Source organism: Cognatazoarcus halotolerans (assembly GCF_009800965.1).
In the GTDB taxonomy this organism is placed as follows: domain Bacteria; phylum Pseudomonadota; class Gammaproteobacteria; order Burkholderiales; family Rhodocyclaceae; genus Cognatazoarcus; species Cognatazoarcus halotolerans.
In genome coordinates this window covers 57672-169451 of sequence record NZ_WUAF01000004.1, presented here as the reverse complement: position 1 = coordinate 169451, position 111780 = coordinate 57672, and the positions used below count along the sequence as shown (strand labels likewise).

The 111780-nt window shown below is 63.6% G+C and carries 115 protein-coding genes and 1 tRNA gene (2 of these 116 running past the window's edge); 85 read left to right on the top strand and 31 right to left on the bottom strand.

Annotated elements, in window-relative coordinates:
• The 7 genes from GQB03_RS07240 to GQB03_RS07210 form a co-directional block, all read right to left on the bottom strand.
• On the bottom strand, nt 1-3068 hold the 5' portion of the coding sequence (locus GQB03_RS07240) for a hypothetical protein (RefSeq protein ID WP_159686681.1). Its footprint begins 2020 nt before the window's first position; 3068 of the gene's 5088 nt are visible here — the first part of the coding sequence; the start codon lies at nt 3066-3068; its stop codon lies off the left edge, out of view.
• Between the two features lie 187 nt (nt 3069-3255).
• Nucleotides 3256-4782 (bottom strand): type IV secretory system conjugative DNA transfer family protein, encoded by a 1527-nt coding sequence (locus GQB03_RS07235; RefSeq protein ID WP_159686678.1) that lies wholly within the window; start codon nt 4780-4782, stop codon nt 3256-3258.
• A gap of 17 nt (nt 4783-4799) precedes the next feature.
• The gene (locus GQB03_RS07230; RefSeq protein WP_159686676.1) at nt 4800-5531 is read right to left on the bottom strand and encodes a hypothetical protein; all 732 of its coding nucleotides are present in this window, start codon (nt 5529-5531) and stop codon (nt 4800-4802) included.
• 78 nt (nt 5532-5609) lie between these two features.
• The gene (locus GQB03_RS07225; protein WP_159686673.1) at nt 5610-6581 is read right to left on the bottom strand and encodes an FHA domain-containing protein; all 972 of its coding nucleotides are present in this window, start codon (nt 6579-6581) and stop codon (nt 5610-5612) included.
• The gene (locus tag GQB03_RS07220; protein ID WP_159686671.1) at nt 6578-7948 is read right to left on the bottom strand and encodes a S1C family serine protease; all 1371 of its coding nucleotides are present in this window, start codon (nt 7946-7948) and stop codon (nt 6578-6580) included. Before GQB03_RS07220 ends, GQB03_RS07225 begins: the two co-directional genes overlap by 4 nt.
• The gene (locus tag GQB03_RS07215; RefSeq protein ID WP_159686668.1) at nt 7932-8660 is read right to left on the bottom strand and encodes a hypothetical protein; all 729 of its coding nucleotides are present in this window, start codon (nt 8658-8660) and stop codon (nt 7932-7934) included. Before GQB03_RS07215 ends, GQB03_RS07220 begins: the two co-directional genes overlap by 17 nt.
• Nucleotides 8661-9600: 940 nt before the next feature.
• A tRNA-Met gene (locus GQB03_RS07210) sits at nt 9601-9677 on the bottom strand.
• Between the two features lie 208 nt (nt 9678-9885).
• On the opposite strand from GQB03_RS07210, the gene GQB03_RS07205 reads away from it, so the two are divergent.
• The gene (locus tag GQB03_RS07205) at nt 9886-10656 is read left to right on the top strand and encodes an alpha/beta fold hydrolase (RefSeq protein ID WP_159686666.1); all 771 of its coding nucleotides are present in this window, start codon (nt 9886-9888) and stop codon (nt 10654-10656) included.
• A 9-nt stretch (nt 10657-10665) separates the two neighbouring features.
• On the opposite strand, the gene GQB03_RS07200 is transcribed toward GQB03_RS07205, so the two are convergent.
• Nucleotides 10666-12336: a sigma-54-dependent Fis family transcriptional regulator gene (locus GQB03_RS07200; RefSeq protein WP_159686663.1), complete on the bottom strand. Its 1671-nt coding sequence runs from the start codon at nt 12334-12336 to the stop codon at nt 10666-10668.
• 315 nt (nt 12337-12651) lie between these two features.
• Here GQB03_RS07200 and GQB03_RS07195 point away from each other — a divergent pair, with 315 nt between their 5' ends.
• The 9 genes from GQB03_RS07195 (at nt 12652) to GQB03_RS07155 (ending at nt 20390) form a co-directional block, all read left to right on the top strand.
• A complete protein-coding gene (locus tag GQB03_RS07195) occupies nt 12652-13026 on the top strand; it encodes a 2Fe-2S iron-sulfur cluster-binding protein (RefSeq protein WP_327516629.1) in 375 nt (124 codons plus the stop codon).
• 346 nt (nt 13027-13372) lie between these two features.
• Nucleotides 13373-13624, top strand: coding sequence for a phenol hydroxylase subunit (locus GQB03_RS07190; protein ID WP_200832145.1), 252 nt, complete (start codon nt 13373-13375; stop codon nt 13622-13624).
• A 49-nt stretch (nt 13625-13673) separates the two neighbouring features.
• Nucleotides 13674-14669, top strand: coding sequence for an aromatic/alkene monooxygenase hydroxylase subunit beta (locus tag GQB03_RS07185; protein ID WP_159686658.1), 996 nt, complete (start codon nt 13674-13676; stop codon nt 14667-14669).
• Between the two features lie 10 nt (nt 14670-14679).
• A complete protein-coding gene (locus tag GQB03_RS07180) occupies nt 14680-14949 on the top strand; it encodes an MmoB/DmpM family protein (RefSeq protein WP_159686656.1) in 270 nt (89 codons plus the stop codon).
• A gap of 19 nt (nt 14950-14968) precedes the next feature.
• Nucleotides 14969-16522, top strand: coding sequence for an aromatic/alkene/methane monooxygenase hydroxylase/oxygenase subunit alpha (locus tag GQB03_RS07175; RefSeq protein WP_159686654.1), 1554 nt, complete (start codon nt 14969-14971; stop codon nt 16520-16522).
• Between the two features lie 162 nt (nt 16523-16684).
• Nucleotides 16685-17044, top strand: coding sequence for a phenol hydroxylase subunit P4 (locus GQB03_RS07170; RefSeq protein WP_159686651.1), 360 nt, complete (start codon nt 16685-16687; stop codon nt 17042-17044).
• 93 nt (nt 17045-17137) lie between these two features.
• A complete protein-coding gene (locus tag GQB03_RS07165) occupies nt 17138-18193 on the top strand; it encodes an NADH:ubiquinone reductase (Na(+)-transporting) subunit F (protein WP_159686648.1) in 1056 nt (351 codons plus the stop codon).
• 138 nt (nt 18194-18331) lie between these two features.
• The gene (locus GQB03_RS07160; RefSeq protein ID WP_159686645.1) at nt 18332-19258 is read left to right on the top strand and encodes a catechol 2,3-dioxygenase; all 927 of its coding nucleotides are present in this window, start codon (nt 18332-18334) and stop codon (nt 19256-19258) included.
• A 205-nt stretch (nt 19259-19463) separates the two neighbouring features.
• Nucleotides 19464-20390 carry a catechol 2,3-dioxygenase gene (locus tag GQB03_RS07155; protein WP_159686642.1) on the top strand — a complete coding sequence of 309 codons (927 nt, stop codon included), beginning with the start codon at nt 19464-19466 and terminating at the stop codon, nt 20388-20390.
• 41 nt (nt 20391-20431) lie between these two features.
• Here the strand turns inward: GQB03_RS07155 and GQB03_RS07150 are convergent, their stop codons facing one another.
• A complete protein-coding gene (locus tag GQB03_RS07150; RefSeq protein ID WP_159686639.1) occupies nt 20432-21142 on the bottom strand; it encodes an FCD domain-containing protein in 711 nt (236 codons plus the stop codon).
• A gap of 183 nt (nt 21143-21325) precedes the next feature.
• Between GQB03_RS07150 and GQB03_RS07145 the strand changes: the two genes are divergently transcribed.
• The 15 genes from GQB03_RS07145 to GQB03_RS07075 all read left to right on the top strand — a co-directional run bounded on the left by GQB03_RS07145 (nt 21326) and on the right by GQB03_RS07075 (nt 37644).
• Nucleotides 21326-21745, top strand: a complete 420-nt coding sequence (locus GQB03_RS07145; RefSeq protein ID WP_159686636.1) for a GlcG/HbpS family heme-binding protein — start codon at nt 21326-21328, stop codon at nt 21743-21745.
• A gap of 27 nt (nt 21746-21772) precedes the next feature.
• Nucleotides 21773-23227 (top strand): 2-hydroxymuconic semialdehyde dehydrogenase, encoded by a 1455-nt coding sequence (locus tag GQB03_RS07140; protein ID WP_159686633.1) that lies wholly within the window; start codon nt 21773-21775, stop codon nt 23225-23227.
• Nucleotides 23228-23235: 8 nt separating this feature from the next.
• Complete coding sequence (locus tag GQB03_RS07135; protein ID WP_159686630.1) at nt 23236-24090, top strand: alpha/beta fold hydrolase; 855 nt, start codon at nt 23236-23238, stop codon at nt 24088-24090.
• A 9-nt stretch (nt 24091-24099) separates the two neighbouring features.
• Nucleotides 24100-24882, top strand: a complete 783-nt coding sequence (gene dmpE / locus GQB03_RS07130) for a 2-oxopent-4-enoate hydratase (RefSeq protein WP_159686627.1) — start codon at nt 24100-24102, stop codon at nt 24880-24882.
• A 91-nt stretch (nt 24883-24973) separates the two neighbouring features.
• On the top strand, nt 24974-25882 hold the full coding sequence (locus tag GQB03_RS07125) for an acetaldehyde dehydrogenase (acetylating) (RefSeq protein WP_159686624.1): 909 nt from the start codon (nt 24974-24976) through the stop codon (nt 25880-25882).
• A 10-nt stretch (nt 25883-25892) separates the two neighbouring features.
• Complete coding sequence (dmpG, locus tag GQB03_RS07120) at nt 25893-26924, top strand: 4-hydroxy-2-oxovalerate aldolase (RefSeq protein WP_159686621.1); 1032 nt, start codon at nt 25893-25895, stop codon at nt 26922-26924.
• Entirely contained in the window at nt 26921-27709 is a 789-nt protein-coding gene (gene dmpH / locus GQB03_RS07115; RefSeq protein ID WP_159686618.1) for a 2-oxo-3-hexenedioate decarboxylase, read from the top strand. The genes dmpG and dmpH overlap by 4 nt, the downstream gene beginning before the upstream one ends.
• Before the next feature lie 25 nt (nt 27710-27734).
• Entirely contained in the window at nt 27735-27926 is a 192-nt protein-coding gene (locus GQB03_RS07110) for a 2-hydroxymuconate tautomerase (protein WP_159686615.1), read from the top strand.
• A gap of 113 nt (nt 27927-28039) precedes the next feature.
• Nucleotides 28040-29011 (top strand): WD40/YVTN/BNR-like repeat-containing protein, encoded by a 972-nt coding sequence (locus GQB03_RS07105; RefSeq protein WP_159686612.1) that lies wholly within the window; start codon nt 28040-28042, stop codon nt 29009-29011.
• 10 nt (nt 29012-29021) lie between these two features.
• On the top strand, nt 29022-31451 hold the full coding sequence (locus tag GQB03_RS07100) for an efflux RND transporter permease subunit (protein ID WP_159686609.1): 2430 nt from the start codon (nt 29022-29024) through the stop codon (nt 31449-31451).
• 55 nt (nt 31452-31506) lie between these two features.
• Nucleotides 31507-33492 (top strand): DUF1302 family protein, encoded by a 1986-nt coding sequence (locus tag GQB03_RS07095; protein ID WP_159686606.1) that lies wholly within the window; start codon nt 31507-31509, stop codon nt 33490-33492.
• Nucleotides 33493-33509: 17 nt separating this feature from the next.
• Entirely contained in the window at nt 33510-34814 is a 1305-nt protein-coding gene (locus GQB03_RS07090; protein WP_159686603.1) for a DUF1329 domain-containing protein, read from the top strand.
• Nucleotides 34815-35143: 329 nt separating this feature from the next.
• Entirely contained in the window at nt 35144-36214 is a 1071-nt protein-coding gene (locus GQB03_RS07085) for an extracellular catalytic domain type 2 short-chain-length polyhydroxyalkanoate depolymerase (RefSeq protein WP_159686600.1), read from the top strand.
• A 29-nt stretch (nt 36215-36243) separates the two neighbouring features.
• Nucleotides 36244-36777: a hypothetical protein gene (locus tag GQB03_RS07080; RefSeq protein WP_159686597.1), complete on the top strand. Its 534-nt coding sequence runs from the start codon at nt 36244-36246 to the stop codon at nt 36775-36777.
• A 129-nt stretch (nt 36778-36906) separates the two neighbouring features.
• Nucleotides 36907-37644, top strand: a complete 738-nt coding sequence (locus GQB03_RS07075; RefSeq protein WP_159686594.1) for an SAM hydrolase/SAM-dependent halogenase family protein — start codon at nt 36907-36909, stop codon at nt 37642-37644.
• 24 nt (nt 37645-37668) lie between these two features.
• Here the strand turns inward: GQB03_RS07075 and GQB03_RS07070 are convergent, their stop codons facing one another.
• Complete coding sequence (locus GQB03_RS07070) at nt 37669-38160, bottom strand: acyl-CoA thioesterase (RefSeq protein WP_159686591.1); 492 nt, start codon at nt 38158-38160, stop codon at nt 37669-37671.
• A gap of 589 nt (nt 38161-38749) precedes the next feature.
• Here GQB03_RS07070 and GQB03_RS07065 point away from each other — a divergent pair.
• Nucleotides 38750-40627, top strand: coding sequence for a potassium transporter Kup (locus tag GQB03_RS07065; protein ID WP_159686589.1), 1878 nt, complete (start codon nt 38750-38752; stop codon nt 40625-40627).
• Between the two features lie 120 nt (nt 40628-40747).
• On the top strand, nt 40748-41281 hold the full coding sequence (locus GQB03_RS07060) for a hypothetical protein (protein ID WP_159686586.1): 534 nt from the start codon (nt 40748-40750) through the stop codon (nt 41279-41281).
• Nucleotides 41282-41415: 134 nt separating this feature from the next.
• Here the strand turns inward: GQB03_RS07060 and pdxR are convergent, their stop codons facing one another.
• Entirely contained in the window at nt 41416-42906 is a 1491-nt protein-coding gene (gene pdxR / locus GQB03_RS07055; RefSeq protein ID WP_159686583.1) for a MocR-like pyridoxine biosynthesis transcription factor PdxR, read from the bottom strand.
• 111 nt (nt 42907-43017) lie between these two features.
• Between pdxR and GQB03_RS07050 the strand changes: the two genes are divergently transcribed.
• From GQB03_RS07050 to GQB03_RS06965, 18 genes are all read left to right on the top strand, one after another.
• A complete protein-coding gene (locus GQB03_RS07050; RefSeq protein WP_159686581.1) occupies nt 43018-44130 on the top strand; it encodes an ABC transporter ATP-binding protein in 1113 nt (370 codons plus the stop codon).
• A gap of 44 nt (nt 44131-44174) precedes the next feature.
• Nucleotides 44175-45215, top strand: coding sequence for an ABC transporter substrate-binding protein (locus GQB03_RS07045; RefSeq protein ID WP_159686578.1), 1041 nt, complete (start codon nt 44175-44177; stop codon nt 45213-45215).
• Between the two features lie 74 nt (nt 45216-45289).
• Nucleotides 45290-46555 (top strand): ABC transporter permease, encoded by a 1266-nt coding sequence (locus GQB03_RS07040; protein WP_159686575.1) that lies wholly within the window; start codon nt 45290-45292, stop codon nt 46553-46555.
• 10 nt (nt 46556-46565) lie between these two features.
• Entirely contained in the window at nt 46566-47390 is an 825-nt protein-coding gene (locus tag GQB03_RS07035) for an ABC transporter permease (protein ID WP_159686572.1), read from the top strand.
• A gap of 27 nt (nt 47391-47417) precedes the next feature.
• Complete coding sequence (gene gabD, locus GQB03_RS07030) at nt 47418-48878, top strand: NADP-dependent succinate-semialdehyde dehydrogenase (protein WP_159686571.1); 1461 nt, start codon at nt 47418-47420, stop codon at nt 48876-48878.
• 32 nt (nt 48879-48910) lie between these two features.
• The gene (gene gabT, locus GQB03_RS07025; RefSeq protein ID WP_159686568.1) at nt 48911-50215 is read left to right on the top strand and encodes a 4-aminobutyrate--2-oxoglutarate transaminase; all 1305 of its coding nucleotides are present in this window, start codon (nt 48911-48913) and stop codon (nt 50213-50215) included.
• Nucleotides 50216-50450: 235 nt separating this feature from the next.
• Nucleotides 50451-52244, top strand: a complete 1794-nt coding sequence (locus tag GQB03_RS07020; RefSeq protein WP_159686566.1) for an asparagine synthetase B family protein — start codon at nt 50451-50453, stop codon at nt 52242-52244.
• On the top strand, nt 52232-53698 hold the full coding sequence (locus GQB03_RS07015) for an ArnT family glycosyltransferase (RefSeq protein ID WP_159686565.1): 1467 nt from the start codon (nt 52232-52234) through the stop codon (nt 53696-53698). Before GQB03_RS07020 ends, GQB03_RS07015 begins: the two co-directional genes overlap by 13 nt.
• 4 nt (nt 53699-53702) lie before the next feature.
• Nucleotides 53703-54836: a glycosyltransferase family 2 protein gene (locus GQB03_RS07010; protein ID WP_159686562.1), complete on the top strand. Its 1134-nt coding sequence runs from the start codon at nt 53703-53705 to the stop codon at nt 54834-54836.
• A gap of 96 nt (nt 54837-54932) precedes the next feature.
• A complete protein-coding gene (locus tag GQB03_RS07005; RefSeq protein WP_159686560.1) occupies nt 54933-55271 on the top strand; it encodes a PepSY domain-containing protein in 339 nt (112 codons plus the stop codon).
• A gap of 60 nt (nt 55272-55331) precedes the next feature.
• Nucleotides 55332-55928: an undecaprenyl-diphosphatase gene (locus GQB03_RS07000; RefSeq protein ID WP_159686558.1), complete on the top strand. Its 597-nt coding sequence runs from the start codon at nt 55332-55334 to the stop codon at nt 55926-55928.
• Nucleotides 55929-56004: 76 nt separating this feature from the next.
• The gene (locus tag GQB03_RS06995; protein ID WP_159686556.1) at nt 56005-56781 is read left to right on the top strand and encodes a COG4705 family protein; all 777 of its coding nucleotides are present in this window, start codon (nt 56005-56007) and stop codon (nt 56779-56781) included.
• A 36-nt stretch (nt 56782-56817) separates the two neighbouring features.
• Nucleotides 56818-57576, top strand: coding sequence for a COG4705 family protein (locus tag GQB03_RS06990; protein WP_159686553.1), 759 nt, complete (start codon nt 56818-56820; stop codon nt 57574-57576).
• Between the two features lie 29 nt (nt 57577-57605).
• The gene (locus GQB03_RS06985) at nt 57606-58238 is read left to right on the top strand and encodes a VTT domain-containing protein (protein WP_159686551.1); all 633 of its coding nucleotides are present in this window, start codon (nt 57606-57608) and stop codon (nt 58236-58238) included.
• 4 nt (nt 58239-58242) lie between these two features.
• A complete protein-coding gene (locus GQB03_RS06980; RefSeq protein ID WP_159686548.1) occupies nt 58243-58905 on the top strand; it encodes a response regulator transcription factor in 663 nt (220 codons plus the stop codon).
• A complete protein-coding gene (locus GQB03_RS06975) occupies nt 58881-60251 on the top strand; it encodes an ATP-binding protein (protein ID WP_159686546.1) in 1371 nt (456 codons plus the stop codon). Before GQB03_RS06980 ends, GQB03_RS06975 begins: the two co-directional genes overlap by 25 nt.
• A gap of 137 nt (nt 60252-60388) precedes the next feature.
• The gene (locus GQB03_RS06970) at nt 60389-61054 is read left to right on the top strand and encodes a c-type cytochrome (protein WP_235026979.1); all 666 of its coding nucleotides are present in this window, start codon (nt 60389-60391) and stop codon (nt 61052-61054) included.
• Complete coding sequence (locus GQB03_RS06965; RefSeq protein ID WP_159686543.1) at nt 61051-61968, top strand: c-type cytochrome; 918 nt, start codon at nt 61051-61053, stop codon at nt 61966-61968. Before GQB03_RS06970 ends, GQB03_RS06965 begins: the two co-directional genes overlap by 4 nt.
• A 91-nt stretch (nt 61969-62059) precedes the next feature.
• Here the strand turns inward: GQB03_RS06965 and GQB03_RS06960 are convergent, their stop codons facing one another.
• From GQB03_RS06960 to GQB03_RS23415, 7 genes are all read right to left on the bottom strand, one after another.
• The gene (locus GQB03_RS06960; protein WP_159686540.1) at nt 62060-63031 is read right to left on the bottom strand and encodes a LysR family transcriptional regulator; all 972 of its coding nucleotides are present in this window, start codon (nt 63029-63031) and stop codon (nt 62060-62062) included.
• A gap of 56 nt (nt 63032-63087) precedes the next feature.
• On the bottom strand, nt 63088-63717 hold the full coding sequence (locus GQB03_RS06955) for a DUF924 family protein (RefSeq protein WP_200832135.1): 630 nt from the start codon (nt 63715-63717) through the stop codon (nt 63088-63090).
• Complete coding sequence (locus GQB03_RS06950) at nt 63714-63983, bottom strand: hypothetical protein (RefSeq protein ID WP_159686537.1); 270 nt, start codon at nt 63981-63983, stop codon at nt 63714-63716. Before GQB03_RS06950 ends, GQB03_RS06955 begins: the two co-directional genes overlap by 4 nt.
• A 170-nt stretch (nt 63984-64153) precedes the next feature.
• Nucleotides 64154-64927: an SDR family oxidoreductase gene (locus GQB03_RS06945; protein WP_159686534.1), complete on the bottom strand. Its 774-nt coding sequence runs from the start codon at nt 64925-64927 to the stop codon at nt 64154-64156.
• Nucleotides 64928-65143: 216 nt separating this feature from the next.
• Complete coding sequence (locus GQB03_RS06940; RefSeq protein ID WP_159686532.1) at nt 65144-65527, bottom strand: hypothetical protein; 384 nt, start codon at nt 65525-65527, stop codon at nt 65144-65146.
• Nucleotides 65518-66030, bottom strand: coding sequence for a peptidoglycan recognition protein family protein (locus GQB03_RS06935; protein WP_200832134.1), 513 nt, complete (start codon nt 66028-66030; stop codon nt 65518-65520). The genes GQB03_RS06940 and GQB03_RS06935 overlap by 10 nt, the downstream gene beginning before the upstream one ends.
• Nucleotides 66031-66208: 178 nt before the next feature.
• Nucleotides 66209-66340: a hypothetical protein gene (locus GQB03_RS23415; protein ID WP_268817526.1), complete on the bottom strand. Its 132-nt coding sequence runs from the start codon at nt 66338-66340 to the stop codon at nt 66209-66211.
• A 125-nt stretch (nt 66341-66465) separates the two neighbouring features.
• On the opposite strand from GQB03_RS23415, the gene GQB03_RS06930 reads away from it, so the two are divergent.
• The 4 genes from GQB03_RS06930 to arsB are packed head-to-tail and all read left to right on the top strand — an operon-like array spanning nt 66466 to nt 68880.
• The gene (locus GQB03_RS06930) at nt 66466-66831 is read left to right on the top strand and encodes an ArsR/SmtB family transcription factor (protein WP_159686530.1); all 366 of its coding nucleotides are present in this window, start codon (nt 66466-66468) and stop codon (nt 66829-66831) included.
• A complete protein-coding gene (locus GQB03_RS06925) occupies nt 66767-67381 on the top strand; it encodes an arsenate reductase ArsC (RefSeq protein ID WP_456064407.1) in 615 nt (204 codons plus the stop codon). The genes GQB03_RS06930 and GQB03_RS06925 overlap by 65 nt, the downstream gene beginning before the upstream one ends.
• Nucleotides 67378-67791, top strand: coding sequence for an arsenate reductase ArsC (locus tag GQB03_RS06920; RefSeq protein WP_159686528.1), 414 nt, complete (start codon nt 67378-67380; stop codon nt 67789-67791). The genes GQB03_RS06925 and GQB03_RS06920 overlap by 4 nt, the downstream gene beginning before the upstream one ends.
• Nucleotides 67792-67809: 18 nt before the next feature.
• Nucleotides 67810-68880: an ACR3 family arsenite efflux transporter gene (arsB, locus tag GQB03_RS06915; protein ID WP_159686526.1), complete on the top strand. Its 1071-nt coding sequence runs from the start codon at nt 67810-67812 to the stop codon at nt 68878-68880.
• 25 nt (nt 68881-68905) lie between these two features.
• On the opposite strand, the gene GQB03_RS06910 is transcribed toward arsB, so the two are convergent.
• Both GQB03_RS06910 and GQB03_RS06905 read right to left on the bottom strand, forming a co-directional pair.
• On the bottom strand, nt 68906-69541 hold the full coding sequence (locus tag GQB03_RS06910) for a MarC family protein (protein ID WP_159686523.1): 636 nt from the start codon (nt 69539-69541) through the stop codon (nt 68906-68908).
• Nucleotides 69542-69625: 84 nt separating this feature from the next.
• The gene (locus GQB03_RS06905; protein WP_159686521.1) at nt 69626-70537 is read right to left on the bottom strand and encodes a LysR family transcriptional regulator; all 912 of its coding nucleotides are present in this window, start codon (nt 70535-70537) and stop codon (nt 69626-69628) included.
• Nucleotides 70538-70750: 213 nt separating this feature from the next.
• Here GQB03_RS06905 and GQB03_RS06900 point away from each other — a divergent pair, with 213 nt between their 5' ends.
• The gene (locus GQB03_RS06900) at nt 70751-71938 is read left to right on the top strand and encodes an acyl-CoA dehydrogenase (RefSeq protein ID WP_159686519.1); all 1188 of its coding nucleotides are present in this window, start codon (nt 70751-70753) and stop codon (nt 71936-71938) included.
• Between the two features lie 98 nt (nt 71939-72036).
• Nucleotides 72037-73260 (top strand): CaiB/BaiF CoA transferase family protein, encoded by a 1224-nt coding sequence (locus GQB03_RS06895; RefSeq protein ID WP_159686516.1) that lies wholly within the window; start codon nt 72037-72039, stop codon nt 73258-73260.
• Nucleotides 73261-73304: 44 nt separating this feature from the next.
• Here GQB03_RS06895 and GQB03_RS06890 read toward each other — a convergent pair whose 3' ends face one another.
• The 4 genes from GQB03_RS06890 to GQB03_RS06875 form a co-directional block, all read right to left on the bottom strand.
• Nucleotides 73305-73727, bottom strand: a complete 423-nt coding sequence (locus tag GQB03_RS06890; protein WP_159686514.1) for a hypothetical protein — start codon at nt 73725-73727, stop codon at nt 73305-73307.
• A gap of 249 nt (nt 73728-73976) precedes the next feature.
• On the bottom strand, nt 73977-74297 hold the full coding sequence (gene fliE, locus GQB03_RS06885) for a flagellar hook-basal body complex protein FliE (RefSeq protein WP_159686512.1): 321 nt from the start codon (nt 74295-74297) through the stop codon (nt 73977-73979).
• Between the two features lie 127 nt (nt 74298-74424).
• Nucleotides 74425-75816 carry a sigma-54-dependent transcriptional regulator gene (locus tag GQB03_RS06880; RefSeq protein WP_159686509.1) on the bottom strand — a complete coding sequence of 464 codons (1392 nt, stop codon included), beginning with the start codon at nt 75814-75816 and terminating at the stop codon, nt 74425-74427.
• The gene (locus GQB03_RS06875) at nt 75813-76967 is read right to left on the bottom strand and encodes a sensor histidine kinase (protein WP_159686507.1); all 1155 of its coding nucleotides are present in this window, start codon (nt 76965-76967) and stop codon (nt 75813-75815) included. Before GQB03_RS06875 ends, GQB03_RS06880 begins: the two co-directional genes overlap by 4 nt.
• 160 nt (nt 76968-77127) lie before the next feature.
• Here GQB03_RS06875 and fliF point away from each other — a divergent pair, with 160 nt between their 5' ends.
• From fliF to fliR, 13 genes are all read left to right on the top strand, one after another.
• Nucleotides 77128-78822, top strand: coding sequence for a flagellar basal-body MS-ring/collar protein FliF (gene fliF, locus GQB03_RS06870; protein ID WP_159686504.1), 1695 nt, complete (start codon nt 77128-77130; stop codon nt 78820-78822).
• Nucleotides 78809-79807 carry a flagellar motor switch protein FliG gene (fliG, locus tag GQB03_RS06865; RefSeq protein ID WP_159686501.1) on the top strand — a complete coding sequence of 333 codons (999 nt, stop codon included), beginning with the start codon at nt 78809-78811 and terminating at the stop codon, nt 79805-79807. Before fliF ends, fliG begins: the two co-directional genes overlap by 14 nt.
• 21 nt (nt 79808-79828) lie before the next feature.
• Nucleotides 79829-80521 (top strand): flagellar assembly protein FliH, encoded by a 693-nt coding sequence (locus GQB03_RS06860; protein ID WP_159686498.1) that lies wholly within the window; start codon nt 79829-79831, stop codon nt 80519-80521.
• The gene (gene fliI / locus GQB03_RS06855) at nt 80518-81915 is read left to right on the top strand and encodes a flagellar protein export ATPase FliI (protein ID WP_159686495.1); all 1398 of its coding nucleotides are present in this window, start codon (nt 80518-80520) and stop codon (nt 81913-81915) included. Before GQB03_RS06860 ends, fliI begins: the two co-directional genes overlap by 4 nt.
• 63 nt (nt 81916-81978) lie before the next feature.
• Nucleotides 81979-82428 carry a flagellar export protein FliJ gene (gene fliJ, locus GQB03_RS06850; protein ID WP_159686492.1) on the top strand — a complete coding sequence of 150 codons (450 nt, stop codon included), beginning with the start codon at nt 81979-81981 and terminating at the stop codon, nt 82426-82428.
• 60 nt (nt 82429-82488) lie between these two features.
• On the top strand, nt 82489-83811 hold the full coding sequence (locus GQB03_RS06845; protein ID WP_159686489.1) for a flagellar hook-length control protein FliK: 1323 nt from the start codon (nt 82489-82491) through the stop codon (nt 83809-83811).
• A gap of 92 nt (nt 83812-83903) precedes the next feature.
• The gene (locus tag GQB03_RS06840; RefSeq protein WP_159686486.1) at nt 83904-84473 is read left to right on the top strand and encodes a flagellar basal body-associated FliL family protein; all 570 of its coding nucleotides are present in this window, start codon (nt 83904-83906) and stop codon (nt 84471-84473) included.
• 12 nt (nt 84474-84485) lie between these two features.
• Nucleotides 84486-85493: a flagellar motor switch protein FliM gene (gene fliM / locus GQB03_RS06835; RefSeq protein WP_159686483.1), complete on the top strand. Its 1008-nt coding sequence runs from the start codon at nt 84486-84488 to the stop codon at nt 85491-85493.
• Nucleotides 85486-85956: a flagellar motor switch protein FliN gene (fliN, locus tag GQB03_RS06830; protein WP_159686480.1), complete on the top strand. Its 471-nt coding sequence runs from the start codon at nt 85486-85488 to the stop codon at nt 85954-85956. Before fliM ends, fliN begins: the two co-directional genes overlap by 8 nt.
• Nucleotides 85957-86117: 161 nt before the next feature.
• On the top strand, nt 86118-86537 hold the full coding sequence (fliO, locus tag GQB03_RS06825; protein ID WP_235026978.1) for a flagellar biosynthetic protein FliO: 420 nt from the start codon (nt 86118-86120) through the stop codon (nt 86535-86537).
• Nucleotides 86534-87277, top strand: coding sequence for a flagellar type III secretion system pore protein FliP (gene fliP, locus GQB03_RS06820; RefSeq protein WP_159686477.1), 744 nt, complete (start codon nt 86534-86536; stop codon nt 87275-87277). Before fliO ends, fliP begins: the two co-directional genes overlap by 4 nt.
• A 15-nt stretch (nt 87278-87292) precedes the next feature.
• Entirely contained in the window at nt 87293-87562 is a 270-nt protein-coding gene (gene fliQ, locus GQB03_RS06815; RefSeq protein ID WP_159686474.1) for a flagellar biosynthesis protein FliQ, read from the top strand.
• Between the two features lie 18 nt (nt 87563-87580).
• Nucleotides 87581-88363, top strand: a complete 783-nt coding sequence (gene fliR / locus GQB03_RS06810) for a flagellar biosynthetic protein FliR (protein WP_159686471.1) — start codon at nt 87581-87583, stop codon at nt 88361-88363.
• Between the two features lie 262 nt (nt 88364-88625).
• Here the strand turns inward: fliR and cysK are convergent, their stop codons facing one another.
• The 4 genes from cysK to GQB03_RS06790 all read right to left on the bottom strand — a co-directional run bounded on the left by cysK (nt 88626) and on the right by GQB03_RS06790 (nt 95187).
• Complete coding sequence (cysK, locus tag GQB03_RS06805) at nt 88626-89558, bottom strand: cysteine synthase A (RefSeq protein WP_159686468.1); 933 nt, start codon at nt 89556-89558, stop codon at nt 88626-88628.
• 139 nt (nt 89559-89697) lie between these two features.
• Nucleotides 89698-92922 (bottom strand): EAL domain-containing protein, encoded by a 3225-nt coding sequence (locus GQB03_RS06800; protein WP_159686465.1) that lies wholly within the window; start codon nt 92920-92922, stop codon nt 89698-89700.
• A 67-nt stretch (nt 92923-92989) separates the two neighbouring features.
• Nucleotides 92990-93481, bottom strand: a complete 492-nt coding sequence (locus GQB03_RS06795; protein WP_159687008.1) for an adenylyltransferase/cytidyltransferase family protein — start codon at nt 93479-93481, stop codon at nt 92990-92992.
• A 38-nt stretch (nt 93482-93519) separates the two neighbouring features.
• A complete protein-coding gene (locus GQB03_RS06790) occupies nt 93520-95187 on the bottom strand; it encodes a Na/Pi cotransporter family protein (RefSeq protein WP_268817525.1) in 1668 nt (555 codons plus the stop codon).
• 763 nt (nt 95188-95950) lie between these two features.
• Between GQB03_RS06790 and coxB the strand changes: the two genes are divergently transcribed.
• The 6 genes from coxB to GQB03_RS06765 all read left to right on the top strand — a co-directional run bounded on the left by coxB (nt 95951) and on the right by GQB03_RS06765 (nt 100481).
• The gene (gene coxB / locus GQB03_RS06785; RefSeq protein ID WP_235026977.1) at nt 95951-97012 is read left to right on the top strand and encodes a cytochrome c oxidase subunit II; all 1062 of its coding nucleotides are present in this window, start codon (nt 95951-95953) and stop codon (nt 97010-97012) included.
• A gap of 47 nt (nt 97013-97059) precedes the next feature.
• Complete coding sequence (gene ctaD / locus GQB03_RS06780; protein ID WP_159686459.1) at nt 97060-98640, top strand: cytochrome c oxidase subunit I; 1581 nt, start codon at nt 97060-97062, stop codon at nt 98638-98640.
• A 10-nt stretch (nt 98641-98650) separates the two neighbouring features.
• Nucleotides 98651-98773 carry a cytochrome oxidase small assembly protein gene (locus GQB03_RS23160; protein ID WP_235026976.1) on the top strand — a complete coding sequence of 41 codons (123 nt, stop codon included), beginning with the start codon at nt 98651-98653 and terminating at the stop codon, nt 98771-98773.
• Nucleotides 98766-99323, top strand: coding sequence for a cytochrome c oxidase assembly protein (locus GQB03_RS06775; RefSeq protein ID WP_159686456.1), 558 nt, complete (start codon nt 98766-98768; stop codon nt 99321-99323). Before GQB03_RS23160 ends, GQB03_RS06775 begins: the two co-directional genes overlap by 8 nt.
• The gene (locus GQB03_RS06770; RefSeq protein WP_159686453.1) at nt 99320-99529 is read left to right on the top strand and encodes a DUF2970 domain-containing protein; all 210 of its coding nucleotides are present in this window, start codon (nt 99320-99322) and stop codon (nt 99527-99529) included. Before GQB03_RS06775 ends, GQB03_RS06770 begins: the two co-directional genes overlap by 4 nt.
• 103 nt (nt 99530-99632) lie before the next feature.
• Nucleotides 99633-100481, top strand: a complete 849-nt coding sequence (locus GQB03_RS06765; protein WP_159686450.1) for a cytochrome c oxidase subunit 3 — start codon at nt 99633-99635, stop codon at nt 100479-100481.
• A 15-nt stretch (nt 100482-100496) separates the two neighbouring features.
• Here GQB03_RS06765 and GQB03_RS06760 read toward each other — a convergent pair whose 3' ends face one another.
• The gene (locus tag GQB03_RS06760) at nt 100497-100691 is read right to left on the bottom strand and encodes a twin transmembrane helix small protein (protein ID WP_159686447.1); all 195 of its coding nucleotides are present in this window, start codon (nt 100689-100691) and stop codon (nt 100497-100499) included.
• Nucleotides 100692-100772: 81 nt separating this feature from the next.
• On the opposite strand from GQB03_RS06760, the gene GQB03_RS06755 reads away from it, so the two are divergent.
• The 5 genes from GQB03_RS06755 to GQB03_RS06735 are packed head-to-tail and all read left to right on the top strand — an operon-like array spanning nt 100773 to nt 104570.
• Nucleotides 100773-101486, top strand: coding sequence for an SURF1 family protein (locus tag GQB03_RS06755; RefSeq protein WP_159686444.1), 714 nt, complete (start codon nt 100773-100775; stop codon nt 101484-101486).
• Nucleotides 101467-102018 (top strand): hypothetical protein, encoded by a 552-nt coding sequence (locus tag GQB03_RS06750; protein ID WP_159686441.1) that lies wholly within the window; start codon nt 101467-101469, stop codon nt 102016-102018. Before GQB03_RS06755 ends, GQB03_RS06750 begins: the two co-directional genes overlap by 20 nt.
• A 5-nt stretch (nt 102019-102023) precedes the next feature.
• Nucleotides 102024-103043 carry a COX15/CtaA family protein gene (locus tag GQB03_RS06745; RefSeq protein WP_327516572.1) on the top strand — a complete coding sequence of 340 codons (1020 nt, stop codon included), beginning with the start codon at nt 102024-102026 and terminating at the stop codon, nt 103041-103043.
• Entirely contained in the window at nt 103024-103923 is a 900-nt protein-coding gene (cyoE, locus tag GQB03_RS06740) for a heme o synthase (RefSeq protein ID WP_159686435.1), read from the top strand. The genes GQB03_RS06745 and cyoE overlap by 20 nt, the downstream gene beginning before the upstream one ends.
• 47 nt (nt 103924-103970) lie before the next feature.
• On the top strand, nt 103971-104570 hold the full coding sequence (locus GQB03_RS06735; protein ID WP_235026975.1) for an SCO family protein: 600 nt from the start codon (nt 103971-103973) through the stop codon (nt 104568-104570).
• 36 nt (nt 104571-104606) lie between these two features.
• Here GQB03_RS06735 and hisC read toward each other — a convergent pair whose 3' ends face one another.
• The gene (gene hisC / locus GQB03_RS06730) at nt 104607-105680 is read right to left on the bottom strand and encodes a histidinol-phosphate transaminase (protein WP_159686432.1); all 1074 of its coding nucleotides are present in this window, start codon (nt 105678-105680) and stop codon (nt 104607-104609) included.
• Between the two features lie 103 nt (nt 105681-105783).
• Between hisC and hisB the strand changes: the two genes are divergently transcribed.
• From hisB to tatC, 10 genes are all read left to right on the top strand, one after another.
• Nucleotides 105784-106371 carry an imidazoleglycerol-phosphate dehydratase HisB gene (hisB, locus tag GQB03_RS06725; protein ID WP_159686429.1) on the top strand — a complete coding sequence of 196 codons (588 nt, stop codon included), beginning with the start codon at nt 105784-105786 and terminating at the stop codon, nt 106369-106371.
• A 54-nt stretch (nt 106372-106425) separates the two neighbouring features.
• Complete coding sequence (hisH, locus tag GQB03_RS06720; RefSeq protein WP_159686426.1) at nt 106426-107070, top strand: imidazole glycerol phosphate synthase subunit HisH; 645 nt, start codon at nt 106426-106428, stop codon at nt 107068-107070.
• A gap of 44 nt (nt 107071-107114) precedes the next feature.
• Nucleotides 107115-107855: a 1-(5-phosphoribosyl)-5-[(5-phosphoribosylamino)methylideneamino]imidazole-4-carboxamide isomerase gene (gene hisA, locus GQB03_RS06715; RefSeq protein ID WP_159686423.1), complete on the top strand. Its 741-nt coding sequence runs from the start codon at nt 107115-107117 to the stop codon at nt 107853-107855.
• A 12-nt stretch (nt 107856-107867) separates the two neighbouring features.
• Nucleotides 107868-108626, top strand: a complete 759-nt coding sequence (gene hisF / locus GQB03_RS06710) for an imidazole glycerol phosphate synthase subunit HisF (RefSeq protein ID WP_159686420.1) — start codon at nt 107868-107870, stop codon at nt 108624-108626.
• On the top strand, nt 108623-109021 hold the full coding sequence (gene hisI / locus GQB03_RS06705) for a phosphoribosyl-AMP cyclohydrolase (RefSeq protein WP_159686418.1): 399 nt from the start codon (nt 108623-108625) through the stop codon (nt 109019-109021). Before hisF ends, hisI begins: the two co-directional genes overlap by 4 nt.
• Nucleotides 109018-109344 (top strand): phosphoribosyl-ATP diphosphatase, encoded by a 327-nt coding sequence (locus GQB03_RS06700; protein WP_159686415.1) that lies wholly within the window; start codon nt 109018-109020, stop codon nt 109342-109344. Before hisI ends, GQB03_RS06700 begins: the two co-directional genes overlap by 4 nt.
• 11 nt (nt 109345-109355) lie before the next feature.
• Nucleotides 109356-109715 carry a histidine triad nucleotide-binding protein gene (locus GQB03_RS06695; protein ID WP_159686413.1) on the top strand — a complete coding sequence of 120 codons (360 nt, stop codon included), beginning with the start codon at nt 109356-109358 and terminating at the stop codon, nt 109713-109715.
• A gap of 1 nt (nt 109716) precedes the next feature.
• Complete coding sequence (tatA, locus tag GQB03_RS06690) at nt 109717-109938, top strand: Sec-independent protein translocase subunit TatA (protein ID WP_159686410.1); 222 nt, start codon at nt 109717-109719, stop codon at nt 109936-109938.
• Between the two features lie 70 nt (nt 109939-110008).
• Nucleotides 110009-110452, top strand: a complete 444-nt coding sequence (gene tatB / locus GQB03_RS06685) for a Sec-independent protein translocase protein TatB (RefSeq protein WP_159686407.1) — start codon at nt 110009-110011, stop codon at nt 110450-110452.
• Between the two features lie 19 nt (nt 110453-110471).
• Nucleotides 110472-111278, top strand: coding sequence for a twin-arginine translocase subunit TatC (gene tatC / locus GQB03_RS06680; RefSeq protein WP_159686404.1), 807 nt, complete (start codon nt 110472-110474; stop codon nt 111276-111278).
• A gap of 288 nt (nt 111279-111566) precedes the next feature.
• Here tatC and GQB03_RS06675 read toward each other — a convergent pair whose 3' ends face one another.
• On the bottom strand, nt 111567-111780 hold the 3' end of the coding sequence (locus GQB03_RS06675) for a Do family serine endopeptidase (protein WP_159686401.1). 962 nt of this gene lie beyond the right edge of the window; the window shows 214 of its 1176 coding nt (coding positions 963-1176); the start codon falls outside the window, past its right edge — the gene reads right to left on this strand; it ends in the stop codon at nt 111567-111569.

Sequence of the window (111780 nt, the reverse complement as noted above, 5' to 3'; positions counted from 1 at the left end):
GCGGCGAGTGCGTTGGTGCGCGAGATGCGCATCCGCTCGACGATGAGCGGTGTCTCGTCATCGGGCCGGGAGGCGGGCGCCGGGTCGATAGATGCGATGCTGGCGGAATACGCGCGGATCGCCTCGATGTTGTGGCTGGCCTCGGCGCTCGCATCCGCAAGCTGAGCGACCCGCTTGAACAGCGCATCCTCGTGCGCCGTGGCCGCAGCAAGGCGCGTGTATCGGCTGCGATGCCAGGCCGCCTGCACGAGCGGCGCGAGCGGGGCTTCGTCCATGTTCGCGGCAAGTTGCCCGAAGCGTTGCCGGTGCGCCGATTCGATGGCTGCCGGGTGTGCGCCGGCCAGGCTCTCCATCAGGTCGCGCACCCCGAGCCCAACCTTCGAGAAGCGCTCGTTGCCCGGCCGATAGGTTGCCAGCAGCGGGCGCAGCTGGATGAGCAGCTTGAGCAGCGTGTAGGTCGGCTCCGGCAGGTCGAGTGCGCCGGCCAGCTCCGCCAGGCTGATGCCGGAGAAGTCCGGCAGCGGGATGAAACGCGCCACCTCGGCCAACTCGGCCTGGTAGGCACGCTCTTCAGCGGCCAACAGGCACAGCACGCGGATGATGTCCTGCCAGGGGCTGCGGGCACGGGCGGTGGCGTTCGCGGGGGTGGCCGGCTCGAGCAGGCGGTGCAGCTCGCTCAGGTAGTGGGTGTAGAGCTGTTCGCCCCTGGGCAGGGCGTCGACGCGTGTTGCCGGCACGATGCCGTCCTCGAGCAGCCGGACGATGTGCTCCAGATAACCGAAGCGGCCCATGGCCCGCTCGAGCAGGGTCGGCAGCAGGCGCTCGGGGCGGTAGGCGAGCAGGCTCTCGAGATGCGCTTCCAGCCCCGGGGTTCGGGCCGAGGCGGCGTGGGGTGCTCCGCGCTGCGGCTGCATGGCGAGCCCGGCGCGCCAGCGCTCGAGCAGCTCGGCCTGGCGCCACGACCTGGGGAGCCGTGTGACGATGAGCGCGAAGTCGTCCTTGAGCGCGCCCGCGTGGATGGCCCCGGCCAGGGTGCCCGCGAGGCGATACGCCTCGGCCTTGACCCGATGGGTGAGTCGCTGCTCGTAGAGGGTTTCGAGCAGCGTCCGGTAGGCGCGGGTGAGCGGGTCGGCAGAAGCCGCGTCGGCGAGCATGCGATCGGGGTGGATCGTCAAGTGCAGGCCAGCGCTGCGCGCTTCGCGAAGCGTCGCGCCATCGAGCCGGCGTTCCAGGGCCTCGACCACCGGCGCGATCGCGCCACACTCCGGCGCCGGACGGCTGGTGAGTACGAGGTAGCAGTCATCGGGCAGTACCTCGAGCAGCGCGCCGGCATCGAGGCACGCACCCAGGCCGTCGTCGGCCGCATCCGCCGGCAACTCGTCCAGCCCGTCGATGGCAATGACCAGCCCCAGGCGCTCGTTGCGGGCGTAGGCCTGCAACTCGCCCAGGCGCAGGGCCAATGCCCCGGTCCAGCTGCCCACGCCGGGTCTCCCGTCACGCCCGCTGCGAAGCGTCCTGATGTCGACGGGGTTCTTGTCCGGTTTGATGCCGATGCCGCCCGCGTCCCGGGGCGCCTCGAGCACATCGCGATCGAGGAAGTTCTCGAAGTGATCCAGCGAACCGAGCACGCCGCGTTTGGCGGCGAAAGACTTGACCACCCAGCGGGTGATGTCGGGCCGGCCCGGCGGGTTTGCCTGTAGCCAGTTTTCCAGATTGGCGGCAAACACGCTCTTGCCGACCATGGCCGGGGCGCTGAGCAAGACGAGGCCCTTGCCGTGCTGGCTCAGATACGCCTGCACCGGCTCGAACAGATAGCGTGGTGGCAGGTAGCGGGTCTCTTCGAGTGCATGGACCATCCATTGCTGGAAGTCGGAGGAGATGGCGTCCTGATGAACGCCGTCGGTCTGGCTCAGATCACCCAGGTCCAGATGCTTGAGCAGCGCGCCCAGATCCTCCGCCTCATGGTGATGAGGGCTCATGCGGTGGCCGGCCAGGTGATCGAGCAGGTAGAAGATGCCGCCCTCACCACGGGCCGCGAAACTGTCGAAGAGGAACACGTCGCGCCGGGCGCAGTGCAGGCAACGGCGCTGGGCAATGAGCGGTGCAAGCTCCAGCGATGCACCGCGCAGCGGATCGACCAGGCTCAGCGGCGCGACCTCGTCGGCATGGTGGCGGGTGTCTTGGTCGTGGCGCGCGCGAATCATCTGCCAGCCCAGCCAGGGCGTGCCCTCGGCCGGGTCGGTGAGGTGCAGGTCATCGAAGTCGGCCAGGCCGGCTTCGGCAAACCGGGCCAGTGCGCCCAGATGCGGCGCGAAGCCTTCGACCTGCTCGAGCTGGTCGTAGCCCAGGGCGCCGTGGCCCTTGGTCGCATTGCGGTGCGCGATCATCGCGGAGAACGCGTCAGGGAAGCTCCCCTTGCCGCTGCCGGCCCAGAAGCGCGCGGGATCGACCAACTGCGGCAGCGCGAGCAGGGTGCGATGCTCGCTGCCCAGGCGGACCAGGGTGGCGGTCCACAGGTTGGTCCAGGCCCCGCCTGAGAGTGTCTTGAGGATGCCTTGGCGCACCCGCTTCCGTGTGGCCGCTTCGCCATGTTGCAGCAGGTCCGCCGCCAGGGCCAGGCTGAGGAACTTGAGCGTCATCTCGTAGCAGTCGTCCAGCTGCCACAGCACGGTGATGGGGCTGCCGTGCAAGAGTTCTTCGTGCAGGCGATGAAACTCGTGGGCGAGCGGTGCGGGCCACCGCAGGGCGACTGCCGCCAGCGCGGGTCCGCAGGTGGCGGCCAGTTCATTCAGGCGGCGCCGGGCGGGTACCGCATTGCGTCCGGCATAGCTCGCGAGGGCCGTGGCGGCAGCGTCGTCCGGTCGATGAGCGGACGCGAGAAAGTCGTGCATCAGCTCACCGAAGCGCGACACCGAATCCTGCGCGATGCCGGCTTCGCCGAGCAGCAGCAGGCACTCGTCATCCAGGCTCGTCACGCCTTCGTCCTCGAGCAGCCGCAGGCAGGTGTTGATGCGCTTGTCTTCAAGCGCACCGTGGCTCGTGAGGTATTGGCGCAGGTGAGGCAGCATCGGCGTTTTCCGTTATGTTGGCGTGTCAGGGGCGGTTCAATCGCCGACCTTGAGTGCGTCTTCCGTGGGGCCCGCCCAGTAGAGCGGGTGGGCAACGGGGAAGGGGATGGGCTCCAGCTGCAGCGGGTGGTCTGCTTTGGATGTGCTCATCCGTCTCTCCAGCCGGTCGCGGTCATTGGCCGATGCGTTAGCGTTTGCGCGCTTCGCGCGCCAGCAGGCGGTTGAGCAGCGCATCGGGGCCGGTGTCGGGCAGCGGGTGTGCTGTGCCTTCCTTTCCGTTTGTCTTCTCTGCCCAGCTCTGGCCGCGGCTGAAATATTTTCCCATCGGGTGTGGCCGCGGCATGACACTGCCGTGGTCGCTGTAATAGGGGTTTTCGTCGTAGAGACCGATGAAGGGTTCGTCCTTGAGGTAGTTCGGGACACGTGCGACCACCGCGTCGTCGCCGGCGAGCTGCAGCACCATTTCATCCTCGCGCAGGTCGAGGACGGCTTCGGGGGTGTCGAAGCCGGTCATTTCTGCGATATCGCGTGAGGCGTTCATGTTGAGTGCACCGAAGCACTGCAGGACGCGACAGTTGTTGACCATGGTCTTCCAGTCGTGGGGATAGAGCATTTGCAGCTGGCTCTTGTCCTGCCAGAAGCTCCAGGTCTGGAGCCCGTAGCCACGCAGCAGGGTGATGGCCTGCCGCAGTTGCGGCAAGGCGCCGAGTTGGGCCGCTTCGTCAAGGATGAACAGCGTGGATCGCTCCGGTTTGCGCCGCCGGCGCGTGACTGCGCCGATCAAGGTCGAAATCCACAGGCGCAGCACGCGGCCGTGGGATTCGAGCATGTGGGGCGGCAGGACGAGGTAGATGGAGAGCGGGTCGCCACGGGTGACCGCGTCGAGCGAGAAGCTGGTGCTGCCGGTGGCTTGCGCGAGGACCGGGCCGCGCAGGAAGTCGGTGAGTTCCTGCGCAAACGATGCGATGCTGCCGAAGGTTTCCCGCGCCGGCACCAGAATGCTGCCGGCGATGCGCCGGACTTCGGGGTGGAGGCTTTCGGCGAGTATCTGCAGGAGGCCGCTGTGGCCGTTGCCGGGCTGCGGGTTGCCGGCGGTGACGGTCTGGGCGATGAGGGCTCGAACGGTATCGAAGTTGCGCCGCTCCGGGGGCTCGACGATCAGTGTGTGCAGCACCAGCGCGGTGACGAGGTGCTTCGCCCGGCCGACCCAGAACTGATCGCGGGGCGCTGTGCCATGGCTGTGCCAGAGCGTCTCGACGATGGCTGCGACGTCGTCGATGGCCATGGGCGATTCGACGTCCACGAGGTCGAGCGGGTTGAGACTGGCGGATTCGAAACCGGTGATGCCCATCGGGTCGATGACGATGACCTCGTGCCCCATCTCGCGGCGCCGCCTGGCCGTGACCGCGACGTTCTCGCCCTTGGGGTCGATGACGATGACGGGGCCGTCATGAAGAAGGAGGGCCGGGATGATGCAGCCGACGCCCTTGCCGGCGCCCGTCGGAGCGAGGGTGATGAGGTGCCCCTCGCGCGATAGCTGGATCGGGTCGACGTAGCCGGTCTTGGGCGATTTTTCGGGCTCGCCGTAATGGAAACCGATGGCCCGGTGCGGGTGTTCGTGCTCGAGCGACCATCCGACCAGGAGTCCGGGGTTCGGCAGGGTCTCGGGCAGCTTGAGCGCCGAGAGGTTGATGCTGGGTGTGCGAAGTGCCATGGCCGGTTTCTTCCCCCTCAGGAGTGCGCGTACGGTTCGGCGTGGATTACTCGGAAGCTGCCGTGCAGTTCTTCGCGGCAGACGTAGGCAGGGCAGATCGGGGTGTCGCCATTCATCTCGACATGGCCCGACGGGAGCAGCTGCAACTCGGCGCGGAAGAGGTCGCCGCGGTAGACCATGGTGACGCTGGCGCTGACTTGCTGCTTGTCCCGTTTGATCCGGAAGGGCGAGATGCCCTTGTTGAAATCCTTGAAGAGTCTGGAACGCTTGCTCGCGGGGAGATCGACCTCCTCGAGCGATCCGACGACCCGGAATCGTTCGCCGTCTCCCGCCATGGCGTTGCAGAACAGGTAGCAGTATTCGGCGACCTGGGTGTCGTTCGGAGGCCACGTCAATGCGGCCGCGGCCGCCTGATGAACCGGCCTGGACGTCCAGTCGATCACCAGAAGTCGCTCTCCCGGCCCGAGTAGCAAGGCCTGGTAGCCGGTTTCGTCACTCCCCAGCACTGCCTCGAGCTCGATCAGGGCCCAGCCGGGAAGGGCGCTGAGCGCGAGTATGCGCCCCCGCTGGAACATGACCCGGCTGGCTGTAAGGGGCGAGATACCGTTTTCGGCCTCGAAGCTTGTCAGGCGCCCAACGACGGCACAGGTATCGGCGAGTGACAAGGTACGCCAGCTGCCTGGAATGAGCGGCCGGATGGGCCAGCCAGGCTCGGCGTCCTGAGGTACGACGGGAGATCGCTTTGTCATGTTGGTGGCTCTGGAGAGGTCAGTGGAAAAAATGCTGTGCTGCAATACCATAAGAATATCGACACTGATTTGTGCGTGCTAGCGCGCGGACAAGGGAACCGGCTCGCTGCGTGCCGCTTGTACCTGCGCTTCCATGATGGTGAGGCGTTGGCGCAGCGCCTCCTGGCTGACGATGGCGCCCACATGAAGCGATGGTGGAATGAGTGGATCAACGGCAGGCCTGCCTTGGCGCGCATCGGTTTGTCGGGTGCCGTACCAGCTGGCGCCCGTGGCGATCACCAGCAACAGGAGTCCCGAAGCGAGCGCTGGAGACAAGGCTCTGCCGCGCGCCACGACGAGCAGATGGCCGAGGATCGTGACGCCCCATGCCACGGCTGCCAACAGCATCCGGGTGCCTTCGCCCGTCTGCAGGCCGACCGCGGTGAACACGATGGGGAGCAGGATCCCGATGCTCTGCAAGCCGGTGTATCCCGAGCCGGCGATGAGCATGTGACGGAGAATGGATGGGACGCCATTCAGCAGCAAGGATGCAAGCGCCCAGATCGAGATCCAGGGCACCGCCGCAAACAACACCGTCAGTGTGTCGGGCAAGTGGTGCCAGATGGGATAGCCTTGCCAGCTCGAGGCCCATTTGCCCCACACGGAAATGCTCATGCCAACGAGGAGCGGCGCACTGGCGAGCATGCTCCTGCAGGCTTGCCGCCACGCTTCGGTGTGCTTGCGAGCAGAGGGCGGTGGCGCTGCGGGGTCGTGTTCGGTTCGAATACGGAGACGGGTCTTGCCGATCTGCACCGCGGAGTTGGCGTGGATGGACGATGCTTCGTGGCAGATGCGTCGGCCATCGACCTTAAACGCGGCATCGTCCGGAGACGAGAGTTGCAGGCCAGCATCGGGGCCCAGGCTCACCAAGAGGTGATTCTGAGTGACGTGCGGGTCGTCGATGAACAGATGGTTGCCGTAGCCGCGTCCGATCTTGACGGGGCAAGCCTCGAAGCGGGATCGCCGGGCGATCCGGTGATTCCACGAGAGTTCTTCGATCCAGATGCTCATGAATGCCGGATCCCTTTCAGGAACTGGCCGGTGAAGTCGACCGCGTTTGTCCAGGACACGCCTTCGAGGCCGACTCTGGAAATGAACAGCACATCGCCTTCGTCCTGCGCTGCGATGGCAATCTGAACGTCGTAGAGGCCCGGGAAGTCCCGATAGGCTTGTGCGCACCACACCAGGCGGATTCGGAGTTCCGCATTGGCACCTGCCGTGGTGAACTGATCGGCGCATTGCTGGCGCGCCATTGATTTGCTGATCGCTGAGCTCAGGTTCTGCCGGAAGGCCGGCGCAGCCATCGAGGCGAGTTGAAACGCGTTGAGCGTGCCTGCGCTACGGGACGAGAGGACGACATGCCTGAACCAGACGTGGGCTGTTCGTATCCCGGGGATTGCTTCGACCGATGTCTTGAGTCGGCACGTCAGTGCAATTGCGCGACTGGCTGGTGCGTTGGCCTGCTGGTCGTTGCTGCCGGAATTGCACTCGGTGTGTCGTGGAAGCGGGGTTGGGGCGATGTAGGGGCCAAGTGGCTGACCCTCGGACTGCGAGTCTGCGGCGATGGCGAACAGTTGTGCCTGACGCTGCTCCAGTTGCTCGGTGATGACATCGCGGATGTTTGCCTCAAGACGCGGATCGCCGCTTTGAGAGGCGCTGACGAGTGCATGGGCGGGGCTTGACGGGACGAGGAAGCCGAGTGCCTCATCGCCCGTTGAGCGCGCTACATTGATACCGACAACCTGGCCCCCCGCGTTCACTGCCGGGCCTCCGCTCATGCCGGGGTTGATCGCGCCGGTGAAGTGAATCCGGCTGCCGAACGTGCCTTCAAGCTCCCCGCTGTATGTGCCACCGCTTACAGTGATGCCAAGCGCTCGGGGGTTTCCGATGGCGAAGACGGCATCACCGCGGTTGGTTTGGGCGGTCTGCGGAAGGAGGGAAAGTGGCCGAATCGTCGAAAAAACGTGCGGGTCGTTGGCGTCGAGTTGGACGATTGCGAGGTCGTTCAATACGTCTATCGCGACGATATGCGCTGTCCCTGCGCGTCCGTTCGAGAACTCGTAAGCCAGCGTGAATTTCCTGGGTTCGAGGGCGAAGTCTGCAACCACGTGGAAGTTCGTCATCGCCCGACCGCCACGAGAGATCAGGAAGCCCGATCCGGACGCGTGATCGTGCGGCGAATCTTTCAGGCGCGTGTGCAGCGTAACGATGGCGGGAGCCACCTTCTTGAACACGCTCGCTGCAAGTCCAGCCTGCTCGCCTGCCGTAGTGCGATCTGCACCGAATGCCATTCCGACCGCGACGAAGGCGGCCACGGCGAGACGCGCCATGCCGACGAGCATGCGGACCTGTGCCGCAGAGTCAGAGCTTCGGAGCATTTTGTCGCTTCCTGCCTGAAGCGGCTGCCTCTTTGTCGGCGGAAGGTGGCCCGCCCGACACCGCAGATGGGTTTGCGCACACGGAGTCGAGTCGACGGGCCAGCTCGGCCGACGACATTCCGAAGATCGGACCGTACTTGCGCGCGTTGATCGAAAGCAGCGTGCTGACGATCCGCTTTGTGAGCGTCGAGGTGCGGGAAATCATTCCGCCTTCGTTGCTCACGAATGCCGTGTAATTAGCTAACTGCAAGTGCTGCCAGCGCAGCCGGGATATCTCGTCAAGACTGAGATCAGAGTCCATGCAGAAGGCAACGAGTGCCTTGTCGAGGGGTGTGGCGGCGTTTTCAAATGCGGGTTCGAGCTGAAGGGGGCCGGCCGCCTGTTGTCCGGGGGAATGTACGGATTGGTGGGTGACGCCTGGGTATCCCGCGCGCACTGCGCTCAACCAGGCGGTGGAGAGACTGCCCTTTGCTTGCATGCCATGAACCTGGCTTGGCGGTGCGGGCGTGCTACTGCCCGGGATTTGCTCAAGTTCCTTTTCCATCGCTTTGGCCCAGAGCCTTGCGGAGCGCTCGGTGCGTTCAATGCTCGCATTGGTGCGCCCTTCAACGAGGAAGGTCCTGGAGATATGCGGTGAGCCGACGCGCCGGATCTTGACTCTGATTGCGATGATCTCGCCGGACGAATTGCGACGTCTTTCGTATGTTGCCATGGAGGAGGGTGTTTCATATGTCAGATCGCGTGACTGGGATGGTCCCAAAAATGTCCCATATTTGTCAATGCTGAAGTCGCGCCTGCTAAGGAGATGGGGCCCGCATCGTTTGGCGTTCAGCGGGGTCCCGCGGCGGTTGATTTGCTTCGAGCCATTCGGTCACGAGACGCGATGCGAGCTTTGCGGTGGACTGGCCGGCGTGCTCGCGGGGGTGTGTCCGTCGTAATGGACGTGAGCATGTATTGGTTGTGCTGAAAAGATCGAAAATGCCTTGGAGGGTTTGAAGGCGAAGGTGATCGTGGTGGTGGGTTGGTTGTGCAGATTGACCTTCGATTCGATGGGGAGGCTGAGCCATGCGCTCAGGCGAGATTGATGTTTCGCTTGTTGTGATCAACGGGGCGGTTGCGGGAGTGCTCTAAGGTGAAATGGACGCGTGCTTGGCGGTGATGCCGCGTTGACTTGTCTTCACTGGGCGCATTGCGAGGTACGCTTGAAGGGTCTGCGCCCGCTGGACTTGGCGCGCAGACCGTAATGAGCGGCGGCCGCATAACGTTTCGTGCTATTTGGGCCCGGGTGAGTCCGCCGCTTGGCATCGGATGAATTCACCTGATGCCAAGCAAGCCGCCAAGCCGCCAAGCCGCCAAGCCGCCGGGTGGATGAAGCAAAGAATTCTGCGAGAGGTGGCGGGGTGGCTTCTCGGGGCGGTGTCGGGACAAGGGTGTGGAAAAGGTTGGCAGATGGCCAGAGTCACGAACTGAAGCACAGGTCCCGTGCTGTCGAGTAAGTGGTTTGGGGGGGCGTGGTGGGCGGGATGGGCAAAAGCGCTTGCCCAGGGGGGGGGGCGGAGCCCTGAATCGCGTGAATTTGGCTACATAGCGGCAACAGGCCGCTAAAAAGCATTAAGGCCAGTTCCGAAGAACTGGCCTTAATGCTTGAGTACTGGTTGCGGGGGCAGGATTTGAACCTGCGACCTTCGGGTTATGAGCCCGACGAGCTGCCAGACTGCTCCACCCCGCGTCTGGAGAAGCAAAACTATAGTAGCCGAATGGCTTGGAGTCAAGTTTTATTTCAACGCGACGATCATGCCCGGCTGCGTCATCGTGACCGTCGGGATGGCACCCGCGGTTTTGCCATGCTGCGTCGGCGGGCCCGAGCCGGTAAGATCTGCCCGCCGCGGTGGTCGCACGATCCGCCGCAGAATCGAATGGCAGGGAGATGAGCGGGGATGAAAAAGGTCAGTGTGAATGGGGTCGATGTGGAGTATTCCCGACTGGTTTCAGCGCATCCTATAGAGGACGCGCCGACGATGGTGTTCCTGCATGAAGGCCTGGGCTGCGTTGCCATGTGGCGCGATTTCCCGCAGCGGGTAGCCGATGCGACGGGTTGTGCCGCGCTGGTGTATTCGCGGATCGGTTATGGAGGAAGCGGGCCGTTTCGTGCGCCTCGCAAACCGGATTACCTGCACCTCGAAGCCGTGCGCGAACTGCCGGCGTTGCTTCGGGAACTCGGGGTCGGGAAGTCGATCCTCTTCGGCCACTCCGACGGTGGGTCGATCGCGCTGTTGAGTGCGGCGCTGACTGATCTGGATCCGGTTGCGGTCGTGGCGATGGCGCCACATGTTCTGGTCGAGGACGTGACCGTGGTGGGCGTGAGGGAAACCAAGGCGCAGTACCAGCGCAGCGACATGGCCGGCAAGCTCGGGCGCTATCATCTCAGCCCCGATGTGGTGTTCAGGGCCTGGACGGATATCTGGCTCAGTCCCGCGTTTCGAGACTGGAACATTGAAGAAGTACTGCCGGAGATTCGTTGCCCGGTACTGGCGATACAGGGTGAGGACGACGAGTACGCGACGATGGCACAGATCGAACTCATCGCGAGCGGTGCGCCGGACGTGGAACTGTGCAAGCTTGCCGACTGCCGGCATTCGCCCCACAAGGACCAGCCCGATGCCGTGATCGACGCGGTTCAGGGATTTGTCGGGCGGGTTCTGGGCTGAATCGCGTGCTCAGGTCTTTTTCAGTCTGTAGGACAGCTGCGGACGGGTGATGCCGAGCAGGCGGGCGGCGCCAGACAGGTTGCCCGCGGAGCGCTCCACCGCGTATTCCAGTAACAGACGCTCCACCTGATCGAGTGACCCGGCGCTTTCGAGAATGGATTCGCACAGCGCGCGTGCGCCAAGGGGCGCAGGCCCGTCGGCTTCCAGCGTGCCGGCTTCGCTGATGCCATCGGGCCTGTTTTCCTCCACGCTGCCATCGACGAAAAGGTGTTCCGCCTGGATCCAGTCATGCTGAGGCGTGAGAATTACGCCACGTTCAATGATGTTCTCGAGCTCGCGGATGTTTCCGGGCCAGCTGTAGGCCTTGAGCATGCGCATCGCCTTGTCGGTGACGCCGAGCAGCTTCTTCTCGTGCATCGCGCAGAAGCGCGCCACCATCGCCTCGACCAGCAGCGGAATGTCGGACGTCCTTTCGCGGAGTGAGGGGATCGTGACCGGATATACGTTCAACCGGTAGTAGAGATCGCTGCGGAAACGCCCGTGCTTGACCGCGTCCTGCAGGTCGACGTTGGTGGCGGCGACCAGGCGGACGTTGACCTTGCGCACCCGCTCGTCACCGAGCCGTTCGATTTCGCCCTCCTGCAGGACGCGGAGTAGTTTTGCCTGTGCTGCAAGCGGCAGTTCGCCGATCTCGTCGAGGAAGAGCGTGCCGCCGTCGGCACGCTCGAACTTACCCATCCGCGAGGCGTGGGCACCGGTGAACGCGCCTTTTTCGACGCCGAAGAGCTCCGACTCGATGAGATCATGCGGAAGGGCCGCGCAATTGACCGCCACGAAAGGTGCTTCGGCGCGCGGGCTCATTTCGTGCAGCGTGCGGGCGAAGCGCTCCTTGCCGACGCCGGTCTGCCCTAGCAGCAGCACGGTGACGTTGGTTCCGGCGGCCTTGCTGATGAGGCTGAACGCGGTCTGAAAGCCGGTGGAAGCGCCGATCAGGCTGGGCGATCGTTTGCGTTCGCAGATCGTCGAGCGAAGGGTATCGACCTGCTCGCGAAGTTCGAGCATGCGCCCGACGATCGAATCCTCCTGGTAGTAGGGGAGGTATTCATCGGCATCGGGCCAGTCTTCTACCGGTTTGCCGACGATACGGCAGTTGTTGGTGCCGGTTGCGCTGCACTCGGTTTCCTTGAAAAGGATGAAACGCCCCATGAACGCGGACGTGTAACCGGATGCGAAGCCGATCTGCATCCAGCAGACCGGATCTCGTGCGTGGCCGAATTCCTGGAGGTGAACGTCGGCTTCCCAGGAATTGCGCCATATGAACTCACCGTCGAAATGACCGGTCTTGACGTCCATCTCGAGGCGAACCGGTTCAACGTTGACGCTTCCTTCGAGCATGTGGAGTTGCGGGCCGACCACGAAGGCGTCGATTGCACTGCGTTCGCCACGCACCTTGCGCGCGATCTCGGCGTCCCGGACGCCCGCCGCGTACCCCGCGCGGGTGAGGATGCGCCTTGCCTGCTCGTGACCGATGGATTCGATTAGCTCCTTGCGGAGTTCGCCCAGAGCAGCCGCATGCATGAGCACCATCCGGTTCTGGTCGAGCCAGATAAGGCCGTCATCCGATGAGAATCGGATCAGGCTCCGAAGGTCATTGTTCTCCGGGTACTTGATGTCCGCCACGTCTCCTCCTGCTCGGCCTCTCGAGAGGCGATGTCGTTCGTTACGGGGAGCGTGGCGCTCCGCGCTCTTGCGTCGCAGATATGCGCCCTCCCGCATGACCCCCGCCGGACCTGCTGCTGGTCCAATGATCCGTCAATGTCCGCCGCGCCGCGACCATTTGTCCAGCGTTGAAGCGGCAAGCTGCCTGACCGGGGGTTCTCAGTCGATTTTTTTCAGACTATGCTATCAAATCTCGAGATTATAAAGAACGCCATTCGTCATTCGGCGCAGGTTGGGGCTGCGCACGGTGGCGTGGCGATGATGCGAGGAGACAGGGTGGAAAAGTTCACCATATACATTCAAAACACCGGGGAAAGCTTCGTCTGCCTTGAAGGGCAGAGCGTTCTGCGCGCGATGGAGGTTTTTGGTCGCAAGGGAATTCCCGTCGGTTGCCGCGGAGGTGGTTGCGGCGTCTGCAAGATAAATGTCAGCGAGGGGCACTACAGAACGACGCGAATGAGTCGCGCCTGTGTGAGCGCCGAAGAAGAGCGCGCGGGAACCGTGCTCGCGTGCAAGCTGTTTCCGGCAAGCGATCTGACGGTCGAGGTCCTGGGTTGTATGGGCAGGGCGCTGACCGCGGGCACGCCTTGCACCCGCCCGGGCGCGACTAAAGACGGGTCGGACGACGGAAAACGTGAGGTCCGTGACTGACTTCGTCACCACGGTATGCGTGCGGCCCGTCACGGTTTCGCTGACGAGAGACTCTCCCCATGGCGCCTTTGCGGCGCTTGTTCATGGCCCGCTTCGGCGGGCCATTTTTTTGATTTCCTTCCGTAAGTCATTGTTGCGTCGTAATAAACCATCTTGATCATTTGATCAAATGGTTTATTGATTTGATCAAATGATGAAGTGATAAGACCCGCTGTTGGAAGCTGAATTCTCGAGATAAGTCCGTCATCTTCTATAAAAACAGAGCCTTACGAAAACTGGCACGACGCTTGAGTGTATCCAGACGTCGGCAGGCCTGCTGCTCATCAATTGGAGAACATGCGTGGCAATGAAGGAGAAAGCGCCCGATCTCAGCAAGAAGTACGTGCGGCTCGTTGAGCGGCGGGCGGATGGAATGGTGGAGTTCGAGTTTTCGCTGGCCGATCCCGATCTCTACGTTGAGATGTTGTTGCCGGCCGATGCCTATGAGGACTTCTGCCGGGAGAACAAGGTGATTTTCGTGCGGGCGGAGGCGCATGGCACCACCGACAGTGATTGGGACTGGAAGCTCCATGACGCCACCCAGCAGAGATTTCGTTGAACGCCGCGCCGATCGGCAGCGGTGAGATCAATAACAGGAGGGGACATCGATGCACATTGACTTGCGTACGGTAACCATCAAACCGTTGCGTCATACCTTTGACAACATTGCCCGCCGCCTCGGCGCGGACAAGCCGGCGACCCGCTACCAGGAAGGGACGCTGGACATGCAGCAGACGGTCAATTTCCATTACCGGCCCACTTGGGACCCGGATCACGAGATCTATGATGCGTCGCGCACGGCAATCAAGATGGCCGACTGGTACGCCTTCAAGGATCCGCGCCAGTTCTACTACGGCGCCTATACGATGGCCCGCGCCAAACAGCAGGATACCGCCGAGGCCAACTTCGATTTCGTCGAGAACCGCGGCTTGGCCGAGACGCTGCCGGCCGACGTGCGCGCGACGGTGCTCGAACTGCTGGTGCCGCTGCGCCATGTGGCGTGGGGCTCGAACATGAACAACGCGTCCATTTGCGCCTACAGCTACGGCACTGCTTTCTCGCAGCCGGGCATCTACCAGGCGATGGATCAGCTTGGTATTGCGCAGTACCTGACCCGGGTTGGTTTGTTGCTGGGCGGTGTCGACGTTCTCGACGAGGCCAAGGACTCGTGGATGACGGCTGACACTTGGCAAGGTCTGCGGCGCTATGTCGAGGACTGCATGGTGCTCAAGGACCCCGTGGAATTGTTCGTGGCGCAGAACGTGGCGCTGGATGGCCTGCTCTATCCGCTGGTTTACGAAACGATCGTCGATGACGTGCTCTCGGCCAAAGGGGGTACGCCGGTCGCGATGCTCACCCAGTTCATGACCGACTGGTTCGCCGAAACCAAGCGGTGGACCGATGCGACGATGAAGACGGCTGCGGCCGAGTCTGCTGAAAACAAGGAAATCCTCGCCAAGTGGGTCAGCCAGTGGCGAGACCGCGCTGCGGCGACCTTGCTGCCGGTCGCACGCATCGCCCTGAACGAGCGCACCGACGAGCTGGTTGCGGAAGTCGTCCAGCAGTTCAATGCCCGTCTGGTCAAGGCCGGCGTCCCCCTCTGAGGATATTTCGATGTCAACCGTATTCATTGCGCTGCAAACCAACGAAGACACCCGTCCGATCATCGAGGCGATCGTGCAGGACAACCCGGCCGCGATCGTGAACGAGGCTCCCGCGATGGTGAAGATCGATGCCGAAGGCAAACTGGTCATCCGCCGCGAGACGGTCGAGGAGCTGATTGGCCGCCCCTACGACCTGCAGGAGCTGCAGGTCAACCTGATCACCATGTCGGGCAACCTCGACCAGACCGACGACGAGATGACGCTCTACTGGAACGCCTGAAGGACAAGGAGACAAAGACATGGACATGCAAGTTGCCAAGAAGAAACTGGGGCTGAAAGAGCGTTATGCGGTCATGACCCGAGGTCTCGACTGGGTGCCGTCTTACCAGAAGATGGAAGACATCTATCCCTACATGACCTATGAGGGCATCAAGATCCACGACTGGGACAAGTGGGAAGATCCGTTCCGCCTGACCATGGATGCCTACTGGAAATACCAGTCCGAGAAGGAGCGCAAGCTGTACGCCGTTCTCGACGCGTTCAACCAGAACAACGGCCATCTCAACGTCACCGATGCGCGCTACATCAACACCGTCAAGCTGTTCGTGAGCGGCATCAGCCCGCTCGAGTACGTTGCGCACCGCGGCTTTGCTCACGCCGGCCGCCAGTTTCCTGGCCCGGGGCCGCGTGTTGCTTGCCTGATGCAGTCGCTCGACGAGATCCGTCATGCACAGACCCAGGTGCACGCCGTCGCCAACTACAACAAGTACTACAACGGCATGCATGATTTCCACCATGCCCACGACCGGGTGTGGTTCCTGTCGGTGCCCAAGAGCTTCTTCGATGATGCGATTACCGCGGGCCCGTTCGAGTTCATGGTGTCGATCGGTTTCAGCTTCGAGTACGTACTCACCAACCTGCTGTTCGTGCCCTTCGTTTCCGGTGCCGCCTACAACGGGGACATGGGGACCATGACATTCGGCTTCTCGGCCCAGTCCGATGAAGCCCGCCACATGACGCTGGGCCTCGAGGTGATCAAGTTCATCCTCGAACAGGATCCGGACAACCTGCCGATCGTGCAGCGCTGGATCGACAAGTGGACCTGGCGCGGCTACCGCGTGCTGACCCTCGTGGCGATGATGATGGACTACATGCTGCCCAAGCGGACGATGAGCTGGAAGGAAGCATGGGAGATCTATTTCGAGGAAAACGGTGGTGCGTTGTTCAAGGATCTCGCCCGCTACGGCATCACCATGCCCAAGTGCGCCGAGCAGATCGCCCTGGAGAAGGACCACCTGTCGCACCAGGCCTGGAGCACCTTCTACAACTACGCCGCAGCCGCGAACTTCCATACCTGGATGCCGGACGAGGACGAGATGGCATGGCTGTCGGCCAAGTACCCGAACAGCTACGACAAGTACTACCGTCCCCGCATGGAGTACTGGCGCGAGCAGGCCGCAAAGGGCAATCGTTTCTACAACAAGACCTTGCCGATGTTGTGCCAGACCTGCCAGGTCCCGATGATCTTCACCGAGCCCGGCGATCCCACCAAGACCTGCTATCGCGAGGTCGATTACAAGGATTCCAAGTACCACTTCTGTTCGGATCACTGCAAGGCGATCTTCGAGCACGAGCCCGAGAAGTACGTGCAGTCGTGGCTGCCGGTGCATCAGATCTATCAGGGCAACTGCTTCCCGGAAGGCACGGATCCGACCGTGGAGGGCTTCGATCCGCTGGCAGCGGTGCTCAAGTACTACCACCTCGAATCCGGCCGCGACAACCTCGACTTCGAGGGCTCCGAAGATCAGAAGAACTTCGACGAATGGCGCGGCATGGCGACGAAGAACGTGTGAATGGGAGGGCCGGGGTTCGCGCTTGTGGCGGACCCGGTGCTGTCCGGTCGCAGTGCGATCCAGATTGAATCGACAAAGATCCAGGGATGTGCGGGTTGAGTTGGCGCGAGGTCTTGCGCCTCGCCCTCAGGCCGCATGTCCTCTCTCCAAAGGAGACTAGACATGGCTGTTGCTGCCGTAAAAGAGTACGACTTCGAGCCCGCCGACAGGCTCGAGAACTTCCATGGTGCCCAGTTGCTTTACGTCGGATGGGAAGACCATCTGATGTTCTGCGCGCCGTTTGCATTTCCGTTCCCACCGACGATGCCGTTCCGCGCGGTCGTCGAGCAGGTCCTGCCCGGCGCGTTCGGCTACCACCCTGATTTCGCGAAGATCGACTGGAATGCGGTCGAGTGGCTCAAGTCGGGCAAACCCTGGGCGCCCGAAATGGACAAGTCGCTGGCCGACAACGGGCTCAAGCACAAGGATGCGATCCGCTTCCGTACGCCGGGTCTTGCCGGTATCGGCGGATCCTGTTCCTGAACCCAGGACGGCAAGGGTGGCGATGAAGATCGCGGCGAACCGAAGCCGTGACGAGACGTGCCCTTGCCGTGCGCCGATAGAGAGAGCGAAATCATGAGTTACGAACTGACGATCGAACCCCTGGGCGAAACCATCGAGGTCGAAGAGGACCAGACCATTCTCGACGCCGCTCTGCGGGCGGGGATCTGGCTGCCGCACGCCTGCTGCCACGGCTTGTGCGCGACCTGCAAGATCAAGGTCCTCGACGGTGAAGTCGACCATGGAGAGGCGTCGAGCTTTGCCTTGATGGATTTCGAGCGGGACGAGATGAAAGCGCTCGCCTGCTGCGCGACGCTGCAGAGTGATGTCACCATCGAAGCCGAGATCGAGGAAGACCCGGATGCTGAAACGATTCCGGTGCGCGATTTTCCGGGTTCGATCAGCCGCATCGAGAATCTGACCCCGACCATCAAGGGGATCTTCATCGAACTCGATGAGCCGATCCACTTTCAGGCCGGGCAGTACATCAACTTCAACATTCCCGGCGAGCACTGCAGCCGCGCCTTCTCGCTGGCGAACGTACCCGGCAGCGGGCGCGAGGTCGAACTCAACGTGCGCATCGTTCCCGGCGGGCTGGGAACCACCTATATCCACGAGCGGCTCGCCGTTGGCGACCGCGTGACGATTTCCGGGCCGTACGGCCGCTTCTTCGTGCGCAAGTCGGCGGGTGTGCCGCTGCTCTTCATGGCTGGCGGTTCGGGCTTGTCCAGCCCGAAGAGCATGATCCTCGACCTGCTCGCGGAAGGTTGCGATCTGCCGATCACGCTGGTGTATGGGCAGCGCACGCGCGAGGAGCTCTACTACCACGACGAGTTCCTGGCGCTGGCCGAAAAGCATGCCAACTTCACGTATGTTCCGGCACTGTCGGACGAGCCGGCGGACAGTGACTGGACGGGTCTGCGCGGCTTTGTGCATGAAGCCGCCCAGCAGCATTTCGAGAGTGATTTCCGTGGCCACAAGGCCTATCTGTGCGGGCCGCCGGTGATGATCGACGCCTGCATTTCGGCGCTGATGCAGGGACGTCTGTTCGAGAACGACATCTACACCGAGAAGTTCTTTTCGGCGGCCGATGCTCAGCAGGTGAGGAGTCCCCTGTTCAAGCGGATCTGAAATCTCGAGAAAAATAATTGACTTCGAGATAGATGAAAAATATCTTGTAACAAACACCTTTGGCCGAAGGCCGATGGGCAAAACGGAATCGGGACTTGGCTGCGCCTGCCGCGAAGCATCCCGTGAGGAGACTGAAAAATGGCAATGACTGGCGTTCTGAGACCGGGACACGTGCAGTTACGGGTGCTGGACCTGGAAGAAGGCGTGAGCTTCTATCGCGACGTGGTCGGTCTCAAGGAGACGGGCCGCGATGCACAGGGGCGGGTCTACTTCAAGGCCTGGGACGAGCGCGACCACAACTCGCTGGTCCTGCGTGAAGCGGACGAGGCCGGAATCGATTTTCTCGGTTTCAAGGCGCTCGACGCCGCAACCATGGATCAGCTTGAATCGGCGGTACAGGCTTTCGGAATCTCCACCACTCGCATGCCGGCCGGCGAGATGCTGGGTACCGGCGAGCGGGTCCGCTTCACCATCCCGACCGGGCATCTCATCGAGTTGTATGCGGAGAAGCAGGACGTCGGAAACGGCCAGTCCTATGTCAATCCCGACCCGTGGGTGCCGGACGTGAAAGGCATTGCACCGGTCCGGTTCGATCACTGCCTCCTGTACGGACCGGACATCGAGGGTGTCGAGAAGCTGTTCACCGAAGTGCTCGGCTTCTCCGTCACCGAACGGGTGCTCATGGAGGATGGGGAAACCACCCTCGCGCTGTTCATGAACTGCTCGCCCAAGGCTCATGACATCGCCTTCGTACGCCATCCCGAGCCGGGCAAGCTGCACCACGTCTCCTTCCTGCTGGAAAGCTGGGAACAGGTGCTGCGGGCTGCGGACATCATGTCGATGAATCGCGTCTCGATCGACATCGGGCCGACCCGTCACGGGATCACTCGCGGCGCCACCATCTATGCCTTCGACTGCAGCGGCAATCGCTTCGAGACCTTCTGTGGCGGTTACCAGACGTATCCGGACAACCAGCCGATCACCTGGACCTGGGACGAGGTCGGGGCGGCGATCTTCTATCACGACCGCAAGCTCAACGAGCGCTTCTTGAGTGTGGTGACCTGACGACGTTTGGGCGCGTGCGATCCAGCACGCGCGCTTTTGGCGTTGATGTAAAGAGAGACAACCCAGAGAGGGGGCAGGTTGACAGTCTGCCAACCTGCGATTCGACCGGACACAAGGGCTGCCACCGGAGCGCCCCGAATAGCTAGCCGGCATGTTGCCCCGCTTCCGGAGCGGGGTGCTGATGAATCATCGGGAGGAGAGAATCATGGCAATGACAGGTGTCCTGCGTCCGGGCCACGCGCAGTTGCGCGTGCTCGATCTGGCAGAAAGCGTCAATTTCTATACCAATGTACTCGGTCTGAAGGAAACCGGTCGCGACCGCCAGGGCCGGGTCTATTTCAAGGCCTGGGATGAGCGGGATCACAACAGCTTCATAATCCGCGAGGCCGACAGCGCCGGTATCGACTTCTTCGCGTTCAAGGTCGCCGATCGTGCGACCCTGGACAAGCTGGACTCGGACCTGCGTGCCTACGGCGTTCCGACGGAAAGGATTCCCGCCGGCGAGATGCTGGAGACCGGCGAACGCGTCCGTTTCCAGATCCCGACCGGTCATCTGGTCGAACTCTATGCCGACAAGACCGACGTCGGTAACGGCCAGCCCTATGTCAATCCCGATCCGTGGATCCCGGATACCCGTGGCATTGCCCCGGTACGACTCGATCACTGCCTGCTCTACGGGCCGGACATCGACGGCGTGCACAAGCTCTTCAAGGAGGTGCTGGGCTTCTACCTCGTTGAGCACGTGTTGATGGAAGACGGCAAGACTGATCTCGCGATCTGGCTATCGACCTCGATCAAGGCCCATGACATCGCCTTCGTTCGCCATCCCGAGCCGGGCAAGCTGCACCACGTGTCTTTCCTGCTGGAGAGCTGGGAGCAGGTGTTGCGGGCTGCGGACATCATGTCGATGAACCGCGTCTCTATCGACATCGGGCCGACCCGGCACGGCGTCACACGCGGCACCACGATCTACGCATTCGATCCTTCCGGCAATCGCTTTGAAACCTTCAGCGGGGGCTATCAGAGTTACCCGGACTGGAAGCCGCTGACGTGGACCTGGGATGAAGTTGGGGCGGGCGTGTTCTATCACGACCGGAAGCTCAACGAGCGTTTCCTGTCGGTCGTCTCCTGACCGTGAAGGGGCGGTTCGCGCGATGCTGTTGCGCTGTTTCCTCAGGAGAGGAAATCGGGCGGCAGCTGCCTTATCGCCTCGAGCGTACGCAGGATGTGATCGGTGAGGATGCGGGTTGCCGCCGGGGCGTCGCGAGCGATGGCTGCATCGACGATGGCCTCGTGCTCGGCATGCACGTCCCGGGGAATCGGCTGATTGAAAAGGGACAGGCGACGGTAGCGCTCGGACTGACGATAGAGGATGGTCTGGAAATGACGAAGCCAGCGCGATGGAGAGGCACTGATGAGCACTTCGTGGAAGATGCGATTGCGCATCTCCCATTCTTCGCGGGCAGCCTCGGGACCTTCGAGCTTCTCCTCGGCACGCGAGAGACGGTGGAAGGCGCCGAGGACATCCGCTTCCCAGGCGTCATCACCGAGTTCGATCGACTGGCGCAGCGCCTCGGTTTCGAGCAGCACGCGGGTCCTGGTGATGTCCTCGAAATCGACCAGGGAGATCGGCGCGACGCGAAACCCGCGCTGGCCCTGGGCTACGACAAGCGCATCGGTGATGAGCAACTGGAGGGCTTCCCGCAAGGTGCCGGCGCCCACGTCATAGATGTCTTTGAGATGTTCGACACGCAGCTTTTCGCCGGGACGCCGAACGCCCTCGATGATGTCGCGGCGCAGTCGGCGATAGGCGGTCTCGACGAGGGTTCGGGGTTCTTCCCCATCGACGACGTCATATTTTCTTGTGGCAAGCACTTCGCTCATGGCGATCCTTTAGATACCCGGGTAGGGCAATGATCCGGATCGAATTCTAACGATAAATGCGCGCTGACGGCTGAACCATAAATCTCGAGAAAATGTGTTGACGTCGATAATGTCAACACCTATCGTTTCGCGACAACTTGCAAGGGGTTACACGGCATGTCGGAATTTTCCAATGAAGAGGTAATGAGTACCCAATTGGTCATCGGTTGCGATGCCGCGATGCGTGCGGTTGTCGCGGCGGTCGAGCATGCCCGCGAGCTCGGCGTGAAGATCAACGTCGCTGTCGTCGATTCGGGTGGAAACCTGGCTGGCTTCCTGAGAATGCCCGGGGCTTTCCTGCAGTCCATCGATATCGCCATCGACAAGGCCTATACGGCGGCGGGTTTCGGTTTCTCTACGCGTGACTGGATGAAGGTGATCGGTCATGACGAAGGTATGAAACTGGGGTTTTCCGCCAGACCGAGGCTGGTGGTGTTCGGCGGTGGGCTGCCGATTCGTGTCGATGGTCAGTTGATTGGTGGCATCGGCGTTTCGGGTGCCTCCGAAGAGCAGGACGAAGCTTGTGCCGATGCGGGCCTCGCCGCGATCGGCGCAGTCAGATAAACGAGAACAGCACGGTTTGAGGGACACATGAAAGAGATCAGAAATTTCATCAACGGCGAATTCGTCGCCACCGCCAAAACCTTTGAGAAGCGCTCACCGCTGGACAACCAATTGATCGCCCAGGTGTGTGAAGCGGGGAGGACGGAGGTCGATGCCGCCGTTGCCGCCGCACGCGCCGCGCTCGAGGGGCCGTGGGGGCGCATGACCGTGGCTGAGCGGGTGGACATGCTCTACGCGGTGGCCGACGGCATCAACGCGCGTTTCGACGAATTCCTCGCCGCCGAGTGCGCAGACACCGGCAAGCCGATGAGCCTGGCGCGTCATATCGACATCCCACGCGGCGCCGCCAACTTCAAGATATTTGCCGACGTCATCAAGAACGTTCCGACCGAATTCTTCGAGATGGCGACGCCCGACGGCCGAGGTGCGCTCAACTATTCGCAGCGCCGGCCGGTCGGCGTGGTCGGTGTGATCTGCCCGTGGAACCTGCCGCTGCTGCTGATGACCTGGAAGGTCGGTCCGGCGCTGGCCTGCGGCAACACGGTGGTGGTCAAGCCGTCAGAGGAAACCCCCCAGACCGCGACCCTGCTCGGCGAGGTGATGAACGCGGTCGGTGTTCCCAAGGGCGTCTATAACGTGGTGCATGGTTTCGGGCCGGGTTCCGCCGGCGAGTTCGTCACCACCCACCCGAAGGTCAACGCCATCACTTTCACCGGCGAAACCCGCACCGGCGCAGCAATCATGAAGGCTGCCGCCGACGGCGCGCGGCCGGTGTCGCTCGAGATGGGCGGCAAGAACCCCGCCATCGTCTTTGCCGACTGTGACTTCGATGCGGCCATCGAAGGCACCATGCGTTCGGTATTCGCCAACTGCGGCCAGGTGTGCCTCGGCACCGAACGGGTCTATGTCGAGCGGCCGATCTTCGACAGATTCGTCGCTGCGCTCAAGAAGGGTGCGGAAGGCATGAAGCTGGGCCGTCCGGAGGATGCCGAAACAGCCCTCGGTCCGCTGATTTCGCAGGAGCACAAGCAGAAGGTGCTGTCCTACTACGCCAAGGCGAAGGAACTCGGTGCCACCGTGGTGACCGGTGGTGGCGTACCGGACATGCCGGGCAGTCTGGCCGAGGGTGCCTGGGTCGAGCCGACCATCTGGACCGGCTTGGACGACAACTCGCCGATCGCCCGCGAAGAAGTCTTCGGACCCTGCACGCTGATCCAGCCCTTCGACTCCGAGGACGAAGTGATCCGTCGCGCGAACGATACCGAGTACGGCCTCGCCTGCTCGGTGTGGACCCGCGATCTGACCCGCGCCCACCGCGTGGCGGGACGGATCGAAGCCGGGCTGGTGTGGGTCAACAGCTGGTTTCTGCGCGATCTGCGCACTGCCTTCGGTGGCGCCAAGCAGTCCGGTATCGGACGCGAGGGCGGGGTCCATTCGCTGGAGTTTTATACCGAACTCAAGAACGTGTGCATCAAGCTGTGAGCGCCGCAATGAATGCCACGAGCCCGGAGATCGGCTGCAGCATCGATGCCGCGGGTATCCAGACCAATTATCACGACATCGGAGAAGGCTTCCCGGTGTTGATGATTCACGGCTCCGGGCCGGGGGTGTCGGCCTGGGCCAACTGGCGCTTGGTGATGCCGGAGCTGGCAAAGCGGGCACGGGTGATCGCGCCGGACATGGCGGGTTTCGGCTTCTCGGCCCGGCCCGATGGCTACGACTACACGATGGACAACTGGGTGAGCCAGGCTGTCGGACTACTCGATGCGCTTGGCATCGAACGCACCGACCTGGTCGGCAACTCCTTTGGCGGCGCACTGGCCCTGGCGCTCACCATCCGCCACCCGGAGCGGGTGCGACGGCTGGTGCTGATGGGGAGCGTCGGTGTTCCGTTCGAGATCAGTGTCGGACTCGATGCGGTGTGGGGTTACACCCCGAGCTTCGAGAACATGCGGGCGATCATGGATCTCTTTGCCTGGGACCGCTCGCTGGTCAACGACGAGCTCGCCAAGCTGCGCTTCGAGGCCAGCATCCGGCCCGGCTTCCAGGAATCCTTCTCGGCGATGTTCCCGGCGCCGCGCCAGCGCTGGGTGGACGCAATGGCGAGCCCCGAAGCCGCGATCCGCGCCATCCCGCACGAGACGCTGATCATCCACGGCCGCGATGACCACATCATCCCGCTCGAGACCTCGCTGACCCTGTCGCAGTGGATTTCGCGCTCGCAGCTGCATGTATTCGGCCGTTGCGGACACTGGACGCAGATCGAACATTCGGCGCGCTTTGCGCGTCTCGTGGGTGACTTCCTGGCCGAAGCCTCACCCGAAGAACCCTTGGCACTGAACTGAGAGATGACCATGGACCAGGCCCTGATTACCCGCCTTGGCGACGAACTGTATACCGCACTCACCAGCTGTGAGGTGCTCGATCCACTGACCAATCGCCACCCGGAGATCACCATCGAGGATGCCTATCACATCCAGCAACAGATGCTCTCGCGCCGCCTCGCGGCCGGCGAAAAGGTGGTCGGCAAGAAAATCGGCGTGACCTCCAAGGCCGTCATGAACATGCTCGGCGTGCATCAGCCCGATTTCGGCTGGCTCACCGACGGCATGCTCTACAACGAGGGTGAGGCGATTCCGGCCGACACCCTGATCCAGCCCAAGGCCGAGGGCGAGATCGCCTTCGTGCTCAAGCACGACCTGATGGGCCCCGGTGTCACCGCCGCCGACGTGCTGCGCGCAACCGAAGGCGTGATGGCCTGCTTCGAGATCGTCGATTCGCGGATCCGCGATTGGAAGATCAAGATCCAGGACACCGTCGCGGACAACGCTTCGTGCGGCGTGTTCGTGCTCGGCGATTCGCTGGTGGATCCGCTCAGTGTCGACCTGCTGACCTGCGGCATGGTGATGGAAAAGAACGGCGACATCGTGGTCACGGGTTCGGGGGCCGCGACGCTGGCCTCGCCCCTCAACGCGGTGGCCTGGCTCGCCAACACGCTCGGGCGTCTCGGCATCGGTCTCAAGGCCGGCGAGATCGTGCTTTCCGGTGCGCTGGGTGCAATGGTGCCGGTCGAGGCCGGCGACAACCTGCGGGTCACCATCGGTGGCATCGGCGGTTGCTCGGTGCGCTTCTCCTGAGCGACGAGGTGAGGCGGCGGAGCGAGGAGCCCGGTTTCGGACGTTCTTTCGGCCTTTCGTCTCACCCCTAATTTCTTACGAGGTACGAAACATGAAAATCAAATGTGCCCTGATCGGTCCCGGCAACATCGGCACCGACCTGCTCTACAAGCTCAAGCGCAGCCCGGTGCTCGACCCGGTGTGGATGGTCGGCATCGACGCAACCTCCGAGGGCCTCGCGCGGGCCCGCGAACTGGGCCTCAAGACCACCGCCGAGGGCGTCGACGGCCTGCTGCCGCACGTCAAGGCGGACGGCGTGCAGATTGCCTTCGATGCGACCAGCGCCTATGTCCATGCCGAGAACTCGCGCAAGCTCAACGAGCTGGGTGTGCTCATGATCGATCTCACGCCGGCCGCGGTCGGGCCCTTCTGCGTGCCACCAGTCAACCTCGTCGAACACGTCGGCAAGCGCGAGATGAACGTGAACATGGTCACCTGCGGCGGCCAGGCCACGATCCCGATGGTGGCCGCGGTGTCGCGGGTGCAGCCGGTGGCCTATGGCGAGATCGTCGCCACCGTCTCGAGCAAGTCGGCCGGCCCCGGCACCCGCAAGAACATCGACGAGTTCACCCGCACCACGGCCGGCGCGGTCGAGAAGGTCGGCGGCGCGAAGAAGGGCAAGGCGATCATCATCCTCAACCCGGCCGAGCCGCCGCTGATCATGCGCGACACGGTGCATTGCCTGACCGAGGGCGAACCCGACCAGGCGGCGATCACCGAATCGATCCACGCCATGATCAAGGAAGTGCAGAAGTATGTGCCCGGCTACAAGCTGGTCAATGGCCCGGTGTTCGACGGCAATCGCGTCTCGGTATTCATGGAGGTCGAAGGCCTGGGTGACTACCTGCCCAAGTACGCCGGCAACCTCGACATCATGACCGCGGCGGCTGCACGTACCGCCGAGATGTTCGCCGAGGAAATCCTCAAGGGTGAGCTCACCCTGCAACCCGTTACCGCATAAGGAGGCCGTCATGGATCTCAAAGGCAAGAAGATCACCGTCCACGACATGACCCTGCGCGACGGCATGCATCCGAAGCGTCACCTGATGACGCTCGAGCAGATGAAGAGCATCGCCTGCGGGCTCGACGAAGCGGGCATTCCGCTGATCGAGGTCACCCACGGCGATGGGCTCGGCGGCAGCTCGGTGAACTATGGTTTTCCGGCCCACACCGACGAGGAATACCTGTCCACCGTCATCCCGCTCATGAAGCAGGCCAAGGTGTCGGCCCTGCTGCTGCCCGGCATCGGCACCGTCGATCATCTCAAGATGGCCCACGAGCTGGGGGTGAACACCATCCGCGTGGCGACCCACTGCACCGAAGCGGATGTCTCCGAGCAGCACATCGGCATGGCCCGCAAGCTCGGCATGGACACCGTCGGCTTCCTCATGATGGCGCACATGAACAGCCCCGAAGGGCTGGTCAAGCAGGCCAAGCTGATGGAAGGCTATGGCGCCAACTGCATCTACATCACCGACTCGGCCGGCCACCTGCTGCCCGACACGGTCAAGGCACGGCTCACTGCGGTGCGCGAGGCGCTCAAGCCGGAGACCGAACTGGGCTTCCACGGCCACCACAACCTTGCCATGGGCGTGGCCAACAGCCTCGCGGCGATCGAGGTTGGCGCCACCCGGATCGACGCGGCCGCGGCGGGCCTGGGTGCCGGCGCGGGCAACACGCCGATGGAGGTGTTCATCGCGGTATGCGACCTGATGGGCATCGACACCGGGGTGGACGTCTTCAAGATCCAGGACGTGGCCGAAGACCTGGTGGTGCCGATCATGGATTTCCCGATCCGCATCGACCGGGACGCGCTCACGCTCGGCTATGCCGGGGTGTACGGCTCCTTCCTGCTGTTCGCCAAGCGGGCCGAGAAGAAGTACGGCGTCTCGGCACGCGACATCCTCGTCGAGATGGGCCGGCGCGGCATGGTCGGCGGACAGGAAGACATGATCGAGGACACCGCGATGAACCTGGCGAAGGCCAAGGGAGTGGCGGCATGAAGCTCGACCAGGCCACCATTGCCCGGCTCGCCGAGCACCTCGAGACCTGCGAGCTCGAAGCGCGCGATACGCCGAAGATCACCGACGAATTCCCTGACATGGATTTCGAGGATGCCTACGCGATCCAGGATGCGATCCGCGCCCGCAAGATCGCCCGTGGCAACCGCATCGTCGGCCTCAAGGCCGGGCTTACCTCGCACGCCAAGATGAAGCAGATGGGCGTGACCGAGCCGGTTTTCGGCTTCATGGCCGACTACTACACGGTACCCGAGGGCGGCGAGGTCAAGGTTTCGGAGCTCATTCATCCAAAGGTCGAGCCGGAGATTGCCTTCGTCACCAAGGCGCCGCTGAAAGGGCCGGGTTGCCATATCGGGGCGGTGCTCGCCGCCACCGATTTCGTGCTGCCCGGCATCGAGGTCATCGACAGCCGCTACCGCGACTTCAAGTTCGACCTGAAGAGTGTGGTGGCCGACAACACCTCCGCCGCGCGCTATGTGATTGGTGGCATGGCCCGCCCTGCGAAGGAAGTCGACCTGCGCACGGTCGGTGTAGTGCTCGAGAAGAACGGCGAGCCGGTCGCCTTCGGCGCCGGCGCGGCGGTGCTCGGTCACCCCGCCGCGGCGATCGCGATGCTCGCCAACATGCTCGGCGCGAAGGGTGAGGAGATTCCCGCCGGCACGCTGATCCTGTCCGGCGGCATCACCGAGGCGGTGCCGGTCGCGGCGGGCGACGCGGTCACGCTGCGCGTTCAGGGAATGGGTTCGGTGTCGCTGCGCTTTTGCTGATTGAACGGAATAAAGGAGGGGAAAAATGCCATTTGCACAGATCTACCTGATCGAAGGCCGTACCGAAGAGCAGAAACGGGCGGTCATCCAGAAAGTCACCCAGGCACTCGTCGAGGCGCTCGACGCGCCGCAGGCCAATGTGAGGGTGTGGATCCACGACATGCCCAAGGAGAACTGGGGTATCGCCGGTAGCACGGCCAAGGATCTCGGCCGCTAGCGAATCGCCGCGGCGCAGGCCCGCCGCACACACCTAAAAGAAAAGAAAAGCAGAAGACGCTGCGCCCGCGAGGCGCGGCGGGGGCCTTTTCGCGCCCAAAAAAGGAGGAGATGGTGAATACAAGAAGATTTCAGGCGCCGCTGGCCGCGTGCCTGGCGATCGCCGGTGTCGGGCTGAGCGCGTGCTCCGCCGGCCCGGACATGAGCGCAATCGAGGCCGAAAGAACCCGGCCGGTGCAGCGATATGACACGACGCAGGCACTGGCTGCCAATGGCAAGACCGTGGTTGCCGCCTCGCAGGCGGGGGTTGTGCTGGTTTCCGCGGATCAGGGCAAGACCTGGCGCCGCGAGACTCTCGGGCCGGCGTCCCTGATCGGCATCACGGTGTGCCCGGACGGCAGTTTCCTCGGCGTGGATTTCTATCGCAAGGTGTGGTCGGCTGGCGCGGACGGCAGCGGCTGGAAATCGGCCACGCTCGACAAACCGCGAGTACCGCTCACCGTCGCCTGCGACCGACAGGGCGGTTGGTGGGTGGCCGGCACGCGATCGATGATCGCCCACAGTACGGATCGAGGCGCGAGCTGGACCGTCACCGACATGGGTGAAGACGCGCAGATCACCGGCCTGCAGTTCGTCTCGGACAACTTTGCGATCGCGACTGGCGAGTTCGGCATGGTCCTGGTTTCAGAGGACGGTGGGGCGAACTGGGCGGCCCGCGGCGCCATGCCGGACGAGTTCTACCCCTACGCCGCGCTGTTCACGAGCCCGGAAGAAGGCTTCGTGAGCGGCATCGCCGGGCAGATGCTCCACACCACCGATGGCGGCCTCACCTGGGAAAAGCAGGCGAATGCCGCCGATGTCCCGCTGTACCGGCTCTTCATGCACGACGGCGTGCCCCACGGTGTGGGTGCGGATGGTGTCCTTGCACGGCTCGAGGGTGATACCTGGCGGTCGGTTGCCTATCCGGACCCCATCCCGGCCTTTTTCGCGGCGGGCACGTCCCTGCCTGGTCAATCCGCGATCGTTGCAGGAGGCCCCGGCGGCCTGCTGCGGGTGATCGGCACCAAGTCCGCAAGCGGCGGCTGAGGCGGCAATCATGGTCAATAAATTCAGACATTCCGTTACCCATTCCCTGCATCGCGCGGAGGAGTGGATCTTTGCCAATCCGAAGATCATCCTGTCGATGATCCTCGCGGTGACCATGCTGTTCGCGATGGCGCTGCCCAAGCTCAGGGTCTATTCCGACTTTTCCGATCTGCTGCCGCAGAACCATCCGTACATCAAGGTGTACAACCGGCTGAAGGAAAACTTCGGCGGCGCCAACATGATCATCATGGCGGTGGAGGTGGAGCAGGGCACCATCTTCAACGACCAGACCCTGGCGCTCATTCATCACGCCACCCAGGGCGTCGACAGCCTGCCCGGGGTGAACCACAACCTGGTCTCGAGCCTCACCCACCGCACCGCCCGCAAGAGCTATCTCGACGAACAGGGCGGCTTTGCTTCCAAGGCCTACTACGATCCGCTCAAGGAGACCCGCTCGGTCGCCGAACTCGAGCAGCTCAAGAAGGACGTCATCGCCAACCCGACGATGTACGGCCTGCTGGTGTCGCCCGATCTGAAGGCGGCCTTGATCAAGGCCCAGCTCAACGAGAGCGACATCGACTACAAGGCCACTTTCGATGCGCTCATGAAGGTGCGCAACGATCTTTCCGTACCGGGGCACAAGATCTACGTCACCGGCAACCCGGTGCTCACCGGCTGGGTATATACCTACGTTAACCAGATCGTCGAGATCCTGGCGTGGACGCTGCTCTTGCTGGCGGCCTTGCTGATCGTCTATTTCCGGCGTTTCTACGGTATTGCGCTGCCACTGCTCGGCATCGCCCTGTCGTCGATATGGGGCCTCGGCTTCATGGCCATGGTCGGCATCAATCTCGAGCCGCTGTCCTTGCCGATTCCCTTCCTCATCGCCGCCCGCGCCACATCCCACGGGGTGCAGCTGGTGGCGCGCTATTACGAGGAACTGGCGATCGTGAAGAACGGCAAGCAGGCCGCCCGGAATGCGCTCGACGCACTGTTCCGGCCAGGCTCGCTGGCGATCATCGTCGATGCGGTGGGCATTGCCGTGCTGGTGCTCGGTGCCGCACCGTTCAACCACAAGCTTGGTATCGCCGCCGGTTTCTGGGGCTTCTCGGTGATCTTCACGGTGCACTTCATGGTGCCGCTGGCACTGACGGTGCTGCCGCAGCCGCGCACTACCGAGAACGCCAACCAGGGCATCCGCAATTTCCTCGGCGCGGCCATGGCCCGTACCGGGGGAACCGATGGCGGTGCGCGCTCGATCCTGCTGCTGACCCTCATCGGCGCGGTCGGCGGCATGTACTTCGTCACCAAGGTGCAGCTCGGAGAGTCCGAGCCGGGCTCGCCGCTGTTGCATCGCAACCACGATTACAACATCTCGACGGCGGCGATCAACCATCGTTTCCCGGGCTCGGAAGAACTGCACGTGGTGGCACGTACCGACGAGAAGGGCGGTATCAAGCGGCCCGAGGTGATGGCGGTGATCGAGCGTTTCCAGGCGCACATGCTCTCCGACCCGACCCTTGGCGGCACCAAAGCCTTGCCCGGTGTGGTGCGGGTGGTGAACAAGCTCACCCACAACGACGATCCGCGCTGGATGCAGGTGCCGGATACCGCGGAGGAGATCGGCGGGCTGATGTTCGCCTACCTCGCCTCGAGCCCGATCCCCGGCGCGCTCAAGGAGTTCATCACCTCGAGCGAGGACGAGGCAGACATGGTCTTCTACTACAAGGACCATCAGGCTGTGACGATCAACCGGGTGGTGGCGCTCGCCGAAGAGGGCATCAGGAAGATCGAGGCCGAGGTGCCGGGGCTGCACATCGAGCTGGGTGGCGGCATCATCGGCGTCACGGCGGCCGGTAACCAGGCGCTGCACACCGACCACATGATCATCATCCCAGCGGTGATGGCGCTCGCCTTCCTGCTGGTGATGGTCTATTACAGCTCGCTTCACGCAGGCTGGCTGATGGTCCTGCCGATGCTGTTCTCGACGCTCATGACCTACGCCTACATGGGCGCGGCGAACATCGGCATCAACGTGAATACGGTTCCGGTGATCGCGGTCGGGGTCGGCGTCGGAATCGACTACGCGGTGTACTTCATGGACCGCATCCGCGAGGAATACGCGCGCCTGCATGACATCAAGCAGTCGGTCATCACCGCCGTCGCCACCACCGGTTACGCCGTTTCGTTCACCGCCATCACGCTGATCGCCGGCGTGGTGATGTGGATCTTCATGTCGGACCTGCGCTTCCAGTCGGATGCCGCAGTGCTGCTGTCTTTCATGCTCATCGTCAATGCCATCGCCGCGGTGCTGATCGTGCCCAGCTGGTGCGTGGTGTTCAAACCCAAGTTCGTCACGGCCGCGCACTACGACGAGGACGGCGTACTGGAGGTTGACGACGAGGAGCCGCAGGAAATCGTCGATCGCAAGATCGCGTAGGGGAGGGGGCGGACCATTCGCCCAAAGCTTTTCATAACAAGGAAGGAGACATAGGATGAGGAAGCCAATTGGTATCAGGCCGCCGGCAAGGTCGTGCGCGCTTGCTGTATCGCTCGCGCTCGCGGCGCCCGCCTGGGCGGCCAGCCTGCCCGACATCGGCGGGGAGGACACGCCGTGGAACACCGACGTCACGTACGAGAATCACACCGCGTTTCGTGGCAAGGATGCCACCGGGAAATCGGTCGGTCTGTCGAAGTTCCGCAACACCCTGCAGATCGAGGCCGACAAGAAATTGCGTGCCGGCTGGGGTTTTCACAGCGTGCTGCGCGGCAGCTGGGACGGCGTCTATCGCATGAACAGCGGCCAGTACGGCGACAACGCCGGTGGGCCGATCGAGCTCGGCAACGTGTCCGGTGCGGGCGGCAGTACCACGGTCCCGCACGGCGGCGGCATCGTGAACAATGCTTCCGGCCCTCCGGGGAACGCCTTCGGATTCGACATCAATGCCAACCCGAACGACGGCATGCGTGTGCTCGGCGATCGCTGGCACGGCTACCCGGGGGGCGACGTGGCCTTCGGTGTGCCGGTGCGCCCCTGCGATACCGACAGTCGTGGCTGTCGTGACTTCGGCGGTTATGGCGATCTCGACAAGAGCCAGCTCGAGCTGCCGGAATTCAACGATCGGCTGGATTTCATCCGCGAAGCCTACGTCAAGAACACCATTCCACTTGATGCAGGCAAGTCGATGTTCCTCAAGATCGGCAAGCAGCAGGTGGTGTGGGGGCGTACCGACCTGTTCCGCGTGCTCGACGTGATCAACCCGGTCGACTACTCGCGCAACAACATCTATGACGAGCTGGAGGACATCCGCATCCCGATGTGGATTGCCCAGGCCGAGTACCGCATGGGACCGAGCGAGTCGATGCAGGACCGGAACCTGCAGATCGTCTGGAACTTCGACAAGTTTCGCCCGAACAACCTCGGCCAGTGCGGTTCGCCCAATGTGATCCTCGATGCCGGCTGCTTCTTCCGCGGCATGGCCAACCTGTGGGACAACGGCGGCACGGTGGCGAACTTCGCCGGTGGAAACGTCGCCACCGATTTCGGCCCGAACCAGATCGGCATCCGCAACGTCGACCTGCCCAAGTGGTCGCTCGAAAACACCCAGCTCGGCGTCAAGTTCGAAGGGGTCAGCGAGAGCGGGCTTTCCTTCTCGCTGAATGCGCTGACCTACCGCTCGCAACTGCCGTCGCTGCGCGGTCTGGTCACCGGTCCGACCAATCCCTTCACCGGCGCGCCCAAGACCGCCGCCGAGACCAACCTGATCGCCTTCGACGTGCATTACCCCCGGGTCAACCTGATCGGCGGTTCGCTCGACATGGAGGCCGAGTCGATCGGCGCAGCGGTGCGGATGGAAGGTGCGATGACCTGGGGCGAGGAATTTGCCAACAGCGCGCGCGAACGCCTGTACTCGCGCAACCGCGTGTTCCGTGGCGTGATCGGCGTCGACCGGCCGACCTTCATCCCGTGGATCAACCCGCGTCGTACCACGCTCATTTCGGGCCAGATCTTCTGGCAGCACATCTTCGACCACGAGTACTACGACACCGGGACCCGCACGGCACCCAGCGGCGCGGTCAACGCACTCGGCCCGGTGGGGATGCCGGACTGGAAGGACAACTTCATCGGCACCCTGCTGATCAAGGCTTTCCTCATGAACGACCGCCTGAGCCCCGAGCTGATCATCGCGCGGGACTTCCGCGCCCGTGCCCACACGATTGCGCCGAAGGTCGAGTGGAGCGTCAGCGACGACCTCAAGGTCGAGATCGGCGCCAGCTTCAAGGGTGGTTCCAATTCCGGCGCGCGTTTCGACGACTGCCGCAGCTGCAATCCCTATGCACCCTTCACCGGCCCGTTGACAGACGTTGGCTACTCGGCCGGTCTCGGCAGCTATGAGCCGCTCGGCCGCTTCCGCGCCGGGCCGATCGGCACCGCCATGTACGAAGACGAAGTCTTCTTCAAGCTGCGCTACAAATTCTGATAGAGGAGACAAACACGATGATCCGCAAACTCACAATCGCGCTGGCCGCCGCCGGCCTGGTCGGCAGTGCGCTCGCCGCCACCGAGGCTGACGTCGAGAACACCTTCAATCCCTACAAGAAGGGCTTCCCGAGTGTTCCGGGCATGAGTCCGGGCATGGTGCTCAACAAGGGCAACGTCGATCAGTTCAAGGATGCGCTCGCGGTCGGCATCTACAAGATGATCAAGGACGGTTACTACGAGGTGAAGGTCGGGGCAACGACCCAGTTCGAGATGAACAAGGCCTATGTCGAGGCGACCAGGAAAAACCTCAACACCGCCAAGCTCGGTCCCAAGAATGGCGACATCACCGGTTTCGTGGCCGGACGGCCCTTCCCGGAAGAGCCTGACGCAAAGGATCCGCGCGCGGGTGAAAAGCTCGCCTGGAACTACAAGTACGGCGTGAACTGGGGCGACAACGCGGCCATCTATCCGTTCTTCTGGAAGTACCGCAACATGGAAAGCGGCCAGCTCGAGCGCACCATCAAGATGAACATGCACTTCCTGAACTTCAAGCACCGGGTCCAGGATGCGCCGGTTCCGGAAGTCACGCCCAACCCGTCCGACCTGTTCCGCGCGATCTACGTGAAAGTGCTGGAGCCGCAGGATCTGAAGAACACACAGCTGCTCATCCAGCGCTATGACGACGACCAGAAGCTCGACGATGCGTATCTCTATCTTGGCTTCCAGCGCCGGGTGCGTCGTCTCGCCACCGGGCAGACCACCGATGCCTTCCTCGGCTCCGATCTCATGATCGAGGACTTCGAGGGCTACAACGGCCGCGTCTCCGACATGAAGTGGGCCTACAAGGGCACCAGGAACGTGCTGCTGCCGATGTGGAATCACAACGATCTCAAACTCACCGACGAGTTCAAGGACGACAGCGGCTACAAGTACGTCAACTTCGGCGGCAAGGGCGAATGCTTCTTCGATGGCACCTGGCAGCTGCGCAAGGTCTACGTGGTCGAGGCCACGCCGGTCAATGCCAACCATCCGGTCTCGAAGCGGGTGTTCTACATGGATGCCCAGCTCGGCAACCTCAACGGTGCGGTCGAAGTCTATGACCGCAAGGGAGAGCTGTGGAAGGTGTGGACTGTCGGCAAGAGCCATCCCGATCACCATCTGCCGATCAACAAGGGTTCCGGCATTGGCATTGACGATGCCTTCTCGATGGTCGATGTGCAGAGCAAGCACTGCACCACCGGGCAGTTCAAGGGTCAGGTCGACGTCAAGCTCAACCCGGCTTCGATGTTTCAGGTTCAATACATGCGCGGCGGCGACTGATCGTCGCGACGGCGATGGGGGCCTCGCGGGGTCGCCGTCGCTCATGGCAGGCAACTCCCTCCCCGCCTTGCCGCGGCTCCGCTTGTCGGGGTCGCGGTTTTTTCATGCACGATCCCTTGTCCCCGACATCGTTTCGGGCTCCCAGGGCGCCGCCGGACGCGTCGCCGGCGTCTCCCGGCCTGGCTTCGGGTCGCCTTTGCGCGATGCAGCAAAAAAGCTGTTTTCGGTCGTGACTCTGGTGTAGCGTATGGCACCGGCTCGCCGTGCAGAGCGCGCCCGTCCGGCGAAGCAACCCGGCTTCCAGCCCCGATTGCACCAAGGAATCCGCCATGCCCAATGCCACATCGCCGAAAGCCCCGCCCTTGCCGTCGTTCAAGGCTGATCTGGAACAGAGTTCGGTCTCCGGCCTGTCCTCGGGTGCCTTCATGACCGTCCAGCTGCATCTGGCCCATTCCTCCACCTTTGTCGGCGCCGGAATCATCGCCGGCGGGCCGTTCCGCTGCGCCGAGTCCTTCCGCGCCGCGGCGGCAATTGCCGAGGATGCGTGGACCATGAATGCGCTCTACGTGTGCATGAATCCACTGATTCCGCAGACTGCTCCGAATCCGGGCCGGCTTGCCGAAGTGGCACGCGAGAGCGCGGCGAACGGAGAAATCGATCCGATCGAGAACATTGCCGGACAACGGCTGTACATCTTCACCGGCACGGAAGACAGCGTCGTGTATTCCTCCGTGGTCGACACCACCCGTCGGTTCTACGAGCTGCTGGGCGTGGCGCCGGAGCGGATTCTCTACGAAAACACGGTGCCGGCCGGGCACTCGATCATCACCGACAACCCGGAAGACAACCCGCTCCCGGTGAATCGGCCGCCCTATATCAACAATGGCGGCTTCATGCAGTCGCGGCACATCCTCGAGCATATCTACGGACCCCTCAAGCCGCCCGCCGAGCGTCTGAGCGGACGCATCATCCGCTTCGACCAGACCGAGTTCTTCGATGGCAATCCGCGCGCCAGCATGAGCGATTTCGCCTATGCGTATGTGCCGCGCGCGGTCGAGGAGGGCGCACCGTGCCGGGTACACGTGGCGCTGCACGGCTGCAAGCAGGGCTACAACTATGTGAACTACGTCAACGGCCGGCCCGATCTGGACAACGCGGTGCCCTACGGTAACCGCTACTACACCACCACCGGCTACAACGAGATGGCCGATGCCAATGATCTCGTGATCCTGTATCCACAGGCCCAGGGCGCCGACGACAGCACCACGCAGAATCCCGACGGCTGCTGGGACTGGTGGGGTTACACCAGCGAAACGCCCGGGAATCCCGATTACTATTCGAAAAAGGCCATCCAGATCCAGGCCATCTACCGCATGCTGCAACGCCTCGGCGGTCGTTGATCGCGCTTTTTCGACAGGAGTTCATGGTCATGTTCGATGCATTGATGACGACCGCCGCGGATTCGGTCCGCCAGCTTCAGGAGTTGCAGCGCGCCCAGGCCCGGCTTCTGGCGGGCACGAAAGAGGACAGCGCGAAAGTTGCCGAGCCGGGGCATCCCCTCATGGTTCCATTGGTGCATGCGCAGCGCTACCAGGAGCTGATCGGCGACGCTGCCAGCCGCCAGCTGAGTACCTGGCAGGCGCTGTGGTTCGCCGCATTCAAGCCGGATTTCAACGGCGGCCTTCAGGTCGAAGGGCTGCAGATGCTGGGCGCCGTATTCCAGCGTCTGGCGACCCAGCAGACGCAGTTTCTCCAGGGACTGCAGGATATTGCCAGCGAGGCTTCCCGCGTCGGCAAGGCCAACACCATGTCGAAGCTCATGGAGCAGGAGTATGACGTCTCGGCCCGTTTGGGCGCGCTGCTGGTCGGCCAGGCAAGCGCCCTGCTGGAGCTCATGGAAAGCGTCCAGATCGGCTGTGGCTACATTCTTGCCCAGAAGGCCGGGGCGGACGGTCGGCCCTGAGCCCGTCGAGCGATGACCCGCCGGTGGACCGAGCCGGTCATCAGCCCTGAAGTTTGTCCCGACTGGCGGTAGCCGTCGTTTCGGGCTTGATGACTACAATGGAACGACGCCCATCAGCGAGGAAGCGAGATGATCGTCCTGTTCACCGACTTCGGCGCCGACGATATCTACGTCGGACAGGTCAAGGCCCGATTGTTGCAGACGGCACCGGCGGGAACCGCGATCGTCGACCTCCTGCATGGCGTTCCCGATTTCGATGCGCATGCGGGGGCGCATCTGCTCAGCGCGCTTCACGGGCGTTTTCCGAAAGGCGCGGTCTTTTTTGCGGTGATCGATCCGGGTGTCGGCGGTGAGCGCGGCGCAGCGGTTGTCGAGGCCGATGGGCAGTGGTTCGTGGGACCGGACAACGGGCTGCTGTCGGTGGTGGTGGCGCGCGCGAAGCGCACGCGCCACTGGCGGGTGCGCTGGCGGCCGGATGCCTTGTCAGCCTCGTTTCATGGCCGCGATCTGTTCGCCCCGGTGGCCGCAGGGCTTGCGGGCGGTGTGCTGGAGACGGACTGGCTGGTGCCCAGCGACGGGCTCGACGTCAATTACGGCGCAGAGGATATCGCCCGGATTGTCTATATCGACCACTACGGCAATGCGATGACCGGCCTGCGCTCCGGCAACGTGCCTCATCAGGCCGCGATCGAGGCGGTCGGGCGCAGGCTCGACTGGGCTCGGGTGTTCTCCGAGGTGCCGACCGGCTCGGCCTTCTGGTACGAGAACAGCGTGGGGCTGGTGGAGATCGCGGTCAATCAGGGCAATGCCGCCACCCAGCTCGGGCTGAGCGTGGGCGATGCGGTGTCGATCATCGGCAGCCCCTGACCGCGCCGGGCGCATGGCGCGGTGCTATTGCGCATCGTTGCTGCCGTGGGTCTCGGCAAAGCGCTTTTCAAGCTCGAGACGCAGCGCCTTGCGCGCCGCGGCGGCCTCGAAGCGTCGCTTTTCCTTGGGGCTGAAGGGACGCAGCGGGGGCACCTGCACCGGCTTGCCTTCGTCGTCGACCGCAACCATGGTGAAGAAGCAGCTGTTGGCGTGGCGTACCTCCTGGGTGCGGATGTTCTCCGCGACCACGCGGATGCCGATTTCCATCGACGATTTGCCGGTGTAATTGACGCTGGCCATGAAGGTGACGAGTTCGCCGACCATGATCGGCTGGCGGAACATCACCTGATCGACCGACAGGGTCACCACGTAGCGCGCCGCGTAGCGGCTCCCGCAGGCGTAGGCGACCTGATCGAGCAGGCGCAGAATCGCGCCGCCGTGGACCTTGCCCGAAAAATTCGCCATTTCGGGCGTCATCAGGACGGTCATCGTGAGTTGGTGTGCCGGGAGGTCCATGATCCTTGTCTTCCGTTTCTTCGCCTGCGCGACCCGTCGGGCCGCGCGGTCTTGTGTTGTGAGCTGGGCCGGGGCGTTTTAAGCGGGACGGCGGCCCGTGTGGTGGGCGTATTCTGCGGCTTCAGGCTTTCATTTTCCATGCAATCCTGAAGACCGGAACGCCGCCGACGCGTGCGGAGAGTCTCGACGAGGCCGAGCACGCCAAGACCGATCCGCGGCACATGAGTGATGAGCGAGGCGAGGTTGAAGCAGAGGGGCGATGGGGCGCTCGAACTGGGGGGCGGGGTGCCGTGTTGGCGGAACGGGCCGGTTTGTTTCGCACGGTCGCTGACGCACGTCCGCCGAGCGGTCGCTGCGCCCTGCTGATGGGTTCGGCAGGGCGGGTGGGCGCCATCCCGTGCCCAAGCGCCGGCGAATGGGGATATCGGTTCAGCGCGCCGACCGTGTCGTCGGGGCTCGATGCGGCTACCGAAGGATTGCTCCCGCGGCTCTGGTTGAGTCGCTTCGCCTCGCGGACCGGATCCGGCGCCGTCAACTTTTGCGCCGAAGCGACGTTGATGTTGCATTGCATCAAAAAACGTGAAGGACAATGAGTCGATCCAGTGGGCAGAACGGCGGTACCGGCAAACTGATCCTTGGCGCGATCGGGGTGGTCTATGGCGACATTGGCACCAGCCCGCTGTACGCGATCAAGGAGACCTTCGGAGGGCATCATCCGCTGACCGTCGATGCCGGCAGCGTGATGGGTGTGCTCTCGCTGATGTTCTGGACGGTGATGCTGCTGGTCTCGATCAAGTACGTGGCGATCATGATGCGCGCCGACAACCGCGGCGAGGGCGGTTCGCTGGCGCTGCTTGCGCTGGTGAGTTCGCTGACCGCCGCGAAGCCGCGGCTGCGCTGGGGGGTGACCATGCTCGGCATCTGCGCCGCGGCCCTGTTCTACGGCGACAGCATGATCACCCCGGCCATCTCGGTACTGTCTGCGGTGGAGGGACTCGAGCTGATCGCGCCGGCCGCCGAGCACTACGTCATTCCGATCGCAGCAATGATCCTGACCATCCTGTTTGCCGTTCAGCGGCGGGGTACCGGCGCGGTGGGGCTGGCCTTCGGGCCGATCATGGTGACCTGGTTCGCGGTGCTGGCGGTGCTGGGCGGTATCGAGATCTACACCGAGCCGCAGGTGCTGCTGGCGGTCAATCCGGCCTACGCGCTGGCCTTCGTGTCCGCCGAGCCGCTCATGGCCTTCCTTGCGCTGGGCACCATCGTCCTTGCCGTCACCGGCGGTGAAGCCCTGTATACGGACATGGGGCACTTCGGCCGCTTTCCCATCCGGGTGAGCTGGTTCGGGCTGGTGATGCCGGCACTGATGATCAACTATTTCGGCCAGGGCGCACTGCTGCTCGGGGAACCTGCGGCGGTCGATAATCCGTTCTACCGGCTGGTGCCCGAATGGGGCCAGCTGCCGATGATTCTGCTGGCCACGATGGCCACCGTGATCGCCTCGCAGGCGGTCATCTCCGGCGCCTTCTCGGTGGCGCGGCAGGCCATTCAGATGGGGCTGTTGCCGCGCATGAAGTTGCGCCAGACCTCGAGCGAGGAGCAGGGCCAGATCTACTGCGGTTTCACCAACTGGAGCATCTACATCGCCGTCATGGCATTGGTGGTCGGCTTCGGCAACTCGAGCGATCTGGCTGCGGCCTACGGTATCGCGGTGACCGGCACGATGCTGATCGACACCATCCTCGTCGGCTTCGTCATCGTGCTGATGTGGAAGTGGCCCAAACCCCTGGCCCTTGCATTGCTGGCCGTGTTCTTCCTTGCAGACCTCGCGTACTTTTCGGCGAACGCGCTGAAGATTCCGCAGGGCGGCTGGTTCCCGCTGGCGATCGGGGCACTGTCCTTCACCGTGTTGACCACCTGGCGCAAGGGTCGCATGCAGATCTTCGATGAACTCGAGGCACAGAGCATCCCGCTCGAGGTGCTGATCAAGGGCATGGTGGCGGATGTTCACAGGGTCGAGGGCACGGCGGTGTTCATGACCAGCCATACCCAGGGCGCGCCGTCCGCGTTGTTGCACAACCTGAAGCACAACCAGGTGCTCCACCAGCGCAACGTGCTGCTTACGGTCAAGGTGTCGGAGCGGCCGCATGTACTCGAGCACGAACGGGTCCGCATCGAGCCGCTCAGTGAAGGCTTCTATCGTGTCATCGTCAATTACGGCTTCATGGATGCGCCGGACGTGCCTTCCGCCCTGGCGCTGTGTGCGCCGCGCGGCCTCAAGTTCGACATGATGAGCACCTCTTTCTTCGTTTCGCGGGAGACCGTGATCCCGAGTCCCAAGATCGGCATGGTGCAGTGGCGCGAGCGGCTGTTCGCATGGATGTCGCGCAATGCGATGAGTGCCACCGACTACTTCCATATTCCGACCAATCGTGTGGTCGAGCTGGGCACGCAGATCGAGATATAGACGGGGATGACCGCCCGGCGAGATCGCCGATGCGTACTTGCGGTAACAAATGCGCTTGCCTTGGTCCGCCCATTGTCCCGGTCAGGGACTAGAATCGGCCGATGGACAAAGGAGGTGCACATGAACAATGGACGCAATCGTGGGTGCGGGGCGGTATTGGCGGTGATCCTGTCCATGGGGCTGGCGTCTGCGCCCGCTCTGGCCGACAAACCGGACTGGGCGGGCAATGGCAAGCACGAGCAGAAATCCCATGCCAAGAGCGACAGACATGACCGGCAGGGTTATCGAGATGATCGCCGTGAGGCCGGTGGGTACGACCGGGGCGACGACCGGCTGATGCGCCACTACTTCACCGACCGTCATCGGCACCTGGTGAGTCGCTATTACGAGGACGAGTTCCGTTCGGGACATTGTCCGCCGGGCCTCGCCAAGAAGCGCAACGGCTGTCTGCCGCCCGGGCAGGCCAGGAAATGGCAGATTGGCCGCCCCTTGCCGCGCGACGTGGTCTATTACGACCCGCCGGCAGCCATCGTCGTTGAACTCGGGGTGCCACCGGCAATGCATCGCTACGTCCGTGTCGGTGCCGATATCCTGTTGATCGCGATCGGTACCGGGATGGTGGTCGATGCCATCCAGGATCTGGGACGGATGTAGCATCCCGCGCGCCGAGGTCCGCACAACGAACCCCGCGGGTGTCTTGCGGGGTTTTTTCATTCCGGTGGAGCGGACCGCCCGGAAACGGTCGGGTGTACTCGGCCCGCGGTCGAAGCCGAACCTATCCGGACCGGCTAACGCTGCCCCGCATTTTTCCGGGCCTGGCCTTCGACGAGCCGCACAAGCTTGAGCGCCGGCGCCTCGATCTTCTCCGTGGGGACCGCCGCAAAACCGAGGTTCATGCCGTACAGACGGTTGTCGGGGTCGATCGAATACATCGACAGCGGCCGGAACACCACTGCCTGCTGCAAGGCCTCGGCGGCGAGCTGGACGTCGTCCAGCTGCAGGTTGAAGCGCACCGGCAGGTGCAGTCCGGCGGATCCGCCAAACGGTGTGGCGAGCTCTCCCAGATGGGAGGAGAGCACTTCACGCAGGCGGTCGCGCCGCTCTTCGTAGATGCCGCGCATGCGCCGGATGTGCGTGGTGAAATGGCCGGCGTCGATGAATTCGGCGAGCGCGGCCTGCTCGAGCATGCGACCCTCGCGGTAGAGTTCCGCGTTGCCGGTGATGAAGGCCTCCACAAGATCTTCGGGCACCACCAGATAGGCGAGGCGCAGCCCCGGATACATCACCTTGCTGAAAGTACCGACATAGATCACGCGCTGCGCCGCCGATAATCCGAACAGCGAGGCGACCGGGTGACTGTGGTAGCGGATCTCGTTGTCATAGTCGTCCTCGATGATCCAGATGCGGTTCTTCTCGGCGTATTCGAGCAGCCTCAGTCGTCGCTCGAGCGACAGCACCGCACCGGTGGGGTACTGGGAGGAAGGCGAGACGAAGATCATCCGTGGAGGCTCGCTCCAGTCGTTGTCGCGCGGTGCAATGCCCTGCGCGTCGACCGGGATCGGTTTGATCTCGAGATCGGCGGCGGTCATGACGTTTCGCGCGCCCCAATAACCGGGGTCTTCCATCCACGCCTTGTCACCCGCGTCGCCGAGCATGCGCGCACATAGATCGAGGGCCTGGTGGGAGCCGTTGAGGATCATGATCTGTTGCGGCGAGCAGGCCATCATGCGGGTCACGCGCAGGTAGTCGGCCAGCACCGCCTTGAGCGGACCGTAACCGCCGTAGCCGTACTGGGCGAGGTGGCGCTGCTCGTGACGCATCTGCTTGCTGACCAGACGCCGCCAGGTTTCGAACGGGAAATGGGTCACATCGGGAATGCCCGGCATGAAGGCCCCGGCCTGAACGCGACTGGACAAGGCGCTCGAGGCGACCCGGTTTCCGCGCCGCGACAAACCTTCCTGCCGCGTGCCGATCATGCGTTTCGGGCGCACCGGTACCGCGGTGTTGCCGATTGCCTCGGAGACGAAGGTGCCGGATCCGGTCTTGCTTTCGAGGTAGCCCTCGACCAGTAACTGGTCATAGGCGCGGACCACCGTATTGCGCCCGATGCCCAGTTCTGCGGCGAGTTGGCGGCTTGCCGGCAGGGCGGTGCCGGGGTCCAGGCGGTGCTCGAGAATCGCCTGCCGAATCGTCAGATAGAGCTGCGCGCGTGTTCCGCCGGAAGCCGGCTGGCGGCCGAAGGACTGAACGATGAGTTCGCAACTGAGCCGGGTATCCATTGCGCCGCACCATAAATTGGACCCAGCTATTTTATAGAAATTGGTTCAGCGGGAAGCCGATTTATTGCATAGCATGTATTCAACGCAGCGGTTCAATGCAAGGGAGTCGGGATGAACGAGTCGGTCGGCGGGCAGGAAGCGGTCCATGTGAGCTTCCGCAATGTGCAGAAAACCTACGATGGCGAAACGCTGATCGTTCGGGATCTCAATCTCGACATCCAGCGTGGAGAGTTCCTCACCTTGTTGGGGCCGTCCGGCTCCGGCAAGACCACCTGCCTGATGATGCTGGCCGGCTTCGAGACCCCCACTGGCGGGGAGATTCGTCTCGATGGCAACGTCATCAACCGTCTGCCGCCGCACAAGCGCAACATCGGCATGGTGTTCCAGAACTACGCGCTGTTTCCGCACATGACGGTGCTCGAGAATCTGCGCTTCCCGCTCAAGGCGCGCAAGCTGCCCGCCGCCGATTGCGATGCAAAGGCCCGCCGGGCGCTGGACATGGTGCAGCTTGGCGCCTTCGGCAACCGCTATCCGCAGCAGCTCTCGGGTGGTCAGCAGCAGCGCATCGCGCTGGCCCGGGCGCTGGTCTTCGAGCCGCAGCTGGTGCTCATGGACGAACCGCTCGGCGCGCTCGACAAGAACCTGCGCGAGCAGATGCAGATCGAGATCAAGCACATCCAGCAGAGCCTCGGTGTGACCGTGGTGTTCGTCACCCACGACCAGAGCGAGGCGCTCACCATGTCGGACCGCATCGCGGTGTTCGACAAAGGCATCATCCAGCAGATCGATTCCGCCGAGCGGCTCTACGAAGAGCCGACGAACTCCTTCGTGGCCAACTTCATCGGCGAGAACAACGCGCTGGCCGGCACGGTGACCGAAATCCAGGGGAGCGAATGCGAGGTCCGTCTCGATTGCGGCACGCCGATCCGTGCGCGCACCGGCAACGTCGCGATGGGCGAGCGCACCCTGGTGTCGGTGCGGCCCGAGCGCGTCATGCTCGATGCGGATGGCGACAACTCGGTCAATCGTCTCGATGCCCGCGTCGAGGAACTCATCTACCTCGGTGATCAGGTGCGCATCCGCGTCGACCTTTGCGGCAACAGCAACTTCACCATCAAGACCCCGATTTCCCGGCTCGATCATTCGATGCGCCGCGGCGATTCGATCCGTGTCGGCATCGATGCCGCGCATGTGCGCGCACTCGATCCGATACAGACGGCCTGACATCTCCACCACCCACACCCAAGACAACCGCAGGAGTCCGCTTCATGAAGCTCGATAAATCCTTCGTCCGTAGCGTCATCGCCGTCGCCGCGATGGCTGTCGCCGGCAGCGCTGCCGCAGACATCACCGTCATCTCGTTTGGTGGCGCCAACCAGAAGGCGCAGGCCAAGGCCTTCTACGCGCCCTTCGACAAGAGTGGCCAGGGCAAGGTCGTGCCCGGCGAATACAACGGCGAACAGGCCAAGATCAAGGCCATGGTCGAAGCCAGCAACGTGACCTGGGACGTGGTCGAGGTCGAATCGCCCGAGCTGGTGCGTGGCTGCGAAGAAGGTCTCTACGAGAAGCTCGATTACAGCAGGATCGGACCCAAGAGCGATTTCCTGCCCAAGGCTGTGTCCGACTGCGGCATCGGCATCTTCGTGTGGTCCACCGCCATCGCCTATAACGCCGACAAGCTCAAGACCGCGCCGACCTCCTGGGCAGACTTCTGGGACGTGAAGAAATTCCCGGGCAAGCGCGGCCTGCGCAAGGGTGCCAAGTTCACCCTCGAATTCGCGCTGATGGCCGACGGTGTCGCGCCCGCCGATGTGTACAAGGTGCTCGGTACCAAGGCCGGTGTGGAGCGCGCGTTCAAGAAGCTCGACGAACTCAAGCCCAGCATCCAGTGGTGGGAAGCGGGCGCCCAGCCGCCGCAGCTGCTCGCCTCGGGCGACGTGGTCATGAGCTCGGTGTACAACGGCCGCATCGCTGCAGCACAGAAGGAAGGCAAGAACCTCAAGGTGGTCTGGAACGGCAGCATCTACGACGTCGATTCGTGGGCCATCCCCAAGGGCACTCCCAAGCGTGACGAGGCCTACAAGTTCGTCAAGTTCGCCAGCCAGCCCGAGAATCAGCGCGTGTTCGCCGGAGAGATTCCGTACGGCCCGACGCATCTGAAAGGCATCAACGGCATCGATGCCAAGATTGCCGCCGATCTGCCGACCGCACCCCAGAACCTCAAGGGCGCGCTGGCCAGCAACACCGAGTTCTGGGTCGAGAACGGCGAGGATCTCGAGCAGCGCTTCAACGCATGGGCCGCGCGCTGAGCTGATCGGACCTTTCGTGCGCCGGGCGCTTGAATAGCCCCGGCGCGGATTCCTCCCTTGAACCGGAAAGTGCCATGACCGCAGCCTCACCGACCGCCGCCGGGATTGTCTCGACCCGGCCCGAGCCGTCGCTCAAGAAGCGACTGCGCCGTGCCGAACTTCGCAAGAAGCTGCTCTACGGTACCCTGATCCTGCCGCTCGCATTGTTCGTGCTGCTGGTCTTCGTGTGGCCGATCGCTTCGCTGATGACCAAGAGCGTCGAGAACCCGGAGGTGCACGACAATCTTCCGCAGACCCTGCGTGCGCTCAAGGCTTGGGACGGTCGCGAGGTACCGCCCGAGGCGGCATTCAAGGCGCTGGCCGGAGAGCTCGAGGCTGCCAGGGGCAGCCCGGCGATCGCGGCGGTCGCCAAGCGCCTGAACCGCGAGGAGACCGGTTACCGCTCGCTGATCATGAAGACCGCGCGCAAGCTGCCGCTCGCCGAGGGCGAACCGGCGCGCAGCGCGCTGATCGAGATCGACGAGCGCTGGGGCACCGTCGAGCCGTGGCAGGCGATCAAGCGCTCGGGCTCTGCCACCACCGCCTTCTACCTGCTCGCCGCGATCGACCGCAGCGTCGACGCCAAGGGCGACATCGTCACCGCGCCGCCCGAAGAGGCGGTCTATGTGGACGTGCTGGCGCGCACCTTCTGGATGAGCCTGATCGTCACCGGCCTGTGCATGGCGCTGGGTTTTCCGGTGGCGTACCTGATGGCGAACCTGCCGGTCAAGCACGGCAATACGCTGATGATCTTCGTGCTGCTGCCTTTCTGGACCTCGGTGCTGGTGCGGGTCGCGGCATGGATCGTTTTGCTGCAGAACGAGGGCCTCATCAACAAGCTGCTGATGTGGCTCGGCCTCACCAACAGCCCGGTGCCGCTGCTGTTCAACCGTACCGGCGTCTATATCGCTATGGTGCACATCCTGCTGCCCTTCATGGTGCTGCCGCTGTATTCGGTGATGAAAGGCATCTCCCCGGTGTACATGCGTGCCGCGGTATCGCTCGGCTGCCCGCCCTTCAAGAGCTTCTGGAAGGTGTATTTCCCGCAGACCCTGCCGGGCATCGGCGCCGGCGGCCTGCTGGTGTTCATCATGTGCATGGGCTACTACATCACCCCCGCACTGCTTGGCGGGCCGCAGGAGCAGATGCTGAGCTACTTCATCGCCTTCTATACCAACCAGACCATCAACTGGGGCATGGCGGCCGCACTGTCGGCGGTGCTGCTGGCGGCCACGCTGGTGCTCTACATGATCTATTCCCGCTACCTCGGCCCGTCGGCCAAGGCAGTGAAGGCGCGCTGAGGAGACCGACATGCTGCAACCCTATGCTTCTCCCGTCGAGCGCGTCTGGTACTACGCCATGCGCGGCCTGGTCGGACTGGTGCTGCTGTTCCTGTTCCTGCCGATCCTGGTGGTGGTGCCGCTGTCATTCAATTCGGACACCTTCCTGATGTATCCGATGGGCGGCTTCTCGACGCGCTGGTACGCCGAGATCATGAATTCGGCCGTCTGGCAGAAGGCGATGCTCAACAGCCTCATCGTCTCGCCGCTGTCGACCCTGCTGGCGATGATCCTCGGCACCCTCGCCGCGATCGGCCTGGTACGGACCGATTTCCCGGGCAAGGCGCTACTCACCGCGGTGCTGATCTCGCCGATGGTGGTGCCCGTCGTGATCGCCGGCGTGGCGATGTACATCGTCTTCGCGCCGCTCGGCCTCACCGGCAGCTATACCGGCCTGATCATCGCCCACGCGGTGCTCGGCGTGCCCTTCGTGGTGACCACCGTCACCGCCACGCTGCAGGGCTTCGACTTCAACCTGGTGCGTGCCGCTGCGAGCCTCGGTGCCAACCCGGTGAGCGCCTTCTTCAAGGTCACCCTGCCGCTGGTGCTGCCCGGCATCATCTCCGGCGGCCTGTTCGCCTTCGCGACGTCCTTCGACGAGGTGGTGGTGACCCTGTTCCTGGCGAGCCCGGAACAGGCCACGCTGCCGCGCCAGATGTTTGCCGGCATCCGCGAGAACATCAGCCCGGCGATCGCCGCGGTGGCGACCATCCTCATCGTGCTGTCGACCCTGATGTTGATTACCCTTGAGGCACTGCGACGTCGCAACGAACGCATCCGCGGCATCCGCAGCTGACCTCCCCAACTTTCACGGACAATAATCATGAGCCTCAATCTAAAAGACGCCGCACTCTTCCGCACCCGCTGCTACATCGATGGTGAATGGGTCGATGCCGATGCCGGCGCGACCATCGAAGTCACCAATCCGGCCACCGGTGAAAGCCTCGGCACGGTGCCGAAGATGGGCCGCGCCGAAACCCGCCGTGCCATCGAGGCCGCCAACGCGGCATGGCCGGCGTGGCGCGCGCTGACCGCCGGGGCGCGTTCGAAGATCCTGCGCCGCTGGTTCGAGCTCATGCTCGAGCATCAGGAAGACCTCGCCGTGCTGATGACCTCCGAGCAGGGCAAGTCGCTCACCGAATCGCGTGGCGAGATCGGCTACGCCGCATCCTTCATCGAGTGGTTCGCCGAAGAGGGCAAGCGCATTTACGGCGATGTGATCCCCGGCCACCAGCCGGACAAGCGCATCGTCGTCACCAAGGAGCCGATCGGCGTGTGCGCGGCGATCACGCCGTGGAACTTCCCCTCCGCCATGATCACCCGCAAGGCCGGCCCCGCGCTTGCTGCCGGCTGCACCATGGTGCTCAAGCCCGCCAGCCAGACGCCGTACTCGGCGCTGGCGCTGGCGGTGCTGGCCGAGCGTGCCGGCGTGCCGAAGGGTGTCTTCAGTGTGGTCACCGGTTCGGCCGGCGAGATCGGCGGCGAGCTCACCGAAAACCCGATCGTGCGCAAGCTCACCTTCACCGGCTCGACCGAAGTCGGTGTCAAGCTGGCCGCGCAGTGCGCGCCGACGGTCAAGAAGCTGTCGCTGGAGCTCGGCGGCAACGCCCCCTTCATCGTCTTCGACGACGCCGACCTCGACGCGGCGGTGGAGGGCGCGCTCGCCTCCAAGTATCGCAACAGTGGCCAGACCTGCGTGTGCGCCAACCGCCTGCTGGTGCAAGAGGGCGTGTATGACGCCTTCGCCGACAAGCTCGCCGCCGCGGTGGCCAAGCTCAAGGTCGGCAACGGCCTCGAAGCCGGCACCAGCCAGGGGCCGCTGATCGACATGAATGCGGTCGAGAAGGTCGAGGAACACATTGCCGATGCGCTCGGCAAGGGTGCCCGGGTGATTGCCGGTGGCAAGCGTCACGCGCTCGGCCGCAGCTTCTTCGAGCCCACCATCCTCGCCGACGTGACTACCGACATGATGGTGGCGCGCGAGGAAACCTTCGGGCCGGTGGCGCCGCTGTTCCGCTTCAAGGACGAGGCCGAGGCGATCCGCATGGCGAACGACACCGAGTTCGGCCTCGCCGCCTACTTCTACGCTGCCGGCATGAACCGGGTGTGGCGGGTCTCGGCCGCGCTCGAGTACGGCATCGTCGGCATCAACACCGGAATCATCTCGACCGAGGTCGCGCCCTTCGGCGGCATGAAGTCGTCGGGCCTGGGGCGCGAGGGCTCCAAGTACGGCATCGAGGACTTTCTGGAAATCAAATACTTGTGCATGGGCGGCGTGCAATAAGCACGACCGCTCTTTAAACCCAGGAGAACAGCATGAATGCAAACACCCTGCCGCCGGGCATGACCAACGCGGATTACATGGCGCGCCGTGGCGCCGCCCTGCCGCGTGGCGTTGGCCAGGCCCATCCGCTTTTTGCCAGCAAGGCGCTCAATGCCGAGCTGTGGGATGTGGAAGGCAGACGCTACATCGACTTCGTGGCCGGCATTGCCGTGGTCAACACCGGCCACTGCCATCCCAAGGTCGTCGCCGCCGCGCAGGCGCAGATCCCGCACTTCAGCCACACCTGTTTCCAGGTGGTGGCCTATGACGGTTACCTGCGCCTCGCCGAGCGCCTCAACAAACTGGCGCCCGGCGATGCCCCGAAGAAGACCTTCTTCGTCAGCACCGGTGCCGAGGCAGTGGAGAACGCGGTCAAGATTGCCCGCGGCTACACCGGCCGCCCCGGGGTCATCGCCTTCACCGGCGCCTTCCACGGCCGTACCCTGCTGACCCTCGGGCTTACCGGCAAGGTCGACCCCTACAAGCTTGGCGTCGGTCCTTTCCCGGCCGAGATCTACCACGCGCCGTACCCCTGCGCGCTGCACGGGGTGAGCGTGGATGATGCAATGCGCGGCATCGAGACCCTCTTCAAGAACGATATCGAGGCCAAGCGCGTGGCCGCCTTCATCGTCGAACCGGTGCAGGGCGAGGGCGGCTACTACCCGGCGCCGGCCGAGTTCCTGCAGCGCCTGCGCGCGCTGGCCGACAAGCACGGCATCGTGCTCATCGCCGACGAGATTCAGACCGGCGTCGGCCGTACCGGCAAGATGTTCGCGATGGAGCACAGCGGCGTGGTACCCGACATCATCACCATGGCCAAGGGTCTCGGCGGCGGTTTTCCGATCGCCGCGGTGGTGGGACGCGCCGACATCATGGACAGCCTCAGCCCGGGCGGCCTCGGCAGCACCTACGCCGGCGCGCCGATGGCCTGTGCCGCGGCGCTGGCAGTGCTCGACGTGGTCGAATCCGAGAATCTGTGCGAGCGCTCCACCGAGATCGGCGCGCACATGCAGGCCCGCCTGCGCGAGCTGGGCGGACGCCAGAAGTGCATCGGCGACGTGCGTGGCCTCGGTGCCATGGTCGCGGTGGAGTTCTTCCACGATGGCGACCACGCAAGACCGGCCGCCGATCTCGTCAAGGCGATCGTCGCCGAAGCGCTCAAGCGCGGGCTGCTGCTGCTCTCGTGCGGCATCTACGGCAACGTGCTGCGCCTGATGGTGCCGCTCACCATCGAGCAGAACGTGCTCGACGAAGGCCTCGACATCCTCGCCGCCTCGATCGAGGCCGCGGCAGGCTAAGCCGCCGGCACGGCCCGGTCCGGTTTCCTTCGGGTCCGGCCGGGCACCTGGGCTCAGGCCGGTGCAGCGATGCACCGGCCTTTTTGTCGACCATCCTCGCGGAAGACCGCGTTGGAAGCGTCGATGCACCCTGTCGTGGCGGCGTGGCTGCCCCGACCCTAATTCCCGGCTAAGTATCGTCCCCTAGGCTCTTCCCCATCGCACCGCAGGGTGCTCGGCGGGACGGGGGGCCGGAATGGATGTCTTTGACGGAAGCAGATTCGAGTCCGTGGCGGGGCTCGAATCCTCCGGCGCCGGATGTCGTGGCTTTGCCGGCGTGTTCCGGCTCGCTCACGGAGACCGCGGTCGCATGCCGCTACCGGGGGTTCTCGATGCGGGCCCGGCTTTACGTCCGTTGCCGGCTCTGGCCCTGTGGAGCGGCCCGTCCGCACTTCGCCTGCGCTCCACCGACCGACGACGTCAGCTCGTCGTCACCGGCGGTGGCCGGCAAGGTGCGGCGCTGGTCAGGGCATCGCAGGTGCTTTCGGCGACGCTCGATGCTCTCGCACTGGTCGAGCTCGGTGGCGGGCTCGGCTGCGCTTTTGCCCTGCACGACGACGTCGACGGCACGCTGGTACTCGGTCGCGATGCCGCTGGCGTGATGCCGCTCTACGTCGCGATCCGATCCGACCGGATTGCCTTCGCGACCGAACTCGGCTCGTTCGCCAGCCTGCTCGGCGAGCGGCCGGAAGCGAACCCCGCCGTCCTCGCGATGTTCCTGGATCATGGCTTCAGTGGGGACAAGCGGACCGCACTGTGCGGTATCGAACGCCTCATGCCCGGAGAGCTGATCGAGGTCGACAGGGAACTGCGTATCCGCCGCCGGAGCGTCACCGTCAGCCGGTACGGCAGCGCGCTCATCTCGGACTTCTACAGCGCCAGACGCCAGTTCGACGCGCTCTTCGAGCCAACCATCGCCGCCATGGTCGATCCACAGCGGCCGTGCGGCCTGTTGCTGTCGGGCGGGCTCGATTCGGCGCTCATCTGCAGCGCGCTGAGCAGGACTGCCGATGCGCCGGTCCAGACCCTGGCGGTGGGGTACGACTTCACTCAGGCGCGCGACGAGCTCGCCGCCGCGAGGCGAATCGCCGAGCTGTTCGCGACCCGTCACAGGGAGCTCAGGCTCGGCCGCGAGGCTTTATGGCGACATATCCCGTGGATGGTGTGGCGGACCGACGAGCTGATGGACGACCCGGCCGCGTTGCCCACATCGCTGGCCTCGGCGGCGTTTTCGAGCGACTGCACGATCTTTACCGGCGAGGGCGCCGACGACGTATTCGCCGGCGACGGCGCCTATCGGCGCAAGGCCTTCCAGCGATGTTTTGCCAACATCCTTGTACCCGGCACGGGAGGCTGGCGAACTCATGGCCTCTGGAAAACAGCCCAGGTGGCCGCAATCCTGGGGGAGCACCTGCTCGAGCCGGGAGCGTCGAAGCGCGCGGATCTGATCGCCGGGTGGACGGCCACCTCACGCGAGCACAGCTGGCTGAGGCGCGCCCAGACCATCGAGCTGGATACCGTCTTTCCGAACACCCTGGCCGTCAAGGTGGGGAGAAACCTCAACGATACCGAAGCGTCGGTGCGCATGCCCTTTGTGGATCCGGCGATCGTCCGCTTCGGCCTTTCGCTCGCTGACCGCCTCAAGGTCCGCGGCCGGATGGGCAAGTATTTCCTGCGCGAGTGGGCAAGCGCCCATCTGCCGCGCGATCACGTGATGCAACGCAAGCGCGGTTTTCACGCGCCGATCGGGCACCTGCTGCGCGACGAGTATCTCGACAGGCTGGAGCCGGCGTTGATGGCGAGCGCTGTCGTTGCGCAGTGGTTCAAGCCTGCCGGCGTGGCCCGGCTGTTTTCCGACCAGCGCACCAACGGCCGCAGCGCCGAAGCGCTGTGGCGGCTGCTGCACCTCGCGATCTGGTACAGCCTGTTCGTGCTGCGGCCGGGGGTGGCGCCGACACCCGATGAAGATCCGCTGGCGTGGATCCTGTGACAGCGGTAGTCGGGCCCGATGTCGACCGAGCCTCCGCCTCGCCGCCGACCGAGCTGACGGTGCTCGAGCGGATCGGGCAGCCGTTCGGACTGGTCGCGCTGATCCTGCTGTTCCTGGCGCTGCAGGCCTTGTACGGCGCACATCTGCCGCTGTTCGGTGACGAAGCCTACTACTGGGCATGGAGCCGGCAGCCCGCGCTGTCGTATTTCGATCACCCGCCGATGGTCGCCTGGCTGCTCCGGCTCGCCACCATGCTGGCCACCAGCGAGGCCGCGGTGCGCCTCGTCCCGCTGCTATGCACCGGGCTGAGCGCGTGGCTCGTCCAGGCGCTGGCTCGCGATGTGTACGGCAAGCGGGCCGCGGTCATTGCGCTGCTCTGCTTCCTCGTCATGCCGGCGACCCAGTTCAACGTGCTGGTGGTCACGCCGGACGCGCCCCTGATGCTGTTCTGGACGCTCGCCCTGTATGCCGGCCAGCGCGCCGTGTTTTCAGGCGGTCGAGGCTGGCATCTGCTGACCGGAGCCGCGGTCGGCTGCGCCTTGCTGTCGAAATACACCGCCATCCTGTTTCCCGGTGCGCTGCTGGCGTTCCTGCTGTTGCGTCGCCGCGACGTGCTCGCGCGCGGTGACAGCTGGCTCGCCATGCTGGTTGCGGTGCTGGTCTTTTCGCCCGTGCTGCTATGGAACTCTGAGCATCACTGGATCAGCTTTGCCTTTCAGTACGGACACGGCACGAGCCCCGATGCGGTGCTGCGCTGGGGGCCGTGGATCGGGTTTCTGGCCGGCACCGCGATGATCGTCTCGCCGGTGCTGTTCGTCGTGGCGGTGACGGCGGTCCTTGCCGACAAGACCCGGCGGGACGGCCCGACTGCCTATCTGTCAGCGTTCTTCCTTCTGCCGCTGGCCTTCTTCGTCTGGAAGGGCCTGTTTCACAAGATAGAGCTCAACTGGGCTGCGGTCGCGTTCCCCGCGGCCACCGTTCTGGCCGCCGGTTTCATCGCCCGGCGCGGCCTCGGCAAGACCCTGGCGGCAGCGCTCGCCTGTGCGCTGCTGTTGTCGCTGGCGATCCGCTTTCCGGTCGAGATGGGCCTGCCCGCAAAGTGGAATCCGCTGAACCGCCTCTATGCGAACCGCGCCGCGGTGCAGGCGCTGCTGGCGCTTCGCCGGCCAGCCGAGCCGCTGCTGGCAGATCACTACACGACCGCCTCGCTGCTGCGCTTCTACGCACCGGACCACCCGGTGGTCCGCATTCCCACACCGAGCCGCTACAGCCAGTACGACCTGTGGGCTACGAATCAGCCGCCATCGACGCCGAAGGGGCTCTACCTCGCCGGCTCGGAGCGGGGCCGCGAGCTTGCCCTGGCCTGCGGTCGTGTCGCCTTGCTGAGGGTGTTCGCTTTCGGCGCGCCGGGCTTCATCCCCCAGACCTTCTATTTCTATCGTTGCGGGGCCTAGTGCCGTGAAAGTCATTGTCATCATTCCGACCTATAACGAGTGCGAGAACATCGCCAGGCTGATCGAGGCGATACGGATCCAGTTTCACCACCTTGCTTCACGCATGCCCGCGGTGAGGCCCGGAATTCTCGTGGTGGATGATCACTCTCCCGACGGCACTGCCGAGCGGGTGCGCAGCCTGCAGCATGGATCCTCCGGCATTCATCTGATCGAGGGCGAAAAGGCCGGTTTGGGCGCCGCCTATATCCGCGGGATGACGCATGCGGTGGAGGTGCTCGACGCCGACGTCGTGTTCGAGATGGATGCCGATTTCTCGCACCGTCCCGAGGACATTCCGCGTCTGCTTGAGCGCATTGTCGGCGGCGCGGATCTTGTCATCGGCAGCCGTTATGTACCGGGCGGCAGCATCCCGGCCGGCTGGGGCTGGCGTCGACGGCTCAATTCCCGTGGCGGAAACCTGCTTGCCCGCTACGGGGCGGGTCTTGGCTCCGTGCGTGATTGCACCGCAGGTTTCCGTGCGATCCGCACCGGGTTATTGAAGCGCATCGATCTGAGCCGGTTGGGTGTGAAGGGATACGTGTTCCAGGTGGCGCTGCTCCACGCCGCGATCCGTCGGGGCGCACGGGTGGAAGAGGTGCCGGTCGATTTCGTCGAGCGGGCTCACGGCGCCTCCAAGCTGCGGCTTGCCGACATCGTCGAGTTTGTCCGTCACGTCTTCCGGTTGAGGCTCCACGACTCGCAGACCTTCATCAGGTTTGGCCTGGTCGGTGCCTTGGGGGTGATCGTGAATCTTGGCGCCTTCACGATCCTGCTCGGCATGGAGTGGAACCGCTACGTGGCCTCACCCCTGGCGGTGGAACTGGCGATTGCATCCAATTTCCTGCTCAACAATTTCTGGACATTCCGTCAGCGGGCAACCAGGGATCCGTTCCACCTGCGAGGCCTCAAATTCAACCTCGTATCGGTCGTGACCCTGAGCGTCAGCACGCTCGCGTTCGTGCTCGCCTCGCGGGCGTTTCGACCGCTTTCGCCGCAGCTCTGCCAACTCGCCGGCGTGGTGCCCGCGTGGTTCGCCAACTACACCTTGAACTCGCGCTGGACGTTCCGTGAAGAAGGCGCTCGCCCCGCCTCGAGATAACGCCTGGCGTGGCGCGGAGGCTCAGTTTCAGCTAAGTCAGCCTGCGTAGCCTTCGAGTCACGCACCTGTATGCGTGCATTCACAAGGAATAAGGAAATGAACAAGATATCGACACTTGCAGTTGTTGCGACGGCGCTTGCGGCACTTGGTGGCGCAGCGTATGCGGCTCAATCGGCCGGCAACGATGCCCTGTCCGTCGACAAGGCAAAAATCTCCATCACGCAGGCCATCAACGCTGCCGAGCAGCGGCACGGCGGCAAGGCAAGCAAGGCGGAATTCGAGAACACACGGTCCGGCCCGGCCTACGAAATCGAGGTGGTCAGCGGCTCCAGGGTTTTCGATGTCAAGGTGGATGCCGTCAAGGGCACCATTCTGGCCTCGGCTGAAGACACGCTCGACCGCGACGGTGGCGACGAGCACGACGAGGCGGATTGAGCATGATCGCGGCCAGCGTGGCTGCATGGTGCGGGCATGCTGGCCGCTTGCCGATACTCAATGGAAAAACTCAACCAGACACTTTTCCTGCTACTTAACGCGCCGCCAATGCCCGCGCCACTGCCGCTCGCAATCGCCATGTTCTTCGGCGAATACGCGATCTGGCTGATCCCTGCCACCTTCGTTGCGGCGTGGCTGCGCGGCGGTGAGGACCTGCGCAAGAGCCTGCTGCAGGCGAGTACCGCAAGCCTCGTCGGCTTGTCGATGAATCAGCTGATCGGGCTTTGCTGGCAGCACCCGCGACCCTTCGTGATCGGGCTGGGGCATGGCCTCCTGCCCCATGCTGCGGATTCTTCGTTCCCGAGCGATCACCTGACCGTGATCTGGGCGATCGCCTTCAGCCTGCTTGCGCAGCGCCGCTCGCGTGGTGCCGCAATCACGCTCGCGGCACTCGGATTGCCGGTCGCGTGGGCGCGAATCTACCTCGGTGTCCACTTCCCGCTCGACATGATCGGCGCCCTGGCGGTGGCAGGTCTTGCCGGCGGGCTCGGCCAGCGGCATACCGCGTTGCTCATCGAGCGGGCGTATCCAGCGCTTTCGGGCGCGTACCGACGCCTTTTCGCGCCGCTGATACGGCGGGGTTGGGTGCGCGCCTAGGGGCCTATGGCTCAGCTAAGAGTTGATCGCCAGAGTGAGCGCCTGCCAACCATTGAATGCCTTCGGAGAGAACATAATGAATACGCTGACCCAGCGCGATGCGCAAACCATGCTCAACAAGGTTCCGGAAGTCACGCTCTTCTTCTGGATCATCAAGATCATGGCCACCACGGTCGGCGAGACCGCCGCCGACTTCCTCAACGTGAACCTCGGCTTCGGACTTGGCGGAACATCGCTGGTGATGGGCGGCCTGCTTGTGGCTGCATTGTTCGCCCAGCTCAGGGCGTGTAGATACATCCCGTCCATCTACTGGGTTTCGGTGGTGCTGATCAGCGTGTTCGGCACCCTGGTGACCGATAACCTTGTCGATAACTTCGGCGTATCGCTGCAGACCACGACGGTGATCTTCAGCCTTGCCCTGCTGGCGACCTTCAGCGCGTGGTACCTGAGCGAGAAAACGCTTTCGATCCACAGCATCTTCACCACCCGTCGCGAACTGTTCTACTGGGCCGCCATCCTGTTCACCTTCGCGCTCGGTACCGCGGCGGGCGACCTCGCGGCGGAAGGGCTCCAGCTCGGCTACGCTACCTCGGCGGTGCTCTTCGGCGCGGCAATCGCTGTCGTGACGATTGCCCACTACGCCCTCGGCCTCAACCCGGTGCTCGCGTTCTGGATCGCCTACATCCTGACCCGACCCTTCGGTGCGTCGTGCGGCGATCTGCTCTCGCAACCGCTCGCCAACGGCGGGCTCGGGCTCGGGACGGTCGGTACCAGCGCCATCTTCCTGGTCACCATCCTCGGCCTGGTGGGCTATCTGAGCGCCACGCAGAACCGTCTCGCAGACGAGTCCTGAACGCCATCATCAAGAACATGCAAGGAAGGCAAAGCCATGAACACGTCCATTGAACGCGCACTGACCAAGGTTCCGGAACTGACACTGCTCTTCTGGATCATCAAGATCGCCGCAACCACGCTGGGGGAAACCGCAGGCGATGCGGTTTCCATGTCCATGAACCTGGGCTACCTGCTCGGCACCGCGATCTTCGCCGCGGTCTTCGTGGTCGCCGTCATCGCCCAGATACGGGCGCGCGGCTTTCACCCGTTGCTGTACTGGACCACCATCATCGCGACCACCACGGTCGGCACCACGCTGGCCGACTTCGCGGACCGCTCGCTGGGTATCGGCTACGCCGGCGGTTCGACGATGCTGTTCGCCATGCTGCTGGCTTCGCTGGCGATCTGGCATCGCAGCCTCGGCTCGGTTTCGGTCGGGACGATAAGCTCGCCGAAGGCGGAAATGTTCTACTGGCTCACCATCATGTTCTCGCAGACCCTCGGGACCGCGCTCGGCGACTGGACTGCAGCGACCGCGGGGCTGGGATACAGTGGCGGGGCAATCGTTTTTGCGGCGCTGCTGGCCGGGGTCGTGGTGGCCTACTATCGCACGGCTATCTCGAGGACCGCGTTGTTCTGGGCCGCTTTCATTCTCACGCGGCCGCTCGGTGCGGTGGTCGGCGATTTTCTCGACAAGCCGGTGACTGACGGCGGGCTCGCCCTGAGTCGTTACTCGGCCTCCGCGGTGCTGATCGGCTCGATCCTGTGCATGATCCTGCTGTTCAGGCAAAGGGCGGCTGCGCGGGCTCACTAAAACCTTATCGGCTAAAGGCGACATCGAACATGCTCTCAGGCGGAATCCTCAACTGGCTCAGCGGCGACCAGCATCTCATGGCGCTGATGGCGCACAACTGGCTGCTCGGTGTGCTGGCGGTCGCGACCATCGTCTTTCTCGAGACCGGACTCGTCGTTCTCCCGTTCCTGCCGGGCGACTCCCTGTTGTTTGCCACCGGGGCCTTTCTCGGACTCAACGGCATCTCGCCGCTTGCCCCGATCTGCATCGTCGCCCTGGCGGCGGTGCTCGGTGACGGCCTGAACTACTGCATCGGTGGCTCCGCCCTCGGCCGGCAAGTGCTGTCCCGCGGCTGGATCAAGCCTCGCCATGTCCGCGTCACGAAGGATTATTTCGAGCGCTACGGCGCGCCGACCATCACCATCGGCCGCTTCGTTCCGGTCGTGAGGACGATTGCGCCGTTCATGGCGGGACTGTCGGGCATGCTCGCGCGCCGCTTCGCGCTCTTCAATGTCCTCGGCGCGGCGATCTGGAGCCCGCTGTTCCTGCTCGCGGGGCATCAACTCGGCGGAATCCACTGGGTTGGCACGCACCTTGGCCTGCTTTCGGCCGGGGTGATCGGTCTGTCGCTACTCCCGGTTGCGTGGCACCTCGCCGCACGGTTCGGCTTTTCCCGGGGATAGGCTCATGAGGGTATTGCTGGTCGAGGACGACCGCATGATCGGCGAGACCGTGGAGGCCGCACTCAAGGACGCGGCCTACGCGGCCGACTGGGTGCGCGACGGGCAGACCGCAATCGAAGCGCTCGCGGTCCAGAAGTACGATCTCGTGCTGCTCGATCTCGGGCTGCCGAAGCAGGATGGCTTTCAGGTGCTGCGCTCGATTCGCGGTCGCAATGATGCCGTGCCGGTACTCATCGTCACCGCGCGCGACGCGCTTGACGACCGGGTGCAGGGCCTCGACGCCGGCGCGGACGACTATGTGCTGAAACCCTTCGAGATGGCGGAACTGCTCGCCCGCATGCGCGCGGTGGTGCGTCGCAAGGGCGGCACGGCTGGCCCGTTGTTGTCCAACGGGGTGTTGTCGCTCGACGTGGCCACCAAGGTGGTCACTGCCCGCGGCGAGTCCTTTGCGCTCTCGGCGCGCGAGTTTGCCTTGCTCGAGGCCTTGCTGATCCGCCCCGGTGCGATTCTCTCGCGCAGCGAACTCGAGGATCGAATGTATGGCTGGGGTGCCGAAGTGGAGAGCAATGTGGTCGAGTTCATGATCCACTCACTGCGCAAGAAGCTGGGCAGCGATGCGATCAAGAATGTACGAGGCGCGGGATGGCTGGTTCAAAAGAGCAGCTGAGGCAGTCGCTGCAGTTCAGGCTGTCGGTGTGGCTGGTGGCGCTGACGCTGGCGGTGGCCGTTCTGGCCGGGAGCTTCTCGTTCGTGGCGGCCTTCGACGATGCGAATGAACTGCAGGATGATCTGCTGCGGCAGATCGCGGCACTCGTCGACCACAACCACCTGCCAACCGGCGGTGTCGCTCAAGTGGACGCGGGCAGTGACAGCGACCCGGAGGATCGCGTCGTACTGCAACTGCTGCCGGCAGCCGGCGACGCCATCGCGGCTCGTCCTAAGGGTGAGCTGTTGCTGCCGGCAGGGCTGCCCGATGGCCTGCAGACCGTGGAGGTCGGCGGAGAATCATGGCGGATTTTCGTCCGGAGGCTGGCCGGCGAGCAACGCATCGCGGTGGGCCAGCAGACCGCCGTGCGTGACGAGATCGCAGGTGACAGCGCGTTCCGTACCGTGCTGCCCTTCGTCATCCTGACGCCGATCCTGCTGATCGTCCTGGCAGATCTGATCCGCCGCATGTTCAAGCCGCTCACACAGCTGGCGGTGGATCTCGACAGTCGGACCGAGCAGGATCTGGGTACCCTCAGTGCCACCGGCTTGCCAACGGAGATCCGCCCCTTCGTCGTGGCGATCAACCGGATGCTGGTCCGGGTCGCCCAGTCGGTCGGTCAGCAGCGTCGCTTCGTCGCCGATGCAGCACACGAGCTGCGTTCTCCGCTCACCGCACTGTCGCTGCAGGCTGAACGGTTGGGGGCTGCGGAGATGTCGGCCGAGGCGCGGCAAAGATTGAGCGCACTGCGCCACGGAATGGAGCGCACCAAAGTGCTGCTCGACCAACTCCTGACCCTGGCCAGGGCGCAGGAATATTCGCAGGCGCCTGCGTCGCCGATTTCGGTGCAGAAGGTCTTCCGGCAGATCATCGAGAACCTGCTGCCGCAGGGCGAGGCCAAGGCAATCGATCTGGGGATCGGCTGCGATGATGATGCACGGCTCGCCGTGGCCGAAGTCGATCTCATGACGCTGGTCGGCAACCTGGTGGAGAACGCGATCAAGTACACGCCGAGGGGCGGCCGGGTGGACCTTGCCGTGGCCGTGCGCGGGGACTGCATCACGCTGCAGGTCGAGGACAGTGGGCCGGGGATTGCGCCGGAACATCGCGAGGCCGTGTTCGAACCCTTTCACCGTCTGCTTGAAGGCGATGAGGCCGGTTCGGGGCTGGGACTTGCCATTGTCAAGGCGATCGCCGACCGATACCGTGCAGATGTGACGCTGGATTATGCCGATGCCGCGCAGTCACGTGGCCTGCGGGTGAGTGTCGAATTTTGTACCGGCAGGCGCGCGGTCGCGCAGTCGTAGCACACAGTCCCGAGTATTGGAATACCCTGCTTTTCTTATTGATTCCAATACCATTCATTCGTCAAGATCGCGCCTTGCGGATGTTCCGATAAGAAAACGAGCGCGGCCAGGCGTCGCGCCTTCCCACGGAGAGGACCTTGAACACACTCAGCGCAGTATTCCGGCGCGCTGCGCCGTTTGGCCTGCTCGCTGCCCTGGCGGCGGGAGCGGCCAGCGCCGCCGACGGCGAAAAGATCTTTACCCAGGGCGGCAGCAATCCCGCCGCGACGGCCTGTGCCAGCTGTCACGGGCCCCAGGCCCATGGCCTTGGGGCCGCAGGTTTCCCTGCATTGGCGGGTACTTCGTCCGTCTATCTGGCCAAGCAACTGCATGATTTTCGCAGCGGTTCCCGCGCGAACGCGGTGATGCAACCGATTGCCGCGGCACTGTCGGAGGCCGAGATTGCAGCGGTTGCCGCTACGCTGGCGGCCATGCCGGGCCCCACGGTAAAGCCTACCAGTCGCGCCGATGCGGTGGCCGGACCGGGTGCCGAACTTGCGCTGCGCGGCGCCTGGGACCGCAACATCCCGGAATGCGTGGCCTGTCACGGACCGGGCGGTGAGGGCGTGGGCACGACCTTCCCGCCGCTTGCCGGGCAGTCCCCCGAATATCTCGCCGCCCAGCTCAATGCTTGGCGTGCGGGTACGCGCAACAACGATCCACATGCGCTGATGGGCCACATCGCCCGTTCCATGACCGAGGACGAGGTGAAGGCCGTGTCCGCATATTTCGCCAGCCTTGGCCAGTGGGGGGCACCGCAATGAGCCGCAAATCGAGCCTCTTCGTACTGGGCCTCAGCCTTGCCCTGCCGGCGCTTGCGGCCGGGGTCGCGATGGACGACCAGTCCCAGCTCACCCCGAAGCCCACGGCCGCGCCCGCAGGGTTCCAGCCACCGCGAGAGAGCGAACTGCCGGACAACGCTTTCGGCAAGCTGGTGCGCGAAGGCCACGCCATCTTCGTCGACACCCAGACCTACGCTGCCGAGTACGTCGGCAACGGCCTCAACTGCACCAACTGCCACCTCGAGCAGGGCCGCAAGGCCGATTCGGCGCCGTTGTGGGCGGCTTACCCGATGTATCCGGCCTATCGCAAGAAGAACGACAAGGTCAATTCCTATACCGAGCGCATGCAGGGCTGCTTCCAGTTCAGCATGAATGGCAAGGCGCCACCGACCGACAGCAAGGTGCTGAGCGCGCTCACCGCCTATTCCTACTGGTTGTCCACCGGTGCGCCGATCGGCAAGGAGCTGCCCGGCCGTGCCTACCCGACGATCCCCCAACCCAAGGGCGGCTACGACATCGCCAAGGGCAAACTCGTCTATGCGCAGAACTGCGCGATCTGCCACGGCGAGAATGGCGAAGGCCAGAAGGCCGGCGCTCACTACGTGTTTCCGCCGCTGTGGGGCAAGGATTCCTTCAACTGGGGAGCCGGCATGCACCGCATCAATACCGCGGCGGCCTTCATCAAGCAGAACATGCCGCTCGGCAAGGGCGGCACGCTTAGCGATGACGATGCCTGGCATGTGGCTGCCTACATGAACAGCCACGAACGGCCGCAGGATCCGCGCCTCGTCGATGGCTCGATCGACAAGACCCGTGAGCGCTACCACGCCAACGACGGCGTGAATCTCTACGGCGTGAAGGTCAATGGCGTGCTGCTGGGGCAGGGCACCGACTGAGCGGCGAGACCTGACAAGGTGCAACGGCTCGGGGCCCCGGCGCCGGGCCGTGCTTCGTGGCGGTCTGCGGCGCTGCTGCCGCCCGGGCCCGCTAGCGCGTATCGGTCTTGCTTGCCGGCCGGGCCGCGGGTGGAAACTGTCGCCCCGGTGGTTCGATCTCCGGCTCGAGATGTGGCCGCATCAAGGTTTCGAACCACTCGATGAACGCGCTCAGCCGGCGCGATCGTTGTCGCCGGTGCGGATAGACGAGCGACACCTGCATCGGCGGCGGGCGGAATGCCGGCATGACTTCCCGCAGGTTTCCCTTGTCGAGCAGATGCTGCACGTCGAAGCGCGGGATCTGGATCAATCCCATCCCGGACCGGCAGCAGGCAATGTAGCTCTCGGCGTTATTGACGATCACGCGGCTGGGCAATGAGCGTTCCCGCAGCTCGCCCGAGACGACATATTCCCAGGGCAGTTCCCGCCCGGTCGAGGCCGATGCGTAGCCGACCGACCAGTGACCTTCAGCCAGCTCATCCGGCTTCGTCGGCGTCCCATGTTCCTGCAGATAGCCGGGGCTCGCGCAGTTGATCAGGGCGATGGCGCCGAGCGGGCGCACCACCAGGCTGCTTTCCTGGAGGTGGCCGAAGCGCACGGCACAGTCCACGCCTTCCTGAACCAGGTCGATCGCGCGGTCGGTCGAGCCAAGCGCCAGTTGCAGGCGCGGATAGCGTCGCAGCAGGCCCGGCACCGCGGGCGCAACGAGGCGCCGCGCGATACGGCTTGGCACATCCACGTTGAGCCGGCCCGAAATCTTGCGCTGATCGGCATGAAACAGCTGGTCGATCTCTTCGGCATCCGCCAGGAACAGGCGTATGCGATCCAGCAACTGAGCGCCGTCCGAGGTGAGCCGCACCTGCCGCGTCGTTCGGTGCAGCAGACGGGTGCCCATGGTCGTTTCAAGCTGCTGTATGGCGGCGGAGACCGAGGCGCGAGGCATCTCCATGGCATGGGCAGCCTTGATGAAACTGCCCATCTCGGCAACCTGCGCGAAAACGCGATACTGATCTAGCTTGTCCATCTGCGCCTTTTACATGCTCCTGACCGGATAGGAAACCGCGTCCGGTCGGTTGCGCCTCACCCGGCGAAGCCGCCCGCCTCTAGAAAGGCCTGCTCTTCGTGTGTCGTCCGACGTCCCAGTATGGCGTTTCGGTGCGGGAAGCGGCCGAAGCGGCGGATGATGTCGCGGTGCCCTTGCGCATGGGCAAGCCAGGGTTGCCCGAGGTGCGCGTTAAGCTCGACCGACACGTCCTGGTCGTCCGCATTCTCCGAGTGGGCGAAGGGCAGGCAGAAAAACAGCCTCAGCTCGGAATCGATGGCGGCCATGTATCCGGCAGCACGCGCCTCGCGCGCGAAGTGCCGCGCCAGCGGGTCGGTCGCATACATGTGAGGCGTGCCACGAAAGGCGTTGCGCGGAAACTGATCGAGGAGGATCAGCAAGGCCAGCGCACCTTCCGGCGTACCGGCCCAGTCGTCGCATCGACGACCTGCCGCGGACAGATACAGGTCGAGAAAATCCTCGCGGAAACGCCGGTCGAACGCCGCATCATGGCTGAACCAGTCTGCGCGGGCGGCTTGCCAGTAGCGAAGCGTTTCACTGGCACCCGGTGCGGCATGCCGTTTTCGTGCATCTGCGCGGGGGCGATTCCGCCGCGGAAGGCCGTTTGATGCAGCGTTGCCCGACATTGCCGGGAGGAAGTGAATCACGATTGCGAGAAGGACCAGATGGCGAACGCGGCGAGCGCAGCCGGCACCAGAAATACGATTAGCAGGATCGGAAACTCTTCGCGCATGCTGTAGCCCGCATGGCTGACGCCCACCCACATATTCACCGCCGCCACCAGCAGCCAGGCCGGTATGAAGATCCTGGCCGCCAGCGCCATGCCGGCCGCACTCGCACCCCACAGCCAGCCAAACAGGACGAAGATGCCAAGAAGGGCCACACCGCCCCCAATAACCATCAGCACATGCATGTAGAGCTCTCCTTCGTTTCCGGGACAACGAGCGGGCCCCCGGGCTGCTGCGGACTACGCCCGGGCGCGCTCGCTTCGATCCTGCCCCGGTGTTGATGATGCCGCGACGTCCGGCGATACCGGATCCAAAGCGGGATGCGCGACCGATCGAGCGCATCCCGGACAGTCGCTTACTTGGTCGTGTAGCCGCCGTTGATGAGAATCGTCTGCCCGGTAATCCACCAGCCGTCCGACACCAGGTGACGGATGAAGGGCACCACGTCTTCGATGTCGGTCAGGCCGGTTCTGCTGAACGGTGAAAGTGCGGCGGCCGTCTTGTGGTAGGCCACTGCATCGGCGCCTTCGGCAGGGTAGAAGAACGGCGTATCCATCGGGCCGGGGCCCACGGCTGTCACCGAAATGCCCCGCTCGCCGAATTCCTTGGCGGCTGCGCGGGTGAAATGCTCGACCGGCGCCTTGGTGCCGGCGTAGGAGGCATAGAACGGCGTGAAGGCGCCAAGCAAAGACGTGACCAGCGTGCAGATCTTGCCGTTGTCGTTGAGATTTCTGCCGGCCTCCTTGAGAAAGAAGAAGGCTGTCTTGGCGTTGACCGCGCTCATCTCGTCGTACTCGGCCTCGCTGATTTCGACGATCGGCTTCTTGAGCACCTTACCCACCGTGTTGATGGCGATGTCCGGCCTGCCCACGGCAGCGATCGCTTCGGCGAACAGTTTCTCCATCGCACCGGCGCTCGTCAGGTCGGCCTGGATAGCGACGGCCTTTGCGCCGGCGGCCTCGACCGCGGCAACGGTCGCATCGGCGTCGTTCCTGGAACTGGCGCTGTTGTAGTGAATGACGACAGCCTTGGCGCCCTGCTGTGCCAGGTCACGCGCGATCAGGCCACCGAGGTTCTTGGCTCCGCCGGCGATGATGACGGTCTTGCCCTTGATGGAATGGTCTGCCATGGCGATCTCCTTGAATGCTTGGTTGGAGATGCGAGTCTAGACACTCATGACGACGAGATAAGCCGCGGCTGCCTGAATAGACTGTCCAGAGATTCCGCCCAATACGGCCAGATGCGACTGGCGGGGCGCTTTCACCTGGCAGGTGAGCAGGGCAGCGTACCGGAGGCGTTCATGCCGGAGTGATGAACCCAGGAAAACGCAGCCGTGGGGGCCAGGCTACTTCCCGAGCAGATCCCGGCAGTCGTCGCAGGCAAAGAACCAGCGCTGTGCGTCACAGCGGACCATTCCGGTCATGGCTGCGCTGATCTCGAAATCGCAGGGGGCTCCCTTGTACCGGAGCGTGCCTTCGATCTTGCACGGCGCGAGCGGGTAATTGTCTGCCAGGGCTTTTTCACTCATCCGCTTCGCCCTTCGAAAGAAGGCGTGCGCCGCATCGTTGGAAAGGCCTACATCCGCCGTGGTGCAGGCGGCGGGGGCGGTCGATGTGAAGTCCGCAACATAGACGTCGGTGATTCGCACCGTATCGAAGCGCCCACCGACGGTTGCGCAGGCCGCGAGCACGAGGGTAGCCAGCGCAATGAGCAGCCGTGTCATTGCCATGTTGCGCTCGCAGCTTCGCCCGGATGCTTGTAGGACACCAGGGGATGTCTGAACACGTCGCCGCCATCCAGCGAGAAGTGGATGTAGAGCTGATCAAGCAGCCATTGCAGGCTGTCGAGCTGCTGGCTCGTCAGTGCTTCGTAGGCGGTGTCATCGAGGTGCCGCCCTACCAGTTCGATTCCAATCGAATCTCCATTTACCGGAAACCGGTCCGGCCAGGTCTTTTGTCGTTCGAGCTGATCGATAGCCTTGATCCGCGCCGCCCAACCCAGTGCCATTGCTTCTGCCAGACGGGCATCCCTGCACTGCACGCCCCGCAGTTCGAGGCAGCGAGACCTGAACAGCCTTCCTACGTGATAGCAACGCATCCTGAGACTCGCCGTCTGGATGATCCGCCCACCCTTCGCGATCAGGAAATGCGCCCCGTTGCCCCCGCTCCAATACGCAGTCAAGGTCGACTGTGCCGAAGATGAATCGGCCTGATGCAGCACGATTGTGTGCACATCGCCCAATGCTCCATGTTCGATGTGCGAATAGCGCTGCGCTTGAGCGGGGCGACGAGCATGCCATTGCTGTCAAGTCTGGACATCGGGATGGCCGGGTACTGGAGAAGGGTTCAGGGTATGACAATGAGATTGCAGGTGCAGACGGCCGCAAACCTTCCCGTCGGCTTCGCCCCGGTCAATACCGCCATTCCTCGTGGCGAACCGGCAGTTCATTCCGCTGCGCCCTCAGTTCGCGGCACTGGGGCAAACGCAGATCCATGAGCGTGTGGAAGCGCTCGTTGTGGGTCGCCTCGATCAGGTATTTCATGCGGTGCGTGACGAAATGTCGGGCCCAGAAGAGCTAGGAGCAGCAGGTGTGCTCGTCTTGCACCTGCGTCGAACGTCACAAAACGGTCACTTGATCGCGAGCAATATTTCGATATTATTCGAAACATGGAAACGTTAAGCGCCGCCGAACGACTTGCTGCCCTGGGGCATGAATCCCGCCTTGCCATCTTCCGCCTGCTGGTGGAGGCCGGGCCGGGTGGTGTGAATGCCGGGGCGATCGGCGAGCAGCTTGGCATGGCGCCGGCAACGCTTTCCTTTCACCTTGCGCATCTCGCGCGGGTGGGACTGATCAAGGGGCAGAAGGAAAGCCGCTTCATCCATTATTCGGCCGATTTTGCGGCGATGGATGAGCTGATTGCCTATCTCACCCGCAACTGCTGCCAGGGCGAGGCCTGCCTGCCGACGGTTGCTGTGGGCGATGGCACTGACGAGCGGTGTACGGCCGCGTGTACTTCGGGAGAGCGTGAATGAACGAGCGTGTATTCAACGTGCTTTTTCTCTGTACCGGCAATTCGGCTCGCAGCATCCTTGCCGAGGCGATCTCAATTTTGCCGGCAAGGGCCGTTTTCACGCATACAGTGCGGGCAGTCATCCAACCGGCCGCGTGAACCCGTTTGCGCTGGAATGGCTGCAAAGGCAGGGGCTGCCTTCAGGATCCCTGCGCAGCAAGAGTTGGGGCGAATTTGCGCAGTCGGACTCGCCGCGGCTCGATTTCGTGTTTACCGTCTGCGACAACGCCGCGGGCGAAATCTGCCCGGTGTGGCCGGGGCAGCCGATCACCGCCCACTGGGGCATCGAAGATCCCGCCGCGGTCGATGGTGACGACGCGGCTCGGCGCCATGCCATCTCGAAGGCCTTTCATCAACTCAATTGCCGCATCGGCCTGTTTACCGCGTTGCCGCTCGCGAAACTGGGCGCAGTGGCGCTCCAGCGCGAACTCGACGGTATCGGCCATTCCCAAGATCCGGATAACCAGGCCGAAAAAGCGGCGGCATCTCCAACCGGTACCCAAACCCTATGACCACGTTGAAAACCGTACTCGTACTTTGCACCGGCAATTCCTGTCGCTCCCAGATGGCGGAGGCGATTCTCAATCACGAGCTTGGCGCGCAGGTGCGAGCGATCTCGGCCGGCACGATTCCGCAGCCGAAGGTGGCCGACGGGGCCATCTCCGCCCTTCGCCTTGCCGACCTACCCACCGAGGGGCTTCACCCCAAGGATGTGGATGCAGTCATGAACGAGCCGATCGACCTGGTGGTGACGGTGTGCGACAACGCGAAGGAGAGCTGCCCGATCTTTCCGCGGCCGGTGCCACGCATCCATCAGCCGTTTCACGATCCGCACGGTGAGCCGCTGGAAAGTTTTGAGCGGGTGCGCGACGAGATTCGTTCGCGGCTGGTGCCGGCGGTGCGCGAAGCGCTTGGCCTTTGAAGAAGTTGGGGAAGCAAGATGTCCGTTCAATGTGAAGTGACCGGGAAGGTCGTGACCGGGGCGCCGATCAGTTTCTTCGAGCGCTATCTCACGCTGTGGGTGTTCCTGTGCATTCTGGCCGGCATCGTGCTGGGCAAGTTTGCGCCGGCGGTGTTCCAGGCGGTGGGTCGCATGGAGGTGGCGCAGGTCAATCTGCCGGTGGGCGTGCTGATCTGGGTGATGATCATCCCGATGCTCATGAAGATCGACTTCGGCGCCTTGCATGAGGTGCGTCAGCAGAAGGCCAGCATCGGCGTGACGCTGTTCGTGAATTGGGCGATCAAGCCTTTCACCATGGCCTTGATGGGCTGGATCTTCATCCGCCACGTGTTTGCTCCGTGGCTGCCGGCCGCGCAGCTCGACAGCTACATCGCCGGGCTGATCCTGCTCGGCGCGGCGCCCTGTACCGCGATGGTGTTCGTGTGGAGCAATCTGTGCCGCGGCAATGCCAATTTCACGCTCACCCAGGTGGCGCTGAACGATCTGGTGATGGTGGTGGCCTTCGCGCCGATCGTCGCGCTGTTGCTCGGGGTGTCGTCGATTCCCGTTCCCTGGGAGACGCTGCTGCTGTCGGTGGTGATGTACATCGTGATTCCGCTGGCCATCGCCCATGCCTGGCGCAGCCGCCTCATGGCGCGCGGCAAGCAGGCTTTCGTTGCGGCGCTGGCGGGCATCCAGCCCTTTTCCATCGTCGCGCTGCTGGCGACCCTGGTGCTGCTGTTCGCTTTCCAGGGTCAGACCATCATTGCCCAGCCGGCGATCATCGCCATGCTGGCGGTGCCGATCCTGCTGCAGACGCTGCTGATTGCGGCGCTGGGCTATCTGCTGAACCGCAGGCTCCATGTACGCCACGATATCGCCGGGCCGTCGACCATGATCGGTGCGTCCAACTTCTTCGAGCTTGCGGTGGCGGTGGCAATCGTGCTCTACGGTTTCGATTCGGGCGCCGCGCTGGCCACCGTGGTGGGCGTGCTCATCGAGGTGCCGGTGATGCTGTGGCTGGTGAAAATGGTGATCTCCACCAAGCGCTGGTACGAAGCAGGCATCTGATCCGGCGCCGGGCCGGGGGTGCTCCTCAGCGTCCGCCCAGCACCGGGAAGAGCTGGTGCAGGCCTTCCGACATGACCTCGACCGCGATCGCGGCGAGGATCAGGCCCATCAGCCGGGTCATCACGTCGATGCCGGTCTGGCCCAGGAAGCGGCCGATGCGTTCGGCCGCGGAAAACACCACGTAGGTCACCAGCCCGATGATGACCGCGTAGAGCAACAGGACGCCGAGCTCCCACAGGTGTTTCGATTTCTCTGCGTAGATCACCATGGTCGAGATGGTGGCCGGGCCGGTGAGCAGCGGAATGGTGAGCGGTACCACCGCGATGCTGGCGCCCTGGTCGGCGCGGTTCGCGCCCTGGTCCACGTCTTGCTGTTTCGATTCGGCGGGTTCGGCGTGCAGCATCTGCACCGCGCTCATCAGCAGCAACAGGCCGCCGCCCACCTGGAAAGACGCCAGCGTGATGCCGAAGAATTCGATGATCCTGAGGCCGAGCAGTGCGCTGACCGCCAGCACCACAAAGGCGGTAAAGGCTGCCACGCGTGCAGTGCGCGCCTGGTGGGCAGGCGAGAAGCTGCTGGTGAAGTGGATGAAGAAGGGCACCACACCGATCGGATTGACGATCGCGAGCAGGGTGATGAAGGGCTTGATGAGTGATTCCATGTTCCGGATTCCCGCGGGGATCGACGGCGCGGCTGCGTCGTCGAGGTCGCACATCTTAGCCGATCGGCTGACCTCGACGGGCGCTCATCCCAGTCCGGCTGCCTGGCGGTAGTCGCTGGCCGCTGACAGCAGCCAGTCGCGGAATTCCGCTAGCGTGGCGCTTTCCGCCTTGCGCTCCGGGATGATCAGGTAATAGGCCTTTTCGCTCAGGTAGGCGTGGTCCAGCGGTATCACCAGGCGGCCGCTGGAGAGTTCCTCCTCGATCAGGAAGGGTGGGATCAGCGCGACCCCCATGTGGTGAATGGCCGCCTGCGCCAGCATCGAGAAGAGTTCGTGGCGGGTGCCGGTCATGTCGTGACTCAGCTGCATGCCGAGCGAGCCGAACCACTGCCGCCAGGCGTAAGGCCGGGTGCTCTGTTGCAACAGCGGCAGGGCGGCGATGTCGGCCGGGCCGAGGCTGCGCCCCGGCGGCGCGAGGCGGGCGCTGCACACCGGCACCGGGTTTTCGCGCATCAGGAAATGCGCTTCGGTGCCGGGCCAACCCGCATCGCCAAAGTAGAGCGCCGCGTCGAACTCGGTTTCGGCGAAGAGGAAGGGGCGGGTGCGCGGGGTGAGGTTGATGGTGACGTCCGGATTGCGGTCGAGGAATTCGGTCATGCGCGGCATCAGCCAGCGCGTGGCGAAGGTCGGCATCACCGCCAGCTCGATGGTCACCCCGCGGCCGTGGTGGGCCATCACCGACAGGGTGTCGCGCTCCACCGCGTCGAGCCGTGCCGAGATCTGCCGGCTGTAGGAGAGCCCTGCCTCGGTGACCTTGACGCCGCGGCGGGTGCGGCGGAACAGGCGTACGCCGAGGAAGTCTTCCAGACTCGCGATCTGGCGACAGATGGCGCTCTGGGTCAGCGACAGTTCTTCGGCGGCGCGGGTAAAGCTCTCGTGACGCGCGGCGAGTTCGAAGGCCATGAGTGCCGTGGTGCTGGGGATCTTGCGTCGCATCGTGCGCTCCTGAAGTGTGTCGATGGCAACTGTTGCCTGTCTTCCCCGCTGATGCTCGGCTGCCAATGGCCGATTGTCGCACTTCGAAGTGAGTTTTTCGCACAAATAGGTGCTGAATTCTCGTTTGCTCCAGCTTGCCGCGGGGGATACAGTGGCCGCGGTTGCCAAGTGGCAAGGCAGACATCCGACACCGATAGACGCGAGGAGACAGGTATGGCTTCGAACAGGAACACCTTCAACTGGGCAGACCCGCTGCTGCTGGACCAGCAGCTCACCGAAGAAGAGCGGATGATCCGCGACACCGCGCGCGCCTACTGCCAGGAGCGGCTGCTGCCGCGGGTGCAGGAAGCCTTCCGTCACGAGAAGACCGACCGCGAGATCTTCAACGAGATGGGCGAACTCGGCCTGCTCGGCCCGACCATCCCCGAAGAGTACGGCGGCGCCGGCCTGGGCTACGTGGCCTACGGCCTGATCGCCCGCGAGGTCGAGCGGGTCGATTCGGGCTACCGCTCGATGATGAGCGTGCAGTCTTCGCTGGTGATGGTGCCGATCAACGAGTTCGGCAACGAAGCGACCAAACGCAAGTACCTGCCCAAGCTCGCCACCGGCGAATGGGTCGGCTGCTTCGGCCTCACCGAACCGAACCACGGTTCCGACCCCGGCAGTATGGTTACCCGTGCGCGCAAGGTCGACGGTGGCTACAGCCTGTCCGGCAGCAAGATGTGGATCACCAACAGTCCGATCGCCGACGTCTTCGTGGTGTGGGCCAAGGACGACGAAGGGCAGATCCGCGGCTTCGTGCTCGAGAAGGGCTGGAAGGGGCTGTCCGCCCCGGCGATCCACGGCAAGGTGGGCCTGCGCGCCTCGATCACCGGCGAGATCGTGATGGACGAAGTGTTCTGCCCGGAAGAGAACGCCTTCCCGACGGTGCGCGGCCTCAAGGGCCCGTTCACCTGCCTCAACTCCGCCCGCTTCGGCATCGCCTGGGGCGCGCTCGGCGCGGCCGAGGCCTGCTACGAGACGGCGCGTCAATACACCCTGGACCGCAAGCAGTTCGGCCGCCCGCTGGCGGCCAACCAGCTCATCCAGAAGAAGCTCGCCGACATGATCACCGAGATCACGCTGGGCCTGCAGAGCTGCCTGCGGGTGGGTCGGATGAAGGAAGAGGGTACGGCGCCGGTGGAGATCACCTCGATCATCAAGCGCAACTCCTGCGGCAAGGCGCTGGATATTGCCCGCACGGCGCGCGACATGCTCGGTGGCAACGGCATCTCGGACGAGTTCTGCGTGGCGCGTCACCTGGTGAACCTGGAGGTGGTGAACACCTACGAGGGCACCCACGACGTGCATGCGCTGATCCTCGGCCGCGCGATCACCGACATTGCCGCCTTCGCCAACTGATCGCCGTCTGCTGTGCAGGCCCCGCTGCCGGGTGTCTGTACAGCAGCGGGTCCGGCACTGGCGTGTAGTCGGTGCGTATCTTGATAGAGGAGGTCGCCATGCCCGGTGCACTCTCACACATCCGCGTACTCGATCTTTCCCGCATCCTGGCCGGCCCCTGGGCGGGGCAGATCCTCGCTGATCTCGGCGCGGACGTGATCAAGGTGGAGCGGCCGGGGGCCGGTGACGACACCCGCAGTTGGGGGCCGCCCTACCTCAAGGATGCGGCGGGCGAGGACACGCCGGTCGCTTCCTACTTCCTGTGCGCAAACCGCAACAAGCGCTCGGTCACGGTGGATATCACCTCGGAAGAGGGCCAGCGCATCGTGCGCGGCTTGGCCGCCGAGTCCGATGTGGTGCTCGAGAACTACAAGCTCGGTGGCCTGGCGCAGTACGGCCTCGACTATGCGTCGCTGTCGAAGCTCAACCCGCGCCTGGTGTATTGCTCGATCACCGGCTTCGGCCATGACGGCCCCTATGCGGCACGGGCCGGTTACGATTTCCTGATCCAGGGCATGGGCGGGCTGATGAGCATTACCGGCCGGCCCGATGGGGAGCAAGGTGGCGGGCCGATGAAGGTCGGCGTGGCGCTCACCGATATCCTCACCGGGCTGTACGCCGCCAACGCGGTGCAAGCCGCCTTGCTCTGGCGCGAGCGCAGCGGTCTTGGTCAGCACATCGACATGGCGCTGCTCGACGTGCAGGTTGCTGCGCTGGCCAATCAGGCAATGAACTACCTCACCACCGGTCGCTCGCCCACGCGGCTGGGCAATGCGCATCCGAACATCGTGCCCTACCAGGATTTCCCGACCGCGGATGGCTACATGATTCTGGCGATCGGCAACGACGGGCAGTTCGGGCGTTTCTGCGAGGTGGCAGGCGAACCCGGACTCGCCGCCGATCCGCGCTATGCGAGCAACAAGGCCCGGGTGCAGAACCGCGCGACCTTGATCCCCGCGCTGAATCGCCTCACCGTGCAACGCACGACAAGCGAGTGGGTGTCAGCGCTGGAGGCGGTGGGCGTGCCGTGTGGCCCGATCAATACGCTTGAAGATGTGTTCGCAGACCCGCAGGTCGAGGCGCGCGGTCTGCGCGTGGACATGCAGCATCCGCTCGTCGGCAAGGTGCCACAGGTCGCCAGTCCGATGCGTCTGTCGGCGACACCGGTGGAATACCGCAAGGCGCCGCCGCTCGTCGGTGAGGACACCGATGCGGTACTCGCGCAGTTGCTTGGCCTGAGCGCAACGGAAATCGAAGGACTCAGAAGCCGCAAGGTCATCTGAGTCCAGGCTGCCGGGCGCACCGTCGCGGGTGTGCCCGGTTGTATTCATTCGCTAGGGGTTGGCGGTTTCGGGGTCTTGTTGGCGGGTTTGCGGCGCTTGCTGCGGTTGGCGCCGGCAGGCCGGCCTTCACCCTGTGGCCCACCCTGGGGCGCCGGGTTACCACCGGCACCCGGCAACTGGCCTCCCGGGGCGCCCTGGTTCGGGTTGGGATTGCCGTTGCCGCCGCCACCGGGGCCACGCGGCCGGTTCTGGCGGCCGCCGCTGCGACCCTGTCGCCCGCCGCCACCACCACCGCCCATGTTCTTGCCCTGCGGGCGCATCGGGTTCGAGCCGTCTATGCGGTTGCCCGGTGCAAGCTGAATCTCGAGTTCGATGATCTCGTCCCACAGCTCGTCGCTACGATCCCGTTCCGGAACGGAGAGTAGTTCCCGAAGCCTGCGTTGAAGTTCTCGGTCCTGTTCGTTCAAGACGATTTCACTTAGGTATGTTGAGTCGGGTCGGACAAGGCATTCGTCTGCGTGCCCGAATGGTGTCACGACATCTTAGCGATCAATGAAATCCGTGCCAAATGGCCGCGATCCGGCCGCCGGAAATCAGTTCGTGGAGGGATTGTAGTCCATGCGGGCGCATGGCTGGCGTGCATCTGGTTACGCGGCGTCGTACGAGATGACGAAAAGCCCGGCACGAGGCCGGGCGCGGACAGACTGCAATGCCGGTCAGACCGGCATGTTCATGATGTCCTGGTAGGCGGTGACGAGCTTGTTACGGACCTGCACCATCTGCTGGAAGGACAGGTTGGCCTTCTGCAGATTGACCATCACGTCCTGAATATTCACGTTCGGGTCGCCGGCCGAAAAATCCTTGGCCATGCCCTGCGCTTCCTTCTGGGCGGCGCTGACCTGGTCGAGTGCGTTCTGCAGTACCGCGCCGAACTCGACGCCGCCGGCCGCGGGCGCATCCTGCGCGGTCTTGCCGGCCGCAACCTGCGAACTGGCACGCAATTCGCCGAGCATCTGGTCGATTCCGCGGGTATCCATCGTTTTCTTCTCCGGCCTTCAAGGCTGTTTCGGGTAACTCAAAGCAACGCCTGTGCCAAGCAAGTGGATGTAGCCCCCGCGGGGGCTTCCGGCACCCGCCGACGCCTTGTCTCGAATCTGCCCGCGATCAGTCCACCGGGTGGCCTTCCTCGCGGTATTGCTGGAGTTTGTAGCGTAGGGTCCGCTCGGAGATGCCGAGTTTTTCGACCGCGCGCTTGCGCGATCCGCCGACTGCGCGGAGCGTACCGAGGATGTGTTCGCGCTCCAGATCCTTCATGTTTGCGGGCGGCTGGGCGGCAAGATTTGCCGGCGAGGCGGAAAACATTGCCGGATGGGCCGCCGGGGTTGCCGCCGGCAGGGGGCTGCCTGGCTGCCCCATTGCGGCCGGGTTCCACTGCGGCAGGCACAGGCCCACTGTGTCGGCGCCGATCGCATCGCCACCGGCCAGGATCTGCGCGCGCTGCATGGTGTTCTCGAGCTCGCGGATGTTGCCGGGCCAGTGGTAGCGGCCGAGCAGTGCTTCCGCCTCGGGCGAGAGCCGGGCGCTGCGCTTGAGGCGGGCTGCATGAAGCGCGACGAAATGGCGGGCCAACGGCAGGATGTCGCCGGGGCGCTCGCGCAACGCTGGGATGTTGAGCGGGAATACGTTGAGGCGGTAATAGAGGTCCTCGCGGAAGCGTCCCGCGGCAACTTCCGCGGCCATGTCGCGGTTGCTGGTGGCGAGCACGCGGATGTCGAGCGCCACGGGTTTCTTGCCGCCGACGCGCTCGACTTCGCGTTCCTGCAGCACGCGCAGCAGCTTGGCCTGTAGACCGAGCGGCATCTCCGAGATTTCGTCGAGCAGGATGGTGCCGCCATCGGCCTGTTCGAACTTGCCAGGCTGGGCGCTGGCGGCGCCGGTGTAGGCGCCCTTTTCGTGGCCGAACAGCGTGGCTTCGAGCAGGTTTTCGGGAATCGCCGCGCAGTTGATGGCGACGAAGGGCTTGGCGGCGCGCGGTGAATGGGTGTGGATGTAGCGTGCGAAGACCTCCTTGCCGGTGCCTGACTCGCCGCACAGCATTACTGTGGCATCGGTCTCGGCGACTCTTGCGGCGAGCGCCAGCAGGTTACGGGTTACGGGGTCCTCGGCGATGGCGTCATCGCGATCCGCGGTGCTGACCGCGTAGCGCCTGATGTGTTCGAGAAGCGTTTGCGGCTCGAAGGGCTTCATGAGGAAGTCGCAGGCGCCACCGCGCATTGCGGCGACCGCCTTGTCGACGTCGCCGTAGGCGGTCATCAGCAGCACCGGCAGCTGCGGCAGGCGCTTGCGGATCGCGCCGAGCAGTTCGAGGCCGTCCATCGGCTGCATGCGCAGATCGCTCAGCACCAGATTGAAGGCCTTCCTCTCGAGTGCCTGCAGTGCGGCTGGCCCGCCGTCGACACCGAGTGGCTGGTGGCCCGCCAGCTCGAGCGTCAGGCACACCGCATCGCGCAGGGCGGCGTCGTCTTCGACGACGAGGATGTCGAGTTTGTCGCTCATGCTTGGGTTTCCGTCTGTTCGGCGAGCTCGGCCGCGAGCGGCAGCTTGAGGGTGAAGGTGGTGCCGCGTCCGGGTGCTGAGGCGATGGCGATATCGCCGCCGTGGCCGCGGGCGACGCCACGGGCGATCGCGAGGCCGAGCCCGGTGCCTTCGGCGCGGGTGGTGAAGAAAGGCTGGAAGATGCGCTCCTGGAGCGCCGCGTCCATGCCGCAACCGGTGTCGCTGACGTGGAAACTCACTTCGCCCCCTTCCAGTACCGCGCCGAGCGATACCGCACCGCCGGCCGGCGTGGCCTGCACCGCATTCTCGAGCAGGTTGGTGAGTGCGCCGGCGAGCGACTTGCGATCCCCGTAGAGCGTCGCGTCGCCGCATTGGCAATCTTCACTGAAGCCCACCTGCCGGGCACGGGCGACGGGCTCAAGGGTGTGAGCGAGTTCGGCAGTAAGTTCGCAGACGTTGAAGCGCTGGCGGCCGAGACTGTCGCCCCGCGCGAACAGCAGCATGTCGCGGATCAGCCGCTCGAGGTGGCGCAGGCGCTCCATGCTGCGCTCGGCAACCCTGGCCCGTTCGGCCGGACCGAGTTCCACGCTGCCGAGGTTGGCGACGTAGAGCAACGCGGCGGACAGCGGCGTGCGCAGCTGGTGGGCGAGGCCCGCGACCATCTCGCCCATGGCCGCAAGGCGCTCGTTGCGCTCGGTGGCGAGCCGCATGCGGTGGGTGTCGGTGATGTCATGCAGCAGCACGATGTGACCGTCACCCGAGTCGAGCCTGGTGCGCGTCACCGATATCCGGCGGGCCGCCTCGTCGCGGTCGAGCTGCCATTCGCCGGGCGTTTCGGTGGCGTCGAGGCGGGTTTCGAGCGCGCTCCAGCGCTGACCCGTGAGGGCGGCGCCGAGGAGCCGCGTCGCGGCGCGGTTGGCCTCGAGGATGCGACCCTCGCGATCGAGCACCAGGACGCCCGCGGGCAGCGCGCCCATCAGCACGGTAAGCCTTTCGGTGAGCTGGCTGACCTGTCCCTGCAGCGCGTTGTAGGCGGACGAGAGCTCGTCCGAAGCGCGGCTGAACGCGGCGAAGGCCTGCGTCAGCTCGGCTGCGCTGATTGCCGGTGTGCTGGCGGCTGCCTCGCTTGCGATCGGGTTGTCTGTGGCCATGGCGGCATTTTCCATTGCAGTGGCCGCAGATTAGCTTGCGGGCCTGCTGGGCCGAGCGGCAAATAGGCGGCAAAAAATGCCGCTTATTCCCGAATGGCGCTTGACTGCGCGGCATCAGAATGCCCTCACCCGGAAAAGGCTTTAGAGCAAGGAACCCAAAATGGCTACCGCCGACGAAGCGCTTGCAGCTCCGCCTGCATCGCCGCTCCAGCAGATGGCGCAGAACTTCAGCAATCTCTCGCAGCGCCAGAAGCTGGCCGGTGCGGGCGCGCTGGCGTTTGCGATCGCGCTGCTGGTGGGGGTGTGGCTGTGGAGCAGCAAGCCGGATTACCAGGTGTTGTTCTCCAATCTGGAGGAGCGTGACGGCGGGGCCATCGTGACTGCGCTGCAGCAGCAGAACGTTCCCTACACCTTTTCCGAGGGCGGCGGCGCCATCCTGGTGCCGGGCAACATGGTGCACGACGTGCGCCTGAGACTGGCAGCCCAGGGGCTGCCGCGCGGCGGCCTGGTAGGTTTCGAACTCATGGAGAACCAGAAACTCGGGCTGTCGCAGTTCAACGAACAGGTCAATTTCCAGCGCGCCCTCGAGGGCGAACTGTCGCGTACGGTGCAGGCTATCGCCAGTGTCTCGAGCGCGCGGGTGCACCTGGCCATCCCCAAGCAGACCGCCTTCCTGCGCGACGAACAGAAGCCGACCGCCTCGGTGTTCGTGAATCTCTATCCCGGGCGGGCGCTCGATCCTGCGCAGGTGGCAGGCGTAGTACACCTCGTCGCCTCGAGCGTGCCGCAGCTCTCGCCGGAAATGGTGAGCATCGTCGATCAGTCCGGCAAGTTGCTGACCCAGAAAGCCGATCCGCTGCGCATGGCGGGGCTGGACCCGACCCAGCTCAAGTACGTGGACGAGCTCGAGAAGGGATACGCCGATCGTATTCGCACGATTCTGCTGCCGCTGGTGGGCGAGGGTAATTTCCGCGCGCAGGTCACCGCAGACGTGGATTTCGACCAGACCGAACAGACTGCCGAGACCTACAAGCCCAATCCGTCCCCGGACCAGGCGATCCGCAGCCAGCAGACCGCCGAGACGCAGAGCCGCGATGCCGGCGCGCAGGGCGTGCCGGGCGCACTGACCAACCAGCCGCCGGTGCCGGCGACTGCGCCGATCACCAATCCGGCGGTGCCGGGGGCCGCGGCCAACGGGCAACTGCCGCAGAACAGTTCCCGCAACGCCACCATCAATTACGAGCTCGACAAGACGGTTGCCCATGTGCGCCGCGCGCTCGGGCAGGTCAAGCGCCTGTCGGTCGCGGTGGTGGTGAATCACCGCACCACCACCCAGCCCAACGGGCGCACCGACACCACGCCGCTCAGCGATCAGGAGATCGAGCGGATCACCAACCTCGTCAAGGAGGCCGTCGGGTACAACCAGGCGCGCGGAGACACGCTCAACGTGGCGAGCAGCGCATTTGCCGAAGTGGCGAAGACCGAGGAGCCGGCGCTGCCGATCTGGAAGGACCCGGAGAACATTGCGCTTGCGAAGGAAGGTGTTAAGTACCTGTTGTTGCTTGCGGTTGTCGGCTTCGTTGCCCTGGGCGTGATTCGTCCGCTCATGAAGACCGTGACCAAATCGCCCGAAGACGAGGCTGCCGAGGCGGCCGCGGCCGAAGAGGGCGAGGCGGGCTACGAGGGCGAGGGAGGCGAAGGTGGAGAAGGCGCCGAAGTCACGCTCACGCCAGAAGCCGCCGCGGCGCAGAAACTCGAAGAGAAGCTCGCCAGGGCCCGGCAGCTGGCACGCGACGATCCCAAGGTGATCGCCAACCTGATCAAGGAATGGATGGGAAGCAATGAGCAGCGATGACGGACTGGAGCGCAGTGCCCTGCTGCTGATGACGCTGGGTACCGACGAGGCGGCCGAGGTGCTCAAGATGCTCGGCCCGAGGGAGGTGCAGAAACTCGGCGCGGCGATGGCGGCCATGCCTTCGCAGGGGCGGGACAAGGTCGAGGCGGTGCTCGACCTGCTCGACGCACACGCGCTCAAGGGCAAGCCGGTCGAGGCCGATCACGAGCAGATCAAGGCGATGCTGACCAAGGCGCTTGGCGACGAGCGCGCCGGGCATCTGATCTCGCGCGTCCTGCAGGGTTCGGATACGGCCGGGATCGAGAGTCTCAAGTGGATGGACGCGGCGACGGCGGCCGATCTCATCAAGAACGAACATCCGCAGATCATCGCCACCATCCTGGTGCACCTCGAATACGACCAGGCCGGAGAAATCCTCAAGAATTTCCCCGACCGGTTGCGCAATGACGTGGTGCTGCGCATCGCCACGCTCGACGGCGTGCAGCCGGCGGCGCTCAAGGAACTCAATGACGCGCTGACCCGCATGCTCTCGGGCGCGACCAACGTCAAGAAGGCCGCCATGGGGGGCATCCGCCATGCTGCCGAGATCCTCAACTTCGTCGGCTCGGCGGCGGAGACCGCGACGATCGACAATGTGCGCGAATACGACCCGGACCTCGCCCAGAAGATTCTCGACGAGATGTTCGTCTTCGAGAATCTCATGGATGTAGACGATCGCGGCATCCAGAGCGTGCTGCGCGAGGTGCAGTCCGATTCGCTGATCATCGCCCTCAAGGGCGCGCCGCCGGAGCTGCGCGAGAAGATTTTCAAGAACATGTCGCAGCGTGCTGCCGAGATGCTGAGGGACGACCTCGAATCGAAAGGGCCGGTGCGACTCTCCGAAGTCGAGGCCGAGCAGAAGGAGATCCTCAAGATCGTTCGCCGGCTGGCCGAGGAAGGTACGCTGGTGCTGGGCGGCAAGGGAGGCGACGATGCCTTCCTGTAACGCCGGCGAGGCGGTGCCGGCATGAGCATCACCCGTCATCAGGCCGTCGGCGCATACCGTCGCTGGGTGCCCACCGATTTTGACCCGCCGCCGCAGAAACCCGCGCCGGCGCCAGTGGAACAGACCGCGCCGCCGCCCGAGCCGGAGCCCGAACCGCCGCGGCAGGAAGAACTGCCGCCGCCGGAGCCGCCGATAAAGCTGCCGACCGCTGCGGACATCGAGCAGATCTACGAGGAGGCACGCAAATCCGGTTACGACGCCGGCTACGACGAGGCCACCGCCCGCGGGCGCGTGGAAGCGATGCGCTTGTTCGGCCTTGTCGAGGATCTCGACAAGGCGCTCGGTGCGCTCGACGAGTCGATTGCCGGCAATGTGCTCGAGCTGGCCATCGAACTCGCCCGCCAGCTGGTACGCAGGGAGCTGGCTGCCCACCCGGACAGCGTGCTCGCGGTGGTCCGCGAGGCCTTGCAGCAGATGCCGCAAAGCCACGCGATGGTGCACCTTCACCCCGACGACGCGAAGCTGGTGCGCGAATATCTCGGCGAACAGCTGGCGCACCTCGGCCACCGCATCATCGAGGACGAACAGGTCAGCAAGGGCGGTTGCCTGCTCGAGGCGGCAGGCAGCCGGCTCGATGCGACGCTCGAGACGCGTTGGCGGCGCATCGTCGCCAACCTGGGCAATGACAGCGAGTGGGAGGAAGACGGGGCATGAGCGCGCGCGAACAGGTGTGGCGCAACTATCTCGTCGACGCCGGCAAGCTGGCCGGTGCAAGCAGCCCCTTCGAACTCTCGGGTCGACTCACCCGCATCAATGGACTCGTCATGGAAGCGGCCGGACTCAAGCTGCCGCTGGGGTCGGGCTGTCGCATCGTGGTGCCGGGCGGCGGGGCGGTGGAGGCGGAGGTGGTCGGATTCCACGGCGAGAAACTCTTCATGATGCCGACCGACGATGTCTTCGGGCTCGCGCCGGGGGCGCTGGTGCTGCCAGTGGATCCGAGCCAGCCCACGCTCAAGGCGGGGGAACGCATCGAGCCGCGGCGCCGGGCGTCCGATCGCGCCAAGCACCTGCCGGTGGGCGGGGAGATGCTCGGTCGGGTGGTCGATGGCGCCGGCCGGCCGCTCGACGGTCTCGGCGCGCTCGTCACCGCGCACAGCCGCTCGCTGCAAAGCCGCCCGATCAACCCGTTGCAACGCGAGCCGATCCGCTATTCGATGGACGTCGGCATCCGTGCGATCAACAGCCTGCTGACCGTGGGCAGGGGCCAGCGGGTTGGCCTCTTCGCAGGCTCGGGCGTCGGCAAATCGGTGCTCATCGGCATGATGGCGCGCTTCACCGCGGCCGATGTGGTGGTGGTCGGGCTGATCGGTGAACGGGGCCGCGAGGTCAAGGAGTTCATCGAGCAGAACCTCGGCGAGGACGGCTTGGCCCGCTCGGTGGTGGTCGCCGCACCGGCCGACACCAGCCCGCTGATGCGCCTTCAGGCGGCCGCCTATGCCACCACGGTCGCCGAGTATTTCCGCGACCAGGGCAAGCAGGTGCTGCTGATCATGGATTCACTCACCCGCTATGCCATGGCACAGCGCGAGATCGCCCTGGCGATCGGCGAGCCACCGGTCACCCGGGGTTATCCGCCGAGCGTCTTCGCGCGCCTGCCGGCACTGGTCGAGCGCGCCGGCAACGGCGCCGAGGGTGGTGGCTCGATTACCGCCTTCTACACCGTGCTGGCCGAAGGCGATGACCAGCAGGATCCCATCGCCGATTCGGCGCGGGCCATTCTGGACGGCCATTTCGTGCTCTCGCGCGCGCTGGCCGATCAGGGACACTATCCCGCGATCGATATCGAGCAGTCGATCAGCCGCGCGATGCACAACCTCGTGAAGAGCCAGCATTTCGATGTGGTGCGCCGCTTCAAGCAGCTTTTCTCGCGCTATCAGCGTTCACGCGATCTGATCGCCGTGGGGGCCTACCAGGCGGGATCCGACCCGGTGCTCGACGAAGCGGTGACGCTTTATCCAAGGCTGGAAGCGTTTCTCCAGCAGCGCATCGACGAACGTGAAGGTTATGACGAATCCGTGCTCAAGCTGCAGGGATTGTTCAACGGTTGAATGGGCCGCGTGGCGGGCCCGCCCTAAAGATTTCTGTCACCCGCCCGATACAGGACATCGTGGATGAGCGAGAACTTCCCCCTTCAGACCCTGCTCGATCTGGCCAAGGACCGGATGGACGGCGCTGCCCGACGGCTCGGCGAGCTGATTGGTGCCGCAAAGGAAGACGAAGGCCGGCTGGCGGTACTGCAGCAGTACCGCACCGAATACGCCGAGCGTTTCATGGAAACCGCGCGCAACGGCATCGGGCCGGATGCCTGGCGCAATTTCACCGCATTCATCGGCCGGCTCGACGATGCGATCGCCCAGCAGCAGAAGATCGTCGAACAGGCCCGCGAGCGCACCGCGGCCAGCCAGCAGGCCTGGATCGCCGAGCGCAACCGGGTGAAGGCATTCGATACGCTCTCGGTGCGCCACCATCAGGAACAGGTCCGCAAGGAAGCGCGGCACGAGCAGCGGGCCACCGACGAGCATTCGGCCAAGTTGTTCCGGGATCGCACGGACGAAGAGTGAGTCCGGGTGGCACGCAGTTTGCGTCAGCCCGTTCGAGACCTTCTTTCCGGGATTACCTCGATGTCTGAAATCACCAAGACCGTGCTTCCGCAGATCAGTGCGAGCAATGCCGCACAGGGTGCCGCCAGCCGGGCGCGCGACGCCTCGGCCAGTAGCGCCCAGGGTACGGATGCCTTCTCGCGGGTGCTCGATCAGCAGTTGTCCAACCGCCGGGAGGCCGCGCGCAGCGAGGAATCCGCCCGCGCGCGGGGAGCCGAGAGCGAGGCGCCCCGTGAAAAGGCCGCTGCGCCATCGGAATCGGCGCGGCCCGAAGGGACCGAAAAGGCGGGCAAAACCGACGGGGCAGAGAAAGAGGGCGCCACCCGCGAGTCTGCCGCGCGGGATACCGCCGATACCACGGGCAAGGCGGTGGCAACGGATGCCGGCAGTGCGGCGCAGGCGGCGGCAGGGATTGCCGCCCTGTTGCCGGGTCTTGCCGCCGACGTGGCGAAGAGCGCCGGCGCCGGACCAGATGGCACCACGGCCGACGCGACGGATGCAGTGGGGCGGCAGGCCGCTGCCGGGCAGTCCATGGCGCTGCTCGTCAGGGGCGATATGCGGTCATCGGATGGCGCCGACCCGGAAGGAGGCAGTGTTCCGGCGGATGCATCCGCAGCGTCCGCGCCCGATGCAAAGAACTTTACGCTCCCGGGCGTCGAGGCCAAGGTGGAAGGCACCGATGCCGCAGCGCTGTCGGGCAAGACTGTTCCGCAGGTCAAGCACGAGGCCGACGGCGATGCGCTTCCCTCCGCCGCGCTCCCCGCGAAGGAGGCCGCCGCGTTGTCAGCGTCGGCGGCCGACGGTGCCGCCGCTACCGCGACCAGCACCGGCAGCGACGGTGCCGCTGCGCAGATGAGCATGCAGCCCGGTGCCACGGCGCGGCCGCAGGGTACCGCGACGCATCAGCCGATGCCGGCCTACATTGCGACCCCGGCCGGTCAGCCGGGTTGGGCCGAGGATGTCGGAAACCGCGTTGTATTGCTTGCCGGGCGCGACGAGGGTGCGGCCGAGCTGATCCTCACGCCGCCGCATCTCGGGCGGGTGGAGGTGTCGCTGCGCGTCACCGGCGAGCACACCACCGCACATTTCGTTGCGGCCACCCCGGCGGCACGCGACGCGCTGGATCAGGCAATGCCGCGTTTGCGCGAGGTGCTCGCCGAGGCCGGCATCGCCCTGGGCGATGCGAACGTGAATACCCAGGCCCAGCAACAGCGGGGCGACGGTGGCAGCGGAAGCGGGCACTACCGGCAACGCTACGGAAACGACATGGCGGGTGAAAGCCCGGTTGCCGCCAGCCAGACGTGGTTGCGGCGCAGTGATGGATTGATCGACACCTTCGCCTGAAGACGAGCGAATAGCGGCTGTTGGCGGCCCTTATTTCAGGCTTCGAGTGATGGTTCGATGCGGATAATCGAAGCATAGAAAAGGAGTAAGTAATGGCGAAGGCGCCTGCCAAACCGGAAGCTGTCGAAGGGGACGCACCCGCACCCAAGAAGAGCAAGAAGATGCTGATCCTGGTGATCGTGCTGGTGATCCTGCTGCTGGTCGTGGGGGGGGGCGCGGCGTTCCTTCTGCTTTCCAAGAACAAGCATGCGGACGAGGGGCAGGCCGCCGATGCGCACGAGCCGGAGCCGCCGAAGGTGACCATCGACAAGGGTCATCCGCCGGTGTTCGTGCCGCTCGATGCCTTTACCGTGAATCTCCAGCGCGAGAGCGGTGACCACTTCCTCCAGGCCGTGATCGTGTTGCGGGTGTCCGACGCAAAGGTCGGCGAGGAACTCAAGCTCTACATGCCGGAGATCCGCCACCGGGTCAATCTGTTGCTCTCCTCGAAGCTGCCGTCCGAGATCTCGAACATCGAGGGGCGCGAGGCGCTGGCCGAGGAGATCATGATCGAAGCCAACGACGTGCTCGGATACGAACCGCCCAGACGTCAGCGTGGCAGTGCGTCGGAGCCCTGGGGGCCGGTCCTGTCAGTGCTCTTCAACTCGTTCATCATCCAGTAAGAAGCATTCATCATGGCCGCGGATTTTCTCTCCCAGGAAGAAGTCGATGCCCTGCTCAGGGGTGTGACCGGGGAGTCGGACGAACCGGAGCAGGTCGATGACACCGGTGGGGGCGTGCGCCCCTACAACCTGGCCACGCAGGAGCGGATCGTGCGTGGGCGCATGCCCACCATGGAGCTCATCAACGAGCGCTTCGCCCGCTACCTGCGGATCGGGCTATTCAACTACATGCACCGCAATGCAGAGGTCTCGGTCGGGGCGATCAAAGTCCAGAAATACAGCGAATTCGTGCGGAACCTGGTCGTGCCGACCAACCTGAACCTGATCACGGCCAAACCGCTGCGCGGCATCGGCCTCATCGTCTTCGATCCCAACCTGGTCTTCCTGGTGGTGGACAACATGTTCGGCGGCGACGGGCGTTTTCATACCCGCGTCGAAGGCCGCGATTTCACGCCCACCGAGCAGCGCATCATCCAGGGCATGCTGGCGGTGGTGTTTGCCGAATACCAGCGGGCCTGGGCACCGGTGTTCGCGATGAGCTTCGAATACGTGCGCTCGGAGATGAATTCGCAGTTCGCCAATATTGCCACGCCTTCCGAGATCGTGGTGGCGACCAGTTTCTCGATCGAGTTCGGTGGATCACAGGCGGAGATGCATGTGTGCCTTCCCTACTCGATGATCGAGCCGATCCGCGACACGCTCTATTCGACGATGCAGAGCGATCACCTTACCCAGGACCGGCGCTGGGTCAACATGCTCGGCAAGCAGTTGCAGAACGCCGAGGTCGCGCTCGTGGCGCAGTTCGGCCAGGCGCGGATCACCTTGCGGGACGTGGTGAACATGAAGGTCGGCGACGTCATTCCGCTGCAGGTGCCGGAGCTGCTTCAGGTCGAAGTGGACGGGGCCCCGGTGCTCGAGGGGCACTACGGCGTGCAGCATGGCAGATATGCGATAAAGGTCGAGCGTTTCCTGTCGCAGGACGAGACGACGGCGGCGCTTCCAGGAGAACAGAATGGCTGACGAGAACCAGGTTTCCGACGATGATTGGGCTGCGGCCATGCAGGAACAGGCGCAGGCCGAGGCAGGTGCCGTCGAGAGCGATGCCGACGTGGAGGCAGCCTTGCGCGAGGCCGCGGACTCCGCCGACTCGCCTTACCAGGCCAAGCCGGCGAGCCAGCTTTTCCCGGATTTCGGCGACAGTGCCAAGCGTGGCGGTGCGCTCAACGATTTCGACATGATCCTCGATATCCCGGTACAGCTGACCGTCGAACTGGGCCGCACCCGCCTGTCGATCCGCAACCTGCTGCAACTGGCGCATGGCTCGGTCGTCGAACTCGACGGGCTGGCGGGCGAGCCGATGGATGTGCTGGTCAACGGTACCTTGATCGCGCAGGGCGAAGTCGTGGTGGTGAATGACAAGTTCGGCATCCGCCTTACCGACATCGTCACGCCGGCCGAGCGCATGCGCAAACTGCGCAACTGAGTCTCGTCCGGCACGGCAGAAGGGCGACCCGCGGGTCGCCCTTTTGTTTTTCGCTACATGTCCAAGCGTCGAATTGGGAGGCAGATTGCCGCCTTATTGCGGCAAGGATTGCCGTTCCGGCACCTTAAGCTTTCTGCTGTCTTCACTCGGACATCTGCGTTGTGCCAGCACGAACCCTCCTGCTCCTGATTGCCCTGTCGCCCCGCCTGGCCCTGGCCGGTGAGGCAGCGCCCGATCTTGCTGCCGGGATCGGCCAGATGCTGTTCGGCCTTGTCGTGGTGCTTGCGGTGCTGGTCGGGGTGCTGTGGCTGCTCAAGCGTCTCGGCATGAGTCGTGGTGGCGCGGCCGGTGGGCTGAAGGTTCTTGGCGCTGCGGCGGTCGGGGCGCGCGAGCGGGTCGTGATGGTGCAGGTCGCCGATCGCGTGCTCGTGCTCGGGGTTGCGCCCGGACGGGTCAATGCGTTGAGCGAGTTCGACGTTTCCGATCTGCCGCCAGGCGATTCGACCGGTGCCGAGGGTGGCACACCGTCCGGCGGCGATTTTTCGGCGCGGCTGCAGCGGTTGCTGGAGCGTCGCCAATGAGTGCCAGAGGGCTTTCCCGGTTCGTCGTGAGTGTCACGCTGTTACTACCCTTGTCGGCGCTGGCGCAGAGCATGCCGGCACTGACCGGCGCCCCTGCTCCCGGTGGCGGCACTACCTGGAGCCTGAGCATCCAGACGCTGCTCACGCTCACCATGCTGAGTTTCATCCCGGCAGCGGTGCTGATGATGACCAGCTTCACGCGCATCGTCATTGTCCTCTCGCTGCTGCGAAGCGCGATGGGCACCCAGACCTCGCCACCCAACCAGGTGATGATCGGGCTGGCGCTGTTTCTAAGTTTTTTCATCATGTCGCCTGTGCTCGACCGGGTGTACAACGAAGCCTACCTGCCGCTGTCGAGCGAGCAGATCAGTTTCCAGGAGGCGCTCGCCCGCGGCACGGTGCCGGTCAAGGCCTTCATGCTGCGCCAGATCCGCGAGCCGGATCTTTCGCTGTTCACGAAGCTCGCCAAGGTGCCGCGTGTCGACAAGGCGGAAGAGCTGCCGATGAGGGTGGTGGTCCCGGCGTTCGTGACCTCGGAGCTCAAGACGGCGTTTCAGATCGGCTTCATCGTTTTCATACCTTTCCTGATCATCGACATGGTGGTTGCTTCAGTGCTGATGTCGATGGGGATGATGATGATGAGCCCGGTCATCGTGTCGCTGCCGTTCAAGGTGATGCTGTTCGTGCTGGTTGACGGCTGGACCCTCTTGATCGGTTCGCTGGTGCAGAGCTTTGGCTGAAGGAGAAAAACCCGGATGACCCCCACAACCGTCATCGACCTGGGTCGTCAGGCCGTCGAGGTCACCCTCCTGGTCGCGGCGCCGCTGTTCATCGCCGCCCTGGTGACCGGGTTGGTGGTGAGCATCTTCCAGGCGGCCACGCAGATCAATGAAATGACGCTGTCGTTCGTGCCCAAGCTGGTGGCGATCTTCGTCACGCTGATCCTTGCCGGGCCGTGGATGATCACCACCATCACCGATTTCATGCGCCGGCTGTTCGAGTCGATTCCGATGATGATCGGCTGAGCGAAGAAGCGCCGTGCCATGATTTCGGTTTCCGCTGCGACCCTCGATGCCTGGCTTGCGGCGATGGCCTTTCCGCTGGCTCGGCTGCTCGGCATGATCGGTGCCGCACCGCTGTTCTCGAACGGTTCGGTGCCGGTACGGGTGAGGCTGTCGCTGGGCCTTGCGATCGCGGTTGCGGTGCTGCCGGCCTTGCCCCCGATGCCGTCCGTGGCGCCCGGCTCCGGCATCGGGCTCGCCATCCTCGCGCAGCAGATGCTGATCGGCATCGGCATGGGATTCGTGATGCGCATCGTGCTGGCCGCGGTGATCATGACCGGTGAACTCATCGGTCTGCAGATGGGGCTGTCGTTCGCGACCTTCTTCGACCCGCAGGCGGGGGGGCAGACGGCCGTCATGTCGCAGTTCCTGAATCTGCTCGCAAGTCTGCTTTTCCTCGCGGTCAACGGGCATCTGCTGATGATCGACGTGCTGGTGCGCAGTTTCGAGTGGCTGCCGGTCAGCGCCACGCCGGTGCACGGTGGCGGCTGGATGGTGGTCGCCCGACTGGGTGCGCTGTTGTTCTCCGCCGGTCTGTTGCTGGCACTGCCATTGGTGGCAACGCTGCTCATCACCAACATCGCCATGGGGGTGCTGACACGGGCTGCACCGCAGCTGAACCTTTTTGCGATCGGTTTTCCGGTGACGCTGAGCGCGGGTTTCCTGGTCCTGCTGCTCAGTCTCGACGCCTTTGCGCCGGTGTTGCAACACTTTTTCGGGCTCGGCTTCGATGCAATGGCCGAGCTGGCGAAATCGTTGCGCTGAGGCCCGGCGCGCGGATCTGCTTTGATCGGGACCGCCCCGGGCATGCGTCGCGTGCGGGCGAGGCCGGTTGCACTGACGGCACCGTGGCAGTCGGCCGCCGTTTGAGGAATGGTGACCCGCGGAGCGGTCACCGGCGTCGAATCGGCCGGGGCGCCGCAGCGGATCCTCTGGTGGCGCAGCCGATGCATCGACCACCCGGCTACCGCGAGCGGCAACACCAGGGCCCGTCGCAATTCGGGCCCGCTGACGCCGCCCGGCCGAATCAGATTTCGAGGTGCGCGTAGAGTGCGGTCGACAGGTAGCGCTCGCCGAAGGAGGGCACAATCACGACGATCAGCTTTCCCGCATTTTCCGGCTTCTTCGCTTCTTCGAGTGCAGCCCACACCGCGGCGCCCGACGAAATGCCGACCAGCAGCCCCTCTTCGGTGGCAAGACGCCGGGCGATGTCGAAGGCGTCGTCGTTCTTGACACGTGCCACCTGGTCGTAGATTCCGGTGTTCAGGATGGCGGGGATGAATCCGGCGCCGATGCCCTGGATCGGATGAGGACCCTTCTGGCCGCCTGAAAGGACCGGGCTTGCATCGGGCTCGACGGCGATAACCTTGACGGACGGATTCCTTGCCTTGAGCACTTCGCCCACGCCGGTGATCGTGCCGCCGGTGCCGATCCCCGATACGAGGATGTCGACCTTGCCGTCGGTATCGCGCCAGATCTCCTCTGCGGTGGTGCTGCGATGGATTTCCGGGTTGGCGGGGTTCTCGAACTGCTGGGGAATGAAATAGCGACTATCGCTCTCGGCCAGTGCCCGGGCCTTGGCGATCGCGCCGCCCATGCCCTCGGGGCCCGGCGTGAGGATCAATTCGGCGCCGTAGGCCTTGAGCAGCAGCCGGCGCTCGCGGCTCATCGTCTCCGGCATGACGAAGGCGCACTTGTAGCCGCGCGCCGCGCACACCATTGCCAGGCCGATGCCGGTATTGCCCGAAGTCGGCTCGAGGATGATCGAGTCGGGACCGATCCTGCCGGCTTTCTCGGCGGCGTCGATCATCGAGACCGCGATGCGGTCTTTTACGCTATGGGCGGGGTTGAAGAATTCCAGCTTGAGTGCGACGGTGGCAGTGCTTTCGCGGGTCAGGCGGTTGAGTCGCACCAGCGGGGTATTGCCGATGAGTTCGGTGACGTCCTTCGCGATCTTCATCTCGGTTCCACTTTCGTTGTGACGGTAGCGTGATTCTAGGCCCGAGCCGGCGGACCACGAAATCGTCACCGGGAATATCGACAGAACGGTTTGTTTTCGAGCGCCGGGCGCCGGCCCTCGTGCGGACGGTTCCGTCCGCTCAGGAGGCCGCTCGTGCTTCGAGCAGCGTGGCGAGTACCGCCGAGGTCGTCGGGCGGCCGAACAGGTAGCCCTGGGCCTCGATGCAGCCAGCTTCCTTCAGGAAGTCGGCCTGTGCATCGGTCTCCACCCCCTCGGCCAGCACCTTGATGCCGAGGGCGTGACCCATGGCCAGGATGGCTTCGACGATCGCCTTGTCGTTGCCGTCGGACGGCAGGCCATCGATGAAGCTGCGATCGATCTTGAGCGTCTCGATGGGGAGACGCTTGAGATAGCTGAGCGAGGAGAAACCGGTGCCGAAGTCGTCAAGCGAAAGCGCGATGCCCATCGCGCGGAGGGCATGCAGGCTGGCGATGGCCGGTTCGGCATCGTGCAGGATGTCCGACTCGGTGACCTCGAGCTCGAGCCATTCCGCTTGGCAGGCGGTCTCCTCGAGCACGCGCTGCACGGTGCTCAGGAATTCCGGCCTGCGCAGTTGCCGGCCGGAAACGTTGACCGCGACGCGCGGGGGCGAGAGCCCGCGGGCGTGCCATGCGCTGGCCTGCTGGCAGGCCGTTCGCAGGACGAGTTCGCCCAGCGGGATGATCAGGCCGCTGCGCTCCGCCACGGGAATGAACTCTGCCGGCGAGATGCTGCCGAGTTCCTCGTCGGTCCACCGCGCGAGCGTCTCCATGCCGGTCATCCGCTGGCCGTCGAGGGAGAACTGCGGTTGATATGCCACGGTGATCTGCCTGCGGACCACCGCGCGGCGCAAGGCGTTCTCGACCTGAACGCGGCGCCGGGCGTGGTCGGTCTGTGCGTAGGCGTAGCGTTGCACCGTATTGCGACCCAGGTTCTTGGCCTGGTACATCGCGGTGTCGGCGTTGCGAATCAGTGCCTGCGGCGTCTCGCCATCGCGCGGATAGAGGCTGATGCCCATGCTTGCGCCGATATAGAACTCCAGTGCGCCGATCTGGAACGGGGCGATCAGGCTCGCGGCGATCCGGTTGGCGGCCATGTCGGCCGCCTCCCCGTCGGTCAGGCCCTCCAGCAGCACGACGAATTCGTCGCCGCCCAGCCTTGCCACGGTGTCGCCGTCACGCAGGGCGGAGGCAATGCGACGTGCGACTTCGCAGAGGATCTCGTCGCCGATGCCGTGGCCATAGGAGTCGTTGATGTCCTTGAAGTGGTCGAGATCGATGAAGATCACACCGGCAAGACATTTGTCGCGCTCTGCGCGGGTCAGTGCGTGCTCCATGCGGTCATTGAGGAGCATCCGGTTGGGAAGGTCGGTCAGCGCATCGTGATGCGCCATGTGATCGAGTTTCTCTTCGTTCCGGCGCATCAGGCTGATGTCCGAGAAGATCCCGACGTAATGCGATACCCGGTCTTCCCCGTCGGCGTTCACGGACGAGATGTTGAGCCATTGCGGATAGATTTCGCCGGACGCCCGGCGGTTCGTTATTTCCCCTTGCCAGGCGCCGGTGTCGAGCAACTGCTCCCACATCCGGATGTAGAAGTCCCTGTCGTGGCGACCGGAGGAAATGATGCTGCTTTTCTGGCCGACGACGTCGTGGGCGGCGTAGCCGGTGATCGTGGTGAAAGCCGGATTTACCGCTTCGATGATGCCGCTTGCATCGGTGATGATGATGCCCTCGGCGGCGTGATCGAAAACCTCGGCGGCAAGTTGCAGGCGCTTGCGTATGTCCATCTGGCCGGTGACATTCCGCGCCACCCCGACCATGCCGATCACGGCCCCACCCGCGTCCAGTACGGGCGCCTTGAGCGTGTCGAGGTGCTGGAGCCTGCCTGATCTGTCAAGAACCGTTTCACTGTATTCGAGTGGCTTGCCCGTTCGCAGCACATGCCGATCACGCAGTTCGAATGCCGCAGCGACCTTGGGCGGAAAAAAATCGGCGTCGGATTGCCCGATGACGTCCTTGCGTGGCCTGCCGATCAGATCGAGACACGCCTGGTTTGCGTCGATGAAGCGCCCGTCCGGGTCCTTGAAGAAGATCAGGTCGGGGGTGGCATCGAGCAGGCTTCGCAGCAGGGCCCGGTCCCTTTCGATCTGCCGGACATGTGTTTTCTTCTGCGCGTTGTTCATGGCCAGCACGATGCTGAGCGCCACCAAGCCTCCCACCAGACCGATGGCGAGACCGCTCTGTACCGGATAGGTCGCCATCAGGGTCGGTGCTTCGTTGATGATCCGGGTGCCCGCCGGCAAGGCTGATTCGGCGAGACCAAAACGGTCGAGCTGGCGCGCGTCGACGACGGGCTCGTTGGGGCTGCTTGCCATTACCGGAATGCCCTCCGGCCGCTCGCCGGCGAAGATCCGCAGGACGCGTCGCGCTGCCTCGCGTCCGTGCTCGCGGTGGCTCATCACATAGCCGCCGAGAAGACCTTGCCCGATTCCGTGCGCCCACAGGTGATAGATCGGAACCGGTGTGTGGGCGACGATCAGCGAAAGTGATTCTTCGAAACTCTTGTGAACGCCTGCCTGGTCCGTGTAGGCGGCAAGCAGGAGCACCGCATCGCCCTTGCCGAGGTGTTCGAGACGTGCGGCGAGTTGAGACCACTGCAGTTTTTCAAGCGAGAGTACCGCTCGATCGAGGCCTTCGACCGGTGGCAGCCGCTCCAGGCTCGCCAGGTCACCGCGACCGCCGGGGCTCGAATCGGTGATCACCAGCAGATGCCTGAGCTCCGGTTGAAGGGCCTTCGCCATCGCAAGCGTTTCGGCGATCGACACGTGCTCGACGATCCCGGTGATGCCGGGCGCACCTGAACTGGCCAAGGCCGCCCGGGTGTCGTTGACGCCGAGAAAGACCAATGGTGCGTTCGCGAAGAGGGCCCGGTTGTCACGTGCCAGTGCAAACGCGGCATCGTCGGCGGCGATCACCGCGTCGTACGGCTGAGCGCGGGAGAGCTTGTATGCGAGCCAGTCCCGGTAGTGCCGGCGTCCCTCGTCGTCCGATTGCCTGCGCGAATCCATGAACTCTTCGTCGAGTGCGAGACCCGCGGAGTCGAGAACTGAGCGCACACCTTCGTGGATGAGTCGCGAGGTGGGAAAGGACGGGGTGTAGGAGTAGAGCAGGAGAACCCGCTTGCCATCCTGCAGCGCATTGCCTTGCTGCGACATGGCGCTCGAGACGGGCAGCAGGAGCAGCAGAAATCCCAGCAGCCATCCGCCGAGAACGACCGGCATCGTTTTCCTGACGGGAGCCAAGGTCAGCCCCGGATCGTTCATTGCGCACTCTCTTAGCCCGAAACTTCACCGGTCTAACGGCAGCGGGCGGTGCGCCTTGAGGGACAGCTCAGCCGCCGGTCCTGATTCTTTCGATGAGCGAGGTGGTCGAGCGGGCGTGGGCAAACGGGATGGAGTGGACCGCGCCGCCCCATTCGAGCACCTGCTGTGCGCCGACGATGCGCTCGGGCGCCCAGTCGCCGCCCTTGACCAGCACCTCGGGCCGGCATTCGAGTATCCGTGTGAGCGGCGTGTCCTCGTCGAACCATGTGACGAGGCTCACCGCTTCGAGTGCGGCCATCACCGCGAGACGGTCCTCGAGTCCGTTCATCGGACGGTCCGTTCCCTTGCCGAGACGGCGCACCGACGCGTCGGTGTTGAGCGCGACCACCATCGAGGCGCCGAGCGCGCGCGCTTGCGCGAGATAGGTGGCGTGCCCCCGGTGCAGGATGTCGAAACAGCCGTTGGTAAACACAAGAGGCCGGGTAAGCGCTGCGCAGCGGTTGGCGAGCAGCTCAGGCGGGCAGATTTTCTGTTCGAAGGCGGGTGGAGGATAGTTCATCGTCGCGCAGCTCCCGAAACGTCGGATTGTATCGGGCATCAGGGCGCTTCAGGGGCACCGCGGGATTCTGGTGGAGGGGCAAGGCCGTGATCCAGTGCGGACATGTGGCCTGCCGCCTTCGCGGTCTGTTCCGCCGAGCGGCGAAGCTGGCTTGCCTGCTGCAGATATTCCTGCATCTGACGCACCCCCAGGTGGCCGTCCGCGCCCGCCGCGAGCAGGCGATCCTTGAGATGGGCGTAGTCAGCCTCGAGCTTGCCGAGCAGCCAGTCAACTTCAGCCTGATCGAACTCCGGGCGGTCGTGGTCCGCGGCGCCGGCGAGTTGCCTGACAGATCCGTGGAAGGCGCGAGCCGCTTCGAGCAGGGCGGGGCCGGGCAGGGGGGCGAGATGCGCCGACAGTTCGGCCGAGTGCAGGCCGGTATCAACCGCATTCTCCTGGTATTGCAGGATGCGGAGGCACTCAGCGAGCTGTTCGACCAGCGCAACCGGCAGCCGCAGCGCCGAGAGCTTCTGTGCGTAGTCGCCGATCGCCCCGGCCAGCGTCACGAGCGTCGTACGGTGAGCTTCGATCGCTGCTCCGGCCGGCGGTACCGCTACCGCCTGGGACAGGCTGTCACAGCACAGCGACTGCGTCCGGCCGAGCTCCATGCGCAGTGCCCTTATCGCGAGATCGGGGACGCTCGTTGCACTGTCGTCGAGAAAGCGCGGCTTGCCGCGGTCCTCGTCGCCGCGCTTGAAGTGCCCGGCAAGCGTGCGCAGCAGCCACGGAGCGGTGGGTACCATGAGCAGCACGCCGAGCAGATTGAAGACCGTGTGGAAGAGGGCAATCATGATCGCCGGTGTGGCGGGCTGATCGAGCCAGCCACGTATCAGCGCGAGCAGTGCGATCAGGCCGGGAAGCAGCGCCAGTGCCACGGCACCCGTGACCAGGTTGAAGAACACATGCGCAGCGGCCAGGCGGCGCGCATTCGACGTTGCCCCGAGGGCGGACAGCACGGCAGTCGAGGTGGTGCCGATGTTGGTGCCGATGACCATCGCGCAGGCTGCCTCGATCGACATCAGTCCGCCCTGCGCGGCGGTGATGACGATTGCGATCGCGGCGCCCGACGCTTGCATGAGGATTGTGAGCAGGGCGCCGATGCCGACCAGGGCGAGGTAGCCACCGACCCCCGGAGAAACATACCGCTCGATCTGCATGTCGCCGCCAAGGCCGGAGAACGTGTCTTTCAGGACCTGAATGCCGAGGAAAAGCACACCGAAACCGGCAAGGGCCTGGCCGAGCGAACGGGATCGGACGCCGCGCCCGGTCAGCATCAAGACCGCGCCGATGCCGACGAAGGGCAGGGCGAAGGTGTCGATCTTGAAGTTGAAACCAAGTCCGGCCACAAGCCAGGCGTTCATGGTTGTACCAACGTTCGATCCGAAGATCACCCACAGCGAATGCTTCAGCGATAACAGTCCGGCGTTCACGAATCCGATGCTGGCTACGGTAACCGCACTCGATGACTGAACCAGCGTGGTGATCAGCATGCCGGCCGCCAGACCCCGCAGTGGCGTTGAGGTCCAGCGCTCGAGCAGACCTTCGAGTGCGCGTCCGGCAGCGAGCTTGAGGCCGTCGGTAAGCAAGTGCATGCCGAGGAGGAAGAGGCCGACGCCGCCGAAAGTCCCTGCGATGATGTTGAAGCTGGAGAGTTGTTCTGTAGCCACGTTCGGGAGGCGAGAAAGAGCCGGTCGGATGCCGTTTCCGGTATTGGGGAGGAGGACTCGGGGCCGCTATCCGGCAGGCAGGTCCCGGCGCCGAAGGCGATATCGTTTGACCCTATCTGAAAGTGCAGAATCGCGCAAAGGATGGGCGAGTCGACGCACTGCGCATCCCGCTGCTGCAGGTGTGCGGGTCAAGCGGGAACAGGCCGCGACATGGCGTTCCGCGAGTGCGATGAACCGGGACGCTGTCGCGCATGGCGTCGTGGCATGAACTCGCGGTCTCGCCGGCGGCCAGGGATGGCGTCAGCGGAAGCCCTTGGCCGGTATCTTGCCGCATCGAACAGGAAGGGATCCGCGAAGAAGCAATTGATTGTGCGTTTGCAGCATAAGTTCCGCTTAGCGGCCCATTAATGCATGAAGCAGTTGATTGTTATCTTGTTTTGCAGTGCAGCACTTTGATTTTTGTCAAAAAATCGTCTTGCGACCCTCAAAACGGCTGTGGCATGATCGTCCGCGGCTGATCGAGAACCGCACAAAATAATGATTACAGCGGATTTTCGAGTTCCGGCTAGGTTGTTCCCGGCGTAGCGTCGGAAGCTGCCCCGGCTGTTCCCGCTCACAGAAACCAACAGGTCAGAGCGTCGACGTGCAGGTCGGCAATGTCCCGCTACGCCCCTTTGCAGGAAATGAATTTGGGGGTTCGCGCATGAGCAGAATTGCTCGCAATGCCTTGGCCGTGTTAACAGCAGCATCCGCAGCCGCCGCAATGGCGGAAAGCCGTGTAAATCTCCAGCAGCCGGTTACCCAGATCGCGACAGAGATCTACGACATGCACACGCTCATGTTGGTGATCTGCATGGTGATCTTCATCGCGGTGTTCGGCGTGATGTTCTGGTCGGTTTTTGCGCATCGCAAGTCGAAGGGCGCGGTGGCCGCCCATTTCCATGAGAACACCACGGTCGAAATCGTCTGGACCGTGGTGCCGGTGCTGATCCTGTTGGGGATGGCCTATCCGGCCACGAAAACGGTGATCGCCATGAAGGACACTTCGAATCCCGATATCACGATCAAGGCGACCGGCTATCAGTGGAAGTGGGGCTATGACTACCTCAAGGGAGAGGGCGAGGGCGTCAAGCTCATCTCCAATCTTTCTACGCCAAGCGAGCAACTCGATGGTCGTCAGGCGAAGGGCGACAACTACCTTCTCGAGGTGGATCAGCCCCTGGTGGTGCCGGTTGGCAAGAAGATCCGCATTCTGACTACCGCCAACGACGTGATTCATGCCTGGTGGGTGCCGGCGCTTGGCGTGAAGCAGGACGCGATTCCGGGTTTCATCCGCGATACCTGGTTCCGCGCCGACAAGGAAGGCGTGTTCCGCGGCAATTGCGCCGAACTGTGCGGCAAGGATCATGGTTTCATGCCAATCGAGGTGCATGTCGTGTCCGCCGAAAAGTACGCCGCATGGGTCGCCGAGAAGAAGGGTGCGCAGGCAGCCTCGGCTGACGACCCGAACAAGGTCTGGGACCTTGCGGATCTCAAGGTTCGGGGCGAGAAGGTGTTTGCGGCGAACTGTGCGGCATGCCACCAGGCGGACGGCAAGGGTCTGCCCCCGGCCTTCCCGCCGCTCGATGGTTCGGCCGTCGTTCAGGGGCCCAAGATCGCCCAGATCGATACCGTTCTGAAGGGCCGCGAGGGCACGGCGATGGCCGCCTTCGGCAAGCAGCTTTCCGACACCGATATCGCAGCGGTCATCACCTACACACGCAATACGTGGGGCAACCATACCGGTGAGGCCATCCAGCCCACCGAGATCGCAGCCGCGCGCTGAATGAGCCTTCAATAAATCCGCAAGCCAGCATTCCGACAGGAGGCAGCATGGCAGCCGTCATTCCCGACCATCTACACGATCACCATCATCATGGGCCCACCGGGCTCATGCGGTGGATTACGACCACCAATCACAAAGACATCGGCACGATGTACATGATTTTCAGTTTCATCATGTTCCTCTCGGGGGGTGTGATGGCGCTGACGATCCGGGCAGAGCTGTTTCAACCGGGCCTGCAGGTGGTGCAGCCCGAGTTCTTTAACCAGCTCACCTCGATGCATGGTCTGGTGATGGTCTTCGGTGCGATCATGCCGGCCTTCGTGGGATTTGCGAACTGGCAGATCCCGCTCATGATCGGTGCCTCCGACATGGCCTTCGCCCGCATGAACAACTGGAGCTTCTGGCTGCTGCCTCCAGCGGCAATCCTGCTGCTGGGCTCGTTCTTCGTGCCGGGCGGTGCGATGGCTGCCGGCTGGACGATGTATGCGCCCTTGTCGGTGCAGATGGGCATGGGCATGGATATGGCGATCTTCGCGATCCATATCATGGGTATCAGCTCGATCATGGGCGCGATCAACATCGTGGTAACGGTGCTGAACATGCGCGCTCCGGGCATGACCATGATGAAGATGCCGTTGTTCTGCTGGACCTGGCTGATCACCGCCTACCTGCTGATCGCCGTGATGCCGGTGCTGGCCGGTGCGGTCACCATGGTCCTTACCGACCGTCACTTCGGTACCAGCTTCTTCAATGCGGCCGGCGGTGGCGATCCGGTGCTCTATCAGCACGTGTTCTGGTTCTTCGGGCACCCCGAGGTGTACATCATGATCCTGCCGGCATTCGGGATCATCTCGGAGATCATTCCAACGTTTGCCCGCAAGCCGCTGTTCGGCTATGCCTCGATGGTCTATGCAACCGCATCGATCGCGATCCTCTCCTTCACGGTGTGGGCGCACCACATGTTTACGACCGGCATGCCGGCAGTCGGGCAGCTGTTCTTCATGTATGCGACGATGCTCATCGCAGTGCCTACCGGGGTGAAGGTCTTCAACTGGGTGGCCACCATGTGGCGAGGGTCGCTGACCTTCGAGACGCCGATGCTGTGGGCGACCGGTTTCATCTTCGTGTTCACCATCGGCGGATTCACCGGCCTGATCTGCGCTGTCGCGCCGATCGACATCCAGCTTCAGGACACCTATTACGTGGTGGCCCACTTCCATTACGTGCTGGTTGCGGGCTCACTGTTCGCCCTGTTTGCCGGCGCCTACTACTGGCTTCCGAAATGGACCGGGCACATGGCGGACGAACGCCTCGGCAAGATCCACTTCTGGTGCTCGATGGTGTTCTTCAACATCACGTTTTTCCCGATGCACTTCCTCGGCCTTGCCGGCATGCCACGCCGCATTCCCGACTATGCGCTCCAGTTCGCTGATTTCAACGCAATGGCGACGATCGGTGCTTTCGGTTTCGGATTTTCGCAGTTGATCTTCATCGTTGTCTTGGTGAAGTGTGTGAAGGGTGGTGAGAAAGCCGCAGCACGGGCGTGGGAAGGCGCGCATGGCCTCGAATGGACGGTGCCTTCGCCGGCGCCCCACCATACCTTCGAGGTGCCTCCGGTCGTGAAATGAGACGGATGAAATGGAACTCATGAGCGAAGAGAAGCGCCCGAGCAACCTGCGCACGGCATTGATACTGCTGTCGATCGCCTTGGTCTTCTTCATCGGGATCATGGTCAAGACCTGGCTTTTCGGCAATGCGTAAGGCGGGAGGCGAGAACCGGCAGTTGTTGATCCGCCTGGCAGTCGCGGCCTTCGTGATGTTCGGTTTCGGATTTGCGCTGGTGCCGTTCTACGAGCAGATCTGCGCGGCGGCAGGCATAAACAATCTGCTGCAGCCCGACCGTTCCGCGGTCAATGGCCAGATCGACGAGAGCCGCACGATCACCATCGAGTTCGACGCCAATACGCATGATCTGCCTTGGCAATTCAGGCCGTTGCAGAGCGAAATAAAGGTTCATCCGGGGCAGTTGGTGCAGATCGCCTACGAAGTGGTCAATAACAGGGATTATCCGGTGACCGGCCAGGCGATTCCGAGCTACGGCCCGAAGGTGGCGGGGCAGCATTTTCGCAAGCTCGAGTGCTTTTGTTTCAGCGGCCAGACCATGGCGGCCCGTGAACGAAGAACGATGCCGGTCGTGTTCGTAGTGGATACCGACCTTCCGGCCGACGTGAACACGATCACGCTGTCGTATACGTTCTTCGAGGTGGCTGGAACACAGGCGAGCGGGGGCGATGCCGGGGGGCGCAGTTGACGGGTTCCGACAGACCGCAGCAGGCCGGCTTCTGGGCCACGTTCAAGGCGGTGTTCTGGTCGTTTGCCGGAGTGCGAAAACGCAACGATTACCAGCGTGACGCCGGATCGCTGAATCCGAGAGCCGTCATCGTCGCAGGCATCGCGGGCGGGCTGCTCTTTGTTCTCGCGATCGTTGGTTTTCTGAAGTTTGTTGTAAGGGTTTGAGCCTGGCCGGTGGAAGTGCCGCCAGAAGGAAATGCCTGGCCGAGCTGTATTACGGCCATTCGCTTGTAACAGGCGGACTTGATTGCCAGATGGGAGATCTGTGATGAGTCAGACCTACGAGAAATACTTTGTACCGGAGCCTTCGCGCTATCCGATCTTCGGGTCGATCGCGTTGCTGCTGATCGCCTCCGGTGCCGTGATGTGGCTGAACAAGGTCGGCTCCGGGCCGTGGACGCTGGCGATCGGGTTCGCGGTACTGATCTACATGCTCTTCGGCTGGTTCGGTCAGGTAGTGCGGGAATCAGAAGGCGGCAGCTACGGCAAGAACGTGGATGCGTCATTTCGTTGGTCGATGGGCTGGTTCATCTTCTCCGAGGTGATGTTCTTCGCGGCTTTCTTCGGGGCGCTGTTCTATATCCGCGTGCTCGGATTGCCCTGGCTCGCCGATTCCGATAATTCCTTGCTCTGGCCCGGTTTTTCGGCAGCTTGGCCAAGTGCCGGCCCGCTGGTCGAGGACCCCTTTACGCCCATGGCTGCGTGGGGCATCCCGGCCATCAACACGCTGATCCTGCTCACTTCCGGTGCCACGCTGACGTGGGCGCACTGGGGCATGATGAAAGAGAACCGGGGGCAACTGAAGGCAGGCTTGTTTTTGACCATCCTGCTCGGGGCAATCTTCCTGTCCCTGCAGATCTACGAGTACATGCATGCCTATCATGAGATGAATCTGAAGCTCACTTCCGGCATCTACGGATCGACCTTCTTCATGCTTACCGGCTTTCACGGGCTGCACGTCACCATCGGCGCGATCATGCTCACGGTGATGCTGTTCAGGGTGATCGCGGGGCACTTCTCCAAGGAGCACCATTTCGCATTCGAGGCCACAGCCTGGTACTGGCACTTCGTCGATGTGGTCTGGTTGATGCTCTTCGTGGTGGTGTACTGGCTTTGAGCCGTATCCGCAGCACTACAGACGGTTTGTCAGCCAGCCGCTCGCGAAGCCGCCCATGAGAATCAGGAACAAGGTGATCGAGAGTCCCACGCGGATGGCAAGGGCCTTGACGGTACGTTCGCCCTGTCCCTTGTCGCGCAGCAGAAACAGCAGAGCGGAGCCAAGACTGGCCAGAATCAGAAGCAGAAACACGATTACGAGGATGCGCATGGCCAGACCCGGGATTCAGTTTCCGGAGTGTAATCCGATGCACCGCAGCCAGCCAACGCAGGGCCTGCGGACGGAAAGCTGATGGCGTCGCGCGGCTGGATCCGGAGTGTCCCGCTGATTGCTGCGGCACTCGTCGCAGCGCTGACCTTCGAACTCGGTAACTGGCAGGTTCGCAGGGCAGGTGAAAAGGAGGCATTGCAGGCGCGGATCGAGCATCTCGCGCATGAAACGCCGGTTCAATACGGGGGGCACACGCTGCCGCAAGAGTGGCAACCACTTACGGTTCGGGGTCGATGGCTGGCGAACCGCGCCATGTTCATCGATAACCGGGTCCACGCCGGCCGGGCCGGGTACTACCTCGTGATGCCGATGGAATTGACGGGCTCGGAGGATGTGCTGCTGGTCAATCGCGGCTGGGTGCCTGTCGGTGTGGATCGACGCACCCTGCCGGCGGTCGCGGCACAGGCCGGAGAGGTGCAACTGACAGGCGTGGCACGGGTACCAGAGGCGAAGCCGTTTGCCCTGTCCGGAAATCAGGTCCAGGGCGTGGTGTGGCAGAACCTGGACCTGAAGGCAATGGCCGGCTATGTCGGTCGCACGCTGCAGCCCTTCGTGCTGCAGCAGAGTAGCGATACCGGTGATGGCCTGGTGCGGGACTGGCCCAGGCCCGATGCCGGAATCGAGCGGCACAAGGGGTATGCGCTGCAGTGGTATGGGCTGTGTGCCCTCGTGGTGCTGCTGACGGGAATGAATGTTTTGAGGAGAAGGCGTCGAAATGATGACGCGCAAGGCTAAGACAACGCTTACGCTTCTGTTGCTGGTATGTACCCTGCCGGTGGCGGCGTCGTACATCAGCTACTTTCTCTGGAAACCGGAATCGACGGTCAACTATGGTGAGTTGCTGAGTATCGCGCCAGTACCGTCGTCGCGGCTTTCGCCGGTCGCCGGCTCAGAAGTTGATGGGCGAGGGCTGAAGGGGCGCTGGACGATGGTGTACGTGTCGGGCGGCAAATGCGATGGAAACTGCGAGTCATCGCTCTACTTCATGCGTCAGGTGCGAACGGCCCAGGGTGAGCAAATGGGGCGCGTCGCCCGGCTCTGGTTGCTTGACGACGATGTCGTCCCGAGTCCCGCTTTCGTCGCCAAGCATGAAGGGCTGGAAGTCGCCAGGGCCGATGCTTCGTGGAGCCACGCCTTCGCAGCGGCGAAAGGCCATATTTCGTTGGTTGATCCGCAGGGCAATCTGATGATGCGTTTTCCGGCGAATCCGGAGCCGAAGCTGATGATCAAGGATCTCGCCCGGCTTCTCAAGTACTCCCGTCTGTGATGATGATGCTCCGACGCCTCGCCGCTGTAGCGCTGTTACTGACCCTGGCGGTCGTAGTCTTTGGTGCGTATGTCCGGCTTTCCGACGCGGGCCTGGGCTGTCCCGACTGGCCCGGCTGTTACGGCAAGCTCTCGCCGGCACATGCGGCCGAACACATTCTCGATGCACAGACGGTGCGGCCCGATGGGCCGGTAAGCCTGCCCAAGGCGTGGAAGGAGATGATCCATCGCTATCTCGCGGCGACACTGGGTTTGCTCATCGTCGTGATCGCGGTCCTGTCCTGGCGCCGGCGCAGGGAGGCGGGCGTGGCGTGGGGCGTCGCCGCTGCCCTTGTCGGCGTGGTGATTTTCCAGGGACTGCTTGGCAAATGGACGGTTACCCTGTTGCTGAAACCGGCGATCGTGACCGGGCACCTGCTCGGTGGCCTCACCACGCTAGCGTTGCTGGCATGGGTCAATCTCCGCTTGTGCGGGATGCGACGCATCCCCACAGCCGGAGGGCTCGTGGTGGCTGCGCGCCTGGGGCTGGCGCTGCTGGTGCTGCAGATCGCGCTTGGCGGCTGGGTGAGCACAAATTACGCAGCGCTGGCATGTACGGACTTCCCGACGTGTCACGGACAGTGGGTGCCCGCGGATACCGATTTCGCCAATGCTTTTCATGTTGTGCGCGAACTCGGCATGACGGCAGATGGCGAGTTGCTTTCGAACCAGGCGTTGACCGCGATTCACTGGACGCATCGACTCGGCGCCTTGCTGGTGGGGAGCTTCCTGCTGGTTCTCGCGCTGCTGCTGGCGAGGCACCGACGGAGCCTTGTCCTTGGGGGACTGCTCGCAGGCGCGGTGTTGCTGCAGGTTTCGCTGGGTATTGCCAACGTCTATCTGAGTTTGCCATTGCCGTTGGCGGTGGCGCATAACGCGGTCGCGGCATTGCTGGTGCTGCTCATGGTGTTGATCAATTATCGGCTGCGACGGGGATTGAATCCTGCGTGGTCGGCTGGGAGGGGGCATGAGAACGTCTACGCTTGAACTCGGAGGTGCCGGCCAACGGCTGAGACATTTCTATGTGCTCACCAAACCGCGCGTAAATTCACTGATCGTCTTCTGTGCCGTAATCGGAATGTTCCTCGCAGTGCCGCAGGGGCTTCCCTCGCCGGGGATCGTTTTTGCCGCGACGCTCGGTATCGCCTTCGTCGCAGGGGCTGCAGCGGCGATGAACTGCCTCATCGAACAGCGAATCGATGCGAAGATGGCGCGGACCCGGGCGCGACCCTTGCCTCGTGGGGAACTTTCGGCATCGGAGACGCTGGTTTTCTCGGCGCTTCTGGGGGGGAGCGGGTTGGCGATACTGTATGCCTTCGTCAATCCGCTGACGATGTGGCTTACGCTGAGTACCTTCGTCGGGTATGCGGTCATCTACACGATATTCCTCAAGCCGCGCACGCCCCAGAACATCGTCATCGGCGGCGCTTCCGGAGCAATGCCACCGGTTCTCGGCTGGGCTGCGGTGACTGGCGAGGTCACGGCGGACGCACTGCTGCTCTTCCTGATCATATTTGCCTGGACGCCCCCGCATTTCTGGGCACTGGCGCTTTACCGGACGAAGGAATACGCCAGCGCCGGGCTGCCCATGCTTCCGGTTACTCACGGCCCCGAGTACACGCGTCTGAGCGTGCTCCTGTATACCTTGATCCTCTTTGGCGTAACCCTGTTGCCATTTGCGACGCGCATGAGCGGCTGGATCTATCTCCTTGCTGCGGTGGGACTTGGCACCGGATTCATACGTTACGCGTGGCGGCTCTACGTAGACTACAGCGACAAATTGTCGCAGCAGACTTTCCGCTACTCGATTGTCTATCTATCATCGCTGTTCGCAGCGCTGCTTCTCGATCATTACGTTCGTTTCTAGGAGAGCCTGTGTAAAAGCGCCCCGCGGCCCGTGCGGGCGCACTCTCCATGGATCGTGAAATGCTGCTGCGCCTGCTGTCTCTTGTCCTTACCCTTCTTCTGGCAGGGTGCTCTTTGCCCGGCTCCAGCCCTTCGTTCCGGAGTACGGACATTACTGGCGCGGACTACGCGCAGGATTTTTCGCTCACCGATCACAACGGAAAGCCCAAAAGCCTGGCCGATTTCAAGGGCAAGGTGGTCTCGGTTTTTTTCGGCTATACACAGTGCCCGGATGTTTGCCCAACCAATCTTTCGACGATGGCCGAGGTTATGCGACTGCTCGGCCCCGATGCGGACAGGGTGCAGGTACTGTTCGTGACCGTTGACCCGGAGCGGGACACCCGTGAGCTTCTTGCTCAGTACGTGCCTGCGTTCGACCCCCGCTTTCTCGGCTTGTACACCGACCTTGCCGGTACGGAAGCGCTCGCCAGGAAGTTCAAGGTTTTCTATCAGAAGTCCGGGGATACCGACGGGCCGAATTACACCGTCGATCATTCGGCTGGCACCTACGTTTACGATCCCGAGGGGCGCCTGCGCCTGTATGTGAAACATGGCGAAGCCGCAGAAAACGTAGCCGAGGATTTTCGTCAGCTACTGGCCGGTCGCTGATCGCGGAGCCGCCGGCACCCGTCGGCGGTCGCGCATTCACTTAAGTTGCAGAATCTCGCGAAAGGCTCTTACCAGTGCGCGGCATTCCTCATCGGTGCCGATCGTGATCCGCAGGAACTGATCGATTCGCGGCAGACGGAAATGCCGCACGATGATGTTTCGCGACCGCAGTTCGGCGGCCAACTTTGCGCCGTCATGTTGTGGGTGCCTGGCAAAAACGAAATTTGCCGCAGACGGCAGCACTTCGAAGCCGAGTTCGGACAAGTCCGCGACCAGTGACTCGCGACTGTCGATCACCTTCTGCCGGCAGGCGTCGAACCAATCCCGATCTTCCAGTGCCGCGCAGGCTCCCACCAGCGCGAGGCGGTCCAGCGGGTAGGAATTGAAGCTGTTCTTGATGCGCTCGAGTGCTTCGATCAGATCGGCCTGGCCGATCGCGTAACCGACTCTCAGACCCGCCAGCGAGCGAGATTTCGAGAGGGTGTGGACCACCAGCAGATTCGGGTAACGGGACACGAGGGGGATTGCCGTCTCGCCACCGAAATCCACATACGCCTCGTCTATTACCACCACCGTGTCCGGATTGCCTGCAACGATGCGTTCGATCTCGTCGAGGGCAAGAGGACGACCGGTTGGCGCGTTCGGATTGGCGATGATGATGCCTCCGTTCTCACGCAGGTAGTCGTCGGCCACGATCTCGAAGTGCTCGCCCAAGGGCACCTTCTCGTAGGCGACGCCGTACAGGCCGCAATAGACTGGATAGAAGCTGTAGGTCACATCCGGGTAGAGGATCGGACGCTCGTGCTTCAGCAGTCCCATGAACGCGTGCGCCAGCACTTCGTCCGATCCGTTGCCAACGAATACCTCGTCGGGTGCCACGCCATGGACGGCGGCGAGAACGTTCTTCAGCCGCTCGGCGGAAGGGTCGGGATAGAGCCTCAGATTGGCCGCATCCTCGGCGAGTTCGCCGCGGATCGCTTCAAGGACACGGGGCGAGGGCGGGTATGGACTCTCGTTGGTGTTGAGCTTGACGAGTCCGGCGAGCTTTGGTTGCTCGCCGGGAACATATGGGGTCAGCTCGCCGACGACGGCGCTCCAGAATCGACTCATTTGGCGGATGATGCGCGGCGCAGGGCGCGACAGACGTTAAGAAGGCGAAATGTTATCATGCCCCGTCATTCCGATTTTTCACACACGTGCAGCTCGACAGGTCATGAGGCAAGCCGAAATATCCCGCAATACGCTGGAAACCCGCATCCGGGTCAGCATTGACCTCGACGGTACCGGAAAGGCTACGCTCGCCACCGGTATCGGTTTCTTCGATCACATGCTCGAGCAGATTGCACGGCATGGTGCTTTCGACATCGAGATCGAGGCGCAGGGCGACCTGCATATCGATGGTCATCATACGGTGGAAGACGTCGGGATCGCGCTTGGGCAGGCCTTTGCCAAGGCAGTCGGTGACAAGAAGGGGCTGACCCGTTATGGTCATGCATATGTGCCGCTCGACGAGGCCCTGTCGCGTGTGGTGGTCGATCTTTCAGGCAGGCCCGGGTTGGTTTGTGATGTGGCGTTCACTGCAGGCATGATCGGCGGCCTCGATACGCAACTTGTCTTCGAGTTCTTTCAGGGTTTCGTAAATCATGCACTGGTTACGCTTCATGTCGACAACCTGAAAGGTCGGAACGCGCACCACCAGTGCGAAACCATGTTCAAGGCTTTCGGGCGTGCCCTGCGCATGGCCGTAACGCCCGATATCCGGCTGGCAGGCAGCATCCCCTCTACCAAGGGAGTGTTGTGATCGGGCCAGCCCGGTTCAATCCTTGCCGCAACACGTATCCGGAATAGACCCTTAATGAACAAGATTGCCGTCATCGATTACGGAATGGGTAACTTGCGCTCGGTCGAAAAAGCGATCGGGCATGTCGCCGGTAATTCCGAAGTGATTGTGACCTGCGACTCCCGAGTCGTGCTGTCCGCGGATCGCGTCGTATTCCCGGGCCAGGGAGCGATGCCTGACTGCATGCGTGAACTCGAAGCCAGGGGCCTGCACGCCGCTGTTCTTGACGCAGCCGCAAGTAAACCCTTCCTCGGGATCTGCATCGGTCAGCAGATGCTTTTCGATCACAGCCAGGAAGGGGATGTTCCGGGGCTGGGCGTGTTCGCGGGCGAAGTCCGTCGTTTTCCCGAGGCCCGCATGTTCACTGCTGATGGCGTGCGTCTGAAGGTCCCGCACATGGGCTGGAACGAGGTACATCAGGCGGGAACACACGCGCTGTGGTCCGGCATCCCCGATGCTGCGCGCTTCTATTTCGTGCATAGCTATTATGTGGATCCCGCCGATGCGGCCATCGTCGCCGCAACGACCGATTATGGCCTGCCCTTTACCAGTGCGGTGGCTCGGGCTAATATCTTCGCGGTTCAGTTCCACCCGGAAAAAAGCGCAGAAGCAGGTCTTCAGCTGCTTTCCAACTTCATCCGCTGGCAGCCCGAGAGCTGACGATTTCAGCGGTCGACATTCATTCTTCAACGATTTTCTCCGATATGCTGCTGATTCCCGCGATCGACCTCAAGGACGGATCCTGCGTACGCCTCAGGCAGGGCGAGATGGACGATGCAACCGTATTTTCAGAGGATCCCGTGGCCATGGCGCGTCACTGGATAGATGCGGGTGCGCGCCGCCTTCATCTGGTTGACCTGAACGGCGCATTTGCGGGAAAACCCAAGAACGAGGCGGTCATCAAGGCAATCGTCGACGAGGTCGGTGACGAGATTCCGGTTCAGCTCGGCGGCGGCATTCGCGATCTCGATACCATCGAACGTTACCTTGACGATGGGATCTCCTACGTCATCATCGGTACCGCTGCAGTCAAGAATCCCGGCTTCCTTCACGATGCCTGCGGCGCTTTTCCCGGCCATATCATCGTCGGTCTGGACGCCAAGGACGGCAAGGTTGCCGTCGATGGGTGGTCAAAGATGACGGGCCATGATGTAGTCGATCTTGCGCGAAAATACGAGGATTACGGGGTCGAGGGCGTGATTTACACTGATATCGGTCGTGACGGTATGCTCTCCGGGGTCAATATCGAAGCCACTGTCAGGCTCGCTCAGGCGCTGCGCATCCCGGTCATTGCCAGCGGCGGCATCGCGAACCTCGCCGACATCGACGCACTGTGTGCCGTCGAGGACGAAGGTATCATGGGCGCGATCACGGGGCGGGCAATCTACGAAGGCACGCTCGATTTTGCGGCTGCTCAGGCACGTGCCGATGCCCTTTCCGACTGAGACGGCGATCTGATGCTTGCCAAGAGAATCATTCCCTGCCTTGACGTCAATGCGGGGCGCGTTGTCAAGGGCATAAATTTCGTCGAGCTGCGCGACGCCGGCGATCCTGTCGAAGTGGCGAAGCGCTATGACCAACAGGGCGCCGACGAAATCACGTTTCTGGATATCACCGCGAGCTCCGATGATCGCGACATCATCCTGCACGTCGTAGAGCAGGTCGCCGAACAGGTGTTCATTCCACTTACGGTTGGTGGCGGCGTGCGTACGGTAGATGACGTTCGGCGCCTGCTCAATGCTGGTGCCGACAAGGTCAGCATCAACACCGCCGCGGTCAATAATCCTCAGGTGGTTGCGGAGGCAAGCGGCCGGGTCGGAAGCCAGTGCATCGTGGTTGCGATCGACGCCAAGCAGACTTCGCCCGGCAAATGGCAGGTGTTTACCCACGGCGGGCGCAACAATACCGGCCTGGACGCGATCGAGTGGGCGAAAAAGGTCGAGTCCCTTGGTGCGGGTGAGATTCTCCTGACCAGCATGGACCGCGATGGCACAAAGATCGGATTCGATCTCGGGCTGACACGGGCAGTGTCGGACGCGGTGCGCATCCCCGTGATTGCCAGCGGAGGTGTCGGCTCGCTTGAGCATCTCGCTGAAGGGGTCTCCGATGGGCGTGCGGACGCGGTGCTGGCCGCGAGCATCTTCCATTTCGGTCAGCACACGGTGCGAGAGGCAAAGGAATTGATGAGGGCGCGCGGTATCGAGGTGCGCTTGTGAGTGCGAATGGACACAAATGGCTCAATGACGTCCAGTGGGACGAGCAGGGCTTGGTGCCGGTGATAGCCCAGGACTTCGCTACGGGCGATGTGCTGATGTTTGCCTGGATGAATCGGGATGCATTGGCGCGTACCGCAGAAAGCGGCGAAGCGGTGTATTGGTCGCGATCGAGGCGGCGACTCTGGTTCAAAGGCGAAGAATCGGGCCACGTCCAGCGGGTACGCGAGATCCGTCTGGATTGCGACAACGACGTGATCCTGCTGAAAATCGAGCAGGTGGGAGGCATTGCCTGTCATACCGGACGTCGCAGCTGCTTTTTCCAGAAACTTCTCTCCGACGGCCAGTGGGACACCGTCGATCCGGTTATCAAGGACCCCAAGGAAATATACAAATGATCGATATTGAAGTGCTGCACCGAGTGGCTGCGACGCTTGCCGAGCGCAAGAAGGCCGATCCGGATTCGTCCTACGTATCGAGTCTGTATGCGAAAGGCACCGACGCGATCTGCAAGAAAGTTGCCGAAGAGGGCGCTGAAACGATCATGGCGGCAAAAGATGGTGATCGCCTTCATCTGGTCTGGGAAGTGACTGATCTGTGGTTCCATTCTCTGGTTTTGCTGACCCATTTCGGCCTGTCGGTCGATGATGTTCTGGCCGAGTTCCGCCGTCGCGAGGGTGTTTCGGGCATTGATGAGAAGCGTTCGCGGTCGCAGGCCTGACTGTCCAGGCAATGGATAACTGCATCTTTTGCAAGATTGCTGCCGGCGAAATTCCAGCAGTCAGGGTGTATGAGGATGAAGATATTCTCGCTTTCCCGGATATCCAGCCGCAGCGACCTGTCCATATCCTTGTAATACCGAAGCGCCACATTGTTTCGCTTGCGCACGTCGCTGCGACAGATGAGCCGATACTCGGCCGGATGCTCGCAGTCGCACATCGGATTGCCGCGGATCAAGGTAGTCAGGGCGGTTTCCGCGTGATCGTGAACACTGGCGAGATTGGGGGGCAGGAAGTCATGCACTTGCATATGCATATTGTCGGCGGGCCGGATCCGGTCGGTCCGATGCTCAAACGACGGATAGGAGAATGAAATGGGTTCATTTAGCATTTGGCACTGGTTGATCGTGCTGGTGATCGTGATGCTGGTATTCGGTACGAAGAAACTTCGCAATATCGGCCAGGATCTGGGCGGCGCGGTAAAGGGCTTCAAGGAAGGGATGAAGGAGGCGGGAGAGTCTTCCGGTGAGAACCAGAAGATCGCCGGTAGCGGTCAGACCATTGACGCAGAGGTAAAGGAAAAGAGCCACTCGTAACCGGGTCCGGGGCGTGCGTGCCCTGCAGGATCCGAATGATTGAGAATGCTCTCTCGAGGCGTCTTCCCAAATGTTCGACATCGGATTTTCCGAACTCATGCTTATCGGACTGGTGGCGCTTGTCGTCATCGGCCCGGAGCGTCTTCCCAAGGTTGCCCGTACGGTCGGGCATGTCCTCGGTCGTATCCAGCGCTATGTTTCCGACGTCAAATCGGACATTCAGCGCGAGATGGATCTCGATGAACTCAAGAAGCTGCAATCCCAGGTAAAGGATTCCGCACGCGAACTCGAATCATCATTCCGGGGCCAGATGAAGGATGTCGAATCTTCCATCCGGCGCACCACCGATCAAGCCGGGGCCGAGCTCTCGGCGCTTGAATCGCAGGTGAAGGGCAGTCCGCTCGCCGAAAGCGAACCACATGCCGGAGAGGCGACCGATCAAGGGCCGAAGCCGCAACTCGAGCTGGGCTTCGACGGGTCGCAATCGGCGATCCCCCGCGACAAGAGCGCATGACCCGCGGGATCTGGACATTATGACTGGAATGCAGGACACCTTTCTTGCTCACTTGATCGAGCTCCGCAACCGACTGCTGAAGGCCATTGTCGTGGTGGTCGGGATCTTCGTCTGCCTCATGCCGTGGGCAGGGAATATCTACGACATTCTCGCCACGCCGATGCTGCAGACCTTGCCGCAAGGTACCCGGATGATTGCGACAGGGGTGGTCACACCCTTTTTCGTGCCCGTCAAGGTTACCTTGATGGTGGCATTCGTACTGTCTCTGCCGGTCGTTCTTTACCAGGCGTGGGCTTTCGTTGCGCCGGGACTGTATGCGCATGAAAAGCGACTGGCGTTGCCAATGGTGCTGGGCAGTACGGTGCTGTTTCTGCTGGGCATGGCGTTCTGTTACTTCTTCGTTTTCGGTACGGTGTTCCATTTCATCGCGGAGTTTTCTCCGAAAAGCATTACTCCGGCACCGGACATCGAGCAGTATCTTTCCTTCGTCATGACCATGTTCATGGCCTTTGGGCTTACCTTCGAAGTGCCGGTGGTCGTTGTTCTACTGGTGAGAATCGGCGTCGTCGACATTGCAAAGCTGAAGGAAGCCAGGCCGTACGTCATCGTTGCAGCATTTGTGATTGCGGCGGTCATTACCCCGCCCGACGTGATTTCTCAGTTCATGCTGGCGGTGCCGATGTGGCTCCTCTATGAACTGGGCATTTTCGTGGCGCGCGCGGTAAGCAGGCCGGTACAGGCCGATACTGACTACACGCCGATGTCGACGGATGAGATGGATCGTGAACTCGATCGACTCGGGTCGGATACCGACGGCGGAAAATAAGTCGTTTCCCTGCTCTGCGGATTGGCTTGGCAAGCGTACGAAACCGCCGGTGGCCCCCTGGTGCGGTCTGCGGCATTTTGGCATGGCAGGCCGTTTCAGCGACGATCTTTGAGGCGGCGTGGGCGAATGTCGGAGGCTAGGCCCGGGTGGCGGATCCCGTCGGGCAAGGTGCTGTAAAAGCATGGCAAGGAGCTGATCCGCCCAGATCTTCCGCCCCGGACCTGGGGCCTCTCGGATCGAGTACTGGCATGGCCCCGTGTGCGGCCGTTCGAACGCATCAAGGTTCGATCATTTCCGCGCCTGATTCAGCAAGGGGCGACGGCCGATTTCGACATCAACGTCGCGCTCATCGCTTTTGCGCCGCAGATGGAATCGAACCTGGCTGCCTGGCGCCAGGCGGGAAATGGCTTCGAGCATGTTCTGCGCATCCGATATGTCTCGTTTGTCGATCGCTAGCAGGACGTCTCCGGGCTTGATGCCAGCCCTTTCGGCCGGGCTTCCG

Bases quoted from the DNA above. Each gene is read 5' to 3' on its own strand.
- tatB (WP_159686407.1), top strand. From the start codon at position 110,009: ATGTTCGACATCGGATTTTCCGAACTCATGCTTATCGGACTGGTGGCG.
- fliM (WP_159686483.1), top strand. From the start codon at position 84,486: ATGGCCGCGGATTTTCTCTCCCAGGAAGAAGTCGATGCCCTGCTCAGG.
- GQB03_RS06900 (WP_159686519.1), top strand. From the start codon at position 70,751: ATGGCTTCGAACAGGAACACCTTCAACTGGGCAGACCCGCTGCTGCTG.
- GQB03_RS07020 (WP_159686566.1), top strand. From the start codon at position 50,451: ATGGATGTCTTTGACGGAAGCAGATTCGAGTCCGTGGCGGGGCTCGAA.
- GQB03_RS06750 (WP_159686441.1), top strand. From the start codon at position 101,467: ATGATGACGCGCAAGGCTAAGACAACGCTTACGCTTCTGTTGCTGGTA.
- GQB03_RS07185 (WP_159686658.1), top strand. From the start codon at position 13,674: ATGCACATTGACTTGCGTACGGTAACCATCAAACCGTTGCGTCATACC.
- GQB03_RS07040 (WP_159686575.1), top strand. From the start codon at position 45,290: ATGACCGCAGCCTCACCGACCGCCGCCGGGATTGTCTCGACCCGGCCC.
- GQB03_RS06980 (WP_159686548.1), top strand. From the start codon at position 58,243: ATGAGGGTATTGCTGGTCGAGGACGACCGCATGATCGGCGAGACCGTG.
- GQB03_RS07060 (WP_159686586.1), top strand. From the start codon at position 40,748: ATGAACAATGGACGCAATCGTGGGTGCGGGGCGGTATTGGCGGTGATC.
- GQB03_RS07070 (WP_159686591.1), bottom strand. From the start codon at position 38,160: ATGGACCTCCCGGCACACCAACTCACGATGACCGTCCTGATGACGCCC.
- GQB03_RS06765 (WP_159686450.1), top strand. From the start codon at position 99,633: ATGAGTCAGACCTACGAGAAATACTTTGTACCGGAGCCTTCGCGCTAT.
- ctaD (WP_159686459.1), top strand. From the start codon at position 97,060: ATGGCAGCCGTCATTCCCGACCATCTACACGATCACCATCATCATGGG.
- fliP (WP_159686477.1), top strand. From the start codon at position 86,534: ATGAGTGCCAGAGGGCTTTCCCGGTTCGTCGTGAGTGTCACGCTGTTA.
- GQB03_RS06860 (WP_159686498.1), top strand. From the start codon at position 79,829: ATGAGCATCACCCGTCATCAGGCCGTCGGCGCATACCGTCGCTGGGTG.
- GQB03_RS06985 (WP_159686551.1), top strand. From the start codon at position 57,606: ATGCTCTCAGGCGGAATCCTCAACTGGCTCAGCGGCGACCAGCATCTC.
- GQB03_RS06760 (WP_159686447.1), bottom strand. From the start codon at position 100,691: ATGCGCATCCTCGTAATCGTGTTTCTGCTTCTGATTCTGGCCAGTCTT.
- coxB (WP_235026977.1), top strand. From the start codon at position 95,951: ATGGCGGAAAGCCGTGTAAATCTCCAGCAGCCGGTTACCCAGATCGCG.
- pdxR (WP_159686583.1), bottom strand. From the start codon at position 42,906: ATGGATACCCGGCTCAGTTGCGAACTCATCGTTCAGTCCTTCGGCCGC.
- GQB03_RS06800 (WP_159686465.1), bottom strand. From the start codon at position 92,922: ATGAACGATCCGGGGCTGACCTTGGCTCCCGTCAGGAAAACGATGCCG.
- GQB03_RS06755 (WP_159686444.1), top strand. From the start codon at position 100,773: ATGGCGTCGCGCGGCTGGATCCGGAGTGTCCCGCTGATTGCTGCGGCA.
- GQB03_RS06700 (WP_159686415.1), top strand. From the start codon at position 109,018: ATGATCGATATTGAAGTGCTGCACCGAGTGGCTGCGACGCTTGCCGAG.
- GQB03_RS06960 (WP_159686540.1), bottom strand. From the start codon at position 63,031: ATGGACAAGCTAGATCAGTATCGCGTTTTCGCGCAGGTTGCCGAGATG.
- hisF (WP_159686420.1), top strand. From the start codon at position 107,868: ATGCTTGCCAAGAGAATCATTCCCTGCCTTGACGTCAATGCGGGGCGC.
- GQB03_RS07155 (WP_159686642.1), top strand. From the start codon at position 19,464: ATGGCAATGACAGGTGTCCTGCGTCCGGGCCACGCGCAGTTGCGCGTG.
- GQB03_RS07035 (WP_159686572.1), top strand. From the start codon at position 46,566: ATGCTGCAACCCTATGCTTCTCCCGTCGAGCGCGTCTGGTACTACGCC.
- GQB03_RS06945 (WP_159686534.1), bottom strand. From the start codon at position 64,927: ATGGCAGACCATTCCATCAAGGGCAAGACCGTCATCATCGCCGGCGGA.
- GQB03_RS06940 (WP_159686532.1), bottom strand. From the start codon at position 65,527: ATGGCAATGACACGGCTGCTCATTGCGCTGGCTACCCTCGTGCTCGCG.
- GQB03_RS07220 (WP_159686671.1), bottom strand. From the start codon at position 7,948: ATGCTCCGAAGCTCTGACTCTGCGGCACAGGTCCGCATGCTCGTCGGC.
- GQB03_RS07230 (WP_159686676.1), bottom strand. From the start codon at position 5,531: ATGACAAAGCGATCTCCCGTCGTACCTCAGGACGCCGAGCCTGGCTGG.
- GQB03_RS06795 (WP_159687008.1), bottom strand. From the start codon at position 93,481: ATGAACTATCCTCCACCCGCCTTCGAACAGAAAATCTGCCCGCCTGAG.
- fliE (WP_159686512.1), bottom strand. From the start codon at position 74,297: ATGGATACCCGCGGAATCGACCAGATGCTCGGCGAATTGCGTGCCAGT.
- GQB03_RS06905 (WP_159686521.1), bottom strand. From the start codon at position 70,537: ATGCGACGCAAGATCCCCAGCACCACGGCACTCATGGCCTTCGAACTC.
- dmpG (WP_159686621.1), top strand. From the start codon at position 25,893: ATGGATCTCAAAGGCAAGAAGATCACCGTCCACGACATGACCCTGCGC.
- fliG (WP_159686501.1), top strand. From the start codon at position 78,809: ATGAGCAGCGATGACGGACTGGAGCGCAGTGCCCTGCTGCTGATGACG.
- GQB03_RS07215 (WP_159686668.1), bottom strand. From the start codon at position 8,660: ATGGCAACATACGAAAGACGTCGCAATTCGTCCGGCGAGATCATCGCA.
- GQB03_RS07085 (WP_159686600.1), top strand. From the start codon at position 35,144: ATGCCCAATGCCACATCGCCGAAAGCCCCGCCCTTGCCGTCGTTCAAG.
- hisH (WP_159686426.1), top strand. From the start codon at position 106,426: ATGAACAAGATTGCCGTCATCGATTACGGAATGGGTAACTTGCGCTCG.
- GQB03_RS06920 (WP_159686528.1), top strand. From the start codon at position 67,378: ATGACCACGTTGAAAACCGTACTCGTACTTTGCACCGGCAATTCCTGT.
- GQB03_RS06840 (WP_159686486.1), top strand. From the start codon at position 83,904: ATGGCGAAGGCGCCTGCCAAACCGGAAGCTGTCGAAGGGGACGCACCC.
- GQB03_RS07000 (WP_159686558.1), top strand. From the start codon at position 55,332: ATGGAAAAACTCAACCAGACACTTTTCCTGCTACTTAACGCGCCGCCA.
- GQB03_RS07145 (WP_159686636.1), top strand. From the start codon at position 21,326: ATGAGTACCCAATTGGTCATCGGTTGCGATGCCGCGATGCGTGCGGTT.
- GQB03_RS07175 (WP_159686654.1), top strand. From the start codon at position 14,969: ATGGACATGCAAGTTGCCAAGAAGAAACTGGGGCTGAAAGAGCGTTAT.
- GQB03_RS23415 (WP_268817526.1), bottom strand. From the start codon at position 66,340: ATGAAATACCTGATCGAGGCGACCCACAACGAGCGCTTCCACACGCTC.
- dmpH (WP_159686618.1), top strand. From the start codon at position 26,921: ATGAAGCTCGACCAGGCCACCATTGCCCGGCTCGCCGAGCACCTCGAG.
- GQB03_RS07150 (WP_159686639.1), bottom strand. From the start codon at position 21,142: ATGAGCGAAGTGCTTGCCACAAGAAAATATGACGTCGTCGATGGGGAA.
- GQB03_RS07225 (WP_159686673.1), bottom strand. From the start codon at position 6,581: ATGAGCATCTGGATCGAAGAACTCTCGTGGAATCACCGGATCGCCCGG.
- tatC (WP_159686404.1), top strand. From the start codon at position 110,472: ATGACTGGAATGCAGGACACCTTTCTTGCTCACTTGATCGAGCTCCGC.
- GQB03_RS07135 (WP_159686630.1), top strand. From the start codon at position 23,236: ATGAATGCCACGAGCCCGGAGATCGGCTGCAGCATCGATGCCGCGGGT.
- fliQ (WP_159686474.1), top strand. From the start codon at position 87,293: ATGACCCCCACAACCGTCATCGACCTGGGTCGTCAGGCCGTCGAGGTC.
- GQB03_RS23160 (WP_235026976.1), top strand. From the start codon at position 98,651: ATGGAACTCATGAGCGAAGAGAAGCGCCCGAGCAACCTGCGCACGGCA.
- GQB03_RS07080 (WP_159686597.1), top strand. From the start codon at position 36,244: ATGTTCGATGCATTGATGACGACCGCCGCGGATTCGGTCCGCCAGCTT.
- gabT (WP_159686568.1), top strand. From the start codon at position 48,911: ATGAATGCAAACACCCTGCCGCCGGGCATGACCAACGCGGATTACATG.
- GQB03_RS06950 (WP_159686537.1), bottom strand. From the start codon at position 63,983: ATGCATGTGCTGATGGTTATTGGGGGCGGTGTGGCCCTTCTTGGCATC.
- GQB03_RS07235 (WP_159686678.1), bottom strand. From the start codon at position 4,782: ATGGCACTTCGCACACCCAGCATCAACCTCTCGGCGCTCAAGCTGCCC.
- hisA (WP_159686423.1), top strand. From the start codon at position 107,115: ATGCTGCTGATTCCCGCGATCGACCTCAAGGACGGATCCTGCGTACGC.
- GQB03_RS06775 (WP_159686456.1), top strand. From the start codon at position 98,766: ATGCGTAAGGCGGGAGGCGAGAACCGGCAGTTGTTGATCCGCCTGGCA.
- GQB03_RS06745 (WP_327516572.1), top strand. From the start codon at position 102,024: ATGCTCCGACGCCTCGCCGCTGTAGCGCTGTTACTGACCCTGGCGGTC.
- GQB03_RS06695 (WP_159686413.1), top strand. From the start codon at position 109,356: ATGGATAACTGCATCTTTTGCAAGATTGCTGCCGGCGAAATTCCAGCA.
- GQB03_RS07100 (WP_159686609.1), top strand. From the start codon at position 29,022: ATGGTCAATAAATTCAGACATTCCGTTACCCATTCCCTGCATCGCGCG.
- fliJ (WP_159686492.1), top strand. From the start codon at position 81,979: ATGAGCGAGAACTTCCCCCTTCAGACCCTGCTCGATCTGGCCAAGGAC.
- GQB03_RS06975 (WP_159686546.1), top strand. From the start codon at position 58,881: ATGGCTGGTTCAAAAGAGCAGCTGAGGCAGTCGCTGCAGTTCAGGCTG.
- fliI (WP_159686495.1), top strand. From the start codon at position 80,518: ATGAGCGCGCGCGAACAGGTGTGGCGCAACTATCTCGTCGACGCCGGC.
- hisC (WP_159686432.1), bottom strand. From the start codon at position 105,680: ATGAGTCGATTCTGGAGCGCCGTCGTCGGCGAGCTGACCCCATATGTT.
- GQB03_RS07110 (WP_159686615.1), top strand. From the start codon at position 27,735: ATGCCATTTGCACAGATCTACCTGATCGAAGGCCGTACCGAAGAGCAG.
- GQB03_RS07170 (WP_159686651.1), top strand. From the start codon at position 16,685: ATGGCTGTTGCTGCCGTAAAAGAGTACGACTTCGAGCCCGCCGACAGG.
- gabD (WP_159686571.1), top strand. From the start codon at position 47,418: ATGAGCCTCAATCTAAAAGACGCCGCACTCTTCCGCACCCGCTGCTAC.
- tatA (WP_159686410.1), top strand. From the start codon at position 109,717: ATGGGTTCATTTAGCATTTGGCACTGGTTGATCGTGCTGGTGATCGTG.
- hisB (WP_159686429.1), top strand. From the start codon at position 105,784: ATGAGGCAAGCCGAAATATCCCGCAATACGCTGGAAACCCGCATCCGG.
- GQB03_RS07160 (WP_159686645.1), top strand. From the start codon at position 18,332: ATGGCAATGACTGGCGTTCTGAGACCGGGACACGTGCAGTTACGGGTG.
- GQB03_RS07050 (WP_159686581.1), top strand. From the start codon at position 43,018: ATGAACGAGTCGGTCGGCGGGCAGGAAGCGGTCCATGTGAGCTTCCGC.
- GQB03_RS07065 (WP_159686589.1), top strand. From the start codon at position 38,750: ATGAGTCGATCCAGTGGGCAGAACGGCGGTACCGGCAAACTGATCCTT.
- fliF (WP_159686504.1), top strand. From the start codon at position 77,128: ATGGCTACCGCCGACGAAGCGCTTGCAGCTCCGCCTGCATCGCCGCTC.
- GQB03_RS07005 (WP_159686560.1), top strand. From the start codon at position 54,933: ATGAACAAGATATCGACACTTGCAGTTGTTGCGACGGCGCTTGCGGCA.
- GQB03_RS07125 (WP_159686624.1), top strand. From the start codon at position 24,974: ATGAAAATCAAATGTGCCCTGATCGGTCCCGGCAACATCGGCACCGAC.
- arsB (WP_159686526.1), top strand. From the start codon at position 67,810: ATGTCCGTTCAATGTGAAGTGACCGGGAAGGTCGTGACCGGGGCGCCG.
- dmpE (WP_159686627.1), top strand. From the start codon at position 24,100: ATGGACCAGGCCCTGATTACCCGCCTTGGCGACGAACTGTATACCGCA.
- GQB03_RS07165 (WP_159686648.1), top strand. From the start codon at position 17,138: ATGAGTTACGAACTGACGATCGAACCCCTGGGCGAAACCATCGAGGTC.
- GQB03_RS06930 (WP_159686530.1), top strand. From the start codon at position 66,466: ATGGAAACGTTAAGCGCCGCCGAACGACTTGCTGCCCTGGGGCATGAA.
- GQB03_RS06895 (WP_159686516.1), top strand. From the start codon at position 72,037: ATGCCCGGTGCACTCTCACACATCCGCGTACTCGATCTTTCCCGCATC.
- GQB03_RS07075 (WP_159686594.1), top strand. From the start codon at position 36,907: ATGATCGTCCTGTTCACCGACTTCGGCGCCGACGATATCTACGTCGGA.
- GQB03_RS06965 (WP_159686543.1), top strand. From the start codon at position 61,051: ATGAGCCGCAAATCGAGCCTCTTCGTACTGGGCCTCAGCCTTGCCCTG.
- GQB03_RS06875 (WP_159686507.1), bottom strand. From the start codon at position 76,967: ATGGCCACAGACAACCCGATCGCAAGCGAGGCAGCCGCCAGCACACCG.
- GQB03_RS07205 (WP_159686666.1), top strand. From the start codon at position 9,886: ATGAAAAAGGTCAGTGTGAATGGGGTCGATGTGGAGTATTCCCGACTG.
- GQB03_RS06880 (WP_159686509.1), bottom strand. From the start codon at position 75,816: ATGAGCGACAAACTCGACATCCTCGTCGTCGAAGACGACGCCGCCCTG.
- GQB03_RS07090 (WP_159686603.1), top strand. From the start codon at position 33,510: ATGATCCGCAAACTCACAATCGCGCTGGCCGCCGCCGGCCTGGTCGGC.
- cysK (WP_159686468.1), bottom strand. From the start codon at position 89,558: ATGAAGATCGCGAAGGACGTCACCGAACTCATCGGCAATACCCCGCTG.
- GQB03_RS06990 (WP_159686553.1), top strand. From the start codon at position 56,818: ATGAACACGTCCATTGAACGCGCACTGACCAAGGTTCCGGAACTGACA.
- fliR (WP_159686471.1), top strand. From the start codon at position 87,581: ATGATTTCGGTTTCCGCTGCGACCCTCGATGCCTGGCTTGCGGCGATG.
- GQB03_RS07045 (WP_159686578.1), top strand. From the start codon at position 44,175: ATGAAGCTCGATAAATCCTTCGTCCGTAGCGTCATCGCCGTCGCCGCG.
- GQB03_RS07095 (WP_159686606.1), top strand. From the start codon at position 31,507: ATGAGGAAGCCAATTGGTATCAGGCCGCCGGCAAGGTCGTGCGCGCTT.
- GQB03_RS07190 (WP_200832145.1), top strand. From the start codon at position 13,373: ATGAAGGAGAAAGCGCCCGATCTCAGCAAGAAGTACGTGCGGCTCGTT.
- GQB03_RS06995 (WP_159686556.1), top strand. From the start codon at position 56,005: ATGAATACGCTGACCCAGCGCGATGCGCAAACCATGCTCAACAAGGTT.
- GQB03_RS07140 (WP_159686633.1), top strand. From the start codon at position 21,773: ATGAAAGAGATCAGAAATTTCATCAACGGCGAATTCGTCGCCACCGCC.
- GQB03_RS06910 (WP_159686523.1), bottom strand. From the start codon at position 69,541: ATGGAATCACTCATCAAGCCCTTCATCACCCTGCTCGCGATCGTCAAT.
- fliN (WP_159686480.1), top strand. From the start codon at position 85,486: ATGGCTGACGAGAACCAGGTTTCCGACGATGATTGGGCTGCGGCCATG.
- GQB03_RS06735 (WP_235026975.1), top strand. From the start codon at position 103,971: ATGGATCGTGAAATGCTGCTGCGCCTGCTGTCTCTTGTCCTTACCCTT.
- cyoE (WP_159686435.1), top strand. From the start codon at position 103,024: ATGAGAACGTCTACGCTTGAACTCGGAGGTGCCGGCCAACGGCTGAGA.
- GQB03_RS06845 (WP_159686489.1), top strand. From the start codon at position 82,489: ATGTCTGAAATCACCAAGACCGTGCTTCCGCAGATCAGTGCGAGCAAT.
- GQB03_RS07180 (WP_159686656.1), top strand. From the start codon at position 14,680: ATGTCAACCGTATTCATTGCGCTGCAAACCAACGAAGACACCCGTCCG.